Origin of the sequence: Rickettsia endosymbiont of Lasioglossum villosulum (assembly GCF_964026455.1) — a bacterium.
Classification (GTDB): Bacteria; Pseudomonadota; Alphaproteobacteria; order Rickettsiales; family Rickettsiaceae; genus Rickettsia.
On sequence record NZ_OZ032152.1, the window covers coordinates 1 to 115343 of the forward strand.

Genomic DNA, 115343 nt, shown 5'->3' on the forward strand with positions numbered 1-115343 from the left:
TGACATTGATTTCCAATCCTATTAAAATATTAGATAATAAACCACCAATTTGGCTAATGCGACAAGCTGGTAGATATTTGCCTGAATATATGGCAGTAAGAAAAGAGGTAAAAAATTTTTTAGAATTTTGTTATGATGTAGATAAAGCAACAAAAGTAACACTACAGCCAATAAAGCGTTTTGGTTTTGATGCAGCAATAATTTTCTCTGATATACTTGTACTGCCGCACGCTCTCGGTTGGGAAGTAGATTTTAAAGAAAACATAGGTCCAGTACTAAAGCAATTTAAATCAAAAGAAGATTTTAAATATTTACAAAGTAATTCAAGTGATAAATTAGAAAAAGTATATGAAATAGTAAAAAAAGTAAGGAAAGAATTACCTAAATCTACTTCTCTAATAGGTTTTGCTGGTAGTCCTTGGACAGTAATGACTTATATGTTAGAAGGAAAAGGTAAACAAGACTTTAGAGTTAGCAAAAAATTTATTTATGAAAATGAAGAATTAGCAAAAGAATTACTTGAGTTTATTACAGAAAAAACAATTCATCATCTTATAAATCAAATAAAATCAGGTGCAAATATAGTAAAAATCTTTGATTCATGGGCTGGTATTTTACCGGAAGAAGAATTTGATGATTTTGTGATAAGACCAACGAAGAAAATAATAAAGAATATAAAAGAAGCTTTTCCAAATATTCCTATTATTACTTTTCCTAAAGGTGCAGGGCTTTTATATGAAAAATTTTTAGAAGAAGTACCAACAGATATTTTAGCTATTGATCCATTAATACCGCTTGAGAAAATGAAATTGTGGAGTAATAAAGTAATAGTGCAGGGTAATTTAGATCCGGTAATATTGCTTACTAATAAAAAAATAATAAAAGAAAAAATCCATAAAATTTTATCAATAATGGAAAATAAGAATTTTATTTTTAATTTAGGACATGGTATTTTACCGGAAACACCGCCAGAAAATGTAGAATTTTTAGTAAAATGCATTAGGGAATATGAATATAAATAAAAAAAAAATAGCAATAGTGCTTTTTAATCTAGGTGGTCCAGATAGTCTTAAATCAGTGAAGCCATTCTTATTTAATTTGTTTTATGATAAAGCTATTATTAATCTACCTAACCCGTTACGTTATATTATTGCTAAATTAATATCTACAACGAGAGAAAGGAAATCTCAAAAAATATATTCTCTAATAGGGGGTAAATCGCCTTTACTTGAAGAAACAGAGAAAAAAAAACTAGCATTGGCAGAAAATTTAAAACAAGCTACCAATGAAGATTTTAATATCTTTATAAATATGCGTTATGCCTCACCAAAAATAGAAGAAACCATAAAGCAAATAAAAGAATATAATCCTACAGAGGTGATATTATTACCCCTATATCCACAATTCTCAACAACAACTACAGGTTCATCGGTAAAGAATTTTTTAAGTAACTTTGATTTTAATATTCCGGTTAAAGTTGTTTGTTGTTATCCAGTAGAAGAAAATTTTGTAAAAGCTCATACTGCTTTAATAAAAGAAAAAATATTTGATAAAAATTTTCGAATATTATTTTCAGCTCATGGTTTGCCTCAAAAAATAATAGATGCAGGAGATCCATATAGTTTTCAAGTAGAAGAAACAGTAAAAGCAGTAGTTAAAGAGTTAAATATAAAAGATCTAGATTATAAAGTAACTTATCAAAGTAGAGTAGGACCTGTAGAATGGTTAAAGCCAAATACAGAAGATGAAATAGAAATAGCAGGGAAGCAAAATAAAAATATAATAATTGTGCCTATAGCTTTCGTTTCTGAACACGTAGAAACACTAGTTGAGCTCGATATTGAATATAAGTTAATTGCAGATAAGTATAAAATAAAATATAATAGAATCGCGACGCTTAGCACAAATAAAATTTTTATTAAAAGTTTGACAAGTACTTTATTAAAATTTATTAATAAAAAAGAGGGTGATTTTTTAGTAGCTAGTAGTAATAGTGAAAGAATATGTCCTGATAAATTTAGTAAATGTTTGTGCTTTACCTCATTCCCGCCTATGCGGGAATCCAGTAAATAAAAAATTATAAAAACAAGGATAGAAAATGGCAAATTACTACCTATGGTTTAAATCAATTCATTTAATTTCTGCGATATGCTGGATGGCAGGATTGTTATATTTACCACGGATATATGTTTATCATACTAAGGTCAAAGTAGGTAGTGAAACAGATAAAACTTTCCAAATAATGGAATTAAAGCTCCTTAGATTCATCATGAATCCCGCAATGATTAGCACCTTTATATTTGGTTTAATAAATGCTTATATTTATGGATTTGCTGCCCTTGATGCTTGGTTTCATGTTAAGATGTTTGCAGTATTAATTTTAGTAATATTTCATGGCTTACTTGCAAGATGGCGAAAAGATTTTGCCATTGGCAAGAATGTTCATTCAGAAAAATTTTACCGCATAGTAAATGAAATTCCTGCCATTTGCATGATTGTTGCGGTTATTATGGTTATAGTAAAACCTTTTGACTGATATAGTAATAGTAAACTGATTTGAACGCATGTAGCACGTTGTTTTCTTAGTCTCTTATCTTTTTAAAAAATTCTTTCATTAATAAGGCAGAATCTTCAGCAAAAATTCCACTATATATCTCCGGTCGGTGAAAGCAGGCTTTGCTGTTAAAATATCTCAAATTGCTCTCAACTGCTCCGTGTTTTGAATCAGAAGCACCATAAAATAAACGTTTCAATCTGCTATGAGCGATAGCTGTAGCACACATAGCACAAGGCTCTAAAGTAACGTATATATCGTAATTGCTTAAATTTTTAGAAGATATAATTTTATATGCTTCATTAATTGCAATAATTTCAGCATGATAAAGAGCATTATTTTTTTCTTCTGTGTTGTTATAACTTTTAGCTATAATTTTCTGATTTTCTCTATCAACAATAACTGCTCCAACCGGCACTTCGTTTTTACTAAAAGCAAGTTCTGCTTGTTTTAAAGCTTCTCGCATAAAAAAATTATCAAAATTCATCTGACAATATATTCACGATAATTGACATGCTCTTCCACCCCATAAGGGTCTTGATGGATTATTATTTCAGAGTCAGGGAATTCTTGTAATATATCAAAAGCAATTTCATCGCTAATTTCATGAGCATTATAAAGCGACATATTGCCATCCATTTCCAAGTGGCATTGTATAAAAGCTTTTTGGGCGGCATATCTAGTTTTCATTTCATGCACACCTTTCACGCCACGATGCTTATTAATTATTGCAATAATTTTTTGTCTGTCTTGTTCTGGTAATTCATGATCAACTAAATTTTTAAAAGCTTTTTTAAATAAGGAATAAGAAGTATGAAATATATATAATGCAATAACCACTCCAAATAAAGGATCAACAAACCAAAAACGATCACTTAAATTTAAAGAGATAATTACTATAACATTAGTAAGTAAATCGGTAAAATAATGTAGCTTATCAGCTTTAATTATATCTGATTTAGTTTTTTTTATTACATAGGTTTGATAAAGCACTAAGATAATTGTTAAAAATATACATATGTACATTATCATCGTACCATCGCTAATATTTTCTGGTTTAGTTTTTTCAAACAAGGATTTGATAGAGGAAAAACCGACAAAAAAAGCTGATGCAAAGAAAAATATTGATTGAGAGAAAAGTGTTAAATCTTGCATTTTTTCATGCCCAAATCTGTGATGATAATCTGGTGGTTGCAATGCAAATCTTAAAGCTATTAAATTTATAAAAGAAGAAGTTATATCAAGCATTGAGTCAATCAAAGAAGCAAGTATTGATTGCGAATCAGTCACAAACCAAGCATATATTTTTACGCTTAGAATAATTAATGCCGTAGTAACTGATAAGTAAGATGCCGATTTTATTAATAAATTACGACTATTAATATCCATAAATAATATTTCCAATTCCTTTTAGTAGTTTAACAAAGAAAATATAAAATTCAATTAGAATTAGGTTTATACTTTACAAAATTCCAAAAACCGTATATAGTACTTTAAAATGAGAAATCATATGAAAATAATATCTAAAATTATTGTTATATTACTTGCAGCTTCAATGTTGCAAGCATGCCAAGGTCCGGGCGGCATGAATAAGCAAGGTAGTGGTACGCTAATCGGTGGAACAGCCGGTGCATTACTAGGTTCTCAATTTGGCGGTGGTACAGGACGACTTGCTGCAGTAGGAGCAGGTGCATTACTTGGTGCAATCCTTGGTAACCAAATTGGTGCAGGTATGGATGAACAAGATAGAAAACTTGCAGAGCTTACCTCCCAAAGAGCTTTAGAAGCTGCACCAAGTGGTAGCAGTGTACAATGGCGTAATCCTGATAATGGTAATTATGGTACTGTAACACCAAGCAAAGCTTATAAAAACAATACCGGTCAATATTGCCGTGAATATACCCAAACAGTTGTAGTAGGCGGAAAACAACAAAAAGCTTATGGCACTGCCTGCCGTCAACCTGATGGACAATGGCAAGTTGTTAATTGATTATTGAAGCGTCATTGCGAGCGACTGCAAGGAGCGTGGCAATCTCAGGAGACTTTACGAGATTGCCGCGTCGAGGCTTTGCCTCTCCTCGCAATGACGTTATAAACAAAAAGAGGTTTCAATGACTTTTGAAATAACAAGTACGGCGTTTAAGCATAACGAGCGTATTCCTGATAAATTTACTTGTAAAGGTCAGAATATTTCTCCGCATTTAGAGTGGAGCGGCTTCCCTTCAAATACTAAATCTTTTGTTTTAATTATGGATGACCCAGATGCTCCGGTAGAATTAGCACCGCCGTACGGCATATGGGATCATTGGATAATCTACAATATTCCGGCTTCTATAACGCAGCTCCAAGAAGGAGAAGTAAATGACGATATTAAAGTTTTAAATAATGGTTGGAAAGAAAAGAAATATGGTGGTCCATGCACACCAGCAGGTAAGCCTCATCGGTATTTTTTCAAGCTATATGCTTTAAATGATTATCTTGAACTTGAAGAAAATGCTAGCAAGCAGGATTTAGTACTAGCTTTGCAAAAGCATTTATTAGGTCAGGCGGAGCTGATAGGTATTTACTCGACGTAAATAATTCTCTATGTCATTCCCGCGAAGGCGGGAATCCAGAAAAAAGTCTGTCATACCGCGGCTTGACCGCGGTATCTCAGGACATATTCTATGGCACAAGATCCCGTGATCAAGTCACGGGATGACAATGATAATTGACTAGATTCCCGCCGTTGCTGGGAATGACATCGAAGCCACGGGATAACAGAAGTAAACTAGTCCATGCAGTCCATAATAGAATTTCATAACGTATCTAAAAAATTCGGTAATAAGTTACCGATAAATAACGTTAGTTTCACTGTTAAAAAAAATAATATTACCACTTTAATAGGACCAAACGGGGCAGGTAAAACTACTATAGTTAGGCTAATGCTTGGGCTTGAAAAACCAACAAGTGGCGAGATTATAATTGATCCTAGATTAAAGATCGGTTATGTGCCGCAAAAATTTAACTTAAGTTCTGATTTGCCAATTACAGTAAAGAAGTTCTTAGATTTACTAGCACCAAATAATCTTGCTAATGATATTAAAGAAATTCACACATTCATCGATTTGGAGCATTTAAAAGATCAAGAAATTTCTACGCTTTCAGGCGGACAGTTTCAAAAGATAGTTCTCGCATCTTCTTTGCTTAGCAAACCAGATCTAATTATTTTAGATGAGCCACTACAATCTTTAGATGTCACAAGCCAGCAAGAATTTTATCAGCTTATTAGTTTAATCCGTAAGAAGCTAGATATTACTGTTTTCATGATTTCACATGATTTATTTACAGTAATTAAAAATTCTGACCAAGTAATATGCTTGAATGGTCATATATGTTGCACCGGAACTCCAAATGCTATAGCTCCAAACTCTGATTTCTCAAATGCCCTTTCATCTCTAGGCTTTTATACTCACCACCACGATCATAAGCATTAGTCTATCATATGCTGGATAGTATATTTTTTATGTTAACTTAATAGGGATGCATTTTTCTATAGGAGTGTTTAATCCCTCAATGATCGAATCGCTTAATTCTTTGTTAGAAGCTACAAATATTGTTTCTTGTATATCTTCATCAGTAATTAAATATGTCATATTTTATTCCACGAACCACGTTGATCTTGAGTAAAACAGTCTATAGTGTTTTCCTGTTTAGTAATTTGGCTTATTTTTAAATTCAGCTTTTTTAAATCTTCCGGTAAATCAGTTATTATAATTATTCTTTTAAAATCGCTGACATACTCTTTAGCTTGTAAAATTTTCTCTATGTTAGTCGGTGAGATAATAATAAGCACACTAGCGTTATTGGGATTTTGTAGTGTATCAGTAATGTAAATAGGCTGTTTTTCAGGTTGCGGGTCAACTTTACTGCCGTGAGGGATAAATTGTTTGCGGGAATAAGTCCAAAGATTTTTATTTAGCATTTCTTGCTGCTCTGTATCAACAGTAAGTACAACGCTCTTAAGATCAGAATAATAACACTTCTCTATCAAAAGAAAAATTGCTTTCAGCAGTAATTCATCACTTGTTTGATAAATACTAAATTGCTGCATAAAAACCTTAATACTATTCTTATGAGAAAAAATTTAAGTGGTACGGATGAAGGGACTTGAACCCCCACGCCTTGCGGCACAAGAACCTAAATCTTGCATGTCTACCAGTTCCATCACATCCGCATATACTTGTTTTATTTGAAAAATTGGCTGTATCGTTCAATTTTACTTTAATGTCATTCCCGCATAGGCGGGGATCCAGTAACATTTAATGTTTCCATTAAAAAATTATAATACACATCGTATAATTTTTGTAAATCGCTAATTTTGGTATATTCGTTTATTTTATGTGCAGCGTCTGATAATAAACCGAATTCTACTAAGGGGCAATAATTTTTAACAAATCTTGCATCGGATGTACCGCCGCTTGTAGAAAAATTTGGTTTTATATTAAGAGTTTTTTCTACTATTGTAGCAAATTCTTTTATCTTATCATTAGGATTTTGAATAAAACTATCGGCAGAGCTATTATATTCTAGCGTATAATCTAATTTATACTTTTGGCAGTGTTGTTTAATAATTTCTTCTACCTGTTTTGCTAGAGTTTCTGCACTATGCAAGTTATTAAAACGTATATTAAAATGTGCAATTGCTGTTTCGGGAATCACATTTGTAGTATTATTACCAACGTCAATATTTGTTACTTCGAGGTTTGAACTTTGAAAAAATTCAGTACCTTTATCAAGCTTAATATTTGTTAGCTCGTTTAATACTTTTATTAAGCAAGGTAATGGATTATTTGCTTTTTGCGGATAAGCTACATGCCCACCTAAGCCTTTTACAGCCAACTTAAAATTAATACTTCCTCTTCTGCCAATTTTAATCGTATCCCCTATCTCTTTTTCACAAGTAGGTTCGCCGACAATAGCAAAATCAATTTCGTGTCCTTGATTATATATATATTGTAGCATCTCCTTAGTGCCGTGCTTTGCTTTCCCTTCCTCATCGCTAGTAAGTAAAAAGCTAATCGAACCTACAAAATAGGTATTATTTTTTATGAAGTCTAAGCTAGCTGCTAGAAAACATGCAATTGACCCTTTCATATCAACTGCCCCTCTGCCGTATATTTTTCCGTCCTGCTTATGAGCTTTGAAAGGATTAGAATTATACCAAAGGTTAGGATCACCAGCAGGAACTACATCAACATGCCCAACAAAGCAAATATTAGGTTTACTATTGCCATAAACAGCATAAAGATTAGTAACTTGCTCGGTCTCACCAAAAATTTTCACCTCGGTCTTAAAGCCATGTTCTTTAAGCAAATTGTCAATATATTCAATAGCTCCGTTACTTTGGGGAGTTAGAGATTCAAAACTAATTAAGTTTTTTAGGTAGGTAGTGTGCATTAGAGTTATTTTTGACTATCTAGTTGTTGCTAAAATCTTTTTACCAAGTAGTGTGATTTTTTCTATAACAATCTTTTTGGTTAGTAGGAATAATATTTTTAGTATCTCTATATGCAGAGCCAACTAAATTATAATTATTATTCTTTACTTCTTTTAAGTCTATCCTCTCAAAACTAAATTCAAACATATCAATTTTTGAATTTTCAACGACTTTTTTGAAATTGGAAGAATTATTTTTTCTTTTTTTTGTTGTTTGAGGTGGTACTAGTATTTTTTTTTCATAAAACCAATAGTATCTTTGGTAATTAGGTTTATGTGCGTCAGTGAAATAAAGTATGGAAGGTTTTACTCTTGTATAAGGTAAAAAATATGGTAGTAGAATAACGGCTTGTAATCTTGCTTTTGACAATATATTATTTTCTTTGATATATTTAAAAGCTTCTGTTAAAAACCCTCCACTGCCACAAAAAGGATCATATACTGTTTCACCAAATTTAGGGTCTACATAATTGATCGTAAGCTTTATTATATTTTTAGGAGTGAAATATTCACCCAAATAATCACAGGTTGATCTAGTTTTTTCTAAAAAATACTCAAACGCATTATCTTTTATATTTGTTGAAGATAAAATAAGAGGATCAATTATGTTGATAATATGGCGTAGAGTACTAGAATTACTTAGAGAAATAGGGGTAAAAACATCGCCACCATATTTATTCTTAATTTGTTCTATAACATGTCCGTTAATGTAACCGATAATATCGTCATCTGATTGAGCCTTGATGCTATTCCACCAAGATTTTTCATTATTCTCACTTAGTAATTTCAAGAATAATATATTTGCAAATTCGCTAAATCTTTCTATCCCTGCTCGAAGCCCCTCGCTTCTTAAAAGGTTATTTAAGTTTTTAAATACGGATATTAACTCCTCACGTGAGACTTTGACCTCTTTAGGTATAGTCCAAGCTTCGTGGCTATTTACGTCTATAAAAGCTAATAATTCTTTTTCACGCAGTAATTCTTTTACTTCATCGCCGTTTAATATAAGCTCTTTATTGTTAGCGACAAAACGAGCTTCACAATAAGCTCCGTTCATTGCGAATACTACAGGGATATCAAGCAATTTTGCATATTCTGCTGCTTGCTCTAAAGCTTGAGTTAAACCCTTACCTGCTTTCTTTGCTTCTATTATTGCGATAGGTCTATCAGTGTTACTTTCATATAAAATATAATCTGGTCGCTTTCCTTTTAACTTAGTTTGTTCTGTTTTTAATTTAGGCTTTTGAAAATAAACATTTTTTTTAACATCATTATCTATATGCCAACCTTTATTTACTAGGTTGTTACTGATAATCCACTCAGTTTGTTGTTCTGCTAGCATAAAATTTAATACTAAAATATCTTAATTAATAATTATATATTCCTATATATATTCGTACAAGACTATAATGTTACTTAAGCATAAAAACAACTTTTATCCTATTTATAAGAATAAATTACTATTAAAAAGTTTCAATAATTTATATTAATAATCTCGATATAATATTAAATAGCATGAGTATAGATAATAAACTAAAAGAATTAATTAAATCAGGAACTTTCGTTGGCATAATATTAATTATTGCATTCGCTTCAGCAATTACCGTCAGTAATACTAGTCTAAGAGGTCATTATATTTTTCTTATTTACAGCAAAATCGCCTTAACAATAGGAAATATAAGTTTAGAAACGACTTTTATAGAGTTAGTTAATGATGTTCTTATGACTTTCTTCTTCCTATTAATAGGTTTAGAAATGAAATTTCATTTAGTAGAAGGTGAATACAAAAATAAAAGAAAATTAGTATTACCTATGGCGGCAGCACTTGGAGGTGTAGTAGTTCCTGCGTTAATATATGTGTTTTTCAATTATAATAAACCTGAATTGATAAAAGGATGGGCAATTCCAATAGCAACAGATACTGCTTTTGTTCTTGGTATTTTATCTTTTTTTAGACGATATATTTCTTTAGAATTACGTGCTTTTATTATTGGTTTCTCATTAATTGATGATGCTGTTGCCTTAATTATTATCGCTTTATTTTATACTAAAGCAATAAATATACTGGCTTTATTTATTTCTTTTGTAATCATAATCATCTTATTTATCTTAAACTACAAGCAAGTAAAGCATCTATTATATTATACAATTATTGGTATGTTTTTATGGATAAGTATGGTTGAGGCAGGTATTCACGGAACTTTATGTGGAGCTATAATAGCACTTTTTATACCAGTTAATATTAAAGGGGAAATTAATAGTTCTTTTCATAAGCTTGAAAAGTTAATACAGCCTTTTATAAATTATTTTATTTTACCTTTATTTGTATTTATGAATTCTGGAGTTCTTCTAAAAGATTTCTCTTTTGGAAGTGTTTGCTCTAGTTTAACTTTTGGAGTAATATTAGGTTTATTTATAGGTAAACAACTTGGGGTTATGCTATTTTCCTATCCATGCGTAAAGTTTAATTTTTGTAGCCTACCAAGTAATACTTCATGGTTAAAATTTTATTCTATAGCAATTCTTGGAGGAATCGGTTTTACTTTAAGCTTATTTATAGGCGGTATTACGTTTGAAAGCGGTTGCCCTTCAAACTCTATGAGAGTAGCGGTAATTATCGGCTCACTACTTTCTGCGTTGTTCGGTATATTAGTAATGAGATATTGTACAAAAAGTAAATAATATAATGCTTTTTCCTATATTTTAAATTGACAAGTTTTTATTTGCTTCATAAAATCTAGATTCAATTTGATAAAGGTAAAATATGCGTTCAATAATTCTAACTTCTATATTAGTCTCTGTAGCTTTCTTAACTAGTGCTTGTAACACAATGCAGGGAGCAGGGCAGGATATGCAAGCTGTGGGTAAAAAACTTGAACAATCAGCAGAAAACAACAAACCTAAAAAAAGTTGTAGCTGTAGTTAATAATAGTTACTAAATGGTCGTTACATTTAACATAACGACCATTCATTTTCTTATCTCTAATTTCAGCTTTTCGACTTCTTCTTTTAGCTCTTCAATTTCTTTTGTAGATAAATCCGTTACTTTTAAAATTATGCTTAGATCTATACCCTCAATTAGCATTTTCTTTGCGATTTCAGCAGCTTTTTTCAGCTCTACCTTTTTTACTATATCTGTTAGCTGTTCTTTAGCATTAGTAAATTTATGTTAGATCTTTTGCTTATTTACCAATCTGTATATTTCTTTTTTGCTATATGTATTTTTAAATTTTTCATAAGCAAGGTCAGTAGTAGTTTTAGCACTTAAATCTTTACTTAAACATGATTCTATAAATCCTATTAAATCAAGCTCCAGCTTTTCTTCTTGTTCTTGTAAAATCCCTGAAATTAGTAATACTATCTCGCCTTTTAGAGTATTATTTTGATAAAATGCTATTACTTCATCAATATTTGCAGTTTTAATTTCTTGATAAAGCTTAGTAAGCTCACGTGCTACACATATTTCACGATTTCCGAGTATTTCCTTAGCTATTAATAAAGTATTTATTAAGCGGGGTGCAGCCTCAAAGAAAATTAGCGTAGCACGAATGTTTGCAAATTCAGTAAAGAGCTTTTTCTTGCTTTCGATAGTTTTAGGTAAGAATCCGCAAAATAGAAAGCGATCAGTAGGTAAGGCAGATAATGTTAATGCTGTGATTGGTGAAGAGACACCAGGCACTATATCTATGTGGAAATTTAGGGATCTTAAATCTCGTACTAATTTATATCCAGGGTCAGAAATTAAAGGAGTGCCGGCATCAGAAATTAAACTTACTATCTTATTTGCTTTTATTAGATTTATAATATTTTCTCTGTCTTTCTCGTCACTATGATCATTATAAACTTGTAATTTAGTACGAATGTCATGTTTTGCTAGCAATTTTTGTGATATTCTAGTATCCTCGCATAAGATAATATCCGAGTTTTTTAGGGTTGATATAGCACGAAGTGTGATATCTTCAAAATTGCCAATCGGTGTCGAAACAATATATAATCCCGCTTTTAAAAACATAATTTTTTAATTTTGTAGTAATATTATGGCTAGTATAACACGAAACTTTGCAAAAATCATTTTAATGTTTTTTTGTTCCTTATATCTATCATCCTGTCAAACTTCCAAAGAAGAAACTATTGTACCTATAAAAAAAGCACAAAAAGAAATTGAGATTGCAATTTTAATGCCTAACCAAGGTCCTGATGGTATTGTTGGTAAGCAATATAAAGATTTGATTAAAATGGGTCTTAATGATGGAGTAAAATCTTATATCCATGTTACGTCATATGATGGTTCAGATGAGAAAAATGTATTAGCTGCTATGGATAAAATAGTAGCACGCAAAACTAAAATTATTCTAGGTCCTTTATATTCTAACTTTACTTCTTTAATAGCCGAAAAAGCCAAAGCCAATAATATTGTTATAATAACTATGTCAAATAACCCTGCTCTTGCAGATGATAAATTATTCGTATTTGGTCATGCACCTTTAAAGCAGCTAATCCGGATCGTTAATTATTATGGAAGTAGTCATAAGGATTTTATGGCATTACTGCCTACAGGCAAACACTCTCAAACTGTTAGCCAAGTTATGCAAAATATTTTGATTCAGAAAAATGCCACCTTAGCACTTACTGAATTTTATGAAGATAATCCTGAATCTATTGCAAAGGCTGTAAAAAATGTTTCGGATAATACCGATATTATAAATGAACGCAGCGATACAACAAAGCCTATTATTTATATATCGGATGATCCAAAAAATTTAAGCCTACTTGCTGGTAGTATTAATAAATATAATTTAGATAAAAAAGCTATATTAATTGGTGATAACCGCATTGATGTAGATTATCCAGAAAATATTGATATTAGCTTTACTGGCTCGTTGAATACTCTTAACAGTAATGTTCCTGAGCGAGCAAAAGCTCTCGGAATCAATCATATGGGTTTTATGCATCTACTTTCCTATGATTTAGGACGTATGACTGCCAGTTTCATAGGAAATGAATTCGATTTAAGTAGATTTTTAAATAGAATAAATAGTAGACAAAATTATATAGGACTATCTGGTAATATCCATTTTATCGATTCAATAGCCCAAAGACAATATGATATTATCAGGAAAGAGAACGGGGATTACTCTACTGTTTCTGGAAGTTAAATAGATAATATTCCATTGATGGTATAGCCTTGTTGCATGGCTTATTTTTTCGTCATTGCGAGGAAATGCATAGCATAGGGCGGAGGCAATCTCAGGAATTTTATACTACCTCATGAAATTGGCTTCTGTCATCCCATGGACAAGTCGACTTTGTTGCATGGGTCATTTTTCCCTGTCATTCTGTGACCCCACCACGGAATCCACAAAATTCAACCGAGTTTATTATACTAATACATTAAATAAGACTTACAAAATCAGATTGACTTATTTAAAGTTTTGCTTAGAATCTTTTTGGGGCAGCTAAATGCTGTTCTGGAGTGTAGAAACCTCTTAAGAACCGATTTATCATTTTATCGTAAAAATGTAATCCTCGATTTTTTTGATCGGGGGGATAATAGGGTATGTTCAGGGCTTATAGCATTTGCTTTAAGCCTAAAGCCTATTATAGCTGTTGTTCTTACGGTGTTTCTAACTCCCCGGTCACCAAAAAAGCTTTGCTTCTTGGTGATCAAAATTAATTCAAAAGAGATTAAACCGTTATGAACAATATTGTAGAAAAAAGAATAGCCCTTATCGAGCCATATTTAGATTTTATTATTAAAAACGAAGAATTATTGCGGGAAATCTATCCAAATGGCATAGATAGGGATTTAATGATAGAGTTTATTTTAGCTAAGAAACCCTATAAATCCTATGCTTATTATACTCTAATTCGTAGTTTATTCAAATCGCCATGCAATAAAATTATACTTATAATTGATAAGCAATTGCCAAAATCCTATTTGGGTTTATTTCGTTCTATTATCTTTGGTACTTTATCATATCTCAAGTTAATTAAAATTTTCATCTATGATGAGAAAGATTTTGTTCTAGATATAAAAGCCTTAAAAAGCAATGAGAATTACTTTTGGTCCTATAAAATCAATTATGTAAAAAAACTGATTAATTGGGAGTGATTAGTTCTGCCCGCATGGATCGAAAAGTGTTCTCGGTGTCATTCCCGCGTAGGTGCAGTAGTGTCCAGAGAAAATTGGAGTATTATTAAAACCGTCATTGCGAGCGGTCGTAGACCGCGTGGCAATCCAGAAAAATAGTAAAAAATAACTAATTTTGGCATTTTTTACTGGATTGCTTCGTCGAATTACTTTGTAATTCTTCTCGCAATGACGAAAAAACTAATAATAACGTTTATTTTTTTCCAGACACTACTGCACCTACGCGGGAATGACACCGAAGTCATACAGCAACCTAGGTCAAGCAACTAAATAACACCGAAAACGTTTTTCGATTTAACTTTCTTCCTCTAATAATTCAGAGTTTAAGCCATTCATTATTTCTTCCGCTTCTTCTAAATATTGAGGGGATTTTTTCATTGCATTAAAACTCTTTATAATACCTTCCTGCTCAAATTTAGATTGAAGATTATCAAGTTCATGTATAATTGCTTGACGGATAAAAGCTGTTCTAGATAGCCCTAGTTTTTTAGCAACTTCATTACTTGCTTTAGCTATATCATCAGGTATAGTAATAGATAAATTTGTCATATCAAATTCTATATTTAATTGCAACATCTAATCTTTTTTAGTGCTGTCATCCTCTTTCATGCCGTCTTTGAAAGCTTTTAAACCTTTGGCAAGGTCGGACATAACTTGTGGTAATTTACCAGCACCAAATAATACAAAAATAATTAATAGAACTATTAATAAATGGCTGAAGCTCATTCCCATAGTATTTCTTGCTATATAAGTTAAAATTTTATTATATTATATATTATAAATCTAATCCAGAGCAAAAATGTTTACCAAAAAACAATTCTCAGAATTCTTTGTTACTTTCTTTTATATCGGAAAAATAAAATATTGCCCTGGTACTTTCGGCTCTCTTGCTGCTTTTCCTTTATGTTACGCTATAATGTATTTTGTTGTTGATAATAAAATAATTATTCCTTTTGCAAATCTTACGCTTAATGAAGCTCAGCTTGTCAGCGTGGTCATTATAGCCTCTGTTATATGTCTATTACTCCTAATACTTGGTACATATTTTACTAAAATATACTTAAACTATACGGATTCCAAAGACCCAAAAGAGGTAGTAATCGACGAGGTAGTAGGGCAGTTATTAACTGTTATTTTAGTATTTTTCTCAGCAGTTTTTGTTAACGAATCAAACGTGATAAAACATTTAAGTACTTTAAAAGTTAGTATAATATTACTTTTTATATTACCTTTCTCTCTATTTCGTCTTTTTGATATATTAAAGCCTTGGCCTATTAATTGGCTTGATAAAAATATTAAAGGTAGCCTTGGGGTTATGGTTGATGATCTAGCTGCTGCAATCTTCGCCGCAGTAACACAATATGCGATTGTATTTGTGTTAATTGATAAAACCTATTGAAGCTTTATGTTAAGTATGTTATAATTAATTTATGATTAATTAAGGAGTAAATCATGTATTACTATTATCAAAATTTAAAAATATCTCGATTATGTAATTTAACAAACAGGTTTAAACAATGTCTATCTCACCAATTAGCCAGCTTATAAAAATTCCATCCCTCACATTTAGTTGTGTTGCGGCTAATTTAATATCTTTCACCACCCCATTCTCATATTACTACACTAAAGTTTCTTATTATCGATATTAATATCGAATTCTAAATTATTACCAATTAACTAAATTCTCTTTTAAGTACTAAAAAACGTCATTGCGAGGAACATAGCGACGAAGCAATCTCAGGATGCTTAATGAGATTGCCACGCGGTCTATGACCGCTCGCAATGACGACTTGACATCCACGCGGGCAATACTGCCACGGGATGACAATTATGACGTTTTAATACTTACAAAAGAGAATAAATTAAATCAAACAATATTATTCTTACGAGGAAACTATGTCATCTTTATTAGACCACCCAATGGTGTGTTCTGAGCAATGGGAAAAATTTACTGAAATAGATCATGAAATTTGGAAAACATTATTTAACAGACATACCGAATTATTAAAAAACAGAGCTACAAACGAAATAGTAGAAGGAATAGAAAAACTAAAAATTTGTAATGATCGAATTCCTAAATTTTCGGAGCTTAATAGAATATTAATGAAAGAAACCAATTTTTCTATAATACCGGTAAAAGGCTTTATACCTGAAGATTTATTTTTTAAATTTCTAGCACAGCGTAAATTTCCTTCTACCTGCTTTATTCGTCAGCCTCATCAGCTTGATTATTTGGAAGAACCCGATATATTCCATGACGTTTTCGGTCATGTGCCGTTACTTGTAAATCCCGTATTTGCTGACTTTATGCAGCAAATTGGGCTAAAAGGTTTAGAAGCCATTGAAGCGGGTATGCTTAAATTCGCCTCAGCTCTATACTGGTTTACGGTTGAATTCGGACTCATCCAGTCAAATGATAACTTGCGAATATACGGAGCTGGTATTATTTCCTCTAAAGGTGAATCTATTTACTCTTTAGAATCAGAAATTCCTATGCGTTTGGAGTTTGATTTAAATAAGGTGATAAAAACAGAGTATGAAACAGATTCTTTCCAGAAAACATATTTTGTAATTAAAAGTTTTCAACAGCTATTTGATATGCTAAATAATCTAGACTGGAAAAAGATAAAACAATAATAATTAAAAAAGAGGTTTATTATGACAATAACATGTTCACTAAGTGATAAAAAATGTATTCCATGCGAGGGAGGTGTTCCACCTCTTGAGAAAAAAGAAATCGATAAATTACTATCTGAATTACAAAATGGATGGATAGTGAATAAGTCAGGACATCTATACAAAAAGTATAAGTTTCCTGATTTTATGCAACCTATAGAATTTGCTAATAAAATAGCTGAAATTGCTGAGCAGGAAGTACATCACCCAGATTTAACTATATCTTGGGGAGCATGCAGTGTAGAAATATGGACTCATAAAATTGATGGTCTTACTGAAAGCGATTTTATTTTAGCTGCAAAGATAGAGGGTATACTCGTTTAATTTGAAAAATTGGTGGCAGTAGTCATGAGCTACGCGACTGAAAGAAGCGTGGCAATCTCAAGAAATAGGATTCCTGAGATTGCCGCGTCGATGCTTCGCATCTCCTCGCAATGACAATTTTTCATTCCGCACCACAATGCCTTTCAAGTTAAAAATACTGATGATCTCTTTCAAATTATCATTGACTAATTGCCAATATAATAATATGATACGACAAATATTTATAAATTTTTAAAGAGATATTTTTCATGTTCGCAGTTATAAAAGCAGGTGGAAAACAATATAAAGTAGACCAAAACAGCGTTATTAAAGTCGAAAAAATTGAAGGTGAGCTTGGCTCTAAAATTCAGCTTAATCAGGTTTTAATGATGGGTGAATATTCAAAGCCTTCTTTTATCGGTACTCCATTAGTAAAAGGAGCTGTTGTTACAGCTGAAATTACTAACCAGCTTAGAGATAATAAAATTATAGTTTTTAAGAAAAAACGTAGAAAAAATTATCGTCGTAAAGCCGGTCATCGTCAAGAATTGACAGAGCTGAAAATATTAGATATTACAAAACAATAATAGACTTTTTGTAAAAGTTAATAATAAAGGAATCATAAGATGGCAACCAAAAAAGCTGGTGGTAGTTCTAGGAACGGAAGAGATTCAGCCGGTCGAAGACTTGGCGTTAAAAAAGCTGATGGGCAATATGTAATACCTGGCAATATTATAGTTAGACAACGTGGTACAAAAATCCACCCTGGAGTAAATGTTGGGATTGGTAAGGATCATACTATTTTTGCTTTAACATCAGGAAGAGTAGAGTTTTTAACTAAGCGTGATCATAAAATAGTAAACGTTACAGAAATCGCTAGTGCATAATTAAGATTTTATAATAGCCTGCGTGAATCGTTTTTTCTCTCGTCATGCTGTGGCGGCTTTGTTGAGTGAATCAGTTTTCCAGTTGTCATCCCGCGACTTGATCGTGGGATCCAGTTAAAAATACTAATAAAATTATTATTTTTTGGATGCCGTGGTCAAGCCACGGCATGACATCGAAAGTGCTTTTCGATCCGTGCAATAATGCCTCCTGTGGCTTGGGAACTAGATCCAGGAAACAGTAAAAAATACCAACAATTTTAGTATTTTAAGCTGGATTCCGTGGACAAGCCACGAGGGGGGATGACTACCCTTAGGGTGCTTTTGATCCATGCAAGTAAATCTTAAGCGAGAATGACATTATAGTTAACTAGACTACCGTACCTTTAGCTATGCATCTCCTCGCAATGACGAAAAACTAAACGATATTAATACCCCACAAAAACAGCAGTAATAGGCTTCTATATATGGCCTTAATAATTCAAAAATTCGGTGGCACTTCCGTTGCAACTATTGACAGAATAAAAAAAATCATCCCTATTATAAAAGCTGAAATAGCTAAAAATAATCAAGTAATTATAGTAGTTTCTGCTATGGCAGGGGTCACTAATCAACTTGTTACATTATGTAATGAAGTATCAAGTCTTAATAAATCATCTCAACTTGCAGAATATGATGTAGCACTTTCTAGCGGTGAGATAGTTACGGCTTCATTGCTTGCACTTGCTCTTCAAGAAGAAAATATAAATGCCAGATCATTTTTGGCGTGGCAATTACCAATTTTGACTGATGATAATCACAGTAAAGCTTTAGTAGAATCAGTTGATACAAACTTATTGAACGAATGTTTACAACAAAATATTATTCCTATAATTGCTGGTTTTCAAGGAATCAATAAACATAATAGATTAGCTACATTAGGTAGAGGTGGGTCTGATACTACCGCTGCTTTAATTGCTGCAGCCATGAAAGCAGATAGGTGCGATATTTATACGGATGTAGAGGGTGTATTTGCTGCTGATCCAAGAATTATTCCAAAAGCAAAAAAGATAGACGAGATAGACTTTTCAGAAATGTTAGAGTTAGCATTAAGTGGAGCAAAAGTATTACATACAAGGGCAGCAGAAATAGTAATGCGATATCAAATAGATATGCGTATTCTTTCAACTTTTGCACCTGAAGCAGGTTGCACGTTAATCACTTCAAAAGATAAAATTATGGAAAAAAGAATAATTAGCGGCATTACTTCTAATAAAAATTTATTATATATAACTATAGAAAGCTGTTCGTTAAACTTTATTCAAGTTGCGAGTGTTATTGCACAAAATAATAATCATATTGAGTTGATGCAAGAAATAGAGCATAACAAAAGATATAGTTTTATTACTGATTTAACAGATAAAAATAGTTTACATATACTACTTACTAATTTGAAAAATAATAATCAAATAAGTAATTTTACCTTTGATACTGAAATTGCTACAGTTTCAATTATTGGTCATGGGATTAAAAATGATTTGAAATTGCTTGAAGTGATATTATCAAAATTAGCAAAAGATAATATCAATGTTCAAATGGTACAAATATCGGAAATTAAGATTATTCTATTAATAAATGATAAACAAGTAGAGAAAACAGTTCTTGATTTATATGATCTTCTTAAAATATCTGAAACAGAACACTGTTAACACTTAAATACATGTATCTTGGATTAACACTTATTTAACTTTCCAAATTTTGAAGTATTTTCGGTATAATTAATTAAAATATCTTAAAACTTATTACTTATATCGTGAAATATCTTCTATTTGTCATTTATTAGTTATATATTAATAAATAATCTATATAAACTATAAATTCTTATCATTTAGAAATAAATTGTTATAACTCTTAAGCCTTTTAGGAGTGAATATTTACGGGAAAAAATAATGAGCGATAAAGAAAATTTAAGAGATAATATAAGTTATCATTTAAAAGAAAAGGTAAAAGAAGAATTAAAAGAAAGAGGTATTTCAGCATATAAACTTGCTGCAGAAACAAATACCAATGAAACTTTATGGAAAAATTTTATAACAAAGGAACAAACAATATTACCTAGCTCAGAAGCAATTGTTCGGTTTGCCGATTATATAGGAGCTGCATTAGATGATGTTATTGGCAGAGATCTTGCTAAAGAAATAGAGTTAAAGAAATCAAAAGAAATAAATATTAATAAGAAAGAAGTAGAATCAAATATACCAGCATTTTTAACTCAACTACCAAAAGAAGCTCTGCAATCTGTCATGGAAGTAAGAGAAAAAGCAGCAGGGTTTGCACATAAATCAGTACAAAAGCCAAATGAGCCAAAAAAATCTTTTATAGAAAAAGAGCAAGTTAAACGATCTAATAAGCAAACAGAAAGATCACGTTAAAATAAAAATATGTTTTATAACCTTGATCCTAATATTAAGCCTAAAAATTTGCTTGATATCTTAAAGTGGAAAATGACTTCAAAAAAGTCAGAAAGGTTACCATTATCGGCATCTATCACAACCGATATTCCTCCAATAACTCATGATAAGAATATAAGAGTAAGCTATGTAGGTCACGTTACTTTCTTAATTCAGGTGCAAGGTCTAAATATTTTAACTGATCCGGTATGGTCGGAGAGAGCAAGTCCTTTTACCTTTGCAGGACCGAAAAGAATAGTAAAGCCCGGTATCGATTTTGCTGATTTACCTAAAATCGATTTTATATTAATAAGCCATAATCATTATGATCATCTAGATATTAAAACGATTAACGATTTATGGCTGCGGGATAAGCCTAAAATTATTACTCCTCTTAAGAATGATATAATAATAAAAAAACATATTAAAGATGCTGAAATTATTACTTTAGGGTGGAGTGAATCTTACAAAGATAAAAATATAGAATATTGCTTAGAGTCAGCACAACATTGGTCAGCTAGAGGAATATTTGATAAGAACGAAGCGTTATGGGGAACTTTTATTATTAAAACCAAGAAAGGTGATATTTGTTTTATAGGCGATTCAGGTTATAATGCAAATATTTTTAAAGAGATCGGCGAAAAATATAATATTTTACTTAGCCTTATTCCAATAGGAGCTTATGAACCAAGATGGTTCATGCAACCGGTACATATGAACCCTGAGGAAGCAGTACTTGCTCATCTAGATTTACGATCTAAATTTTCTATAGCAAGTCATTTCGATGTCTTTCAATTAGCTGACGAAGCCTTTAACGCAGCTCCTTTAGAGTTACAGCAAGCAATTAAAAAGCATAACATCCAAGACGATAAATTTATCATCCCGAAAGTGGGTAATTTTTTCTTATTTGATCAAAATAATAAGTTACTTTAAAATGATGAAATTAAAAAATCTATTATTTTAATTTCTCTATCTCTTCGCTAGTTAAACCTGTATACTCTGTAATTCTTTCAGTAGGTTCATTATTAGCTAACATTTTTTTTGCCATAGACATTTTTACTTTATTTTTAGCATCTTCAATTTTCTGCTCTTCTACAGCTAAATTATCCATTTCAGTTTTAACCATTTTTTCATAGGTGTTGAGATCTTCTTCAGACCAACTAGCTTGATCTAAAGCGTAAAAAGCTTTCTTCATAATAAGATCCTGACCTATTAAATGCTCCATTTCTTCTAATGTACTTTCATGTGCATGTTTAAAGAAATATGCCCATTTTTCTTGAAGATTCTCTAATTGATTTAGTTCTTTGTTAAATTTCTCTAATTCTAAAAAAATAAAATAAAAATCCTGTAAATCATTCTCATAGGTTTTAGTATCAAGTAGCCTATGGTTTGATCTCCAGTCCTCTTTATTTGGGAATAGGATAAAATCGGCAATGGCTAGGAATATGACGCCTTTTAGCTTGGCATATACTGCCATTTTTTTGTGATGTTCATCCTCTTTGATTATTTGCCTTGAATAGACTTTTGCAGCATAAAGTTGGGCTCTTTTTTCAAAACCTGGATGTTTACTTATCTGCATCTCTACAATAAATTGCGTGCCGTTTTCATCTTTGCACAATACGTCAACAATAGATTGTCTATAAACTGCAATATCAGGGTCTTGATTGGTTTTTAAAAAAGTAACTTCTTTAATTTTTTCTTCCCCTGTATAACCTAAAATATCATTTAAAAAATGGATGAGTATATCCTTATTCTTTTCTCTTCCAAATATTTGTATGAATGCAAAATTATTCTTTGGGTCAAGGAAGCGTGTAATTGACATAAACGTAATCTGTCTGAAATAATAATTATTATAACATAAAAGCTATAAAGTGCCAAATAATACAATTTAATTGAAAAACATTTACATCAAATCTATTCCAATAAATGCCTTGTTTTCTTTTGTTACTTCTGTTAGCCTTTCTTGGTGTTCAAAAAGTATATACTCGTTTTATTTGAAAAATTGGCGACAAAGTCTTTTGCTGATAATCCTCACGTACTTTTTGTACGCTGCGGTTATCAGCTTCAAGCCGCCTTGCTCTTTTCCAAATAAAACTTCGTATACCCAACTCTTCATTTATTAGCAGTATACTCATGTTAACAATCCCATATAATAAGTGATTTTATGCTATACGAAAAATTTGAACACAACATCAATAATTTAATAGGTGGTTTTGGCTTATCTAAAATAGCTATTGCGGTTTCTGGCGGTAGTGATTCAGTAACATTACTTTACCTTGCAAGTATCTGGGCTAAAAAAAATAATATAGAGTTATTTGTTTTATCGGTTGACCATAATTTAAGAGAGCAATCAAAGCAGGAAATTGAGTATATCCAAAATACTGCCAACGATTTAGGGCTTAAGTTTTATAGCCTTTCTTTCGATCATCAAAATAATTTTTCTAATTTACAGGAGCGAGCAAGAAAAGGGCGTTATGATTTAATGACTTCATTGTGCCAAAAGCTTGATGTATTAGTTCTATTAACCGCTCACCATGAAGATGATTATATAGAAAATTTTTGCCTTAGATTAGAGCGTAAAAGCGGCGTATTCGGACTTAGCAGCAGCAGCATAAACTGGCATAATAATACACAAGTAATTAGACCTCTGTTTAATATTCCTAAAAGCGAATTAGTAAATTATTTAGTTACAAATAATATTAAATGGTTTGAAGATCAATCAAATTTATCGACTAAATATAGACGTAATGCAGTTAGGCAGAAATTAGCTAAAGAGGAAGTTTATATTAAAGATGATATAATTACTCAGCAAATTAAAGTTAATGAATTAGTAGAAAATAAGTTTAAACCGGAATTAATATCCGCAATAGCCGAATCGGTAAAGATATCTGAATATGGCTTTGCTTTTCTTGATTTAATTAAATTTAGCGGATTTTCACAAGAAGTACGAGTGCAGCTAATTAACTTTTTACTGATAATAATTAGCGGACAGCAACGCTCGGCTCGTTTCTATTCGGTAGAGCCTATTTTAAAATTAATTATGCAAAGTTTGGATTTTAAAAATACTCTGCATGGTTGCGTAATTAAGCGTATGCAAAATAAATTATTAATATATCGGGAATTTGGTAAAAAGCTACCAGAAAGTAAGTTATTATTAGATAAGCAGGTTGTTTGGGATAATCGTTTTCGTATTACAAAAAACCATGACATAGAAAATTGTGTAGCAACATATTTATCGCTAGAAGATTATAAAATAATCAAGAAAGAACTAGATCTAGAAGTTTTAAAAAACCTATCTTGTGGAAACCACAATGCGATTTTATTTACCTTACCTATTATTAAAATACTTGAAAAAGTTGTAGCAATACCACATATATCATACTATGATAACGACATAAAGAGTTTTAACGTCTCTTTTGCTCCGGATTTTACATCTCGTTTTACACATTTTTACTGAGTCAGTTAATTAAACTGGTAAAAATGTTTTTGTTTATAATTAATGATTTTTGTTAGGTTTTGTATCAATGAATAATCAAGGTAAAAATATTATAGTTTGGGCAGTAATTTTTGTTTTTGTAATACTGCTTTTTAATGTTTTTCAGTCTGATGGGTTACTCAGCAGTAAAAATAATATATCTTTCTCAGAATTTTTAACAAAAGTCGATGAGAAAACTGTTAACTCGGTTAAAATTCAAGGAAGAATAATAGAAGGAACTTCAAATGATGGTTCTAGTTTTAGTACTTACACTCCTGATTATCCTGATTTAGTAAATCGTCTAAATAATAATGACGTTAATATAGAAGTCGTGCCGCCTGAAACAAGAATGAACACATTTTTAAGCTTCTTAATTTCTTGGTTTCCGATGCTTTTATTAATCGGTGTTTGGGTTTTCTTTATGCGACAAATGCATGGCGGCAGTAAAGCTATGGGGTTTGGTAAATCTAAAGCCAAACTTTTGTCGGATAAGGGTCCAAAAATAACTTTCAAAGATGTAGCTGGTATTGATGAAGCAAAAGACGAATTAACCGAAATAGTGGACTTTTTAAGAGATCCAAGCAAGTTCCAAAAGCTTGGCGGTAAAATACCTAAAGGTTGTTTGCTCATAGGTCCTCCAGGAACTGGTAAGACGCTGCTTGCTAAAGCAATTGCAGGTGAGGCTAACGTACCATTTTTTAGCATCTCTGGTTCTGATTTCGTTGAGATGTTTGTAGGCGTGGGTGCTAGCCGTGTGCGTGATATGTTTGAGCAGGGCAAGCGTAACGCTCCTTGTATTATCTTTATTGATGAGATTGATGCGGTAGGTCGCCATAGAGGTATTGGTATGGGCGGCGGCAATGATGAGCGTGAGCAAACATTAAATCAAATGTTAGTCGAGATGGACGGATTTGAAGCAAATGAGGGAGTTGTGATTATTGCAGCTACCAACCGTCCCGACGTTCTTGATAACGCTTTATTAAGACCAGGTAGGTTCGATAGGCAAATTACTGTCTCAAATCCTGATATTGATGGACGAGAAAAAATACTACAAGTGCATTTAAAGAAAGTAAAATATAGCACTAAAATCGTACCAAGAATTATTGCCAGAGGAACACCTGGATTTTCTGGTGCTGAACTCGCTAATTTAGTTAATGAAGCTGCTCTTATTGCAGCAAGACGCAATAAGAAAGAAGTAGAAATGCATGATTTGGAAGAGGCCAAAGATAAGGTCATGATGGGGGTTGAGCGTCGCTCAATGATTATGTCCGATGAGCAGAAAAAACTAACAGCATATCATGAGGGTGGTCATGCTTTAGTTGGTTTATATTGTCCCGCTTCTGATCCTATTCATAAAGCTACGATTATTCCACGTGGTAGAGCTCTTGGTATGGTTATGAGATTACCGGAAAATGATCGTTTTTCAATGCCACGTGATAAGATGGAAGCAGATATTGCGGTAGCCATGGCTGGTAGAGTAGCTGAAGAAATTATATTTGGTAAAGAAAAGGTAACCTCAGGAGCATCATCAGATATAAAGATGGCAACCAGAATGGCAAAGGCAATGGTTACCGATTGGGGGCTTAGCGATAAGGTCGGTCCTGTATATCACGGAAGTGCTAGTGAAGATATGTATACTAATAGAAATAGTTCTAGTGATAGATCGGAAAGTACTTCAGAGTTAATAGATGAAGAAGTAAAGAAAATTGTTACTACCGGCTATGATTTAGCAAAAGACATTTTAACTAAGCACTTAGATCAACTTCATATACTTGCTAAAGCCTTAATAGAATATGAAACATTATCAGGTCAGCAAATTAAAAATTTACTTAGCAGCAGACAGCTAGACTCTGAAGAAGAAAATAACTTTCCTTTTGGTGCGGCATCATCTACCATAAAAATAGCCGAAGAAAAAGACCTTAAGAAAGCAAAACCAATTAAAGCTAAAAAGGAAGATAAAAGCTAAATCATAATATTAAAGAGTATATAGTATGGCAGAGTTAAGGTTACCGCCAAATTCAGTTGTAAAAAAAGGTAAGGAACATAAAGCAAAAGGAGATGTATCTAATCTTAGAAAAATAAAAATTTATAGATATGATCCTGACCTTGATGAGAATCCTACTATTGATAGTTTCGAGATAGATTTAAGCAAAACCGGTCCGATGGTTTTAGACGCTTTAATTAAAATCAAAAACGAAATTGATTCTACTGTAACTTTTAGACGTTCTTGTCGTGAGGGAATTTGTGGTAGTTGTGCAATGAATATTGATGGTACAAATACTTTAGCATGTATTAAGCCTATAGAAGAAATTTCAGGCGATATTAAAATCTATCCACTTCCTCATATGAAAGTGGTAAAAGATTTAGTGCTGGATATGTCTCATTTTTACGCACAATATGAATCTATAGAACCATGGCTTAAAACCGATAGTTCAGCTCCATCCAATGCTGAAAGATTACAGTCGATTAAAGATCGAGAGAAGCTTGACGGATTATATGAATGTATATTATGTGCATGCTGTTCTACTTCTTGTCCTAGCTATTGGTGGAATGGGGATAAATATTTAGGTCCTGCAATTTTACTTCAGGCATATAGATGGATTGCCGACTCACGGGATGATCATACAGGCGAGCGTCTAGAGGCTTTAGAAGATCCGTTCAAGCTCTATAGATGTCATACAATTATGAACTGTACTAAAACCTGTCCGAAAGGTCTAAATCCTGCTAAGGCTATTTCTGAGATAAAAGGTCTAATTGCTGAACGGCACGGAGTGTGATTTTCGTTTGGAACGTCATTGCGAGGAAATTACGAAGTAAGGAAGTATAAAAAATGCTAATTTATAGCATTTTTTATTATTTTTTCTGGATTGCCACGCTCCTTACAGTCGCATAGCTTATGACGCCTCTCGATCCATGCAGGCAAAACTAATCACTCTCCATTAATCAGCTTTTTAAAGTAATTAATTTTATAAGAGCAGAAGTAATTTTCATTGCTTTTTAAGGCTTTTATATCTAGAGCAAAGTCATTCTCATCATAGATGAAAATTTTAATTAACTTGAGATATGATAAAGTACCAAAGATAATAGAGCGGAATAAACCTAAGAAAGATTTTAAAAGTTGCTTATCAATTATAAGTATAATTTTATTGCATGGCGATTTGAATAAACTACGAATTAGCTTATAGTAAGAATGTCATACCGTGGCTTGACCACGGGATCCAGAAAAAAGCGAGAAAGATCGAGCTTTTAATTTTGAAATTTGCTGTATTTAGGCTTTTTAAGTACTGGATACCGTGGTCAAGCCACGGTATGACAATGAATACACTTTCCGAGTCATGCAACGACGCCGGTTTTACCTTGAAAGCGTTTTCAGTCCACGCAATAAGGCTATCTATTTTCTACCAAATAAACGTTCGATATCTTTAAGCTTAAGTTCAATGTAGGTAGGTCTGCCGTGGTTGCACTGTCCTGAAAATGGTGTATTTTCCATTTGGCGGAGTAGTGCGTTCATTTCCTCTCCTGATAATTTTCGTCCTGCTCTGATAGAATAGTGACAAGCGTAAGTCTCGGTAACATGCTCAATTAATTCGGTTAAGGCTATATTTTCCCCGCATTCTGCTAAATGATCAGCCAAATCTTGAATTAGCTTTTGTACGTTTATATCACCAAGAATATTAGGAATTTCGGTTACTATAATAGATTTTTCGCCGAATTTTTCTAAGCTTAAGCCTAATTTAGATAATTTATCTTTGTTCTCATATAAAATATCGGCTCTTTTCTCGTCCGGTAATTCGACTATTTCAGGAATGAGTAAACGCTGTTTTATTAACTCTTCATTCTTAATATAATTTTTGATTTTTTCATATCCAAGGCGTTCATGTGCCGCATGCTGGTCAGTGATTACTATACTATCTTCCGTCTGTGAAATAACATAAGTAGTGTGAAGCTGGGCTTTAGCTGCTCCAAGCCTATATTGTGAAGATTTTTGCGGCTCGTTCTGTATACGCTGCTCTACTTCCTGCTCGATCCTAGCATGTGGTAGTGTATCTATCAATTTTTGGCAGCTATTATTTGGCTTATATTTAGGCACAGTAGGTGATATAGCAGGTCGATATTCGCTAGGTTTACTATTCACGTTTAAGGATTTACTTATAGCTGGTTCTTTATTAACGAATGGGTTTTTAAATAATTCAATAGCACTAGATGCAATGGTGGTGGATGCGATATGACTTTTATTTGACAAGGCATTTTTGATTGAATCTATAAGTAAATTCCGTACATAATTCGGATCATGAAACCTAACTTCAGCTTTTGCCGGATGCACATTTACGTCAACAAGTTGAGGATCGATTTGCAGGAATATGGCACATAAAGGGTAGCGATCACGCGGCATATAATCTTGATATGCTACCCTTAGAGCTACTTGCAATAATTTATCTTTTACCGGTCTGTTATTGATGAATAAAAACTGATCTTCGCTGGAGGCTCTATTATATGTTGGGATGTTCGTATAGCCATAAATAGAAAAATCAGGAGATTTAAAATCTATATAAGAGGCATTTTTTATAAAATCCTCACCTATTACGTCAATTATTCTTTGTTTCAAGTTGTTTTCGGCGTCCTTATTTTGTCCTTTAAGCTTTAGTAAGGTTTTACCATCATGTGTTAGGCTAAATGATATTTCAGGATGTGCGAGTGCAATCTTTTTAACTACATCTACAGTAGCTGCAAGCTCGGTTTTATCAGTTCTTAAAAATTTCAGACGTGCGGGCGTAGCAAAAAATAAATCTCTTATCTCAATTTTAGTACCTTCATTATGAATAGCTGGAGCAATTTGTTTTTCGTCACCACCAATTAATTTAATTTGAAAAGCTTTTTGATTATCACGTTTTTTAGAAGTAATCAGCATTTTACTAATGGCGGCAATAGATGGTAATGCCTCGCCCCTAAAACCGAAAGTATGTATATTTAGGAAATCGGTCTCATCAAGTTTAGAAGTAGTATGACGCTCAACGGCAATCTCTAGCTCCTTATCCGTCATACCGACGCCATCATCGGAAATGATGATTAGATTTTTGCCGGCACGCTCTAAGATAATGTCAATTTTGGTACTACCTGCATCAACGGCATTTTCAACCAATTCCTTTACAACCGATGCGGGACGCTCTATAACTTCGCCAGCAGCAATGCGGTTGATAGTACTTTCTGAAAGAAGCTTTATAGTCATTTTGTTTCTATTAATCTAAATTTTTTACTACAATAAGGGCAGCTAACTTCCTTTTTTTCTTTATCAATTTCTAAATAAACTTTCGGATGATCATAAGGCGGCTCTTTACCGCAGCAAGATACAGATGCATCAACACTATTAACAATTTCCATAGATTTACACATTTTTCTTTTAGTAACATCTAACATAAGTTACTTTTAAATAAAAGACAAATTAATTTCTGGTGTCATTCCGCAGCGGCATTATTGTATGATTCCTATGTCATTCCTAGCTAAAGGCATTGTTGCGTGGATCAGTTTTCCAGTTGTCATCCCGCGAGCTTGTAGCGGGATCCAGTTAAAAATACTAATAAAATTAGTATTTTTTATTATTTTTTGGATGCCGTGGTCAAGCAACTAGATGACATTGAAAGTGCTTTTCGATCCACGCGGGCAATGCCGCACGGGAATGACATCGAACACTGCATACAAGTCTTTTTAGAAGTAACATAACAGGAGGTAAAAATGAAAGATAAAGTAGTAGTTATAATTGGTTCAACAAGTGGTATCGGATTTGAAATAGCCAAGCATTTTGCAAAACTTGGTACAAAATTAGTTATTAATGGTTTTGCAAAAGATGATGAAGTGCAAAAAATTTCTACGGAATTAAAAAATCTTGGTGCAGCTGACATATTTTATCAAGGAGTAAATCTTGAAAAGCCGAGTGAAATAAAATCTATGTTTGAAAATATAGTAAAAGAATTCGGAAAAATAGATATATTAGTGAATAACGCAGGCATTCAACATGTTGCCCCTATCGATGAGTTTCCAGAAGATAAATGGGAACAGATTTTGCGTATAGATTTAATAGCCTCTTTTTATACTACAAAATACGCTATTCCTATAATGAAAAAGAACGGCTTTGGGCGTATCGTCAATATCGCTTCAGCTCACGCATACGTTGCATCCCCTTTTAAATCGGCATATGTGGCAGCAAAGCACGGAATCCTTGGATTAACTAAAACTGTTGCTTTAGAAGTAGCTGAGAATAATATCACTGTTAATGCTGTTTGTCCTGGTTATGTAAATACTCCTCTTGTAAAAAACCAAATAGCAGATACTGCAAAAGCTCGCCATATTAGCGAAGAATCAGCCTTAAAAGACGTAATATTAAAGTCACAAGCCACAAAGAAATTCGTGGAGGCAAGCGAAATAGCTGATTTAGTAATATTTCTATGTGACGAAAAAGCATCATCTATAACAGGAGCTGGACTCTTGATAGATGGGGGCTGGACAGCACAATAACCCAAATTTCTTAATAAACATTAACTATTAAGAAATAACTAATGCTAGAAATTTCTTGAAAAGTGCTTATTTAACTTATTACACTAAAATAAATTAATTTTTATTTTTAAGAGGGAGTTATGACACAAAAAGAGCATCCACAAACAACCGAACTAAATCAAATAAAAAACGCTAAAATACTACATTTTAAAGATGAACACGGCAAAGCTGTAGATGGGCATTTAATCGTAGGAGAAGTAGAACATAAAGAAAAAATAAACCTAGAAAGAAAACGAGAAATTGAAGTAAAGCGTGATTTAGGTAAATTTAAAAAGATTCTAGCCTTTTTAGGTATAATTAAACGTACAGAAAAAATTACTGTGAATGAAATATTTCCAGTAGAATCAGTCCGAAAAGAAGAACAAATTATAGGTGCTTTTACTAAAGATAAAAAATCAATAGAAAATTTTTTGGACGATTTAGATTTTCATGAAACAAAACTTTATGCTTATGATCTTAATGGTAAAAAAGTTGGAGAGGTAGGTGATTTTGCAAAAATAATATTAGATGAGGGTGTTAAGTTTGATGAAACTATCCTTGAAAAAAATGGAAAAGTATTTGCCATTAAGAAAAATAATGAGTTTTTAAAATCATTTTCTGCTTCTGCAGAAAAAGATAATCAGTTTTTAGATTTAAAAGGCAAACCGATACCAAATCAAAATCAGTTTAAACAAGAAAGTAATAAAATTTATTATTTAGGAAGTGTTAGAAATGAAAGGCAAGCTACTAAAAATACTTTAAAAAGCGATAAACGAACTGTAAAAATATCAGAAAAAGCAGCAACTAAAACTTTTCATAAAAATGAAAAGGTTGATACTTCAAAAGGCAAGAAAAGTCTTGATAAAAAACCAGCTAGAAGTGCTTTAAAAGGTAGTAGAGAAGTTGCAAAAAAAATAGGTGAAGAATTACGTAAAGAGCAAGAAAAGAATTTTGCAGGAATTAATAAAAAACCGAAAGCTGCCGCACTTAAAAAAGTAGAAACCCCAAAAGTTCCTACTAGATAATTTTGATTTTTATACAAACAAATTAAGATTTAAAGGTAATTTTAGGGCTGAATTATTTAAAAAGAGCCCTAAACTAAAAACTAATGCTGCTGATCATATTAAGAAGTATCATAATACTGAAGAAAGGAAACAAAAATTCATAGAGATATGCATGTTGATACTAGCAAAGGGATTAAAAATCTATCTATTAAAGATATTTTAAAACTAAATGAACCGCTTCCAGATTATGATTCAGACGACTCAGGTTTTACTAGTCACGATATAATTTGACAATAATAAAAACATGAATATCTTTAATAATAGTCAATAAATAGAGAATGTATTATGAAAAATAATGGTAGTGGCAATGAAAATCGTTGGAAAAAAGCTGTTGATAAATTTAGACATGCGTTAGGAGATCCAGTTGATTCAGTAAGGGTAAGAATATCTGAAAAATCAGATCATTCAGATTATCTGGAAGAGATAGCTACTGGTAAGTTAGTGAAAAGTATAGGTCGTTATACATTTGAATTTCCTATGCTAGTAATGTCGGAAGAGATACTACGCAATCACCAGATAACATACAGTAAATCTTTAGAAGCATTATTAGATCATGAGGGAAAACACGCTAGCACTGTTGGTAAGACAAGTAAAGGAGTAGAAGATCAACAAGCTTTTATTATGGATAAGAAAGGTAATTTATATATTGGAAGTCATGAAGGACAACCTGTTGATCCAGAAAATCCCAGCTTGTCTCATGCTTCATTTTTAGGTGGGATACCAGCTGAAATGGCTGGAATGATATCTATCGATGCTGGAAAAATAAAATTAATATCTGATAATAGTGGGCATTATGCTCCAGAACCTTTAGATATGTACCGTGGGATAAAAAAGATACAAGAAAAAATGCCAGGAGCTTTAGACAAAAATTGTTTAATTCTTATTCAGAACAAAGACCCTGAGCCTCTTAAGAATTTTGTAGCAAAAATGGAAGAAAAGGTTCAAGGAACGGGTGGCAAAACTCATTATGAACAATTGCGTGAAAACCGAATATCAAAAATTAAAGAATATCAAGCTAAGTTAAAAAATGTTTCTAAGAAAACTGCAGTAACACAAGCAGCAACAATAGGTAAAGATTTAAAAGATACATTATTAAAAAGAAAGCAAGATAATGAAAAGGCTACTGGAGATTTAGCTACAAATGCACGACGTGCAAAAAGGGCAAATTTTATTGGATAAAAATTTATACTTTATAAATGATAGAACTTGTTTATAATAACTAATTAGTAATTAAGTTATTTAGAGTTCGATGAATAAATCTAAATTCATTTTTCTATCTGCCATTTCAGGGAATATACTTGAATATTATGACTTTACTGTATATTCAGTTTTCTCGCCGATTATAGGGCGAATTTTCTTTCCTGGGGAGTCAGAATTTATCCAGATTCTTTTAAGCTTAGCCGTATTTGCGGTTGGGTTTTTGACAAGACCTATCGGTGGTATATTATTTGGTTATATCGGTGATAGATATGGTAGGCGTATTGCCTTGATAATATCTATGCTTGGTATGACTATCCCGACCTTTATCATGGGTTTGATCCCCTCATATGCAGATATTGGGGTTTATGCACCTATAACTCTAATCATAATGCGGCTTATTCAGGGACTTTGTATTAGCGGTGAGGGAACAGGAGCTGCTATTTTCATTTTAGAACATCGTCAAAATTTAAGACCTGGTTTTACAGCAGGTTTAGTACATGGTTCCAATATTGTTGGCACATTAGTAGCAATTTTTATTGGTATTATAATCGAGCGTTATTTTTCCCATATTGATTTTGCATGGCGGTTTGCTTTTCTTCTCGGCGGATTTATAGGGCTTGCCGGATTTTACTTGCGACTGCGTGTTTCAGAAACGCCGATTTTTAAAATGCTTGAGAAAAAGAAAAAAGTTCTTAAAGCTCCTTTTTCCAACGTAATAAAAACAGCTTGGAAATCTATGTTTTTGACCATATGTATAGGTGCCATAGCTAGCAGTATTATGTATTTAGTAAAAACATATATAAATGTGTTTTATTACAATGTTATGCATTTTGATAATGCTATTGCTTTATCCTATTCAGCTTATAGCTTGTTTATTGCAATGGTTGCGATGCTGCTTGCTGGCGGTGCTGCCGATATTATCGGAAAGTTTAAGATGAGTATGTTAGTCGGTACTGCAATTTTGTTATTGATCTTACCGACTATGTTACTTATGTCGGCAGAAGAAACTTGGCAGCAAATTCTAGCACTTACTATTCTTGGCATGCTTGCAGGAAGTATAGCAGGTACGGCATATATATTCGTTATTTCTCTATTTACTGCAGAGCAAAAATTTACCGGCGTTGCTTTCAGCTACAACTTTGCGATAGCAATATTTGGCGGTACGTCCCCGATTATTTCACGTTGGCTTGTTGAGCATACTAAATTATTTTACGCTCCAGCTTTCTATATCATGATTATTGCAGCTATATTTTTAATTATTATGTATATGATGAGAAGAGTAATCAAACAGTTGTTAAATAGTTATGAACAAAAAAAATAGAGAAGTAACAAGTAGCTGGTTTACTAATTTACGTGATTTATTATGCACGGAATTTGAGAAAATCGAAGAAGAATACGCAAAGGCAAAAGGTTTAAAGCCAGGTAAGTTTGTCCGCTCAACCTGGGAACGTGATGGCGGTGATGGCGGTGTTATGTCTGTCATGAAAGGGGAAGTGTTTGAAAAAGTTGGCGTTAATATATCGACTGTATTCGGTGAATTCTCAAAGGCGTTTCGTGCCGAAATCCCGGGAGCAGAGCTAGACGGCAAGTTTTTTGCTACTGGTATTTCATTAGTTGCTCACCTTAAATCTCCGTTAATCCCTGCAATGCACTTCAATACTCGTTATATTGAAACCTCAAAAAACTGGTTTGGTGGCGGTGGTGATTTAACGCCTTTTTATCCAGAAGAAGACGAGACAGCAAAATTTCATGTAGCTTTCAAAGAAGCATGCGACAAATATGATTCTGGCTATTATCCTAAATTTAAAAAGCAATGTGACGAATATTTTTATTTGAAGCATAGAAAAGAACCGAGAGGAGTCGGCGGAATATTTTACGATTATCTAAATAGTGGTAATTTTGAGCAAGATTTTTCTTTTACGCAAGATGTAGGCAAAGCGTTATTATCAGTATATCCTGAAATCGTTAGAAATAAGCTATTTTTACCGTGGACGGATGAGCAGAAAGAATATCAGCTCATAAGACGAGGTAGGTACGTAGAATTTAATTTGCTATATGATAGAGGCACAAAGTTTGGCTTAATGACTGACGGCAATGTTGAGGCAATATTGATGTCTCTACCACCCGAAGTAAAATGGTCGTAACAAAAAACCACCTTGGCTGGTTTTTTCCTTGACTATTTTTTAATTTCGTTTTATTCTGCTCTATTTAGAATATTATAATATCTTGATTAGGCGATAAGCTAATGGCAAAGAAAAATAAAAACATTTTGGTAAGGTTAGTAAGTACAGCAGGTACAGGCTTTTTTTTAGTGAAAAAGCGTAATCCAAAAACGCAAACCGAAAAGCTTTCTTTTCGTAAATACGATCCAAAAGTAAGAAAACATGTTCTTTTTAAAGAAGAAAAAATAAAATAATCGAAGTAATATATGGCAGTAAAAATTCGTTTAGCTAGAGGCGGTGCTAAAAAGCGTCCTTTTTACCGTGTAGTAGTAGCTAACGCAACCGCACCACGTGATGGTGATTTTTTAGAAAAAGTTGGAACTTATAATCCAATGCTTGCTAAAGATAGTAATGAGCGTGTAGTTCTAAAGGCGGATCGTGTAGAATATTGGCTTAAATCTGGTGCTAAACCAACAGATAGAGTTGCAAAATTTATCGAGCAAGCTGGTATAGCTCTTCCTGAAAAAGTCAAAAAAGAGATGGAAGTTAAGCTAAAAAACCGTAAAGCTAAACCAAGCAAAAAAGAAGCTAAAGAAGCATAGTTATACCACTGTCATCCCGTGGCTCATCCACGGGATCCAGTAAAAAAGTTTAGAGTGTTGTCAAATCTAGCATTGTCGCTTGTACCTGTGTTGTTGCATAGCTCTAGAAACGCCTCCGATGTCATTCTTAGCAACAGCTGGAATCCAGCATAAAGCGAGAGAAATCGAGCTTTTAATTTTAAGTTACTATGCTTGGATTTTACTGGATCCCGTGGACGAGCCACGGGATGACAGAGGGTAAAACTAAGCTATATAACAACACTAGTCAGGCTACAGTATAAAATTAAAAGCTTTAAATTTACTTAGCTGAATATCTAAAAAAATAAGCCGGATTAGCTCAGTGGTAGAGCAACCGCCTTGTAAGCGGTAGGTCATCAGTTCAAATCCGATATCCGGCACCACCTTTATAGGTGAAAAATTGTAAAAATATTAGATTGCCGAGTTGAGAATTTCCGGCATTGTTGCATGACTCCGATGTTATTATTGTGGAGGCTTGCCTGTGTGGATGCTAAGTCGTCATTGCGAACGAACGAAGTGAGTGCGGCAATCTAGAAAAATAATAAAAAATGCTAATTTATAGCATTTTTTATACTTCCTTGCTTCGTCAATTACTTCGTAATTTCCTCGCAATGACGAGAAAATTGATCCACGCGGGGCAAGCTTTAAGCGGGAATGACATATAGGACGTTTTTTGATATTTATGCGGGCAATGCCGGCTTGACCCCACGGGATGATACTAATAATAACGGTTTCAGAGCCATAAAAACACTGTGCTTGAAACACATAAACCATATCCACCCATTTCAGCGCCCTTAGCTCAGCTGGATAGAGCAACGGATTTCTAATCCGTAGGTCAGAGGTTCGAATCCTTTAGGGCGCGCCACTCTTCAGTTTTTGCTATTTGTACGAACGTCTTGAACTATGAATCATGATAACAATTTAAAACAAAAGAATTCTTACATATTAGGTGTAGGAAAAGCAGGAGCTAAAAATTTAGATTTTCAGCACCAGATGTTAAAGCGGCATTCTATAGGGCAACTTGAAAAAGCTGGTCTAAAAGAAAGCGCCATTATCTGGGATATTGGTTGTGGAAATGGTACAATGACTGAGATCATGGCATCTAGAGTAGGTGATAATGGGCAAGTATATGCAGTTGATATTAGCGAGCAACAAATCCAAATAGCCCAGCAAAGAATTAAGAATGCAGGACTCAAAAATGTTACATTTATAGTTAGTGATCTTTACTCACTATCAAATAATGATTATCCCAAAGCCGATATTGTCTATTCTAGATTACTATTAATGCATCTGAAAAATCCTATTGAAGCTATAAAGCTGATGAGTTCTTTATTAAAAAAAGAAGGGATAATTTCATTACAAGAATCTGATCTAAATTCAACTCTTCAAAAACTAAACAATCAGGAAACTAATGAAAGTTTCAAACGTTATTATAAGCTTGTCACGACTTATGGGCAAATTAACGGAGTTCATTATGACATAGGCAATAAGTTAGCTAATATATGTCAAAGTTTAAATATTTTTTCAAAAGTAGAACATTATATTTCTAGTTATGATTTTAATGAATATAAAGACTTGCTCTTGGCTAGATATGACGAATTTAAAGACAGAGTTGTTTTAGCTCGCTTAATAACTAAAGAAGAATCTCTACAACTTCGAGAGAAGCTGCAAGTTTTTTTTAATAGTGAGGAATTAATAAAGATGAACTTAAAAATTAATCAACATCATTTATTACTGACTATATAAAAGCTAGAAATTAACTCATTATATAGCCTGCTTCATGACAATTTAGCAATAATGTTTTTCACTTCAAACTCATAAGCTTCTTCAAAATTCCAATGAAGTTTGAAAGGAAGTAAAATACTATCTCTTGCCACCCTACCATAAAATTTTTATGCTGCTTGTGAATTTTGTTGCATAAAAAAAGCATCATTTATATACTGTCTTTTTGTGCCTAAGGTTAGCAAAATAGTCTAAATATATGGAAGAAAAGCAAAAGTCTAAACCAACGCTTCGTGCCAGAGCTAATAAAATTAAAGATTTTAAATGCAAAAACTTAATTGCTGTAATTGAGAATCTTGATAATATAAAAAACATTGTTACTAATCAAAAATTGCTTCCTGATACATGGGAAGAAATGCGTGCGGAGCAAAAACTTAATGCTATATCCGTCTCGGCTATAAAATGGAGCTTTGTAAAGATTTTTAAGGATACAAATAGTTGTATGGATCACTTAGATAAGCAAGGCTTTGTTTCGCTTGTTACTTCTCCTCATTTGAAAGGATACAAAAATGTAGTACTTCATGAACACGATTATACTAAGTATAAAAAGCTTGCAATTTGGTTTGGAAATGAAGGAATAGGCATTAGTAAGACTGCAGTTGAAAGGAGCAATATTTGTATTAACATTCCAATGTATGGCATTATTGAGAGCCTTAATTTAGGTACTTCATCTGGTATTATACTATATGAGATTACAAAACAACGGCGTGAATTCCAGTTTAACTTAAAAAATAAAATTGTTACAAATAAAATTAAAAAAAATTTTTAAATTGAAGAAAGAGAAGAGGGGAAGTAAATAATAAATACTTTATATAGATAATTATATACTAGGTCTAATTACAGCATGTCCAAATCTATATTTAAAACGTTGCTTAGTTTTTTTAGTGTATCTATTGTACCGGTACGTGATCCTTTCTCGATAGCAGAAATATATTGTTTAGTTTTACCAATCTTAGTAGCTAGCTGTTCTTGGGAAAGTCCTCTATGTTCACGATAAACCTTAATAGGATTTTCACCACTTAGAATTTTCTGAACTAGTTCTTCAGGGAAATATTCCTCATTTTTAGCAATTCCCTCAAGATATAATTCCTCATCGGTAATATGACGTTCCTTAAAGTTTATAAGCTTATTACTCATTTGTATATTTATCCTCCAACGAGTTATTTCCATAACATGCCAAATTATAGTATAGGCAAAAATCTGCTATACTTAAAAAATCATTTTTTATGTTTATTCCATCATATAATTTTATCTCTTGGAAAGATTTTTTATATATTTCTGTATGAATAAACCCAAGCAAATATAAAGTTCCAAGGCTTGAGGTAAAAATTATACTATTTGGATCGTTTAGTATTATATCCTCAATTAAAATAGTAAAAGTCCCTTTAGGCTCATTTCTTATTTCATCAATTAATTTACGTATATTAGTATGATGGAATGAATTTTGCTCTATAATCTTTGATGTTTGGAAATTATTTTGCTGACAGTAATTATTTATAAGTTCTTTGCAGTGTTTACGATTTTTAGAATTTGAGATAGGTGTAAGGAAGATTATTATTTTTTTGGTATCAAGCATGTGTCCCCGCTGAATATAAACTTAAATTGCTCAAGTTTTAACCACCGAAGAAAATCTTTGGTGGTTGGGGAGTTCGAAAAACCGTAGCAACAGTTCACAATAGATTTTAAGCTTAAAATAATATTCTAAGCTCTGGACATGTCTATTATCACCCCCAACCATAAGTATTGAGGATTGCATTATATAATGGTTAATGTATAACCATGCTACAAGAGGTTTCGAAGCCCCAAAATAGCTTTAACTATTTCAAACACAATTTTATATTCTATTTCCTAAAAAAGTCAATCGGTAAGTGAATTGAGGGTGGCTAGCATTCCTAACTAAGTATAGATATCGTCATTGCGAGGAAAAACTATAAGTTTTGACGAAGCAATCTAGTAAAATGCATAGCATTTTTATTATTTTTTTTGGATTGCCACGCTCCTTGCAGTCGCTCGCAATGACGGGAAGCTGATCCACGTAGGCAACGCCTCTTCTAAATGACAGGAAAACTAATCAATTATTTGTATCTGTAGATCTTTTTTCTTTGCAGTTATTTTTACTATTTTTCCGCTACTTACCTCGCCTGCTAAAATCATCTTAGCTAAGTTATTTTGTATTTCACGCTGGATAAGTCGCTTCAATGGTCTTGCTCCAAAGCTCGGATCATAACCTTTTAAGGCTAAATAGTTTAAAGCTGGTTCATCAAATTCAAGAGTGATATTTTGTGCTGATAAGATTTTCTTTAAACCCTCTAGCTGAATCTTTACTATATCGTGAATATTATTTTGGTTTAATCTATGGAATAATATAATCTCATCTAACCTATTCAAGAATTCAGGCTTAAATACCATCTTCACATATTCCATAACTTGGTCTTTTACCTTATAAGTATCTTCGCCCTCTTTTTGGTTAACGAGTATTTCAGCACCTAAATTAGATGTTAGCACAATAATAGTATTCTTAAAATCAACTGTGATACCCTGACTATCGGTAAGTCTTCCCTCATCTAATATTTGCAGCATAATATTAAAAATATCGGGATGGGCTTTTTCCACTTCATCAAATAATATGACTTGATACGGGCGGCGTCTTACCGCTTCGGTAAGCACTCCACCCTGATCATATCCAACATACCCGGGAGGTGCTCCTATCAAACGAGAAATAGCATGCTTCTCCATATATTCGGACATATCAATACGTAAGATGGCGTTACGATCATCAAAAAGAAAACCCGCTAAAGCCTTAGTCAGTTCAGTTTTACCAACTCCAGTCGGACCGAGAAACAAGAAAGAACCAAGCGGGCGGTTAACATCCTGAATACCGGCACGTGATCTTCTAACAGCATCACTAACGCTTTTTATCGCCTCATCCTGCCCTATTACCGACTCACGTAATTTCTGCTCCATCACAAGCAAACGTTCACGCTCACTTGATAGCATTGTATCGATCGGAATACCGGTGATACGAGAGATAATACTTGCTATATCACTTTCTGAAACAATTTCCTTTAACAATCCTTTACTGTCAGCATTTTCGGATTCCTGAATTTTCTTCATAATCTCAGGAATGATTCCGTATTTTAACTCACTAGCTTTGGCTAAATTAGCATCACGTTCTGCTCGCTCTAAATCAATCCTAGCACGGTCTAACTCTTCTTTAAGTTTCTGCTGTCCTTGAATTTTGGATTTTTCGGCTTGCCATTTAGAACTCATATCGTAAGATTTAGATTCCAACTTTTCTAACTCTGCGGTTAAATGCTCAATTTTCTTTTTAGAATGCTCATCATTCTCTTTCTTTAAAGCTGCAAGCTCTATCTTTATCTGAATAATACGGCGATCTAGTTCGTCCAGTTCTTCAGGTTTACTTGATAGCTCGATTTTCATACGGCTACAAGCTTCATCAATTAAATCAATCGCTTTATCAGGTAGAAAACGATCCGTAATATAGCGGTTTGATAGAGTTGCTGCCGCAACTATCGCACTATCGGAAATCCGTACCGCATGGTGCAGTTCATACTTTTCCTTAATACCTCTAAGTATGGATATCGTATCCTCTACTGTCGGCTCGCTAACATAAACAGGCTGGAAGCGGCGAGCAAGTGCAGCGTCTTTCTCAATATATTTGCGGTACTCGTCTAAAGTGGTAGCTCCGATACAATGTAGTTCACCGCGTGCAAGCATCGGCTTTAGTAAATTTGATGCATCCATAGCTCCATCAGTCTTACCAGTACCGACTAATAAATGTAATTCATCGATAAATAAAATAATCTCACCACTTGATTCTTTTATTTCACCAAGAACAGCTTTAAGCCTCTCTTCAAACTCACCACGATATTTTGCTCCTGCAATCAACGCTCCCATATCAAGCTCGATAATTCGGCAATTAATAAGAGTTTCTGGCACATCTTTGCTAAATATTCGTTGTGCTAACCCTTCGATTATCGCAGTTTTACCAACGCCAGGTTCGCCGATCAATACCGGATTATTTTTCATACGACGAGATAATACTTGCACTGTTCTTCTGATTTCTTCATCACGTCCGATTATCGGGTCAAGCTTACCACTTTCAGCAAGTTCAGTTACATCTCTGCCATATTTTTTTAGAGCATCATAGCTATTTTCTGCTGATTCAGTATCGGCTTTTTTACCCTTGCGAAGCTGCAAAATACTAGCTGCTAGTTTTTTGCTATTAACCCCATTATTGGTTAAAATTTTACCAGCTATAGTATTATCAAAACTTAAAGCTTCCAAAATACGCTCGATTGTAACAAAGCTATCCCCATTATCTTTAGCAAGACTATTAGCTTTTTCTAAAACTTTAAGAAATTCAGCAGAAGAATAAATTGTTCCTCCGCCATCAACTTGCACTTTTGGAATTTTATTTAATTCTACCTGTACTTGATCAGCTAAAATATTTAAGTTACCTCCGCTATTACTAATAAGTGTTTTAACGATCCCTGTATCTTCATTAAAAAGACTAGATAATAAGTGCAAAGGTAATATTTGCTGATGATCATTTTTAGCCGCAATGGGTTGACAGTTTGTTATTACTGATTTAGCATGTGCAGTAAATTTATCAATATTCATATAAATAATATATTTTAATTAATAAGATTAAAATTTTTTAATAGATATTGTTTATATAATTACTTTAAAATTATAATACAAGGGTATACTCGTTTTATTTGAAAAATTGGCGGCGACGTCCTACAGGTGCTGAGGTACTCACGTAGTTTATCTATGCTCCGTTCCTCGTGCTTATAAACTTCTTGCTCTTTTCCAAATAAAACTTCGTCTACTATCTAACTAAACTAAATATTAATATATAAAGCTTTCACTATGTCCTCATTAAAAGAACAATTCGACGCAGATAAATATTTTCTTACAACACAAACAAATGAATTTTTAGCAAATAACAAACAAGATCCTCTACATACAAACAGAGATGAAGTTAGAGAAGCAGTTAAAAACGGTAATTTTACTGAAGCATTACAAAAACTTGAAATTTTACGTGAAGAAAGAACCGGTATAACACTTACTAAAATTGATCCGTTGATAGAAGGTACAACACCGATAATAATTCGTGATGCACGAAATGCTAAAGATCCTCGAGAGCTTGGAACGGAAAGCTTTGAGATGCAATATTTAAATGTCATAAGAGCAGCAATAGATATAGCTGAAATCGAAGGAAAACCAGAAGCACTTAAGACAGAATTAAGAAAACAAGCAGTAGATTTTATTGATAACTTTCATAAAGATAATGAAAAAAATTCTCAAATGCAAATCTCTCCTAATGTAAAGGATAAGATTAATGACATAGCCATACTGCTAGAAAATAATGGCATTAAAGAAGTGCATAAGAAGCTAAATGTAGCAAAAGATTTTCAGAATTTTAATGATGAACATTGTAATATAGTAACGCTCTCAAATATTAAAGATAAAAATGGTAAAGATCATACTGTTATTGAGGCAGAAGTAGCACTCAAGGGAATAACCGATGAGCAAAAGGCAGAATATCAGAATAGAGCCGATAAAGATTGGTTCAAGAAAATGCCTAGTTGGGAAAGACAGTTAGTTAATAAATATGCTGAAACAATTAAAGAGGGTGAGCATGTTATCCCTACTCAATTGCGTCAAATAGTAGGAATGAAAAACACTTTTGAGAAAATTACAGCAATAGCTGAAGAAAATAAACCTATTGAAATAATACGTGCCTCTAAACATGCAGGAACTCTTGCTTCTATTTCTCGTGATAAAGAATCACAGATTTAAATACTAAGCAAGCTCAAGAATGGATGGGCGATCATAAATTGCATGCTAATACTTTAAATAGTGGAGCTGCAAATTTTGTAGTGCCGCACCCTGATGCAAAACTGGTAACTCTTACTAAAAGAGCTATAGATCATGTAGGAGGTCGTTATACTAATACAGCGTTTAATAAATTTAGAAGAATCGCAGGTTTTAATCATTTTGATGGTACAAAAGAACAACTTAACGATTTGGCTAATAATTTACCAAAAGAAACTAACTTCAAAGATATTGCGACCCATTTAAAACCACGTGGTAAATTAGAAAGATTATTTGGTATTAATAAACCGAAAGGTGATCTAAAAACAATGCTGAATACAGAATTTAATGCAGGTAGGTTATCTAAGCAAGCTCATGAAATATTAACCAATGCAGCTAGTTTAAAACAAGATATAGAAAAAGCTGACGCAATTTTTTATAGAGGTGCAGATAAAGAAAATATAAGTAGTAGCATTTCACGAAAATTAAATTATTTAAGCAACCAAATCTCAAATTCTAATGACTCTATTTTTAAAGATGTTCCAAAGCACGAAACGCTTACTATGTGTGCAAGTGGTAAGGATCGTACAGGTCTTGCCGAACATGACCAAACTAGTACTGCTATAGCTAATAGATTAAGAATAGAAGTAAAAGCTGCTGATGAACAGCTTTTAAAAGCAGGTCATACTGCCGGTCAAGCTGGCGGAGTTTATGCAGGCGGTGCTACAATCGGATGTTACGGTACATTAAAAGTAACGGCACAAGGTTTTCCTGAATCTAGACAAGAATCATTAAAAAGTATGATTGAGCCATCGGGAGCCAATAATAAGATTAAGAAACTTGAAAAAGGTCAGGTAGTTAATGAACCAGCAGAGCATAAAAAAGCTAAAGAAACGCCTAATCCGTATCAAACGACAAATTATGAAATAGCTGCAAATATACAAACACCTTCTGTTGTGGTAACTACTCCAAAAAATGAACTAACTGAACTAATACCGGATTTAAATAAAGCCCAACAACAAATAATATATAAACCTACAGTAGAATTAGATAATGGAGGAAGAATTACTCCTAATGTTACACCTGCACAAAAAGTAAATCAACGTAATAAAGATAATAATATAGGGAGGTAATAATGTCGCATTTAGCAGTTGTAACAGGCGGTACTAGAGGAATAGGAGAGTCTATTGCCAAAGAATTAAAAAATAAAGGTTTTACTGTTATTGCTAATTTTTTTAGTAATCATGAAGCTGCAAAAGCTATGGAAGAGCAATATGGTATCAAAACCAAACGTTGGAATGTTGCAGATTTTGAAGATTGCAGAAGAGCGATAAAAGAAATTGAAGAGGAATATAAACAGCCAGTAAGCATTTTGGTTAATAATGCCGGAATTACCAAAGATAAAATGCTGCATAAAATGAGTCATCAAGATTGGAACGATGTAATTAACGTTAATCTCAATTCTTGCTTTAATATGTCAAGTAACGTAATCGAGCCGATGCGAAATCAAAATTACGGTCGTATAGTAAATATCAGCTCAATCAATGCTCAGGCAGGGCAGATTGGTCAGACTAATTACTCTGCTGCTAAAGCTGGAATTATAGGTTTTACTAAAGCTTTAGCACGTGAAACTGCTTCTAAAAATATCACGGTTAATTGTATAGCTCCTGGATATATTGCAACGGAAATGGTAGGGGCAGTACCTGAAGACGTGCTTGCAAAAATCGTTAATAGTATTCCGAAAAAAAGATTAGGGCAACCTGAAGAAATCGCAAGAGCAGTAGCATTTCTAGTTGATGAAAATGCTGGATTTATCACGGGTGAAACTATCTCAATCAATGGTGGTCATAATATGTTATAAATAATTTAATGGATTTTAATATGAGCAAAGAAAGAGTAGATCCGAATAATAATGACGAGGTGTATCATGATTTTGATACAACAAAAGGTATAAATTTTTTTCTTTCAAAAGGGGTTGAATCTTACAGAAGGGGGGAATATGAAGAAGCACGGACAAATTCTCGGAACGACATATTTAGGGGGCAAGATCTAAACCAGCTTATAGCAACAGCATATAATAACGCTGGTAATGAAGAAAAAGCATTACAATTTTTACAAAAGACTAGATTATATAAACTTGCACAAGAATTAGTTATAGCTAATCCAATCCAAGATAATGATAATATATCGCCTCAAATTATACAAGAAGCAATTCGTCATTTATTTTTAGAACAGCAAAGACAAAATATAGTACAACAAGAACAAGGACAAAGAATTGGTGCATTAGAACAAGAAATTGATAAGATAAAGAAAATGTTATCTAATGCAAATATTGATACTATAGATGGCATTAATACACAAATAAAAGAGCTAGAGAAGAAAGATTCCGATTTATATAAGTATTATAAGCATTTTCTTTCAGGGTTGCGGTCTATATATTTGGCTTCTTGTATTACTAGTAGTGATGCAGTAGTAGTAAATGTTGGGCATATGGAGCGTACAACTTCTATTGAAAAAGGAATATGTATTGTGTTAGATATGGTTACGGCGGGATGGTTTAAACCTTTTGTAACTGGAGGACTTTCGGTTTTTCATGATATTGCTGATAATATTTATAACTCACGTGTGGAAAGTAAGGTATCAGAGGTGCTTAAAAAGTTCTATATGATAGTTAGTAAGCAATATGATGAAAGTATGGATTTTGAATGGCATTTGAAACAAATAGCATTGTTTTATACTGAGTTAAAAAAAGATGAGGTTTTAAATATAGGATCAGAAAATAATAAGGATAATTTTTGGAATTTTTGTAAACAAAAAATCTTACCCATGCAAAAAAAAATAAGGATAAAGGAGATGACCATATAGTAAAATTAGCCTTTAATGATATCGTGTCTTTGATAAATTATATAGAATATAATGCTGATACGATGATAAAGGAACCTGCACCATTTTTAGCTCAAATTGGCAGCAGAGCAAAAACCGAATTAGGAAAAACATGGGAAGAAGTAGTAAAAAGTAATCCTACCAATATTGTAGAATATAAATTTTCACAAATAGAAAATAATTTATCTGAATTTAATACTATAATTCAAAAAATGAAGCTAGGGCAATGGGCTAGTATTCCATTATCTTATATTTCAATTAACCCTTGGTCTCTATATTTTTTAAAGCTTTCTTGGTCAGGTGAACAAAGAGGAATTAATCATTTTATGTTATTGCTATTATATAAAATGTGTAAGCTTAATGATGAAAATATCCGTACTTTAAAAGATGAAATTAATGATAATAACGAGAAACATGGAAGTATGGAAATAGTCATAGATGAATTGATTGGAGTTCAGGGACCTTATGAAAAAAATATTCGTAATTTTGCAAAAAAGAATAAAGATATAATTGAACTAGCAAGAACTCAGGCTCCTCAATTATTTGTTACAGAGCGTAATATTGATTTATGTGTTGAAGATGAAAAGCATAAAAAGGATGCAAAAGAGATATTACAATTAAGATCTTCAGACCAATTTGTTAAAAGTTGCTTAAAAAGAGTATGTCCTAAGTTAGATGAGTATAGAAAGGCTCAAGCTGAAAAAGCTAAACTGAATATAAAATATGAACCGATAGGTGCGGATTTGATGACTTTTGAGATACTTAAGCATACTGATGAGCATAATGAGGTCTCAAATTTAGGTGTTGCGAAAGGATGAGTACTATATACCATATTCTTGATCATGTTCCTGCTATTTATAAAGAGGATATGGAAATAGAGTATAAGAATTTAGCAATGCAGATAATTAAGTCGGGGAAGCTAAGAATAGATACCGATGATTGTTGCAATTTTGCAAGATTTAGTGACCCTGCTTTTAATATTAGTATGATGGTTAGCAAAGAAGAGCTAACAGATCCACATTTAATCCCTGAAACTACAAAACTTTTCCAAAATCTATATAGAAATTCTGCTACCGATCAAAAAATAAAATCTGTCTTTGATAATCTAAAAAAACAAATCTATAAACTACAGCCAATCAAAAAAGAAGTAATGGAAATGTTAGCCCGTATTTTTGTACAATCTGCTCACCCGATTGTCATAAGATGGCTACTTCTTGATAAAACAGAAATATTTATCACCTACTCTCATAATATTGGTGATATGATGGATATGGTTAACTGGCAGAAAGTAGGCGGTAATAGTGGAATGCAAAGCACTAACGGCAAAGATGTGGCTATTTTTGTCTCATGTGGTGGTAACCCTTTTGCTGAAAATAGTAAGGATCACCCTATGTATGGTGGTGGCTTTGCTGCTGTTGCAAGATTGCAGATTATAGCAGCTCAAGAACTTGGGCATTTTGCTGATATAAAAAGGGATAATAGAGGTAGGCAAATCACCCGCCATTCGGCTAATTTTTCTGGCACTAAAGCAACGGATAATGCACGTATTGCTCGTAAAAAAGATATAGAACATTGCCGTAATTTACTGCATAAACTGCTTATAGCAGGCATGAAAAAGCAGCTAGATTATGAGACAAAGCTTAAATTTTATCATACTAATAAAGTAAGAGGTTTAAAAATTCTAGCAATAAACTTCATGATTTTTATATATAAATTTAAGCTTTTAAGATATAGCAATAAACATGGTTTGGTTTTTGTCAGGAAATTTAAATCAGATAAATATATGGCATTAATGATTGATGCTATGTTTAAAGATATGCAAGCTAATTTATCACCATCAGCTGATGTATATAAAAATAAAAATCCTGAAATTGAAGAAGCAGTAGCCTGCATTGAAGCACTAGCACGAGTACCTCAGCAAGCAATAAAATGGGGATATCTAACAACAAAGGAAACTATGCATGAGCTTTATAAGATATATTATAATGAGGTCATCCCATCGTTAATCACTAGCTATGATGCAGTAACAGGTGAAAACTATAAACGTAGTTTGAAAAAAGCTAAAATTAGCTTATTAGCTAAAATAAATATTTTTAACAAGAAAAAATTAGTACTAAAACCAGTCAGAGAACTATAATTCGTTGTAATAAAAAATTCAATCTTTAATTGAAATGACAGTAATAATGCTATATTTATAGTGTAATATATCATTATTACTTATGTCCCAGAAACCTAAACACGACGAAATTATAAGAAGTGCGTTTGAAAACCCTTTAGTTTCTAAAGAGTTTTTTCAAATGCATTTACCCCCTTATATACAGAATCTAATTTCTCTTGAAAACCTAAAAATGGAAAAAGATAGCTTTGTAGATAAAAGACTCAAAAAATCTATAGTAGATATTCTATTTTCTGCTAAGTTTGGAGAGAAAAAGGGCTATTTATATCTACTTTTAGAACACCAAAGCACACCTGAGTATAAAATGGCTTTGAGGTTATTTCGGTATATGTTTAAAATTGCTGAATACCATAAGAAATCAACAAAAAGTAAAAAGTTCCCTTTCATATATCCTTTGATATTTTACAATGGTCAAAAGAAATATAATGCTCCACGAAATCTATGGGAATTATTTGAAAATAGTGAACTTGTAAAGGCTACATGGACTAATGACTATCAATTAATCAATGTACATGATATTCCGGACGAAAAATTGAAAGAAAAAGCATGGTCTGGGATTTTGCAATTTTTTATGAAGCATATTCATGAACGTGATTTATTGAAAAGGTGGGAAGAAGTAGCTGATCTTTTGCCTAAATTCGCTAAAGTTGATATCGGTATTGATCATATAGAACTAATTTTATGCTACACTTTGACCAGAATTAAACAAGGTGATATAATAGAAGTAGAAAAACTACTTAAATCAAAATTAAATCCTAAAAAAAGAGAAAACGTTATGAAAAGTATAGCTCACCATTGGATGCAACAAGGAAAGGAAGAAGCAAGAGAAGAAGCAAAAGCGGAAGCAGTAAAGCTAGTTAATATTAAAATGCAAGAAGAAAAAATTACTATGGCAAAGAAAATGCTAAAAGAAGGCATACCATTAGGTGCTGTTATAAAAATTACAGAATTATCTAAAGCAGATTTAGAAAGATAAAATCACTATATATTTAAGTATTTTGATAAATACTAAGAATCTCAAAATCTTGCCCTCTTAAAAAGAACTTTTCTGGCAACGTAATTTTTGCTACAAAATTTTTTACTGATTTGCTTGATAAATATATTGTAGCTGTGGTATTACTCTGCTCGTCGTTATTTATACGTGCTGATAGTAGAGTAATTATTTGTTCTAATTCTTCGTCATTTTTAGGGTAGAGCTGTAAATCAAATTGCTGATTGCCAGTTGCATTTTCAATTGATGAAAAGCTTTTAGCAGTGATTTTAATACCGCCCTCATCTTTAATGATATCGCAATTAACAACTACTAGACTTTTGACGTCAAGTAGATGTACGTAATCTTTTAAAACTTCTTCGCTAAAAATACTTAACTCAAATATATTTTCAGGATCAGAAAGCACTAGGGTAACAAATCTACCTCTTGCTGACATACGAGAATCTTTCTTTTGTATTACACCAGCAATCATTACTCTATTACGGCCATCAGGCAAATTATTATGTAAGTCAGCCGAGCTTAAGATATTTAAGCGATTGAATATTTCTTTGTATTCTGTTAGCGGGTGATTTGAAATAAATAACCCCATAGCCTCAAATTCATAAAAAGTTAAAGTATTCTTATCAGCGTAATCACTTGAGACTAGGATTTCTTTACTTAAGCTGGAAACTTTAATTAAACTAAATTGATTAGATGCCTGCTCTTCATGGTAAGAAACCGAATATGCAAGAAGCTTAGAAATGCTTGAAAATAATTGCAATCTATTATCATGTAATTCATCAAAACAGCCAGCTTTAATTAGATTTTCAAGTAATTTACTGTTGATAGCTTTTGGTGGTAATCTCTCAATAAAATCAATGATCGATTTAAAAGCACCTCTTGCATTTCTTTCATCTGTTACTAGCTTACCAAAATTCGGCGTGACTCCTTTTATAGCTCCAAGTGCGAAGATTATAGAACTATCAATGTCATACCGCGGCTTGACCGCGGTATCTTTTAATTGGTCTCCATGGATACCGCGGTCAAGCCGCGGTATGACATACTTTACACTAAAATACCCACCTGAAATATTAATATTCGGTGCAATGATTTTTATATTATTATCTTTTGCTTCTTGCAGGAATAAATTAATTTTATCGTGATTATTTAGTTCAAGATTTAAGCACGCAACTACGAATTCTGCTGGATAATTAGCTTTAAGATATGCTGTTTGATATGAGATAACCCCGTAAGCTGCGGCATGTGCCTTGTTAAAACCATAACCAGCAAATTTAGCAACAGTTGCGAAAATCGATTTAGCTTGAGCCTCAGAAATATTATTAGCTATTGCACCTTTAACAAAAATTTCTTCTTGTTGTTCCATCTCAGCTTTAATTTTCTTACCCATGGCTCTACGAAGCAAATCAGCAGCTCCTAGCGTATAACCAGCTAAAACTTGAGCAATTCTTTGGACTTGTTCTTGATATATCACTACTCCATAAGTTTCCTCTAAGATAGGCTTTAACAACTCATGCAAATAATCAGGCTGCTGTAATTTATGCTTACAAGCTATATAGGTTGGAATATTTTCCATAGGTCCAGGGCGATATAACGCACCAAGAGCTATTAAGTCATGTATGGAATCAGGTTTAAGGCGTCTAAGGGCATCTTTCATCCCAACACTTTCAAACTGGAATACGCCGACTCCTTTACCTTTACATAACATTTGATAAGTTTTTTCATCATCAAATGTCATATCGTTAAAATCTATTTCTATATTTTGCTCTTTTAACAATTTCTTACAATCGGTAATAACAGTTAAAGTTTGCAGCCCAAGAAAGTCGAACTTAATTAAACCAGCAAGCTCGCAATATTTCATGGAGTAGCCGACTACCAACATATCGGAGTTAGCATCTTTATAGACAGGTACTATATCAACTAAATCAGTACCAGCTATTATGATTCCTGCTGCATGTGTTGAGGAGTGGCGATGCAGCCCTTCAAGAATTAATGATGTATCAAGTACTAGCTTAATTAATTCTAGCTCACCCTCTAAATTATATAATCCGTTACCTTTAGCAGCATTGGCAAGCTCTGGCACTTCTCGTATTGCCTGTTCAAGCGTAACGGGGTTTATTGCACTAAACGGTACTAATTCAGTTAGATAATCTGCAAATTTATATGGCAGGCTTAGTACTCGTGCAACATCCTTAATTACAGCCTTTGCCTGCATTTTACCGAAAGTTATAATTTGTCCTACTCTATTATTACCATATTTAGAACGTACATAATTAATAACTTCTTCTCGTCTTTCCTGACAAAAATCAATATCAAAGTCAGGCATTGAAATACGATCTGGATTCAAAAATCTTTCAAATAATAGACCAAATTTAATAGGGTCAAGATCAGTAATAAGCAAGCTCCAAGCAACAACTGATCCTGCTCCTGAGCCTCTGCCTGGTCCTACTAAAATACCTTGATTTTTACTCCATTTTATAAAGTCAGATACGATCAAAAAATAACCAGCGAAATTCATACTGCATATAATATTTAGCTCATAGTCAAGACGAGCAAAATACTCAGTTTTAATATTTTCTTGATTTTCTATGGAAATATGTTCAGATTTGAATTTTGTATCAAGTCTTGCAAGTAATCCATCTTTTGCTTCTTTTCTAATTAAATCAGTTTCACTAATATCTTTAGTAGCAAAATTAGGAAGCATTGGAGGATTTGTATGGGCAGCAAAATAACAACGCTGGGTTAAATTTACTGTATTTTCGATAGCACTAGGTAGATCGGCAAAAAGCTCGATCATTTCTTTTGCTGATTTAAAATAACAATTCTCACTAACTGTTTTACGATCAGGATATTCTTTAGTAACACCGGCAGAAATACATAATAATACATCATGTGCATCATGCATGCTTTTTTTGCTGAATAGTACTTTATTGGTAGCAACAAGCGGAATATTTAATTTTGATGCTATTTTAATATAATTATCTTCAATAAGCTGCTCTTTCGGTAGATCGTGTCGCATGATTTCAAAGTAAAAACGATCTCCAAAAATTTCTTGCAAGTTTCGTACAAACATTTCAGCTTGTTCTTCTTTATTAGCAAGCAAGCATTTCCCTGTAATACCCTCAGTATAACAACATAATGCTATTAATCCCTCTTGATATTCTTTTAAATCCTCAAAAGTAATATGGTTGCATATTTTACGATCATTTGTAGTAAAGGTAATACTGGATAGTTTAAGCAAATTTTTATAGCCAGTTTCATCTTTAGCTATCAATAATATTTCTGCAAAAACGTTTGCTTCATATTGTATATTTAAAATAACCCCGTGAATAGGCTGCAAACCTTTCTTTATTGCATATAAAGCAAACTCTAGCGATCCAAATAAATTCTCTTTATCTGTTAAGCAAATAGCAGGCATTTTATAAGAAGAGGCAAGCTCTACTATTTTTTCAGTAGTTAATGCACTTGCTAAGAAAGAATAGGAACTTTGAGTTCTTAAATGTATAAATTCAGTTTGCATTTTTAATTATTGTTAAAGTGTATAAATCGTCATTGCGAGCGAGTGAAATGAGCGTGGCAATCTCATGAAATAATACGGGATAACAACTCCTGAGATTGCCGCGTCGTCTACGACTCCTCGCAATGACGTTGTTGGGGCTAAATCTTACTTCCTACTGTATAATATTTAAAGCCGATGCTCTTCATTTTATCAGCTTTTAAGATATTCCGTAGATCAATTATTATAGGTGTTTTTACCAAACTATAAATTTTCTGCCAATCAAGTGCTTGAAATTCATTCCACTCAGTGGTAATAACTATAGCATCAGCAGAATCACAAGCTTTGATTGCGGAATCTAGATATAACAAATTTTCATTTTGAAAAGTTTTTTGGGAATTTTCAAGACCCATAGGATCGAATGCCTTAACGTATGCACCTTTATCTAATAAATTTTTAATGATCTCAATTGCAGGACTTGCTCTAACATCGTCGGTACCTGCTTTGTAGGTTAAGCCTAAAACTGCTATATTTTTACTTTTCAAATTTTCATCTAATAAAGTAGCTATCTTATCTACCATAAGACTCGGACGTTCTTTATTACTTCTAATCACTGCTTCAAGAATTTTAGAATCTATGTGATTATTCTTAATGATACTATTTAATGCCAAGATATCTTTTGGAAAACATGAGCCTCCAAAGCCAGGTCCAGCATTTAGAAAGGCTGTTCCAATTCTTTTATCAAGCCCTATTCCTTTAGGTAAATTTTTAATATCAGCACCAATTTTCTCGCATAAATTAGCCATCTCATTAACAAAAGCAATTTTAGTAGCCAAAAAACTATTTGAGCCATATTTAATAAGTTCTGATGTAACTAAATCAGTTACTACTAATTCTGCTCCATTATCCGTTAAAGGCAAATAAATCTTTCGTAATATATCCTCTGATTCTTTATTATTTACACCAATCACGATACGATCAGGATATAAAAAATCTTCTACAGCATTCCCTTCACGTAAAAATTCTGGATTTGATGCAACATTAAATGAGAAGCCTTTTGCTTTTAAATAATTAATGATATTATTACAACTATTTGGTGGTACAGTTGATTTGATAACTATTAAACAATCTTTGTTTATATGTAGAGAAACTTTATCTATTGCCTCATAAACATAACTTAAATCGGCTTCGCCTGATTCTTTAGAGGGTGTACCGACTGTTATAAATACTGCTTCGGTATTTTTAAGTTCATCACTATAAAAGCTAGTAAACTTTAACCTTTCATGTTCCAAAGCTTGCGTAAAATATTTATCAAGTTTAGCTTCATAAATTGGTAATATTTTCTTATTTAACTTAGAGATTTTGGCTTCATCATTATCAAGACAAGTAACATTATGACCTAAATAGCTCATCATAACACCGGAAACTAATCCCACATAGCCGCTACCAATAAATGTAATATTCATAATTTTTGATGATTTTTTCTAGATTATACTTTATATTTAACAAATATTACAAGTCTAAAACTTGCGTTATCTTTTAATCGATTTATAAACTCGAATGAATTTTCTCAAAAAAGCTTTTATTAGTATTTTTACAACTTTTGCTGCATTGTTTCTAATTGCATATTTAATTTTTTATAGTGCAAATCATGGACATATGAATAAGCCTTTAAAAAGAGTAATTGAATTTTATTTAAGTAAAAATGATATCAAAGCTGTAATAGATGACTTAAATTTTAAAGAAAATCACTTAATAATTAATAAAATTTCTTTATATCTTATAGATAATGCTGAAGGGGAAATTAATGACCTTGATATTACTTTAAATTTCAAAAATCTATTTTCTAATTCATTAATAGAAGCATATTTTAATGTAGCTCAATTTTCGGTAATATCAAATAATAAGGAAGAAATTATAAATACTCAAATAAATGGTGATTACTCCTTAAATATATTCCAAAGAAATATTTTAACTAATATAAACCTAACTTCAATAAAAAGTGATATTTTAACAGATGAAAAAGGGGCAGGGCTGCCGCTTGGAAAAGCTGTATGTGTTTATAAAACTAGCAATACAAAAAATAACCCTAAAATAGCTGATTGTAAGCTGAATTTTGGGAACAAAGCTTCTTTATCTTTAAACAGTAAAATAACTGATAAAAACATAGATGCAAATGCCAATATAGTAAATATTCCTCTGATAATTTACCAAACAGTAGAAAAAATTATTCCTAACAATCCTGTGATATCGTATTTGCAGGAGCATATAAAACAAGGTCACATTCAAAACGGCGAATTGAGCATTAAACTAGATAGAAAATTTTTAAAAGAAAATATTTTAGAAGACGATAATTTAAAAGCAAATTTGCATATATCAAATTTTGAATATAAATATCATAAGGATTTACCTGCTTTAACTAAAGTTGATACTAATGTAGTTATTTCAGGGGCAGAGGTAAAATTTTTGATTAACGAGGCTTATAGTGGTAATAGCGTTCTATCTAATGGTATTATGACTTTTAAATGGGAAGGACCTCTTAAGTCACAATTTGTTTTTAATGCTACTGCTAAAGGTGAAATTAGTGATTTAGTTGATTTTATCCCAAATAACGCATATCAAAATATTAAAAATGAAGATATTGATTTGAAAGGAATTAAAGGAAATGCCAATTCAATAATAGAGATAATAATTCCTATCAATTCTGAAATCGATAATAGCTATAATGTTACCTCAACATTAACTGATATAAATTTTAATACTTTAAGTAATAATATATTATTACAACATGGTGAGGCAAAAGGTGTTTTTAAAGACAATCAATTAAATATTACTGGTAAGGGTAAAATCAATAATTATGTAAGTAATTTTACTTACGACCACGATATGGTAGATGAAAATAATAATTGCCTGCTTAAAATAAAAAGTAATATTACAGCAAATAATAAAAGTTTTGGCATATTAAAATTAATGTCAGGTAGTGCTGTTTTAGATTTTGAATATAAGAAACAAAATAACAATGCAACTATTGATCTTAATTCTAACCTTGATAATTTAGAGTTTTATATAGATAAAGTAGCTATCCACAAACAGTTGCATAAAAAAGCTAATTTAAATATCCATACTAAATTAAGTGATAAGGGTTCAGATAAGAATATCGAATTTAATCTATCAGGGGATGATAGTTTAAAAATTAGTGGTAATATCTTAGCTAAGAAAGATACTTATAATATATCTTTGCTCTCCATCAATCATAAAAATACAAGATTAAGCGGAAAAATAACTATAGATAGTCATAATCTAAATACTGAAATTTATGGAAGCGTATTAGATCTTTCAAACTCTAATATGATAGAGTTTTTACAAAAAGATGGTGATTCCACACGTAATGTAATATTAAAAACTAACATATATAAAATTTTATTAAAGGATAATGTAATTTTAGATAACTTTGATTTAGCAATTAAATGTGATAAAGTACGCTGCTTCTCTGGTTTTCTAAATAGCAATATTTCTAATAATGGAAAAGTGAGGATGTCTCTTACTGCACAAGAAAGCTATGAACAATGGTTAATTGAGTCAGATAATGCCGGTGCATTACTTAAAGGGCTCGGGATGTATAGTTCTATGCAAGACGGTTATGCTAAAATTAACCTGAATACTAGAAGATATAAAGTTAAAAAAGGCGATATAATACCAATATTAGATGGTAAATTCTATATAACACGTTTTGCCTTAACCGATACTCCTTTTTTAACAAGATTAGTTTCTTTTGTTTCAATACCTGGTCTTCTTAGCTCGATAACCAATAATAAGAATATTTCATTTGAAGATATGAACGGTAATTTTAGTTATCAAGGAAACGTAATTACATTATCCGGTGCAGAAGCACACGGACCATTTTTTGACTTTACTATGAAAGGTAATATTGATACCAACCAAAAATTAATTCAAATTAAAGGTAACGTTATCCCATCATTTTTCTTCATTAGTAGTATTGTAACTAAAATACCGGTAGTAGGTAAGATATTTTCTAAGGTCGCACCTTATTCTTTAAAAATACAATATAAATAATATGTTTTTGATAAAGAAAATAAGTACAGATAAAATATATTTACTTGGGATTCTGCTCTTAGGTCTAATTTCCGGTTTCACGTTTAATTTAATTTTTTTTACCGTTCCGTACCAATTATCCGAAGCAAGATATACAACCGATATAATAGGTTTAATATCGCTTGCTGCTTTTCCTTATTGTTTAAAGGTTGTATGGTCTCCCTTTATTGATAAATATTCTATTCCTTTTTTATGTTCTAAATTTGGAGCAAGGCGTGGCTGGGCAATAGCATCACAGCTATGCCTAATTTTAGCGATGACCGGATTTTTAAGCTTTAGCCCTTGTGATAATATATATATTACAGCCACTATATTATTTATTATCTCTTTTTGTGCAGCTACTCAGGATATTGTACTTGACGCATACCGCATTGAAAGACCTACTTCAAAAAAAGAACTTTCTTTAGCATTTACCTTCGGTAGCATTGGATTCCGACTTGGTATGTTACTCGGTAGCGTCGGTGCTTTATATATATCGGTTATTTTTGATTGGAGTACTGTTTATAAATTGGCTATTTGTATTACTCTTCTTGGACCTATGATTGTTTTATGCATTAAAGAACCAAAGCCGAAACAACAATCTCATAGAACGAAAGATTTAATAAATCTGAAACAATATTTTGAAGTTATTAAAAGCAGTATTATATCCTTGAAGAACGAACAACGGCATTTATTGTTAATCATGCTGTTTGTTTTTTTATATAAAGCCGCTGATTCTATACCTATGGCTATGAGTTCACCTTTGTTATTAGATTTAACTTTTACTACTCATGAAATAGCTTTTATTTACAAGGCTTACGGATTGCTTATCATGATAGTAGGAGGAGCATTAGGCGGAATTTTATCAACAAAAATCGGTATATTACGCAGCGTTTTAATAGGCGGCATTATTCAATTACTTTCACCTCTTATGTTCATGATCCTTGCTATTGTCGGATATAACGTAAAGATATTTATAATAACTATTACTACACAAAATTTTTGCATTGGTTTTGCTGGAACTATTATCTCTATATATTTTGCAAATCTCTGTAATAGTGAATTTATTGCTACCCAATATTCTATTATAGCATCTTTTAGCTCGGTTAGTCGTATTGTTTTAGCTGCTCTTGGTGGCATTTGTGCAAAATATCTTCCTTGGTCTTTATTCTTTTTTTGTAATACGTTATTTAGTATGTTATTTATACTGGTCTTCTTTAAAGTGTATGGTAAGAAAATGTAGAGTATCGCCAATAGCAAATTACTTAGGTAATTCGCTATTTGCGTAGAGTAAGGATAAATTTATCCCTATTCCTAATAATTAAATGTTTTCTACTTCCTGACCTAACATATTCACATTTGATTCTTGTGAGTTGTTTACAGTATAATCTATATCAAAAAAACTAATTTTATTAAATATAGCGTGCTTTATTTCGGGCGGTAAAATATATAAATCACCATATCCTTCTTTCCCTATTCCTGCTATTTTTAAAAAATTTTCATTTTTATACTCATTTATTTTTTTTAAATTCGGTATTTCTTTATTGTTATAATTCCAAAACTCTTCAAGCGTACTTTGATCATATTTTTCGTATAATTTTAAATATTTATTTAACTCTACAGCATTTTTATCTTCACTAAATAATTTTAATTGTTCCCATAAACTTTCTAATTTTGCTTTATTGTTTTTGGTTATTATATTAATTTCCTTTTCTAAATCATTATCAATAGAATTTCTAAATTTAAAATTAGTTATGAATTGGTTTTGTTTAATAGCTTCTAACAAATCTTTTTTCATTTCTGGAGTCCTTGGAAACCAATGCACGCTAGTTGTACTATATAAGGTACCAGTAATATCATAAACTGTCCCTTTTTTTAAAACCGCTATCAATGCTTTTACACCTTCAGAGTCTAAATGACTAACATCAAGACTATGTATATTGTTTTCTTCAGAGTTTGCTATTATTTCTAAAACTTTATTTATAATTTTTTGATTTACTCCCTCACCCCATCCTCCTACTAACACTTGGTTTAAGCTTTTATTTAAAGTAAATAATTCTTCTAATTTTTTTTCTAATGTTTGATTATCATTTACTTTCTCATCTAAATTAAAAGGAATGTTACCTAAATCCAAAATTTTTGCAGTAGTATTTTTTGAAATATCTTCTAATAATGAACCTAATTCATTAAGAGTTTTATATTTGTTGGATATATCTATTTCAATTTTATTGTTTGACATATTATTCCCCTATTGTAATTTTGAAATAATATTATATTAATAAATTTACTTTTTAAAGTTAAAAAATTAATTACATTTACTAATTTAGGGCAAGTTTAGTACGCTAGGGTGTGTTAAGAAAAATAGCAATTCTTGAAAAAGAAAAAAAGAAGTATATTATATAGTTATGAAATTATATTCTTTTCAAGAACATTTATCAGAGCTTAAAGTAAGATTATCTAGAATATTTATTATTTTTATAGTTGCATTTGCTATTTGTTATTATTTTAGTGATAATATTTATAGTTTCTTATTAGAACCGCTTGCTAAACTAAGTAAGGATAATTTACGAAATATAATCTATACTGGACTTACTGAGGCATTTTTTACTTATATTAAGCTTGCAGCTTTTACAGCTTTCGCTATTATTATACCAGTAATTGCTTTAGAATGTTACTTATTCGTTAGTCCGGGATTATATCGCCATGAAAAAAAAATTATTGCGTTTATTCTTTTTATATCGCCTATTTTATTCTGGTGTGGTAGTATTTTCGTTTTTTATTTCGTAATGCCAAAAGCTTGGAATTTTTTCCTTAGTTTTGAAAAGCGTGATTTAATAGTACCGATAGTTTTAGAAGCTAGGATTAGTGAATATTTAAATCTAGTTATTCATCTAATTATAGCTTTTGGTGTTGCCTTTCAACTTCCAGTTGTTTTAATAATATTAAATATATTAAAAATAATTACAATAGAAACACTTAAGCAAAAAAGACGTTTTGCGATAGTTATTAACTTTATTATTGCAGGAATATTAACTCCTCCAGATATATTAAGCCAGTTTGCTCTTGCAATACCGCTGCTTTTATTATATGAAATTTCAATAATAATATGTAATTATATAGAAAAAACCGAGGTCATAAATGCTAAATATTAAATGGATTAGAGAAAATCAAGAATTATTCGATGATAAGCTTAGGCAGAGATTTATTGAACCTATGGCAAAAAGAATCGAAGAGCTTGATGGAAAAAAAAGAAAAATCACTAATCTAATTCAAGAATTTCAGCACGCACGTAAAGTAAAGTCAAAAATTTTAGGTAACATAAATCCTAAAAGCGGCGAGGAATTTGAAGGATTACAAAGAGATGTCAAGGACATCAATGAAAAGCTAGAAGAACTCGAACAAGATTTAAATAATAATAATGAGCTAAATGAGCTATTAAATACTCTTCCTAATATTCCTGATGAAGAAGTGCCATATGGTATTGATGAAAGTATGAATAAATTAATTCGTACTCATGGAGAAGTAGATCTTAATGCTCAAAATAAAAAACAACATTTTGAGCTTGGTGTAAAGCTAGATCTAATGGATTTTGAGCAAACGGCAAAAATTTCAGGTGCTAGATTCGTAACATTAAAAGGTGATTTAGCAAAATTAGAGCGTGCTTTAGCCAATTTCATGCTTGATATTCATACTGGAGAGTTTGATTTCCTTGAAGTGTCGCCTCCAGTGCTAGTTCGAGATAATGCTATGTATAATGCGGGTCAGTTACCTAAATTTGCCGATGAATCTTTTGCAACCACAAACGGCTATAGGTTAATTCCAACTGCAGAAGTATCGTTAGTAAATATGGTTGCCGATACTATTATTCCTCGTGAAAAATTACCTATGAGACTTGTTGCTTATACACCATGTTTTAGGTCAGAAGCAGGTAGCAGTGGTAGAGATACTAGAGGGATGATTAGATTGCATCAATTTAGTAAAGTAGAGCTTGTATCTATTACAACACCTGAAGAGTCAAAAAACGAGCATGAATACATGACTAACGCTTCAGAAACTATCCTACAGAAACTAGGATTACCTTATCGCACTATGCTACTTTGTACAGGCGATATGGGATTTGCATCACAAAAAACTTATGATATAGAAGTTTGGCTTCCTGGACAAAAGCAGTATCGTGAAATTGCTAGCTGTTCTAATTGTGGTGATTTTCAAGCACGTAGAATGAAAGCACGATATAAGGAATTTGGTAGTCATGATACTACTTTAGTTCATACCTTAAATGCTTCTGGATTACCAATTAGTAGAACTATGGTTGCAATTTTAGAAAATTATCAAAATGAAGACGGTTCAATAACCGTACCGGATGTTCTGGTAAATTACATGGGAGGGTTACAAAAAATCACTGCATATTAAAGAATAATCATTTATTAAACGTAAATAATTAGGTAAAGTTTTGTAATAATGTTTATTACATGATAAAGTTTTGCAGTAAGTGTTTGCGATTATAGCTTGGTGTTATACTGTGACTGGATCGTTACATGGCTCGTTTTTCCCGTCATAAGCTACACGACTAAAAGGAGCGTGGCGATCTCATGAAACAGCATATGATTTCTGAGATTGCTTCGTCGGAACTTTCAGTTTCTTCTCGCAATGATGGCTCTCAACCCATGCAACAAAGCCTTCAAGAGATGACAACAAATTAATTTAAATTAAGGTTATTTGTGTTTAGTGGTTTACGAAAGTTTGATAAGGATATATATAATTATAATGCTCCGAATTTTATACCTATAGCATGTCACTATAATGAGCATACTTTGCTTACCAAGGATGGTAAGTTACTACAAATTATTAAAGTCTATGGTATCAGTTCGGAAAAAATTAGTGATAAAATACAAAATTTACGTGAAATAATTAGAGCTTCTGTAAAAAAGCATACAAATAGTTATGATTTTGCTTTTTGGATGCATATAATAAGAGAAAGACAAAATTTAGACGATCCTACTCCGTATAAAAAATTATTACCTGCTAACATCCATGCATTATGGCAGAGAAAAAATCACTGGAATGATAAATTTGTTAATACTTTATATATTTCCATAGTACATGATTCTGCCAAGATTAAAATTAAAAATTTTGGCTCCTTGATAAATTCTTTATCAACTAAATTAATTGTAGACTTTGAAAATAAATATTTAGAATCTGCTGTTCAGAAGCTAGAAAGTCTTGCTAATAATATTTTGAATGACTTAAATGAATTTGATGCAGAAAAGCTTGGTATAACATTTGAAAATGAAAACACATTTTCTGCACCTTTATTTTTATATAACCGAATAGCTAATATTAACGATAGTGATTGTTTAGTACCTATAATAGATTTATCAAGTGCAATAGGTAGAAGTACTTATACGATTAGCGGCGATAAAATGATAGTCACGAATCAGGAGCAAAATAAAAAATTTATTTCCTTGTTATCTATCAAAGAATATCAAGAATCTCCTTCTGAAGCTCTTGACAAGTTCTTACAGCTGCCGCTTGAATTAATAATAACCGAGATATTTTACTTTGTTGATAAAAAAGTAGTGACTGCTGCTTTAAAGGGGCAGGATTATATTTTAAAAATTACTAATGATAATAACTTAATTGAGCATAAAGGGATTAATAAACTTAATGATAATAAATCTTCTTTTGAGTTTTGTAATCAACAGATTTCAATTGCTGTTATAGAAGAAGATGAAGATAAACTTACTGCTTCTGTTGCAAAAGCTGCAAGAGAGCTTTTTAAACTTGGTATTGTTCATGTAAAAGAAGACCTTAATATAGAACAAACATTTTGGGCACAATTACCGGCTAATTTTGCTTTCATACGAAGAATGTCGCCTTTATTGTCAGATCATATAGCATCTCTGGCTGCTCTGCACAACTCACCTTTAGGTAGCCAATATACTTCTTGGGGACGAGCATTAACACTACTTAGAACAGAAAGAGGTACTCCTTATTTCATGAATTTTCATGATAAAACTGGTAGGGGTAATACTTGTATTTTTGGTACAGAAAAAACTGGTAAAACAGTATTATTAAATTTTCTGGTGTCGGAATCAACTAAGTATGATCCAACAATAATTTATATCTCTAATAGCAATGATTCTAAGATTTTTATCGAAGCATTAGAGGGTACATGGTTAGAGGTTGATAAACAAATTATCAATCCATTTTTAGTAGATGATACAGAAAAATCGCAAGCTTTCATTTTAGAATTTTTAAAAATGTTAAGTGGTCATTATATTTCACCGCTTAATGAAGTAGAGCTAACTTTTTTAGAAAAACTCAGAGGTAAAATTTTGTCAATTGATAAGGAAAAGCGAATTTTTTCTGACATCTTAAAATGGGAAGATTTTAAAGAAGAGGGTGGCAGTACAATATTAGATAAATTAAAAGGTTTTACAGAGGGACAATTATATAGCGGTTTATTTGACAAATCAGTTTTTAATATTAATGAAAGCAATATTGTCGGTCTTAATTTATATAAGCTTTCAGATGAACCTTTTGCTAAGCAATTTTATCCAAGTGAAAGAAAATATTTAGAACAATTTAATAATAACTTAAAAAAACATCAAAGTGTTTGTGCTAGTGTAGTTTATGCACTTACTTACCATTTAAGCTTAGTAGGTCCTAAACCTAAAATATTTGCTGCAGATAGTTTTGATAAACTCTATAAACCTGAAATTTATAGTGATAATATAAGCTTAATTTTTAATAATTTATCTGAAAATAATGGTGTCTTTGTAGGTAATTTTAATTTTATTTACCTTAAGGCATATCCGAAATATACTTTAAAAGCATGGCTTGAAATAATTAATACTAAAATTATTTTACCGTCTGATGTAAAAATCGAAGATCTAGATGAGATTTTAGGTTTAACAGACTCAGAAATACGTAAGTTATCGCAATTAATACTTACTAGTAGAATGTTTTTAATTAATAAAGATAATGAATCTATAGCTTTAGAATTAAGTATAGCAGCATTAGTCGGGGTCGTGCGTATTTTATCGAGTAAAAAGGAAGAAATGGCTATCTATAAAGAAGTGCTAGAAAAATACCAAGGACCACCAGATAATTGGATTAATTATCTATACGATGCATTAAACGTAGACTGGTCTACTCGATGAACTTCAAAAATTGGCTACGTCGTTCTATAAGTACTCCGGTACTCACGTATTAAGTATACGTTCCGTTCCTCGTCTTATGAACTTCTTGCTCTTTTTGAAGTTGATCTTCGTATACCAACTTTTCTAATAAGAATTCTTACTAGAAGTATATACGACTATTTAACAACTATTTTATAACAATTACCCAAAGTGTTGAAAAAATATTTATTATTTTTTTTATTTCTATTTTGCTCAATTAATACACATGCCAGTATTTGGGGTGATATAGGTGGTTGTATTACTGATCCTTGTAATTGTGGACAAAGTGAAAGAACAGAAACTTGGAATAAAGGTCCAAATGAAATAACAAAGACATTTAAAACAGGTGCAAATTGTCCTCCTTGGAATAAAAGTGATGGTCGTGGTACTGATAATTGTTTATTACAATTTGATTATCCTGGTAGATTTGTACCTTTTGTATTAAATAGATGTGCTCAAGCGTCACCAGACAGTACCTATTTTACTCCTAAAATAACTATTAGAATTCAAAGTTGTAATGCTGCTGCTTGTTGGTCTCAGAACGCTAATTTAAATTGGGATGGACAATGCGTATTATGGCCAACCGGTTATGGCTTACCGCTAACTAGAGTTTGTGCCAGAATTGCAGTGCCTGCAATGGCACCTCCTCCTGGAATAAATTCTGATCCTTCCCCTGCTGATCCTGGATATACTGCAGGATTTCATCTTAATAAAGTTGGTTTTACCGATAGTGACGATACTATAGTTGGGGTAGACGGACAAATACTTACTATTTCTTCCCCTAAGCTTTGTGCATATAGTGATCCAGGTCTTGTAAATCTTGTTTCAGATTCAGGAGTACATACTGACCTTGTGGACTGGAATCCTAATAGTCAACCCCTACATAAAACTACTAAGTTGAGTCCAATTGCCCAAGTATTAAAATTTTTAGTTACTACACTCGGTGGGGCAAATATACCGAGTTTACTTTCTAAACTTCTTGGTATGATAAGTCAAGATTCAGAAATAATAAAAGTACTACAAACTGTACTTAACGCTATAGGTGACCTATTTAATTTCTTCCCTAATAAGGTAATAATACCAATCATTGAAACTTTTGGGTCTTTAAACGGTTCTGTAGATGATTTTTCTTTCGGTTGTGTACAATTACCTTTAGGTCCTTACCCGCCGCCATTTTGTAAAAGTTTAAACGAGCTTAGCGTTCCTGCGGTCGTTAATAATGTATGTAGTGTTAAAAACCCTGATGGAACTTTTAATCAATCTTCCGTTGTCTTGCCTTGCGTAGTGTCAAATGTTAGAAATAATATTATTAATAATACAGTACGTGTTAGTTTTAATAATCTTATACCGATTTGTACCGGTACCAATCCTGATCTTAATACTTGTGTAGAAATAAAAGGGGTATTTACTTCAGCAAGTAGTGCTCACGTAGCCACTGCTTATACAGATTTTATTAAACCTTGTAGTAGTTCTTCAAATGGTGCTCCTTGCATTAATACAAATATAAAATTACCTTGCGATGTCACTGCTAATGGTTGTAATCAAGGTTTTAGAATAGTATATTCGCAGGTTATGGGTAGCCTTGAAACTCCTAGTGATTATTTTATAAGCGATATACCTGATTGTGGTACTGCAGAAGCAAATAACTCAACTTCTTGTCAAAAAATATGGGGAGCTAATATAGGTCAGTTTGTTGATGTAAGCGTACAATTTCCTTTAGAGCAAAAGCAAGATAAAGATAGTTTAATGCCAATACAGCAAAGCTTTACTTTAAATGATAGTAACAATAAACCTCGAAGCCTTTATGCTTCTATTAGTAATACTAAAACAGATACACAAGATCCAGCAGATATCTGTGTATTTGAATCGAGTAGTTTAGCAGGATGTGTGCCTAGAGTAAGTGATTCATATAGTTTAGCTACTTATGAATGTGAAAAACAATATTCGAGAATTATCTGCCCAAGCAATAGCTATTATACTCCACAATTTGTTGCTTCTATGCAAGTAATAGATGATAAGAGTAATATTATAGATCAAACTAGCACACTTGTAACCCCATTATCATATGCAGCACCTGACCCTAATAACCCTAATGCTACAGAAAGTATAGTAACGCTTGCTGGTTATAATTATAGTTCCTCTGTTGCATTTATCCCTAAAGATCCGCCAAAATATCCGGATGATAAATATATTGCTATGCCATTTTCAGGTCCTAATGCATTAAACCAAATAACAATTCACGGCGTATATAAAGATAATATACCGCCTTATGACAATAATGGTAATCCGAACCCAAATGCAGTCTATTTAAAATATTTGGAATATATAAATGGTAAATATGTACAAGGTGGAACGCATACCTGCTTAATGCCTAAGAATTTCCAGCATTGTAGTCCTGTACCACCACCACCATCAACAACACCTGGTAATCCTAATAATAATCAACAAATAAATTGTGTGCTTGCTAAATTAGATCAGTCAAATACTGTAGATTGTAGCGTATTTAAAAGTGAAGTTGCCAATTATGCAAATCTTAGTTTATGTGCAAGTACAAGCGGTTGTTCTCAAGTAAAAACTTTATCAGGTGCAGGAAAAGGTATTACCATTTATAGTTGTGCTAATAATACTAATTGTTATACTAATAATGATAATCCTAATACTCCTGTGTGCGTCTTAACTACAGACTATTTAAATAGGTTAGAACCTAAATCTAATTTAGGCTCTATATTAGATGCTACTCAATATTATAAAGTTACATTTTATCCTAGTGATGATCCTGCAAAACCTAATCAACCAACATATGATGTTAAGGTTTCAGATGTAAGAGATAAAACTTGGCGAGAGTTAAATCTATGTTCGCCTATTTTAGCTCCTGTTTGTTCCGCAATTACGTCTCCTCAAGCTGCTGATGGTAATGCGTTATGGGATGAAACAGATATAGGAGAGTTAAGAGTGGGTAGATGTCCACCTAATTGGGTAGAAATAGATCCATCTTTAGATCCATATCCAAATCTGGAACCAAAAGGAACAAGCCTTAAGCGTTATTGCTTATCAAATTTTGATAAAAAAACTATTGAATTTGAGCCTTTAGGACAAAATATTGGCTGTAGAGAATCAAAAGGTTTACCAGTAGTAATCAGTGATAATAATTTTCCGCCTTCAACAATAAGACCTACTACCCCTTATGATCCTAATACTAAGACGGGTGATTTTTACTTAAATGTACCGCCTATACAAAGTTCATGGAATCCGAATGATATGGCTTTCAATCCGAATGATGGGTCAAAAATAGATGCAACTAATGAGCCAGATCAGACTAAATTATTTACTATAACTTTTAAAGTAACTTTAGATGCAATTATGTCAGATATTGACTATTTTAGAATAGAAAACTTATGGTATGATGATTGCACGCTTGTATATGTTAATGATACAAAAGTTCTTAGTGCACCTATATCATCTGTTGATTCCTTAGATAATAAAAACCAATGTAACAATGGTAATGATCAGGGTAAAGCACTACAGGCTAGTAATTTACCTATTGATATCAAGTCTTATTTAAAACAAGGAGAAAATACTATAAAATTCCAGTTAAGAGTTATGGGTGGTGGTGGATTATATTTCCATATGCAATATAGAATGTTGAGATAAGTTATGAGTTGGGTTATTTTTTACACCATAATTTTTGCTTTACTAGCTCTTGATTTAGGAATTATTCATAGAAAGAACGAAGTAATGAGTTTTAAACAAAGCTTACTCTTTAGCCTTTTCTATTTTACAATATCCTGCTTATTTGGCATTTATATTTATTATAATATGGGAGCAGATAGCACACGTGAATATTATACTTGTTTTCTAATTGAAAAGGCTATGTCGCTTGATAATATCTTTGTTATCTCAATTATCTTCCAATTTTTTAAGATTCCGCAAAAATATCAACATCGTGTTTTATTCTTTGGCATAATTGGCGTAATAGCTTTTAGGGCTGTAATGATTTATGGCGGGATTATGCTTATAAATAAATTCGCCTGGTTATTATATATTTTTGCCGTGATACTTATTGTTACGGGCGTAAAAACTTTTTATGTATCTCATAAAACCTTTGATATACAAAATTCTTATCTTTATAAGTCAATAATAAAATATCTAAATGTTACGTCTAACTTGGAGGGGGATAAATTCTTTGTTACACGTAATAAAAAACTATATATTACTCCTCTTTTTATCTCTTTGGTATTAATAGAGGCAATAGATTTAGTCTTTGCCATAGACAGTATACCCGCTATATTTGCTATTACTAATGATGCCTATATTATTTATACCTCAAATATTTTTGCTATTTTAGGGCTTAGAGCTTTATTCTTCTGTCTTGCAGAAATTGTTGAACGATTCAGCTATATCAAATACTCCTTAGCATTAATTTTAATATTTATTGGAATTAAAATATTTATTCATCATTATATAGCCATTCCGGCTTATATTTCTTTAACTGTTACTATTACTTTATTGCTATTGGGCATATTTGCTTCTGTAATTAGAAAAAATATAGTTGACCGCCAATAGGCTAAAGATATAATATCCTTAAAAATTTTTCCAAGATAAATATAATGATCAAATTACTACAATTATTTACTGTTGCTTTATCCATTTTTATTACTAATGCTGTTTTTGCCGAAGAAAATATAAACGAGCAAACCGGCTTTTATATAGGAGGAGAAGGCGGCGTAGTTGAACCTGTTATTAGTAAATTTCGCCATAAACATTCTAATACCGAAATTATTTTAAAAAGGGCAGGTATGTATAGCGGAAAAATAGGTTATACGATTTATCCGCAAATATCTGTTGAATTCTCGGCAACTTATCAACCTAAATATCGTCTGCATTACGTATTACCACCACAAAATTTAAGCAATGGTTTAACTATACCTAAAACTCCTGGGAATACTAAAGTATTTTCGAACATATATATGTTAAATCTTATTTATGACTTAGAAGAGATGAATGGTATTACTCCTTTCGTAATAATAGGTGGTGGTATAGCTCAGGTAAAAGTTAAGCCTACCTCTTCAAAATGGGATGTTATAAATAGCGATTATTTTAAAGTAAGAAAAACACATAAAAATTGTGTTGCTTGGCAAGCAGGACTCGGAGTTTCAAAATCTCTTTCTTCAAATTTTAGTGTAGATCTAACTGCAAAATTACAAACAGTATATCGGGTGAGAATTAATTATGACACACTTGATATGAAAACAGGACAATTTTTACCCGCAAAACCTATTAAAAAAACTATAGGTGTTGGAGAATTTGGTATAGGATTTACTTATAGATTGCCATTTTAAAGATTCTGTGAAATATTTATATGGTAGCTTTGTCATTGTGAGGAGGTATTGTCGGCGTATATGGATAAATGATTTATGCAACAAAGCTTCGCTCCTCGTAATGACGCTAATTATCGCAACTGTACTAATTAATCTAACTTATAAGGAAAAAATATGTATTCAAAAGCTAGTAATTCTTCAAATCTTCCTAATGGTCACGATAAAACAACGAAAGAAAAACATAATACGCAACCTGTTATTAATGGGGCAATAAAGCATAATACTTATGACGAAGTGCCGTATGAAAGCTATCCATACTCCTTTACTAATCCTTTTCATTTAAGCACTCTTGCGACTCTTTTCGGTGTAGATGCCCCTAATGTGGAAACCGCAAAAATATTAGAATTAGGTTGTGCTGCTGGTGGTAATTTAATTCCTCATGCTGTTCTTTATCCAAAAGCTCATTTTGTTGGTATTGATTTATCTAAAGTACAAATTGACGAAGCAAATAAAACTGTAAAAGAACTCGGACTGAAAAATATAGAATTTCATCATTGTTCTATCCTTGATATTGATGATTCTTTAAATAAGTTTGATTATATAATTTGTCATGGTGTAATGTCTTGGGTATCAAAAAACGTTAGAGATAAAATTTTTGATGTATGTAATAAAAACCTAAGCAAAAACGGTATAGCATATATCAGTTATAATACTCTACCTGGCTGGAATATGGTTCGTACAGTTAGAGATATGATGCTTTATCATTCTAATTCATTTGCAAATGTACGTGATAAAATAGCTCAATCTAGATTATTATTAGATTTTGTTAAAGATAGCTTAGAGAATTCAAAAACACCTTATGCTGAAGTATTAAAAACCGAAGCTGGATTATTATCGAAACAAACAGATCATTATTTACGTCATGATCATTTAGAAGAAGAAAATGCTCAGTTTTACTTCCATGAATTTATGGATGAAGCTAGAAAGCATAATTTACAATATTTAGCTGATTGTAACCTTTCTACTATGTATTTAGGTAATATGCCACAAAAAGTGGTAGAGCAGTTAAAAGTCGTAAATGATATAGTTAGAACTGAACAATATATGGATTTCATTATAAATCGTCGTTTTAGAGCTACTTTATTATGTCATAGTGATGTAAAAATCAACAGAAATATTAATAACGAAGACATAATGAAATTTAATATGATCTTCAATGTCGTTCCTGAAAAATCGCTTAAAGAAGTTGATCTTAATAATGCTTCTGAAAGCTTAGCATTCTTTTTGAACGGCAATAAAGATAGTAATTTAACAACTGCTTCACCCTACATGAAAGCTATTTTATATACTTTTAGTGAGCATCTTAATAACCCTCTAAGTTTTGAGAAAATAACCGAGGAAGCTAATAAAAAGCTACATGGTACTAAATTAAATGAAATAAAAGCTGAGCTTTTGGAAAACGCAATGAAGTTAGTATTACAAGGTTACATTAATATCACTACTCAGAAACATAGAGAGACACCTGAGCTTGATAAGCCTAAAACTACGAAGCTTGTGATACATCAAGCAAGCCATACTCCTTATATGTGGGTTACAAATTTAAAACATGAGCCAGTAGGGGTTAATTTCTTTGAAAAACTTGCTATTAGATATATGGATGGTAAGCATGATAAGAAAGCTATTATTGACGCAGTGATGGGTCATGTAGTAAAAGGTGAAATAAATTTAAGCAAAGACGGACAAAAGATAGAAGATCAAGAAGTAATACGTAAACAACTCGAGGTCTTATTTATGCCAATGATTGACAAGTTTGCCGCTAACGCTTTATTGGTTTAATATACAACCCGTCATTGCGAGGAGCGTAGCGACGAAGCAATCTCAAGAGTCTTTACGAGATTGCCTCCGTCATCTGCCATGCATATCCTCTCAATGACGAGGAAACACAATATAATAACTCATGCCTATATTTTTTTATTTATTTACAATATTAATCATAATTAGCAGTCTATGCGTTGTTTTGAGCAAAAATTCCGTATACTCAGTATTATGGTTAATTTTTGCCTTTATTAACGGCTCTGGACTTATGATATTGCTTGGTGCAGAATTTTTAGCAATGATGCTAATAGTCATATATGTCGGAGCAGTAGCAGTATTATTTTTATTTGTGATAATGATGCTGGATATGCATTTTAATAAGGCTATAATGCAGCTAAAGGAAAAGCCTATCTTAAGCATTTTTGTATCTTTGATTATGTTTGCTGATTTAGTAGTAATTATTTTACTTGGTACTAAAAATATTCATTTTAGTTCTGATTTATCGTTTGCCATAGCAAGTGATGTATCAAATACTAAAGCAATAGGAAAAATATTATATACTGATTTTATGATACCTTTCCAAATTGCGGGACTTATTTTATTTGTTGCTATGATTGGTTGTATTACGTTAACTCTTAGAAAACGTGACGGAGTAAAGCGGCAAAATATCGCAAAACAACTTTCACATAATAAAGAAAATGCTATATTAATGACAAAACCTTTTATAAACAAAGGAATTGAGAATATCAAATATGAATGAATATATAGGGCTTAACCACTATTTAATTTTGAGCAGTTTAGTTTTTACTATAGGGATGCTTGGATTATTTATGCATCGCAAAAATATTATCAATATATTAATGTCAATTGAACTAATGCTGCTTGCAGTTAATATAAATTTTGTTGCTTTCTCGGTATATATGCAAGAATTATCGGGGCAGATTTTCAGCATCATAATTCTAACTATAGCTGCTGCTGAAACTTCTATTGGTCTTGCAATATTACTAATATATTTCCGTAATAAAGGCTCGATTGAAGTCACAGATATCAATCAGATGAGGGGATAAAGATGTATCAAAGCATTGCTATAATGATTATTGTATTACCTCTTGCTTCCGCTTTAATAAACGGATTATTTGTAAGAAGAATAGATAAAAAACTAGCGTCTATAGTTGCCACATCGTTTTTATCTTTATCAGCATTATTTGCATTAATAATATTTTATCACACAGGGTTAAACGGGCATATAATCCATATAAAATTATTGTCATGGATTGAAATTAGCCAATTTAAGGTAGATTGGTCGATCTATATAGACCAGCTAACAAGCATAATGTTTATAGCTGTTACATGGGTATCTAGCGTTGTGCATATTTATTCTCTTGGTTATATGGCGGAAGATAAGGGAATAGTACGCTTCTTATCGTTCCTATCGCTGTTTACTTTCTTTATGCTAATGCTAGTATCGGCGGATAATTTCTTACAATTATTTTTTGGTTGGGAGGGAGTTGGCGTCTGCTCGTATTTACTAATTGGTTTTTGGTACTCAAAAGAATCGGCAAATAAAGCAGCTATTAAAGCTTTTATAGCAAATAGAGTCGGAGATTTTGCCTTTATTTTAGGCGTAATAACGATTATTTTTTATTGTCATTCAGCAAATTATGAGGATGTATTTTTGCTTGCTCCGAAATTAGCTAATACAAAAATATTACTAGCTAATTTTGAAATTTCTATCCTTAATATTGCCTGCTTATTGTTGTTCATCGGCTGCATGGGAAAATCGGCACAGATAGGCTTACATGTATGGCTTCCTGATGCAATGGAAGGACCTACTCCCGTATCTGCTCTTATTCACGCAGCAACTATGGTAACGGCAGGAGTGTTTTTAGTAGCACGCTGTTCATATTTGTTTGAATACAGCCCTATGGTGCTACAATTCATCACGATCATCGGCGGTATTACTTGCCTTTTTGCTGCAAGCATTGCCATTATGCAAAACGATATTAAAAAAATTATCGCCTATTCAACTTGTAGCCAGCTTGGTTATATGTTTATGGCTTGCGGAGTATCAGCATATAATAGCGGTATATTTCATTTAGTAACGCATGCCTTTTTTAAAGCCTTACTATTTTTATCAGCTGGCAGCGTTATACATGCTGTTCATGAGCAGGATATATTTAAAATGGGTGAGCTGCGAAATAAGATGCCTATAACTTATGGAAATTTTTTAATCGGTTCGCTTGCGTTAATAGGGATCTATCCGCTTGCAGGGTTTTATTCAAAAGATTCGATCTTAGAAGCGGTTTATAGCAGCGGATCATTTATGTTTATATTTGGTATATTAGCTGCAATACTTACCGCTATTTACTCAATGAAAATTATTATGTTGGTATTCCATGGCAAAACTAGACTAGAAAAAGATGTTTTCGAACACGCTCATGAACCGCCTAAAGTAATGAATAATCCCCTTACCTTATTAGTCGCAGGAAGCTTTTTCAGTGGGATGATTGGTTATTATCTGCTTTCAATGGATAAACCGAATGGTTATTTCCATGATAGTTTACTTAATTTACAAGTCTATAAGCTATTAGTTACTCATCCACCTTTGCATATTAAATTATTACCAACGATAGTGGGAATAATAGGGATTGTTATCGGCACTGTCATTCCGTGGGTTGCTAACTCCATCCAGAAAAAAAATAAAAAAGTCTGGATCCCGTGGACAAGCCACGGGATGACAACCATATCTAAAATATTAATCAATAAATACTATTTTGATGAGCTATATAATTTCTTAATAGTAAAACCTATTAACTGCTTGGCTTGTTTATTTTATTCTGGTGATCAAAAAATAATTGATCGTTTTGGTCCTAATGGCTTTGCAAGGAGTGTTAATTGTTTTAGTATTTTAACCGGTAAAACCCAAACTGGATATATTTTTAATTATACTTTATATGTAGTGTTGTTTGTTGTTGTAACAATTAGTTACTTTGTTTGGTTAGTTGCCGTGTAGTGTCATTCCCGCTTAAGGTTTGCCCACGTGGATCATTTTCCCCTGTCATCCCGTGATTTATTCACGGGATCCAGTTAAAAATACTAATAAAAAATGCTATGCATTTTACTGGATTGCTTCGTCGAAACTTTCAGTTTCTTCTCGCAATGACGAAAAACCTAATCCACGCACGCAAGCCTTAAGCGAGAATAACATATGAGCCATTGCCATTGCTAAGAATGACGAAAAACTTATAAAATCTTAAAAAAATGTTAGAATTACCAATCATATCAATTACTATTTTCTTGCCGCTAATAAGTGTGCTATATATTTTGCTATTCATTAGTCAAAGCAAAAAGCCCGACAAACAAATACATACAATGTATGTTGCGGTGCTGAGTAGTGTTTTAACATTCATCTCAACTATATATATATTAATAGAATTTGATTCTTCAAACCCTGCTTATCAATTTGTTGAACGATATAGCTGGCTTGATAAAATTGGGCTTGAATTTCATGTAGGTATTGATGGTATATCAATATTTTTCGTAAGCTTAACTTCCTTTCTTACTCTTATTTGTATTATTGGGAGCTTATTTACTGTTAAAAAATATATCAAAGAATATTTGGTATGTTTTTTATTAATGGAATCCTTTTGTATAGGGGCATTTACCTCAATAAATTTATTATTATTCTACTTATTTTTCGAAGTAATATTAGTACCAATGTATATTATTATCGGAGTATGGGGCGGTGAGAATAGAATATATGCGGCTGTTAAATTCTTCTTATATACTTTCTTTGGTTCGGTATTTTTCTTATTATCGATAATATATATTTATAGTAAGATTCACAGCTTTGATTTAAGCAATATTGGCGAATTTACTAATAATTTCCCTTTGCATGTGCAGCAAATTTTATGGTGGGCTATTTTTATTGCCTTTGCCATCAAAATTCCTATGATTCCGTTTCACACATGGTTACCGGATGCTCACGTACAAGCACCTACTAGCGGCTCGGTTATTCTTGCTGGTATCTTACTAAAACTTGGTGGCTATGGTTTTTTAAGGGTATTACTGCCACTTCTACCTAATGCATCGCAAGAATTTGCGATTTACGTAATTTGGCTTAGTGTTATTGCTATAATATATGCCTCCCTTGTCGCCTTAGCTCAAAAAGATATGAAGAAAATGATTGCCTATTCGTCTATTGCCCATATGGGTTATGTTACTATAGGTATTTTTAGCTTCACTGATAGCGGAGTTAGCGGGGCATTATTCCAAATGTTAAGCCATGGTATAATTTCTTCCTGCTTATTCCTAATAGTCGGCACTTTATATGAAAGGTTACATACTAAAGAGATAGCTAAATATGGTGGTGTTGCAAGTAAAATGCCGGTGCTTGCAACGTTTTTTATGATTGCAATGCTTGGCTCTGTCGGTTTGCCAGGAACTAGCGGATTTATTGGTGAATTTTTAAGCCTGCTTGGAATTTATAAGGCAAGTGTGATGGCAACTTTCCTAGCAGCTCTCGGTATAATTCTTGGTGCTGTTTACATGCTGAAGCTATATAAAGAAGTTATGCTAGGCGAAATTACTAATAAAGAAATCATTAATTTCAGAGATTTATATAGTTACGAAATAATCTCAATTGCCCCTTTAATAGTACTAATTATTTATTTCGGTCTAATGCCAAGTTCTATTTTAAATGTATTTCATTTGTCAGTAGAGAATTTGTTAGTTAAATTTTTCTAGTTGATTATAAAAGATTCAAGTGTTACTCTAATTATAGAACTTAAAATTGAGGTCTATATGAAAAACAGAATAAAAAAAACAGTTAAAGACGTAAATGAGAAGCTAGATGATGCAAGTAGAGCAGTTGGTCAAGAGGTCAATAAAGCAACAGGGATAGATGTAAGCCATGTTGTCAATCCTGAAGCATCGGACCATAAAGAAGCTTTAAGAAATGCTCGTGAAAAATTAGGAATGGGTAACAACCAAGAAAATCAGGATAATACAGAACTTGCTGGGGCTGATGCTGAACTAAACTCATGAAATTAAAATCTGGTATATTATCTACAATTTTCTCTAAATTATTTACAGGAGAAGAAATGGCAAATGAAAAATTGCCATCTTCTGCTGATAATGTAACTGATATAAATGTTAGAAGCCAAGCTTTAGAAACTAAGTTAGATGACAACCCTAATCATGATATAGTATTATTAGAGCTATACTAAAATGCTATCATTTCACCAATTAAAATTTAATATATATCAAAAACAATTATTTGATAATTTAAGTATTACTTTTTTAGATTCTGCTATTACTTATATAAAAGGAGCTAATGGTTGTGGTAAAACTTCGCTATTACGTATGGTAGCGGGCATTATGCAGCCAAGTAACGGTAATATTTTCTATAGAAATCTTAATATTAACAATATTTCTAAACCTTACTGTACTTATATTGGTCATAATTTAGGTCTAAAGCTTGAGATGACTGTTTTTGAAAATCTAAAATTTTGGTCAGAGATTTATAATTCAGTAGAAACTCTAGATGCTGCCATTCATTATTTTAAATTATATGATTTATTAGATGAAAAATGCTATACTTTATCCAGTGGATTGCAGAAAGTTGTAGCTTTAGCAAGGCTTATTGCTTGCCAGTCGGATCTATGGTTGCTTGATGAAGTTGAAACCAATTTAAGTAAAGAAAATAGAGATTTACTAAATAACTTAATTGTCATGAAAGCAAATAGTGGTGGTATTGTACTTCTATCCTCTCACACCGAAAATCATATTAAATCAGCACAAATATTACAACTTACTTGAAGTATTAAATGAAATACTATAAAGTCAAAAAGTTCATAACTTCTTATTTATAGGAGTATACTCGTTTTATTTGAAAAATTGGCGGCGTTACTTTTTGCTTATAATCCTCACGTACTAGTATGTACGCTGCGGTTATAAGCTTCAAAGTGCCTTGCTCTTTTCCAAATAAAACTTCATCTACTAATTATTCATTTATTAGAGGTATATATTATGCAAGTAATAAAAGCTTTAGAACAGGTTTTAGCAGATAGCTATGCCTTATATTTCAAAACACAAAATTATCATTGGAATGTTGAAGGGGCTGAATTTAGAAGCCTGCATTTATTATTCGAAGGGCAATATGAAGATTTGGCAGAAAGTCTAGATGAGTTAGCTGAACGAATAAGAACTTTAGATGCTAAAGTTCCGGCATTATCAAACTTAATAAAACTAGCATCTATAAGTGAGCCAAACCCTAATGCTTCTGCAAATGAAATGCTAAAAAGCCTTGTAAAAGATCAAGATATTATAATAGATACTTTATATAAAGGTTTAAAAATCGCACAAGCAGAAGGTGATGAAGGGACCGCCGATATGATTATTGGACGGATTAAAGTGCACGAGAAAAATAGATGGTTCTTAAAAAGTAGTATAGCCTAATGTCATCCCTATTTCCGTCATTGCGAGCCACTGAAAGTGGCGTGGCAATCTCAGGAATATAGTACTGTTTTATGAGATTGCCACGTCGAGGCTTTGCCTCTCCTCGCAATGACGTTAATGCCTGTGACACCAAGTAACCAAAATAAACCAACCAACAAAATAAGAACAACATGGAACAGTATGATATAGCCGTGATAGGTGGTGGACCTGGCGGATATGTTGCTGCAATTAGAGCAGCACAATTAAAGAAAAAAGTTGTATTAATAGAGAAAGAGCATTTAGGTGGAGTGTGTCTTAATTGGGGATGTATTCCGACAAAATCCCTACTTAAATCTGCTGAAGTGTTTGAGTATATAAAACATGCTAAAGATTATGGCGTTGATGCAGGTTCTGCTAAAATTGATATTAATAAGATCGTTGAGCGTTCTAGAGAAATCTCAAATAAGTTAGCTGGCGGCGTTAAGATGCTACTTAAGAAAAATAAAGTTACTGTTATAGATGGAGTAGCAAAGCTTGAAGCAAATAAGGTAATAAATATTAATGATAACCTTAAAATAAAAGTAGATAATATTATTATCGCTACCGGAGCAAGAGCTAGAGTTTTAAAAGGATTCGAGCCAGATGGTAAACAAATTTGGACTTCAAAGGAAGCTATGATACCGCAGCATGTGCCAAAATCTATGATTATTGTAGGTTCAGGTGCAATTGGTATAGAATTCGCCTCATTTTATAATGCTATCGGGGTGGATGTTACAGTAATTGAAGCACATAGCAAAATATTACCGGTGGAAGATATAGAGATTTCAAACCTTGCCCATAAAAGCTTTGAGAAAAAAGGTATAAAAATTATTACAAATGCTAAGCTGATTAAGCAAACAAAATCGAAAGATGGTTTAGAAGTCGAGCTAGAGATAGCTGGTAAAACACAAAAATTACAAGCTGAAATTCTGCTTATGGCAGTAGGTATTATAGCAAATACTGAAAATCTAGGGCTAGAGAAGACAAAAGTTAAAGTAGAAAATGGTTATATAGTTGCTAATGGCTTGATGCAAACAGCAGAATCAGGGATTTACGCAATAGGTGACGTAGTAGGTGCACCTTGTTTAGCACATAAAGCAAGCCATGAGGGAATTATTGCAGCGGAAAACATTGCAGGCTTAAAGCCTCATGCTATCAATAAGCACAATATCCCTGGCTGCACTTATTCTTCACCGCAAATAGCAAGTGTCGGTTTGACGGAAGAAGCTGCAAAAGCCTTAGGCTATGAACTAAAAATCGGTAGGTTTCCTTTTATGGCGAATGGTAAAGCCCTAGTTGGCGGTGACGCTGAAGGGTTGATCAAAACTATATTTGATGCTAAGACCGGTGAGTTACTTGGGGCACATATGATAGGCTCAGAAGTTACTGAATTAATACAAGGATATGTAGTTTCAAAGAATTTAGAGGGAACAGAGCTAGATTTAATTAATACCATATTCCCGCATCCGACTTTATCGGAAATGATGCACGAATCGGTGCTAGCTGCTTACGATAGGGCAATACATATTTAATTATGCTTTATGATAATATTACCTTTACTAAGTATTTTTGGGCTAGCGGGATTTTTTGCTAATATATTTAAAACGAGATTTACGTTTTTTTTGCCTATAGTAACTACTATATTGGTAGCAATCTTAACTTTATGCTCTGTAACGGGAATATTATATTATGCCACTTGCTTAATAACTATTATAGGTATAGTAGCTCTTATATATGATTTATATAAATTTGCTGAATTAAGATCAAACATTCTTCAGTATAAAATAGAGCTTTGCATTTTAACGGCTATTACTTTTAGTTATTATCTCTTTTTGCATACTACTTATCTAAATATATGGGATGATTTGGCTTTTTGGGCAGTATACACTAAAGAATTGATAAGCTATAACGATATATTCCCACAAAATAGTTTAACCTCTATTTTACCTTCACATATACATTATCCACGGGGTCCAAGTATATTTCATTATTTTATGTTATACTTCCCCGGCTATTCCGAAAATGATTTATTGTTAAGTCATTTTATTTTACAGATGCTATTCTTAGCACCATTAATGGCAAATAAATATTTTGTACAAACTATTTTATTAGTATCACTAGTTTTACTCTTTCCTGTTCAAGAAAGTTTTGTACTGCGAGCAATTTATAATGATGGTTTAATAGCATTTATTTTTTCGTCAGTATTAGTTATTTTCATATTGGAAGATAATAAATATAAAGCATTATTAATGGTAATGCCTATTTTATTATTTATGCCGTTATTTAGAGAAGTAGGTTTATGGTTGTCGTGGTTTGCTTCTATAATGATTTTTTGTAATTTGTTAGTAGATGATAATGAAAAATTAAAGTCCTTGAGTGTAAAAATTGGGGTATTAATAATATTATTAATTTTACCATTTTTAACAAATTATCTTTGGTTTATGTATGTTGAATCTCACGTAGCTCTAGGAAGAGAGCCGCATTCTCTAGATCAATTTGTAAAATAGTTTCTTCATTATTTAATAAGGAAGCAAAAACTATTAATATAATATCCTCTTATGTTAATATTGTCTTTAAAGCATTAGGAAAAAAATCATTTTTATGTATTTATGGTATTTTGTTGTTTACTGGAATTAGCATACATAAATATAAACCTCAATATTTAAAAAGTTTCTTAATTTTAGTAATTACTGCCATTTTATGCTTTATTGTATTTTTATTTTTAGCTTGGAGACTATATTTATATATAGTAATGGCAAATACGATATACTCCACACCTAGTGGAATTGATTTAGGTTGTGTTAAAAGATATGCAAGTAGCTATGGGGTAATTTTTATGGCGATCAGCTGTGCTTATCTTAAAAAAACGTTATTTTATAAAGAGCTAAGTGCATTTAGTAGACATAAAATAACAAAAATTTTAATTACTGCTGTGGTAATAATTTTTACAGTATATGTAGTAAGTTCTTTATTAGTACTTTTGTGGAAGATGCCTAAGCTAAGTGCTCAATCTGAGAATCAATTATCATTAAAATCTCAAACTCCGATTGTTTATGAGTTATTATCAAAAGATTTTCAAGTTGATTTTGACTTTGATAATAATTATTCTACAACAGAGAAGACTTTTATATGTTATAAGTTAGCATATTTTCTTACTCCTTATTTCAATAATGAAATGCGTTCAAAATGTGTTAGCCAGCCTAAGCCGGATGCGAATTATGTAAGTGAGGTTAAGAAGAACCAAATAGAATCTAATATAGATATACAAGAGCTTTTAGAAAATTCTAAAAAATATCAATGTAATATAAAATATTATCCGATATATAATAATATAAATATAAAATGTGCAAAGTATTAAGCTATGAATAAAGATATTTTAACTCAGAATTATGCAGCTGCGTTATTTGATAATGCTAAATCTGATAATACTCAAGATAAGATACTTGAAGAAATTAATCTAGTGACTAGCATTATTGAAGATAATATAGAGGTTAAAGAGCTGTTATCTTCCCCTATAGTAAATAAAGTTGATAAAATTGGCGTGATTAATTCGCTAGTAAAAAATATTAAAATCAGCAAAATAATGCAAAATTTCTTATTATTATTGATAAAAAATTCCCGTACTTCTATCTTAGCAGATATAGCAAACACATATAGTAAATTATTATATGAAAGCAAGAATATTAAAATAGTGCAAGTAATTTCTGCAAGTAAATTGCAGCCAAAAGAACAAGAATGGGTTAAATCGAATATAGAACAAGAGTTAAAGCAAGAAGTAAAAATAAATTTTGAAATAGACTCTACCATTATGGGAGGAATCGTAATTAAATATGATAGTATATTGCAAGATTGTTCGATAAAAGGTAGTTTAGATAAGATAGCTAGGACCTTGAAAAAAGTTAAGATCGCTGCATGAATAAAAAACGTCATTGCGAGGAGATGCAACGCATCGACGTGGCAATCTCATGAAACAGTATCTGACTCCTGAGATTGCTTCGTCGAAACTTTCAGTTTCTTCTCGCAATGACGTGAATAATTAAAAAAACTTAAACCATATGAAATTAAAACCTATTGAAGTAGCTGACATATTACAAAAAGAGATAGCAAATATCAATTGTTTAAGCGAGCTTGAAGAAGTAGGGCAAGTAATAAATGTTGGTGATGGTATAGCAAAAATTTATGGTCTTGCAAATGTGCAATCCGGTGAAGTAGTGGAATTTGAATCAGGTGTTAAAGGACTGGTTTTAAATTTAGAGAATGATAGCGTTGGTGCTGTGATTATGGGTGAGGATAATCAGGTACAGCAAGGTGATAAAGTAAAAAGAACCAAAGAGGTGCTAGAAGTACCAGTAGGAACTGCTTTGCTTGGTCGTGTCGTTGATGCACTTGGTAACCCTATTGATGGTAAAGGTGATATTAAGAGCAAAGAATATCGCCATATTGAAATGAAAGCTCCTGGTATAATCGATAGAACAAGCGTTAGTGAGCCTGTACAAACCGGTATAAAGGCTATTGATTCATTAATTCCGATAGGAAGAGGACAAAGAGAATTAATAATAGGTGATAGACAAACTGGAAAAACAGCAATAGCTATCGATACTATTATTAACCAAAAGCAAGCTCATTCACTAAAAAATGAGAAAGATAAAATTTATTGTATTTATGTAGCAATAGGGCAAAAAATATCAAGCGTTGCCCAGATAGTAAAAAAACTAGAAGATGCTGGGGCAATGGATTATACAATCATTGTTTCGGCTACTGCTTCGGAAGCTGCTGCATTACAATTTGTTGCTCCTTATGCTGCTTGTAGTATGGGTGAGTATTTCCGTGATAACGGCAAGCATGCACTTATTATTTATGATGATTTAAGTAAACATGCTGTCGCATACCGACAAATATCATTATTACTTAGAAGACCGCCCGGACGTGAAGCATATCCTGGTGACGTATTTTACTTGCATTCAAGATTACTTGAGCGTGCTGCTAAAATGTCTGAGGAGAAAGGCGGCGGTTCACTTACGGCACTTCCTATAATCGAAACCCAAGCAGGTGACGTATCTGCTTATATTCCAACAAACGTTATTTCTATTACTGACGGTCAAATTTTCTTAGAAAGCGAGCTGTTTTATAAAGGTATAAGACCGGCTGTTAATGTCGGGATTTCGGTAAGCCGTGTTGGTTCTGCTGCACAAATAAAAGCTATGAAGCAGGTTGCAGGCTTGATAAAGCTTGAATTAGCCCAGTTTAGAGAACTTGAGTCTTTTTCACAATTTGGTTCAGATTTAGATTCTGCCACTAAAACACAAATCGAACATGGTAAGAGACTCGTTGAGATATTAAAACAAGCACAATGTCATCCTTTTTCAGTCGAAGAGCAGATAATAAGTATTTATGCTGGAACTAAAAAATATTTAATTAATATACCTATAGAAAGAATTAAGGAATTTGAAGAAAAAATGCTTAGTGAGATAAAGCAGAATCAAAAAGATATTTTAGAGTCAATAAAAAGTGAAAAGCGTATCACTGAAGAAAATGAACAGAAATTAAAAACATTTTTAGAGAATTTCGTTAAGGACTTTGTCAAGGTAGATTAGAGTTGTTGTTTTTGTGTAGGGGAAAAATCGTCATTGCGAGGAGCATAGCGACGTGGCAATCTTAGGAATTTTATACTACTTCATGAGATTGCTTCGTCGAAACTTACAGCTTCTCCTCACAATGACATAAAAATATTAAAATATTTATGTCAAATTTAAAACAGCTAAGAACTAGAATAAAAAGCGTTAAATCTACGCAGAAGATTACTAAGGCAATGCAATTAGTTTCAGCTTCTAAATTGACAAAAATAAAAAATCAAATAGCTCATTCAAATTTTTATGTTGAAGCTATTAGTAAAATGATGTCTACTGTATTATCCGCTGATATTTATGACTTTCCTATAGAAGCACAAAAATTTTTCAATACAGAGACCAATAAAGCAAATTTGCTAATAGTTATGACGTCTGAGCGTGGTTTGTGCGGAACGTTTAATTATATGATAATTAAACAAGTAAAAAGTGATATTGAAAACTTAAAAAGTAAAGGCGAAAAAATCAAGCTTATTATTATCGGGAAAAAAGGTTATGAGGCATTAAAAAAGTCTTATGAAAGTTATATTGATAGTTATTTTGACTTGCCAAAAAACCATGATGAAAATCTAATGTTGCAAATAAAGCAAAAGATTATGGCATTAGTAACAAGTTTAGAAGTAAGTAATTGTACTATTTATTTCAATAAATTTAAAAATGCTATGACTCAAATAATGACGAAGCAGCAAATCTTACCAATAGAGAAATATCATGATGATTCAAAGATAGAGGGAGCTAACGATATTTATGAGTATGAGGGAGAAAATCTAATTTCCAATTTGATTAATTTATATGTTAATTCACAAATAAATTATGCACTGCTACAAAATAGAGCAAGTGAAGAAGGCTCAAGAATGACTGCTATGGAAAATGCTACAAATAACGCTCATGATATAATTAATAAATTGGTATTAAAGTTAAATAGGTCAAGACAAGCAATTATTACTACGGAATTGATAGAGATAATAGCGGGTTCCGAAGCGGTTTGACTAACTGTCACCGTCATTGCGAGCGACTGTAAGGAGCGTGGCAATCTCATGAAGTAGTATATAAAATTCCTGAGATTGCCTCCGCCCTCTGCTATGCATATCCTCGCAATGACAAAATAACAACATTATCTTAACAAAAGAAAAAATAATGAAAAAAAATATCGGGAAAATTACTCAAATTATTTCAGCGGTAGTTGACGTAAAATTTACCAATAAAGGTAAATTACCGCCGATTTTAAATGTCCTTGAGTGCTATAACGATAAGCAAAGAATAGTACTAGAGATAGCTCAGCATATAGGTGATGATACAGTGCGTTGTATCGCTATGGACTCCACGGAGGGGTTAGTGCGAGGTATGGAAGTAGTAGACACTGGTAGCCCAATTAGTATTCCGGTAGGAATCGAAACGTTAGGACGAATTATGAATGTCGTAGGCGAACCGATTGACGGCAAAGGAAAGATTAAAGGCTCAAGCATTTCGTCTATATATAAATCTGCACCAAGCTTTACTCAGCAATCAACTGATCGTAATATATTAGTAACTGGCATTAAAGTTGTTGATTTACTTGCCCCTTATACTAAAGGCGGTAAGATAGGGCTGTTTGGTGGTGCGGGGGTTGGTAAAACCGTGCTTATAATGGAACTGATTAATAATGTTGCGAAAGCACACGGTGGCTATACCGTATTTGCTGGAGTTGGTGAGAGAACTAGAGAGGGTAACGATCTTTATCATGAAATGATTGATTCAGGAGTTATTAATCTTGAAGAGCCAGAAAAATCAAAAGTAGCTTTAGTTTATGGGCAAATGAACGAACCACCAGGTGCAAGAGCAAGGGTTGCATTAACGGGGCTTACTGTTGCGGAGAGTTTTAGAGATATGAACGAGGGGCAAGATGTTCTGTTTTTCGTCGATAATATATTCCGTTTTACGCAAGCAGGTTCAGAGGTATCAGCATTACTTGGCAGAATTCCGTCAGCAGTAGGTTATCAGCCGACTCTTGCAACCGATATGGGTGAATTACAAGAGCGTATCACCTCGACTAAGAACGGCTCAATAACCTCCGTGCAAGCTATATACGTACCGGCAGACGACTTAACCGATCCTGCTCCGGCAACGTCTTTCGCACATTTAGATGCCACAACAGTACTTAGCCGTCAGATAGCAGAGCTTGGAATTTATCCGGCAGTTGACCCTCTAGATAGTACTTCGCAGGTGCTTGATCCGATGATTGTTGGGGAAGAGCATTATAATGTAGCAAGAAAGGTGCAGCAAATATTGCAAACTTATAAATCTCTACAAGATATTATCGCTATCCTAGGTATGGATGAGTTATCTGAAGAAGATAAACTAACAGTATCACGTGCAAGAAAAATACAGCGTTTCTTGTCGCAACCTTTCCATGTAGCTGAAGTATTTACTGGAGCTGAGGGGAAGTTTGTTAATTTAGCCGATACTATAGCAGGTTTTAAAGGACTCACAGAAGGTAAATATGATGATTTACCGGAAGCAGCTTTTTATATGGTTGGGACTATAGAGGAAGCAGTGGAGAAGGCTAAGACACTAAAATAAATTGTTATCCCACGTGGACCTCAAAGTATTTTCGGTGTCATCCCGTGGCGGCATTGCCAGCGTGGATCGAAAAACGCCCTAAGGTAGTCATCCCGTGGCTTGACCACGGGATCCAGAAAATAATAAAAATACTAATTTTATTAGTATTTTTAACTGGCTCTAGTTCATAAATCACGGGATGACATGGGGAGAATGATCCACGCAATAATTCCTCTACGGGATGACAGGAAACAAAGTTCAGTCATAATGACGAAAAATTATATTATCATATGAGCGAAACAATTAACGTTAAAATTATTACGCCTTTAAATATCGTTTTTGAAGAGCAGGCTAAAATGGTAACGCTTCCAGGTGAAGAGGGTGAGTTTGGTGTATTGCAGGGTCATGCTCCGATGATTGTTAGCTTAAAAGCTGGATTAGTACAAGTTTACATAGATGATATGCACAAGCCGAAAATTACTTATCTTATTGCTAATGGTGTAACTGCTGAAGTAACAGGAAGTTATATTAACATAGCTACAGAAACGGCTATTAACGTTACCGGTTTAAGTGAAGCGGAAATAGAAAATAAACTCACTGCTCTTCAAAAATCTATATAAATATCTCCCACATCGGCATTAATTTGTTTTAAAAATCTACGTTTTGGGGTAAGGTTAAGTATAAGCTGTCATCTAGCTAACTTGATCGCGGGATCTTAGAATACAGTCTGTGACACAAGACCCCGCAGGTACAAGCCACGAGGGGCGTTGTTGCGTAGATCGGTTTTACCCTTTCATTGCAAGGAAATTACAAAGTAATTGACGAAGCAATCCAGTTAAAAAATGCTAATTTATAGCATTTTTTATTATTTTCTCTGGATTGCCACGCTCATTTCATTCGCTCGCAATGACAACTCTCGATCTACGCAACAATGCCTCCACAGGGTGGTATCATAACGAATATCAAACGAGGAAAATATGCAAAAGATGCATAATGCAGAATATCTTAAAGAATTATCAGTTAATAATATCTCATATAAAATTTACGACATAAATAAAGCTGCAAGCGATATCGATTTGCCTTTAAAAAAACTGCCCTATAGTTTGAGAGTATTGTTTGAGAATGTGCTACGTACCGGTTCAAAACGAAACTTACTGGTATTCAAAGAATGGCTAAAGAATAAAAAATCTGATGCGGAAATAGATTTTATGCCGACAAGGGTTTTGATGCAGGATTTTACAGGTGTGCCGGCTATAGTTGATCTTGCTGCTATGCGTGATGCGATGAAGAAGATAGGTGGTGATCCGCTAAAAATCAATCCGCTTATCCCTGTTGATTTAGTTATAGATCACTCAGTTAGTGTTGATTCTTATGCGTCGGGTAGCTCATTTGACAAAAATGTAGCAATGGAAATGAAACGCAATATAGAGCGTTATCAGTTTCTGAAGTGGGGACAGCAAGCATTTAATAATTTCAAGGTAGTTCCGCCGGGTACTGGTATTTGCCATCAGGTAAATTTAGAGTATTTGGCAAAAGTCGTGTGGCATAGTAATGGTGTGGCTTATCCTGATAGTTTGGTTGGTACAGATAGCCATACAACCATGGTGAATGGGTTATCGGTACTTGGTTGGGGTGTTGGCGGTATAGAAGCAGAAGCCGCAATGCTTGGACAGCCGCTTACTATGATTCTGCCGGAAGTAATCGGCGTAAAGCTAACAGGTAAGTTAACAGGTACTGCTACTGCCACCGATTTAGTCTTAAAGATTACTGAAATGCTACGGAAGAAAAAAGTAGTAGGTAAGTTTGTTGAGTTTTATGGCGAAGGGCTTAGAGCTATGACAATTGCCGATCGTGCTACCATTTCTAATATGGCACCTGAATATGGTGCTACTTGTGGTTTTTTCCCGATTGATCAGGAAACTATCAAATATTTAGAGCTGACAGGTAGAGATAAAGAGCAAATCAAATTAGTAGAAGAATATGCCAAAGCTCAAGATTTATGGTGCAATTTTGACCATGTAGCAGAATATACTGATATTTTAGAGCTGGATTTATCTGAAGTAACAAGTTCGCTAGCAGGTCCAAGACGTCCGCAAGATCGTGTAAATTTAGGTGATGTAGCAAGTGGTTTTAAGAAAGAGTTGCCGACTTTTTCTTCAAATAATATAAGTATTGATACAAAACATGCTGTAGCAAATCAGAATTACGAAATTGGTAATGGTGATGTGGTGATTGCAGCGATTACTAGCTGTACTAATACCTCTAACCCTTCTGTGATGATTGGGGCAGCTTTGCTTGCTAAAAAAGCGATAGGGCAGGGATTAAAGGTTAAGCCTTGGGTTAAAACTTCGCTTGCTCCTGGCTCGAAAGTTGTAACAGAATATTTAAAAAGCAGCGGACTTAATCAATATTTAGATCAATTAGGATTTAATTTGGTCGGTTATGGCTGTACTACTTGCATTGGTAATTCAGGACCTTTAAACCCAGAAATAGAAGATACAATCAACAAAAACGGCTTAGTCGTTGCTTCTGTTTTATCAGGCAATAGAAATTTCGAAGGGCGAATTAACCCGCTTACTAAAGCTAGCTATCTTGCTTCGCCTATTTTAGTTGTAGCATATGCTCTTAGCGGTAGCCTTAATACTGATCTAACAAATCAACCATTAGGAAAAAATGATAAAGGCAGAGATGTTTATTTAAAGGATATTTGGCCAAGTAAAGAAGAGATAGATAAGGTCATTGCAAATTCTATTAATTCATCTATGTTTGTAGAAAAATATTCCGATATATTTAGCGGAACAAAAGAATGGCAAAGCTTAGAGGTAACTAGTAGCTCTAATTATGCTTGGGATAAAAGCAGTACTTATATTAACAATCCGCCTTATTTTGAAAATATAGGCAGTAAAAATAGTATAAAAGATATTAAATCGGCACGAATTTTAGCAATTTTTGGTGATTCTATTACTACCGATCATATTTCACCTGCGGGAAGTATAAGTAAAACTAGCCCTGCTGCTAAATATTTAATGGATCATCAAATATCACCTATTGATTTTAATTCTTACGGATCACGCAGAGGAAACCATGAAGTGATGATGCGTGGTACTTTTGCCAATATTCGCATAAAAAATGAAATGTGCAAAGGAGTAGAGGGCGGTTTTACTATAAACCAGCTAAAAAATATGCAGCAAACTATTTATGATGCAGCAATGGATTATAAAGCAAATGGTGTATCTGCGGTAATTTTTGCCGGCAAAGAATATGGTAGTGGTTCATCAAGAGACTGGGCAGCAAAAGGTCCGCAGTTGCTTGGTGTTAAAGCTGTTATTGCTGAAAGTTTTGAGCGAATACATCGTTCAAATTTAGTCGGTATGGGAGTATTACCGCTAATTTTTACAAATAATATGACTCGTTTTGATTTAAAATTAGATGGATCAGAATCTAATGATATTATAGGTTTAAACGAACATATAAAACCTTATAATCCGGTTAAATGTATTATAAAAAAACAGAATGGCGAAACGCAAACTATTGATTTAATATTGCAAATATTTACAGATAATGAGATAAATTATATAAAGCATGGCAGTATTATGCATTTTGTGGTAGAGAATTTAAAGTAATATGCAAAGATATTTAGACCCAACAAATGATGTAGCTTTTAAAAAGCTGTTTACGGATAAAGCAAGGTTAATCAGCTTTCTCAATAATATTATGCGGTTGCCGGAAGAGTTAAGAATTATTGACCTTGAATATATTTCAAATGAACAAGTGCCGGATTTAGGACAGAATAAAAGGAGTATTGTTGACGTTAAAGTAAAAGATAATTCTGGCAATATTTATATTGTTGAGATGCAGAATGGTTATGCTGATGCTTTTTTAGCAAGGGTACAATTTTATGGTTGTGTAGCGTTTTCTTCACAATTAAAAAGAGGAAAAGAATATGCTGACCTTGCCCCTGTAGTTATGGTAGTAATTACTTCCGGATTTCAGGCATTACCTGAAGAAAAAGAATGTATTAGTTATCATCAAACTATTAATGTTGGTAATGGTAGGAATCAACTTAAATGTTTATCTTATGTATTTGTGGAGCTTGATAAGTTTACAAAAGAAGCGAACGAGCTTGAGACGATAGAAGATGATTGGCTATATATGATGGCTAAATTTGATAAAGCTAAAGAGCCGCCAAAGCATACCAAGGATAAGATAGTATTGTCAGCCTATAAGACTATTGAGCAATTTAATTGGAGTGAAGCAGAATATGACAATTATATTAAAGCGATGCTTGCTGCTCAAACAGAGGAATTAAACCAGAAAAGTAAGTTTAGAGAAGGAAAAGAAGAAGGTAAAATAGAGATAGCAAAAGAAATGTTACAAGATAATGAGCCTATAGAAAAAATCATTAAATATACTAAGCTTTCAAAAGAAGAAATAGAAAAGTTGAAATTAGAAATAGAGAAATAAAAGGTAAAAATATGGATAAACAACTTAAGGAATATACCGAAAGCGGTAAAAAAAATTTAATTGTAGTGTATATATTATATTTATGCGGAATAGTAGCACCGATATTGCCTTTAATAGGTGTGTTTTTTGCATATCTCAACAAGGATAAAGGCAATAATTTTGCCACTAGTCATTATATATTCTTATTCCGTACTTTCTGCCTTAGTGTTCTCGGATGGATCGTATGTTTTATATTTACGTTTATTGTTATTGGCGTAGTGTTATATTTTATTTTAGCTGTTTGGTATATATTGCGTGTTGCTATCGGCTTTAAATATATGATAGAAGATCAGGCATATCCAAATCCTATGACTTACTGGATAAAATAATTGTAGCGGTATTGCAATAATTTATGAAATGAATACCTCAGTAAAATTTACTAAAAAGTGGTGATTTAAAAAATTTATAATTTCAAATCAAGTGAAGAACCGCTTCAAACTTGATTTGTACAATTTTTAAAACAATAAGAAATTACCTAAGTAATTTCTTATTGAAGAGAATAAGAATGATAAAACTTACGATAGATGGTCAAGAAATAGAAGTATCAGAAGGTACTACGGTTTATCAAGCTTGCACAAAAGCCGGTAAAGAAATCCCACATTTTTGTTATCATGAGCGTTTAAAAATTGCTGGTAATTGCCGTATGTGCTTGGTTGAAATGGAAAAATCACCAAAGCCGATAGCTTCTTGTGCAATGCCTGTAGGCAACGGTATGGTTATTCATACTGATACGCCAATGGTGAAAAAAGCCCGTGAAGGGGTGATGGAGTTTTTGCTTGTTAATCACCCTATTGATTGTCCTATTTGTGATCAAGGCGGAGAGTGTGATCTGCAAGATCAGGCTTTTAGATATGGTAAAGGCACTAATAGATTTCACGAAAATAAACGCTCTATTAAAGATAAATATATGGGTCCGCTGATTAAAACAGCGATGACCAGATGTATACAATGTACTAGATGTATTAGATTCGCCAATGATATAGCAGGAATAGAAGAAATGGGGGCTATCCATCGTGGTGAGCATATGGAAGTTACTTCTTATTTAGACCAAACTTTGGATTCTGAAATTTCCGGCAATATGATAGATATTTGTCCTGTCGGAGCTCTTAACTCCAAACCTTATGCCTTTAAAGCTCGTAAGTGGGAGCTAAGACATACTGCTAGTATTGGCGTGCATGATGCAGAAGGTTTGAATATCCGCATTGATAGTAGGGGTGACGAAGTGATGCGAGTATTACCAAGAGTCAATGAGGAAATTAACGAAGAATGGCTCTCAGATAAAAATCGTTTTAGCTATGATGGCTTAAAATATCAGCGTTTAGATCAGCCTTATATTAGAAAAAATGGTAAATTAGTCTCTGCAAGCTTCAATGAAGCTTTAAAAGCAATAGCTGATAAAATTAAATCTATTAAGCCAGAAAAAATTACTGTTTTCGCTGGGACTCTTGCTTCCGTTGAAGCAATGTTTATGCTTAAAACTTTCTTGCAAAAAATCGGTTGTAATAATTATAGCGTTAATCAGTTTAACTATAAATTAGATACTACGCAGCGAGGAAATTACTTATTTAATACAACTATTGCAGGGCTTGAAAAAGCCGATTTATGCTTGTTAATCGGAGCAAATCCAAGGCAGATAGCACCAGTTTTAAATAGTAGAATAGGCGGAAGAGTTCGAGTAGGTTCGTTGAAAGTAGTAAGAATAGGAGAGGGGCATAACCAAACCTATAAAATTCAGGATTTAGGAAGCGATCTCAAGATACTTGAGGAGCTAGCTTTAGATGAGCATAAATTTGCAAAAGAATTAAAAGCAGCAAAATATCCGATGATTATAGTAGGTGATGGTGTTTATGGGCGAGATGATGGATATGCTATATTATCGCTAATCCATAAAATGGTCGATAAATATAATATCACGCGGGATGATTGGAAAGGCTTTAATATACTTCATAATCACGCATCGATGGTTGGTGGGCTTGATATCGGTTTTAATACTGAATCTACTAAACTGGAAGAGATAGAACTTGCTTATTTGCTTGGAGCAGATGAAGTTAATTTTGATAAGCTTAAATCAGCTTTTATAGTGTATCAAGGGCATCATGGGGATATTGGTGCTACGAAAGCCGATGTTATTTTACCATCAGCTGCTTATACTGAGCAGAGTGGAATTTACGTAAATCTAGAGGGTAGACCGCAAATAGCAGAAAAAGCAGTATCACCTGTAGGGAAAGCTAAAGAAGATATAGCGATAATTAAGGAGCTGGCTGATTATTTGCAAGTGGATATTAGGGCAAGTAATTTACAGGAAGTACGAACAAAGCTTGCTGAAGAATATCCCGTATTTGCTGATATCGGTAAAATTATAGAGAATAAGTTTGCTAAATTTAGTTCTAAAGATAAATTATCAAAAGAGCCTATAACTTCTAGACCTATTAATTATTACATGACTGACGTTATTAGTAAGAATTCTGTAACCATGGCAAGATGCGTAAAGGCTAAGCAGAAAAGGGATGAGGAGGCAGCGTGAAGACTTGAACCGTCATTGCGAACGAGCGAAGCGAGTGTGGCAATCTCAGGAATATATACTACCTCATAAGATTGCCGCGTCGTTGCTACGCATCTCCTCGCAATGACGATTGTATGACAATTAAATAACATTATGACAGAACTCTTTTTTGAATATATTTTTCCGTTAATTATAATCGCTTTAAAGGTGGTGGCGATTACTATACCATTAATATTATGCGTTGCGTATTTAACATATGCTGAGCGTCGTGTAATCGGGCTTATGCAGCTTAGAAAGGGTCCTAATGTTGTTGGACCATTTGGGCTTTTGCAGCCTATAGCAGATGCGGTAAAGCTATTATTTAAAGAGCCGATCATTCCGACTAACGCCGATAAAATATTATTTGTCCTAGCACCGATGATAACCTTTATATTAAGCTTAATCGGTTGGGCAGTTATACCTTTTGCAAAAGGCGTAGTTCTTGCCGATATTAATGTCGGAGTCTTATATATTCTTGCTATTTCTTCCTTAAGTGTTTACGGCATTATTATTGCCGGCTGGGCTAGCAACTCAAAATATGCATTTCTTGGAGCTATACGCTCATCGGCACAAATGATTTCTTATGAAGTATCGATGGGGCTTGTTATTATTACTGTGCTACTTGCTACCGGTACTCTGAACTTAAGCCAAATTATTGAAGCACAGAGAACTATGCCGTGGTGGATTGATTTAATGCTAATGCCGATGGGGGTGGTATTTTTTATCTCAGTACTTGCTGAAACAAACAGATTGCCTTTTGATTTACCGGAAGCAGAATCAGAGCTAGTTGCCGGTTATAATGTCGAATATTCCTCTATGGGTTTTGCTTTATTTTTCCTAGGTGAGTATGCTAATATGATATTAGTTAGTGCAATGACTACCACTTTCTTTTTAGGGGGGTATTTACCGCCATTTAATATATCATGGTTAGATTGTGTCCCAGGTTTCTTTTGGTTTGTTTTTAAAGTTGGATTTTTGCTATTTTGCTTTTTATGGATTAGGGCAACGCTGCCACGATATCGTTATGATCAGTTAATGCGTTTAGGCTGGAAAGTATTTCTACCGCTAACTTTATTTTGGGTAGTGCTGGTGTCGAGTGTATTAATTTATACTGATAATTTGCCGGGTATTTAACAGTTATGGGTAAAGAACTTTTTCCTGATTTTATCAAAGAACATTATGAAATTCATGAGTGGAAACATGCTATTGCTATTTTAAAAAATGATTTTGTTGATGAGTGGAGTGATATAATACAGGTACTAAAAGACTTTCGTTTTAAGAAAAGCTGGATTACTGTAGGAGGAGGTGAAAAATCTGAAATATCGAAATCAATAGATAAATCTTTTGCAGAATTAGGTTGGAAAGAAAAAATGTTTTCAACCAAAGTTATAGTAGATGAAAATTCTTTAGACTCTCCGACCCATAAAGTTGATTGTTATAAAAATAGAATAGCATTAGAAATTGAATGGAATAATAAAGATCCTTTTTTTGATAGAGATCTAAATAATTTTAGACTTTTATTTGATTTGCGTGCAATAAGTATAGGAATTATAATAACTAGATGTACAGAGTTACAAAAAATATTTAATTCTATCGGTAAAAGTAGCTCATATGGTGCTTCTACTACCCATATATCTAAATTACTTCCAAGAATTGAAGGTGGCGGTGGGGGAGGTTGTCCAATTTTAGTTTTTGGTATTACTAACAAATTATACATAGAGGATTAAGTCGTGAGTAATATCGTAACAGCGAAAGAAGATTTTGAAAATAATGTAAAAGGCAAATTTCATACTATCCTTACTGATCCTCCTTGGCAATTTGAAAATAGAACAGGTAAGGTCGCCCCAGAGCATAAAAGACTAAATCGCTACTCCACATTAAAACTTGATGAAATAAAAAATATTCCTGTAGCAAATTGTATTCTTGAGCCAGCACATTTATATTTATGGGTTCCCAATGCTCTGCTTCAAGAAGGGTTGGAGGTAATGAAAGCGTGGGGCTTTACTTATAAAACAAATATAATTTGGTCTAAAATTCGCAAAGATGGCGGACCTGACGGTAGAGGGGTAGGATTTTATTTTCGCAATGTTACGGAAATAGTCTTATTTGGTGTGCGAGGAAAAACTGCTCGTACTTTAGCCCCTGCTAGAAGCCAAGTTAATTTAATAAGTAGTAGAAAGCGAGAGCATTCTAGAAAGCCTGATGAATTATATGAATTAATAGAAAAATGTAGCAAAGGACCTTATTTAGAGCTTTTTGCTAGAGGTACAAGACCGAATTGGAAACAATGGGGTAATGAAGTAGAGGATTATAATCCTAAATGGGTAACCTATTCAAATCATTCGCAAGTAACAAAACAAGAAGATATAAGTTACAGAGATAGGAGTTTGATTATTAAAAAGTCTGCTTGAAAAATAAAATATGATCAATTATTTAAAATCTTTTTTTCTATACGAGATAATAAAAGGCTTGGCTTTGACTTTAAAATATTTCTTCAAAGCTAAAGTCACTATCAATTATCCCTATGAGAAAAGCCCAGTTAGCCCAAGGTTTAAGGGTGAGCATGCTTTGCGTCGTTATGAGAATGGCGAAGAGCGTTGCATCGCTTGTAAGCTTTGCGAGGCTATTTGTCCGGCACAGGCAATAGTCATTGAAGCAGATGAGCGGGAAGATGGCAGTAGACGTACCACCCGTTATGATATAGATATGACTAAATGTATTTATTGCGGGCTATGCCAAGAAGCATGCCCTGTTGATGCAATAGTTGAAGGTCCTAATTTTGAGTTTGCCAGCCTAACCCATACTGCCCTTATTTATGATAAAGAAAGATTGCTGCAAAATGGTGATCGCTGGGAGCAAGCACTAGCTAACAAGTTACATAAGGATTATGAGTATAGGTAGACGCTGCGGTTAAAAGCTTTAAAATGCTTTACTATTTTCCAAATAGAGCTTCGTCTACTGATTTTATATTAATAATGCCAAATTAACAAAAATATATTCTTGATAAACACAAAATTATGTACTATAGTTAGTACTTAATTAAATGCTTATTATAGTTATAATTATGGAGCATATTTACGCAAATTTAACAGTTAGTATATCGGAATTTAAGAAAAGTCCTACTGCTTTACTTGATAAATCTAATGGTAAACCTGTCGCTTTACTAAATCATAATAAACCTACCGCTTACGTAATTCCTGCTAAACTATATGAACAAATAATTGAAGCTCTAGATGATCAATATTTACTAGAACTTGCTACAATTAGGTTAAAAGATAAATCAAAGGCAATCAAGGTTAATATAAATGACTTATAGTCTGGAGTTTATCCCTGTTGCTAAAAAAGAGTGGGACAAACTCGATTCTACCATAAAGGAACAATTTAAAAAGAAATTAAAGGAAAGACTTAAAACTCCTTGTATATACCTTTAATACTTCAAGATTTGGCAAGCCAAATTTCGGGATTCGTCTTTGCTCACGTAGTTTATCTACGTTCCGCAGACTCACTGCTTATTTGACTTACCAACTTTTGAAGTATTTGCGGTATACCCAAAGACGCAATAAGCGGTGGAAATAACTTATATAAAATAAAGCTAAAGTCGGTTGGTTATCGATTAGTATATGAAGTAGATGATAATCGTATCATAATACTTGTACTTGCTATTGGTAAAAGAAATCGTAACGAAGTTTATAATAAATTATCCTCTCGTCTTTAAAATTTCTAATTATATTATATGTTTTGTTACATAATTCAATATAATTTTAATTAAATAAGCGTTATTATATCTTTAATAGGTACAACAGTTATATTAATTGCTAATTGATATTTTTTTGTCCCAGGATATATAACAAATAATTCATCCAGTGCTAAATATTGTATAGCCTTATGCATAGAGGAAGTGAGAGTAGGGGCGTCGCTAAACTTAAACTCAAAGCCTAGCTTTAAACCTTTATGCTTTATGAATAAATCGAGTTCCCCTTCTTGATGTATTCCCCAATAATAGCAATCCTCGCTTCGTTTATCAAATAGCCTTATTATTTGTTCTAAAGCAAAGCCCTCAAAACTAGCTCCTAGTTTTGGATTTTTTAATAATTGTTCTTGTGAATAAATATCAATTAAATGATGAAATATGCCTGAATCAGTAAAATATATTTTAGGTCTTTTTTTCTGACGTTTAGAAATATTTTCAAACCATGGATATAATTGACGTATCATAAAAGTACCGGATAAGATATCCAGATAATTTTTTATAGTATGGTCACTGATTCCTAAGGATTTTCCAATTTCAGAAGCATTAAAAATATTTCCATGATAATGAGCAAGCATAGTCCAAAAACGGCGTAATGTAATTGGCGGAATCAAAAATCCAAGGTTTGGAATATCTCGTTCTAAAAAAGTTCTAATATATTGTTCAAGCCAATCAAATCCTGTCTCGGGATAAAGGTAGCAATTCGGAAAGCCACCAAATAAATGTAATTGTTTTATGTTATTTACTTCCAATAAAGAAAAAGGATGTACCTCAATATAGGATATTCTACCGGCAAGGGTTTCTGAGGATTGTTTAATTAAATCTCTTGAAGCACTACCTAATATTAAAAATTGTTGTTCTATATTTTTATCGGCTAGAACTCGCAGCGTAGGAAATAAATTTGGTAATCTTTGAATTTCATCAATAATAATTAAGCCTTTTTTATTTTCAAGTGCTATATAAGGATTCTCTAACGCTGCTAAATCTCTGATATCTTCTAAGTCAAAAAAATGTACGTCCTGATGCCCGTGAGCAAATTGACGGGCTAGTGTGGTTTTACCGCATTGTCTTGGACCTAGAAGTGCTACTATCTTATGACTTAAAAATTGAGTTTTGATTTTTTCTAAATATTTTGGACGTTCAACAATGGCTTTCATAAATCACAATATTTGATCTTTAAGAAAATTATATCATGAAATTTCGAACTTTGCATTCGAAATTTCATATTATTCATCAATTTTTGATAAAGATATATCTTCTCGCACTCCTCCAATTTCCTTAAATACCTCAATAGCTCTTGCTCTAGATAGCCCATAATCTACTATCGGTTCTAGGTAATGATCATACATTTTGTGGAAATTAATATTGTGGATAATATGTGGTGGGACATTTTTTAAGGCAGGTAAATATTTCTTGATATACTCAGCATCTGAGTCAAAATTTTTCCCTTGAGTATAGGGGTTAAAAATACGGAAATAAGGCTGAGCATCAGTACCACAAGAACTTGCCCATTGCCATCCGCCGACATTAGAAGCGAGTTCGTAATCCATAAGGTACTGAGCGAAAAACTCTTCGCCTTTCCGCCAGTCTAAAAGCAAATTCTTGCTGAAAAAACTAGCAACGATCATCCTTGCCCTATTATGCATCCAGCCGTCACCGACAAGCTGCTTAACTGCTGCATCAATTATAGGATAACCAGTCTCGGCATTAATGAATTTATCAAAATACTCTTTCTTATTATTCCAAGGTATTTTGTTTTTATATTTTTCTAAAAATTCCTCATTAACAGTATTTGGAAAATGATATAGAATAGTTGCGTAAAACTCTCGCCAAATTAGTTCATTAATCCACGTTATACTACCCGGGTTTGAGGTAGCGTTAAAAGCCTTACGATAACATTCTCTTATCGATACAAGCCCAAACCTTAAATAAGGTGAGATGGTACTTGTGCCGTTAAGATATAAAAAATCCCGATCGATTTTGTAACGATTTATTCTTCTCGTGATGAATTTATCTAAAACATTCTGAGCATTTTTAGGCTGCCAAAGCTCATCTTCTTTATAGACGTAACCGATTTGTTTTAATGCTTCAGATTCCCCTACATTTAGGTCAATAGTTTTCAGCTCTATACTTTTGGGTGTATATAATTTATCCTCTAAATTATAGCTATAATTTGTTAGTAGCTTATTATGTGATATACTTCCATTATCCGCTATAAATTTACGAAAAGCCTGCATATAAGGAGTATATACTTTATAAGGCTTATTATCTTTCGTTAAAACTCTATCAGGCTTTATAAGTAAATGATCACAATATAAATTAAGCGTGCAATCATTACCTAACAACTCCTGAACTTTTTTATCACGTTCTATATTGTTTGGCTCATAATCTTCATCAGCATAAATATTTTCAATTTTTAAGGTAGCTGCGAGTTTTGGAATGATATCTAAAGGGTTGCTGTGAAATACTAACAGCTTCCCTTTTAGCTTTTTAAGTTCATCATTAATTAAACAAAGTGTGTTTGCTAAAAAGGAAAGCCGTCTGTCATATGGATTTTTAAACCTTTCTAAAATAGTGGTATCGAAAATAAAAATTGGTAGGATTTTATCAGAATTACGAAGTGCTGCTGCGAATGATTTATTATCATGCAGCCGCAAATTACGCCGTAACCAAACTATAGAAGTTTTGTTCATATATGCTCGATTGTTGTAGTTTTTCCGTCATGAGCTACGCGACTAAAAGAAGCGTGGCAATTTCGTGAAAATGTCCTGAGATTGCAACAGAGCTTCGCTCCTCGCAATGACGTTTTTTGAGCCACGGGATGACACAGCTAAAATTATTTCAGTTCTTTGCTTATTAATCCTTTTAGCTTCTCTTTTGCAGCCTCTCTAGAGAGAAAACTTGCATAAGAATCGTGATGTTCTTTATCTTCAATAAAGTGTACAAAGAAAACTTTGCGGTTATCTTTTTGTAACCATCCTATAAACCAACCTATTTGACGATCTTTTAACTTTATAGTTCTGTCTTCATTAAGACGATTTCCGCTCCCTGTTTTAGCATAAAGCTTCCATCCATCTGCAAAATCTTCGATAAACATAATATTTTTGGTCATTTCCTGAGCTTTAAGGCTTACAGGTAATTGAGCTGCTGCAAGTTTTTGTAGGAAAGCAATCTGTTCTTCAGGTGAAATTTCTAAAGAGCTAGAAAGCCACGCATTAGTTAAACCATTGTTCTTTCCTTTATCTCCTGAAGTATCTTGGTTACCATAATTAAATTTTGTTACGTAATTATGGAACTTTTCATAACCTAATTCTTTAGTAATAAGACGTGAATACCAAAGACAGCTATTTTTCATCCAGTCTTTAGGTGTATGTGGCTGTTTCCAAACTTCAAGATAATCGTCATAACCATCTTTAAAAGGTAATTTTGGATGAGTTTCATCAATTAAAAATCCGTTATCATAACCCATTAAACTTAAAACAATTTTAAAGGTAGAACATGGAGCATAGCGTGATTTGCAATCACCATCTTGTTTAATAAGCTTATCATTTTCCTTAACTAAAAAGCAATCTGCTTTAGCTGCAAAAGATGCAGTAAATGATATTAACGCAGTTAAGTATAAAGTAATTTTTTTCATTAGTTTTAACTTTTTTAGGTTTAGTATATTTCCTGAGATTGATCTTTTTCGCTAGGCACGTAATCAAAAACGTCATTATTATAATTGTTGTCTATAATTTCGCTGTCATCTTCAATTATCAGGATGTTATTGATCTTAAATGCTTCCATAATAGAACCACCAGGCGTGATTTGACCAGTTGCTCTATCTACAGCTTGTAATCTTATTGAATCAGGTACTTTAAAAGGCAATGATGGCTCATTTTTATAAGCATTACTCATAAAATCAACAAAAATAGGCAGTACTACGCTTGATCCTGTTGCTCTTCTTCCTAAAGTTCTTGGCGTATCATACCCAACATAACTACCCACAACTATTTTAGGCGTGAAGCCTATAAACCATGTATCTTTACTATCGTTACTAGTACCGGTTTTTCCGCCGATAATTTTCCCTAATTTCTTTGCGGAGTAAGCAGTCCCTCTATCTACTACACCTGTTAAAAGTGAGGTAATTTGATAGTCACTTGCTGCATCCGTGACCATATAAATATTTTCTGCCGGAATTTCTAATATAGCGTTATCTAAATCATTATCTGAAACGTTACAAGTTGTACATTCTCTATCATCTCTGCGATAAATAACTTTGCCGTTACGATCTTTGATTAATTCAACAAAATGCGGCTTTATTCTTTTACCACCATTAGCAATAATGCCATAAGCATTAGTTATTCTCTCAAGCGTTGTTTCAATAGAACCAAGTACCATAGAATAGACTTTTTGCGTATTATCATTAATTCCGAATCGCTTAATTATATCAACGATTTTGGTGAGTCCCACCGCAGTTGCTACTCTAACTGTTACAAGATTACGGGATTTTTCAAGTCCGGTACGCATAGTAATCGGTCCTAGAAACTTACCCTCATAATTTTTAGGTCGCCAGCTAGGCATGCCTGGACCTTGCGAAATCTCAATAGGACCGTCATTAAAAATCTGATTTGGTTTAACGCCATTTTCAAGGGCTGCTAGATAAACAAAAGTTTTACTTAAAGAACCAGGTTGACGAAGTGCCTGTGTTACCCTGTCAAATTTACTAGCAAAGAAATCATATCCGCCGACGCTTGCAAGTACCTGTCCAGTATTTGGATTCATGACCATAATAGCACCGTTTACTTCTGGAATTTGCCGTAAGGCATAATAATCTTTTACAGGTTCTACAACTATTACATCACCCTTTGTTAGTAGCTTTTTAGCTGATTTAAGCTCACTTTTTGCCCATTTCATTTCAGAAATAGGGATTTTAGATTTAGCTCCGCTTGCAAACCCGATCTCAGCTTGAGTATCAGTAACTTCTAAAACTACAGCGATTTTATATTCTAGAAGCGATGGTGTGGTTGGTAATTTTTTTAGTTCTTCTTGCCAGTTATTAAGTGAAATAGTAGCTATAGCTTTTCTGAAACCACGTTTTCTATCAAAATCTCTAAGACCTTTTCGTAGTGACTCTTCAGCAAATTTTAGCATTTTAGCATCTAAAGAAGTAATAATAGTAAGACCGCTAGTATAAAATTCATCTTTACTACCTAGCATTTTAATTACTTCATCCCTAACTTGCTCAGCATAATAATCGGCCGTAACAGTTTCATCCTGATCTCGTTTTCGTAGCGTAATTGGACTATCTACTGCCTCTTTTGCTGCATCGCTTGTGATATAACCATCTTCTAGCATTCGCATTATTACATAATCACGACGAGCTTTAACCCTAGCATAATTTTTCTCAGGATTAAGTTCAGAAGGTGCTTTAGGTAATGCTGCAATAAAAGCTGACTCTGCAATAGTTAGCTCCTCTACTGATTTGTTAAAATAATTTTGTGCGGCGGTAGCAACCCCATACGCACCACGCCCAAAAAATGTTTGATTGAGATATAATTCTAAAATCTGATCTTTGGTAAATACTCTTGAGATCATATAAGATAAAATTGCTTCTTTGATCTTACGCTGAAACGATACTTCATTGGTAAGTAGAAAATTCTTTACTACCTGCTGAGTAATAGTAGAAGCACCCTCAATACGCCTATGATGAAGAAAATTTGATATGTTAAGAAACGCTGCCCTAACTATTCCAAATAAATCAACCCCTTGGTGGTTATAGAAATTTTTATCCTCTGCAGCAATAAAGCTTTCTTTTAATGAGGTAGGAATACTGTTAATTGGGATAAATACACGCCGCTCGAAAGCATATTCCTCCATTAATTTTCCATCACGAGAATAAATACGGGTTACCGAGGGAGGATAATATCTTGCTAGCTGTCTATAATCAGGTAAATCACGGGAATAGTAATATATTATATAAGAGACAATTCCGCAGCCTATTAAAAAAAGCAAAGCAAGAATTTTTAAACAAAAAAATAGAGATTTATACATTTTAGTTTTATTATTTTATGGGTTGCCACGCTCCTTACAATGACGATCTTAAATTATATCTCCACTTAAACTATTAAGTGCTGCTTTAGTAATTTTTACCTCAATAATTTTACCAAGTAAATCTTTATTAGAGTTTTTGATATATACGGACTGCATATAAGGTGTTTTGCCTATGATTTGATCATCAAATTTACCATTACGATCAAATAAAACTTTCATAATACTTCCTACACAGCTTTCATTAAAGGCTAGCTGTTGATTTGATAATTCTTGCTGTAAGATAGTTAATCTTTCTGATTTAATATGTTCAGGCACTTGATCGTTTCTTGTCGCCCCTGGGGTACCAGGACGTGGGCTATATTTAAATGAATAGCACTGACCATATTTTACTTTACGGATTAAATCTAAAGTATCGGCAAAATCTTCATCTGTTTCGCCAGGAAATCCAACAATAAAATCAGAAGATAAAACTATATCAGGTCTTGCTTTTCTTAAGCGATCAATTATATCAAAGTAATAATCCCGATCATGTTTGCGGTTCATTGCCTTGAGTATTTTATTTGAACCTGATTGCACTGGAAGATGTAAAAACGGCATTAATTTAGGCTCTAAGCCGTGCAAGCTTATTAAATCATCTGTCATATCTATCGGATGTGACGTGGTATAACGTAATCTCTCTAAATTTGGAATTTTTGCTAAATGCCTTATCAAATCAGCAAGAGTAAATACTTTATCGTCTGATGTTTTGCCGTGATAGGCATTAACATTCTGTCCAAGCAGCATGATTTCTTTAGCACCGCTGCTAACTACCTTTAAAGCTTCTCTATAAACTTGCTCTACATTTCTTGAAAATTCAGCACCTCTAGTATAAGGTACTACGCAAAAAGTACAAAACTTATCGCACCCCTCTTGCACTGATATAAAGCTACTAGCTCCTTGCGGATATAACTGCTCAGGTAATTGGTCAAATTTTGCTTCTTCAACAAAATCAAGATCGATTAAGTGTTTTTCGTGTCTAACAACTTTAGAAATTAATTCGGGTAAGTTATAATAAGATTGAGGACCAACTACGATATCAACATAAGGAGTTCTGGTAAAAATTTCTTCGCCCTCAGCTTGTGCAACACAGCCAGCTACTACTATTATTGCTGAATTTAAACCTTGTTTTTTTCGTGCATCTTGTAATTTTTTAATGCGACCAAGTTCCGAATAGGTTTTTTCTGCGGCTTTTTCTCTGATATGGCAAGTATTTAAAATAATGACATCTGCTTCCTCGATATTTTCTGTAGGCTCATAGCCGTAAGGATATAGCAAGTCCTGCATCTTAACGGAGTCATACACATTCATCTGACATCCGTAAGTTTTAATATAAAGCTTCTTACTCATATATAATGTTTTGTAATACCTTAAAAGGTCTACATTATAATATATTTAAATAACTTTATCAAATTTTAAATAATATTCGAGGGAAGTATTGTTTAGGTTCTATGCATTTTTAAAAAATGCATAGAATTTAGAATTTGTGTAAATTCTAGATAGGTTATATGAAAATAAAAAGAAAGATAATTATATTATTTCACATTTAGAGTGATGTTTAGTACCTCCTAGTTTTTTAACGTTATTATCTTGTTCTTGCTGCAAATCTCCATGATGAAATGGTGTAGTAACCATTCCTGCTAGATTTTTGGAATCTTGCTGTGTTTGTTGTACAAAAGCTTTGTTTGCTTCAGGGTTATAAGTTTTTTGGAATTCTTTAAATAATTCTTCTGCAGTTTTTTTTTCTTTAGACATAATTTTCTCCTTTTTTAGTTTTGTGATTGATTATTTTATAGACGAATGAATTATATCTCCCGACCTATTTTTTTTTGATTATTAATTTGTGGTTGTACATTTTGCGATATAGTTTTTTTAGGTTCTGAATTAGTTAAAGAATCCTTTATTTTATCGCATTGATGCTGAGTTTTTACATTTTGACGTATTTTTTTATCTTTTTCATCTAGCTCTTTATTATTTGTTATTGCATCATGTTGATTGTAAAGTAAAACATGTTTTTGCTTTAATTGTTCATGTTTATCAGGGCTTCTAGTATGTTCTGTTTTTTCTATAGCATCTTTAAATTGTTTTATGTGTATGTGATCTTTTTCATGCGATGATTTTAATTTATCGAGATCACTCTTTATGTTTTGTCTTATTTCTCGAACTTTTTCTAATAATTCCTTATTCGCTGCTAGTTTGTCATGATTAGTTTTTAATTTATTTATTTGCTCTGGGGTTAAATGTTGTTTTTTTATTTGCGATAAGCTGTTAATTTCTTTTTCTAGCTCTTCCTTTTCTTGCTGAGCTTTCTCAAATACTTCATTTATTCCTTTCTCTTGTTCTTTAAGCCCTGCAAATTTTTGTCTACGCTCTTCTACTTCTTGATGAGTTAGTATATTTTTATCTACAGCTTTTTCATCAATTGTTATCTCCCCTTTAGAATCTTTTTTTACCATTTCTTCTAGTGGGGTATATAATTTTTTATACTCTTCTAGATTTTCCTTAAATTTATCATGTTTAGTATTAAGCTCTCTAATTTGTTCTGTTACTTTTGCTTTATATTTTTGTATTTCTTCTTGTTGTAGTTGCTGTTGTAATTTTTCTAAGTCTCTTGCATAAGTTTCAGAATTAGATTGTATTTCAGAAGTTTCTTGCTTTTTTATTATAGTGTTTTGAATTTCATCAATTATATTATTAAGATAACTATTATCAGATTTTAGCGATCGTATTTGACTTGCTAATCTACTTAACTCTGTAGGATTATTAGTAGCACTTACTTGAGAAAGGATAGATTTAATCTCATTAGAAATTTGAAGATCATCTATCTGTTTCTTGCTTATATTTTCTTTATTACTCACAATAACCTTTTATATCTATTGCTCTCATTGCAAAAAAACGTTAGCAAATAGTAAAATTTAAGTCAAGTATTTATTAACAAAAATTAACTTTATATTGTAAGCCACTGATTTAATAACTCATCAAGTTTCTTTTTATCATTAACTAGTTGAGTACTGATTTGATTATATTTTTGCGGGTTTGCAAGGTATAGATTGCTATCCTCAAGTTGCTTTTCTAAAGCCTTAATTGAAGCTTCTAATTTTTCAATTTCATTTGGTAATGTTTCAAGCAAACGTTGATATTTGTAAGATAGCTTTTTATTTTGTGGTTCTTTAGGACTAGAAATAGGAGTTATAGGCTTTGAGATTTTTTTAGTTATGGGGCTTACAGTAAAATATTGCTTGTAATCTTCATATCCGCCAGTTAAATCATAAATTTTACCTTGAGCAAAAACTAAGGTTCGTGTAACTAATCTATCTAAGAAATCACGATCATGACTAACTACTATTAAAGTGCCGGAATAATCTGCAAGTATGTCTAGTAAAATCTCTAAACTATCCATATCTAAATCGTTGGTTGGTTCATCTAGGATGAGCAAATTGCCAGGGTTAATTAAAATTTTTGCAAGTAATAGCCTGTTAGCCTCACCTCCTGATAGAATAGCAGTTTTAGCATTTAGTAGCTTAGGATCGAACATGAATTGCTTCAGATAGCCAGCAACATGCATAGTTTTATCATTGGGCAAAAATACCTGATCTCCGCCGGTAGGGCATAAAGTTTGCTGCAAAGTATGATTATGGTTTAGTTTTTCTCGATGTTGATCAAAATATGAGATATCTAAATTACCACCATATATAATTTTGCCGATTTCAGGAGTAAGTTGTTTGGTTAGTAATTTGATAAAAGTAGATTTTCCTGAACCATTCGCTCCAATTATGCCGATCTTTTCGCCTTTTTTAACTCGGAAACTAAAATTATCGATAATTTTAGTATTTTTATAGCTAAAACTAACGTTATCAGCTTCGATAATAAACTTACTTTTAGCTATATTTTCTTCAAGTTCAGCTTGTACTCTTTGTTTTGAACGAGCTAGCTTTGCTGCGTGTTCTCTTGCTATTTCCCTTAAAGTTTTTAGCTGGGCAAGCCTTTTCTGGTTACGCTTACGTCTAGCTGTGACACCTGCATTTAACCATTCATTTTCTTGAGCTAATTTTTTATTTAATTTCCGCAGGGCTGCTTCTTCTTGCTCTATAATAATATTTTGCCATTCATCAAAATACTTAAATCCTTTATCGGATTTACGTAAATGTCCACGATCAAGCCACCAAATCTTATTAGTCACATTTGATAAGAAAGTTCTATCGTGACTAACGCAAATAATCGCACCATTATATGATTTAACGTATCCTTCCAACCATTCAATTGTTTCAATATCTAAATGGTTAGTCGGTTCATCAAGCAATAATATTTCTGGCTCTAATATTAAGGCTTTAGCAAGGCTGGCTCTTCTAAGCTGTCCGCCTGAGTAGGTGGATAAATTATCTGTGCCATTGATTTGTAGCTTTTCTAGTATTATATCTATTTCATTTTTACTGTTCTGATCTAGAATGAAATCATAAACATTAGAATTAAGTTTGATCGCAATGTCTTGCTTTAAATATCCAGTTGTGATTGCAGGGTCTTTAAATAACTCTCCGTTATCTAATTCATAATCTTCCGATATTACTTTCATTAGGCTTGATTTACCACAGCCATTACGACCTATCAGACAAATCTTATCGCCTTTGTATAAATAAAGCTCTAAATCAGATAAAATTATTTTATCAGCAAAACTTAAATTACCATCTTTAATGTAATAGATTGGGGTCATAGGGTTATGTCAGACCGTGGCTTGGGAACTAGAGCCAGTTAAAAATACTAATAAAATTAGTATTTTTTATTATTTTCTGGATCTAGTTCCCAAGCAACTAGATGACATAGTGACTCCTGAGATTGCTTCGTCGAAACTTTCAGTTTCTTCTCAAAATGATGTTAAATCTTTTTAATTATTAAACTAGTGTTAGTGCCGCCAAAGCCAAAAGAGTTGGAAAGTACGTAGTTTATTTTAGCCTCTTTAGCTTTAAGTGCAACTAAGTCTAACTTAACTTCGTCCATTGGATTTTCTAAATTTAGGGTAGGTGGTGCAATCTGATCTCTAATTGCAAGCGTACCAAAGATAAATTCAACACTTCCGGCAGCACCAAGCAAATGCCCTATTGAAGATTTAGTAGAAGACATTAAAACTTTAGGGTTAGCTTCTAAAAATAATCTCTGAACTGCATTTAATTCGATCGCATCGCCTATATCAGTAGAAGTACCATGTGCGTTAATATAGCCAATGGCATAAGGGGTTATACCAGCATCTTGCAGTGCTTCATGCATTGCTCGATAAGCTCCTCTCCCTTCAGGATGTGGAGCTGTCATATGGTACGCATCACCAGTAGAGCCGTATCCTACGACCTCACCATAAATTTTAGCACCACGACGCATAGCATGTTCGTATTCTTCTAAGACTACAACGCCAGCTCCTTCGCCCATAACAAAACCACCTCGATCCTTATCCCAAGGTCTCGATGCTTTTTCAGGCTCATCATTATATTTAGTACATAAGGCTCTTGCTGCTACAAAACCTGCAACTCCAACAGGTGTTACCGGTGCTTCCGCACCGCCTGCGATCATAACATCAGCATAGCCATGCTTTATCATACGCATAGCATCGCCTATAGCATGTGCTCCAGTAGAGCAAGCCGTTACTGCAGCTTGGTTTGGACCACTAAAGCCATATTTTATTGAAACAAGACCTGATAAAAGATTAATTAAGGAAGCTGGAATAAAGAACGGGCTAACTTTACCATTATTTTCTTGATGAAGCTTTACAGAAGTATCTTCGATCATTTTAAGACCGCCAATTCCTGAACCTAATATTAAACCGGTTCTGTCACGTGATTCTTGATCCTCTGGTAACCATCCACTATCTTCAATTGCTTCAGTTGCAGCTGCAACGCCATAATGGATAAATTTATCCATTTTACTCAATCTATTTACATCTTCAGCTTTTGTAAAATTTTCAAGTTTGAAGCCATTCTCTTCAGAATGGTTTAATAGCCCTGCAATTTTGCATGCAAGTTTGGAAGTGTCAAATGCTGTAATAGTTTTTATACCGCTTACTCCTTGGACTATATTATCCCAAGATGACTTAACGTTAAGCCCAACTGGGGTAATCAGCCCAAGACCAGTAATAACTACTCTTTTATTCATGGTTTGATTTAACATCCTTAATTATTTTTTATTAGGTCTTAATTTGACACAGATTAAGATTTATGTTCTTTTATATAGTTAACAACATCTGCTACTTTTTTTATCTTAGTTGCTTCTTCATCAGGAACATCAACACCAAATTCTTTCTCTATTTCCATCATTATTTCTACTGTAGATAGGCTATCTACTCCTAAATCTTCTGCAAATCGCGAGTCCACGCTGATTTCTTCAATTTTTTTTCCTTGATTATCAGCAATAATTTTGATAGCTTTCTGCTCGATATTATCCACTTTACTCATAATTTTGAACTCCATAAATCATTTTTATTAGTTTGTATATTTATAAACATAAGTTTAATATTTTAGCTTTAAAAGAACTTCTAGCACAAAAAATTGTTTTATGCCAGCATAAAATTTTATACCATTAACATTCCACCATTTACATGTAGGGTTTGACCAGTAATATATGATGATTGATTGCTTGCTAAGAATGCAACTGCATTTGCTATATCTTCAGGCATACCATATGTTCCTTTCGGGATTTTTCGTGTTATAGCTTCTTTTTGTTCATCATTTAACTTATCAGTCATATCAGATTTAATAAAACCTGGAGCTACTGCATTAACTGTAATTCCTCTGGTTGCAACTTCATAAGCAAGTGATTTTGTCATACCGATTAAACCTGCTTTAGAAGCACAATAATTAGCTTGCCCAGGGTTACCTGAAACTCCTACTATTGAGGCTATGTTAATGATGCGTCCGTATCTATTAGTCATCATCTTTTTTATTGCTTCACGATTTAAGATGAAATTTGCTTTTAAATTAATATCAATAACTTGGTCAAAATCTTCATTTTTCATTCTGATTGCTAGCGTATCTTTGGTAATACCGGCATTACAGACTAAAATATCTAATTTTTCTATTTGAGCTACTAAATTGCCGCATTCTTCAGTATTTGTAAGATTACAAACTTTAATAGTGTAATTATCTTTTAAATCATCGCCAAGAGCTTTTAATTTTTCCTCATTACTCCCGCTTATAATTACATGACTTCCAAGCTTATGAAGCTGCCTTGCAATAGCACCTCCTATACCTCCTGAAGCTCCGGTAATTAATGCTGTTTGACCGCTTAAATCAATCATTTACTTCCTCCTCTTGTTCAAAATTTATATTATTGACTTTAGATGATTTTTCTCGTACAAGCTTCTCAATTTCATTAGAGATTTGTGGATTATCTTTCAAATATTGTTTAACATTTTCACGTCCTTGACCGATACGTACGCTATTATAAGAAAACCAAGAGCCGGATTTTTCTATTATGTCAAGCTTTACTCCAAGGTCGATTATTTCACCTTCTTTTGAGATACCTGAGCCATACATTATATCAAAATCTGCTGTTTTAAATGGAGGTGATACTTTGTTTTTTACTACTTTTACTTTGGTTTGGCTGCCTATTACTTCTTCTTTATCCTTAATAGAACCTATTCTTCTGATATCTATTCTAACTGAAGCATAGAATTTTAAAGCATTACCGCCGGTTGTAGTTTCAGGACTACCAAACATTACACCTATTTTCATTCTAATTTGGTTGATGAAAACAGTAATACAGTTAGTACGATTAATTGAGGCAGTAAGTTTACGCAAAGCCTGACTCATTAATCTTGCTTGAGAAGCCATTTGTGCATCGCCCATCTCGCCTTCAATTTCTGATTTCGGTACTAGAGCGGCAACACTATCTATGATTATCATGTCAATACCGCCGGAGCGAATTAAAGTATCAGCAATTTCCAAAGCTTGCTCTCCTGTATCAGGCTGAGATATGATAAGCTCGTCAATATTGACTCCAAGCTTTTTAGCATAAGCTGGATCTAAAGCATGCTCAGCATCAATAAATGCACATGTCCCGCCTTTCTTCTGGGCTTCGGCAATTAAATGTAATGTGAGAGTAGTTTTACCCGAGCTTTCAGGACCGAATATTTCTATTATTCTACCTTTAGGAACTCCGCCAATTCCAAGAGCTATATCAAGTCCAAGCGAACCGGTTGATACAGCTTCTATATCAACATTAGGACGCTGACCAAGTTTCATAACCGAGCCTTTACCATAGCTTTTTTCAATCTGTGCGAGAGCTGCAGCAACAGCTTTTTCTTTATCTATATTTGACATAAGCTTCCATACTTAACTAATTCTTAATTAAATTAAAATATAGGCTTAATTCTAAAAAATCAAATTTTATTTTTTAAAGTTAAAATAAAACTTTTAGTATTGAAAATTTAAAATACACTAAAAGTAGCAAAACATAATATATAGAAAAATCCATGAGTGAAATAACAACAAATACTAATGAACTAATAAATGATATTAGCGTTCTTATTAATAATGCTAAAGTGAGAGTTGCCATTAAAGCTAACGCTGAAATGACAATGTTATATACCTTTTGATATTCCAATATTTGGTAAGCCAAATTTCAGGATTCGCCTTTGCTCACGTACTATTTGTACGCTCCGCAGGCTCACCGCTTATTTGACTTCCAAATCTTAAAATATCTGCGGTATACTGGCATAGAGATCCTTAAAAGTACAAGAGCGGAATACGGACAGGAGGTTATTAAGACTTTAGCTAAAGGTCTTTCTTCATTATATGGGCAAGGCTTTTCTCGTACAGCTCTAATTCGCATGAATCAATTTTATCAATCTTTTAAAGAGCAACAAATTAGTGCGACACTGTCGCACCAATTAAGTTGGAGTCATATAATAGAGTTATTACCTCTAAAAGAACAGAATCAGAAAGATTTTTATGCCTATATGTCTATACAAGAAAATTGGAGCGTTAGACAGTTACGTAGTAATATTGATAAAATGTTATATGAAAGAACGAAGTTATCTAATAGATCTGAAGAACAAGTAATATCATTATTTAAAACAGATTCTAGGTTAGAGCCTGATTTAATTCTTAAAGACCCTTACATACTTGATTTTTTAGAACTTCCAGATGAACATTATGAAAATGATTTGGAAAATGCGATATTACAGCGTATTGAACAATTTATTTTAGAACTAGGTACCGGCTTTTCATTTGTAGCAAGACAAAAACGTATGACTATAGACAATGAACATTTCTATTTAGATTTATTATTTTTCAATAGAAAGTTAGAAAGATTAGTAGCAATTGAATTAAAAACAGGAAAATTTAAGGCAGAGTATAAAGGTCAAATGGAGCTATATTTAAATTGGCTAAAAAAGAACGAATGTTTTGAAAATGAAAAACCTCCGATAGGTATTATATTATGTTCTGAAAAATCTGACGCCCAAGTAGAATTGTTAGAAATGTCGGCAAGCGGCATTCACGTTGCACAATATTGGACAGAATTACCTCCTATAGAGATTTTGCAGAAAAAAATCGGAGAAATAGTATTGCAGACAAAAAGAATTTATGAAAATAGACCTATTGCAAACGCATATGAATAAAGATAATTTGTATATCCTTGATACTTCAAGATTTGCCTGTGGTGATGAATAGTACCGGACAGTTATTATTCTATGTCGTTTTTAGCAACGGCGGGAATCCAGCGTAAAGCGAGATGAATCGAGCTTTTAATTTTAAAAACTTGCTGCTTTTATGTTTACTTTTCTGGATTCCCGCTTCTGCGGGAAAGCATTATTGCGTGGATCGAGAGTCATCATTGCGAGGAAATTACGAAGTAATTGACGAAGCAATCCAGTAAAAAATGCTAAAATTAGTTATTTTTTACTATTTTTCTGGATTGCCACGCGGTCTACGACCGCTCGCAATGACGGTTTTAATAATACTCCAATTTTCTCCGGACACTACTGCGCCTACGCGGGAATGACATAGAATAAAAACTGTCCGGTACTATAAGACAAGCAACTAGATGACACCGATCACGTTTTTCGATGTAGGCAATGCCGTTATAAGGTAATATAGGAAACTAGTCCACACAAGCAATACTTACTTCTTTGCATATAATAAGTACTAATTATGCATTAACTAAGATAGATGTTTGGTGATTATTATCTTATCTATCCCGTAATTAAGTTGCGGGATAAATAAAGCATTTGAATAAAGACAAATCAAATTGTAGAATGATAAAGCTAGTCTTATGCTGACTCAGCTAAAGGCTCTGTTGTAGATTCTTCAGTTTTTTGTTCACGTAAATAGTCTTGTACTTCTGATTCTGATCTTGCAACAATCACTGTAACATCTGTACTAAGCTCAGCATGCAATCTTACTTCAACCTTGTAAATCCCTGTAGATTTGATTTGAGTATCAAGAATTATATTTAAATGAGAAATAGGGTAAGATACAGTTTGAGATAATTTTTCGGCTATTTCCTTATTATTTACTGAACCAAATAATTTACCATCATATGAGGTCTGACGAACAAAAATTAATTTTTGATCTTTAATAAGATCATTAATTTTTGTTATTTCTTCTTTTACTTGTTTATCTTTTTCTTCTAATTCATGCTTCTGCTTAACAATTAACTCTTTATTAAGCTCAGTAGCTCTAATAGCTAATTTTTGTGGTAAAAGATAATTACGACCAAATCCGTCGGCTACTTTATGTATTTCCCCTATCTTACCTAATTTTCTTACCGGTTTAATTAAAATAACTTCCATGGTATTATACGTCCTTTACTTAGCTTGAAATACAAAAGGTAACAATGCTAAAATTCTTGCAATTTTAATAGCATTATTTAGCTTTCTTTGTTTTTTTGCACAAACATTTGTGATTCTACTTGGTAGCATTCTACCACCTTCGGAAACAAATTTTATTAAAAGCTCTGGATTTTTATAATCAATAACCGGTGCATTAGGCACGGAAAGAGGGCAACCTTTACGTCTTCTAAAGAACACTTTTTTAGAAGCTCTTTCCATTGGTTTTCGGGTTGTTGTTTCACTAGTATTATTTTTCGACATTCTTTACCTTAATTCCTGCAAATTTAGATTTGATTATTTTAATTAGCCGTTACATCAATTACTGGAGTATTTTCTGTACTTTGATTTTTTAATATCGGTGAAGGCTCATTACTAATTGAATCTACTTTCTGTGTAAGAAATCTTATGATATTTTCATTAAGTTTCATTTTTCTTTCTAGCTCTTGCTTTACAGCTGGAGTAGTATCAAGACCTAAAAGGTAATAATGTCCTTTTTTGTGATTACCGATTTTATAAGCTAAAGCTCTTAATCCCCAGTATTCTTTTTTTACAATAGCACCGTTATTATCTTTAATGATTTTACTAAAATCATCAACAATTTTATCTATATCATTTAATGATACGTCTTGACGCACAATAAAAACTGACTCGTAAAAACTCATAATTATAAGAATCCCAACAAAAACTTTAAAATAAAGCTATTTATAGCAACTGAAACTATTAAATTCAAGTATTATTTTTAAAAAATTATTATTTCTTTGTTTATTTTTAAAAAAAGTTTGCTATAACCCCTAGTAAATCTGAAGATTATTAACAAAAATTTTCAATTATTTACTAAATATTAACAGAGGTTAATTTAGTGTTAGACAAACTCTTACCACAACTTCTAATCATAGAAGAAGAAAATAAAAAAAGCATTAATATTTCTTTATGTAACGATATAGAAAGAGCAGGCTTTAACATAACAAGGATTATAAACATAGAAAAAATATTAAATTATTTCTTCCATGAACCCCTTGCTATCATAGTTACTAATGCAGAACTACAGGAAAATCCTATGGTTACTGTATCTAAGTATTAGGAAAATTGATAAGCTTTCTAATACCCCGATAATTTTTCTGTCCTCAACTAAACAGTTAAATTTAATGGAGATCGATGATTTGATATCATTTTTCTATAAACCTTTCTTATCTGATCAGATCATCCATTTTCTGAAAAACTTGTTGAGACGCTCTAAAACAATTTTACAGGATAATATTATCAAATTTAAAAATATAAGCATTGATTTAAATGCTGAAAGGGTTTATTAAGGGCAAGGAAACTATTCGTTTAGGTCCCACAGAATTTAAAATTCTGCGACTTTTTCTTCAATCGCCCGATAGTGTATATTCACGCCGAGAAATAATGCGATATTTATGGGAAGATGACGAAAGTTTTAACCAGCGTCTGATTGATGTGCATATAAATAGAATTAGAGATGCTTTAGGAAAAGATAGTCCAATTATTAAAACAGTCCGTTTTATTGGTTATTCTCTTAATAAAGATATAGTAGAATCAGATACTTAATGATAACAATTAAAAATTTCTTTGTATTTATATATTAATTGTGTTAATATTTCTTATCGATGCTAGTTAGGTTCATTGTTACAATTAAAAATCGGTTAAACTTTATGCTAAGTAAAATAAATAAGCCTGCATTTTTTGCACTAATAATTTATCCTCTTATCCTAATATCGCTTTTAGTTAAATATGTATCCAATTATGGAATAGGTTGGACTGAAATTATTTTTCTGATTAGCAGTTATTATGTTAATAATATTACGGTTGGAATTGGATTGCATAGATTATGGTCTCATCATTCTTATAAGATAAATAAATATGCTGAGTTTGTTTTAGTTGTACTATCTGCTGGAACTTTGCAAGGACC

General features: G+C 32.7%; 112 protein-coding genes, 3 tRNA genes and 1 pseudogene (1 of these 116 running past the window's edge). 80 read left to right on the plus strand and 36 right to left on the minus strand.

Going from position 1 to position 115343, the window contains the following annotated elements:
• Positions 1 to 56 precede the first annotated feature (56 nt).
• Genes hemE through hemJ form a run of 3 tightly spaced genes read left to right on the plus strand, consistent with a single transcriptional unit; the run spans position 57 to position 2536 of the window.
• Entirely contained in the window at positions 57 to 1022 is a 966-nt protein-coding gene (hemE, locus tag AAGD49_RS00005; RefSeq protein WP_410525922.1) for a uroporphyrinogen decarboxylase, read from the plus strand.
• Positions 1009 to 2073: a ferrochelatase gene (gene hemH / locus AAGD49_RS00010; protein WP_341788604.1), complete on the plus strand. Its 1065-nt coding sequence runs from the start codon at positions 1009 to 1011 to the stop codon at positions 2071 to 2073. The genes hemE and hemH overlap by 14 nt, the downstream gene beginning before the upstream one ends.
• 25 nt (positions 2074 to 2098) lie before the next feature.
• Positions 2099 to 2536 carry a protoporphyrinogen oxidase HemJ gene (gene hemJ / locus AAGD49_RS00015; protein ID WP_341788605.1) on the plus strand — a complete coding sequence of 146 codons (438 nt, stop codon included), beginning with the start codon at positions 2099 to 2101 and terminating at the stop codon, positions 2534 to 2536.
• A 46-nt stretch (positions 2537 to 2582) separates the two neighbouring features.
• Here the strand turns inward: hemJ and AAGD49_RS00020 are convergent, their stop codons facing one another.
• Together AAGD49_RS00020 and AAGD49_RS00025 are read right to left on the minus strand one after the other, a co-directional pair.
• Positions 2583 to 3041 carry a nucleoside deaminase gene (locus AAGD49_RS00020; RefSeq protein WP_341788606.1) on the minus strand — a complete coding sequence of 153 codons (459 nt, stop codon included), beginning with the start codon at positions 3039 to 3041 and terminating at the stop codon, positions 2583 to 2585.
• Positions 3038 to 3943, minus strand: a complete 906-nt coding sequence (locus tag AAGD49_RS00025) for a cation diffusion facilitator family transporter (protein ID WP_341788607.1) — start codon at positions 3941 to 3943, stop codon at positions 3038 to 3040. The genes AAGD49_RS00020 and AAGD49_RS00025 overlap by 4 nt, the downstream gene beginning before the upstream one ends.
• Positions 3944 to 4064: 121 nt before the next feature.
• Here AAGD49_RS00025 and AAGD49_RS00030 point away from each other — a divergent pair, with 121 nt between their 5' ends.
• From AAGD49_RS00030 to AAGD49_RS00040, 3 genes are all read left to right on the plus strand, one after another.
• Positions 4065 to 4544, plus strand: coding sequence for an RT0821/Lpp0805 family surface protein (locus tag AAGD49_RS00030; RefSeq protein ID WP_011478074.1), 480 nt, complete (start codon positions 4065 to 4067; stop codon positions 4542 to 4544).
• 121 nt (positions 4545 to 4665) lie between these two features.
• On the plus strand, positions 4666 to 5130 hold the full coding sequence (locus AAGD49_RS00035; protein WP_341788608.1) for a YbhB/YbcL family Raf kinase inhibitor-like protein: 465 nt from the start codon (positions 4666 to 4668) through the stop codon (positions 5128 to 5130).
• 201 nt (positions 5131 to 5331) lie between these two features.
• The gene (locus AAGD49_RS00040; RefSeq protein WP_341788609.1) at positions 5332 to 6030 is read left to right on the plus strand and encodes a metal ABC transporter ATP-binding protein; all 699 of its coding nucleotides are present in this window, start codon (positions 5332 to 5334) and stop codon (positions 6028 to 6030) included.
• A gap of 27 nt (positions 6031 to 6057) precedes the next feature.
• Here the strand turns inward: AAGD49_RS00040 and AAGD49_RS00045 are convergent, their stop codons facing one another.
• From AAGD49_RS00045 to AAGD49_RS00065, 5 genes are all read right to left on the minus strand, one after another.
• Positions 6058 to 6189 carry a hypothetical protein gene (locus AAGD49_RS00045; protein WP_012152315.1) on the minus strand — a complete coding sequence of 44 codons (132 nt, stop codon included), beginning with the start codon at positions 6187 to 6189 and terminating at the stop codon, positions 6058 to 6060.
• A complete protein-coding gene (locus tag AAGD49_RS00050; protein ID WP_341788610.1) occupies positions 6186 to 6647 on the minus strand; it encodes a DNA polymerase III subunit chi in 462 nt (153 codons plus the stop codon). Before AAGD49_RS00050 ends, AAGD49_RS00045 begins: the two co-directional genes overlap by 4 nt.
• A 38-nt stretch (positions 6648 to 6685) precedes the next feature.
• Positions 6686 to 6770: transfer RNA gene (locus AAGD49_RS00055), tRNA-Leu, on the minus strand.
• A 53-nt stretch (positions 6771 to 6823) separates the two neighbouring features.
• Positions 6824 to 7993: a succinyl-diaminopimelate desuccinylase gene (gene dapE / locus AAGD49_RS00060; RefSeq protein WP_341788611.1), complete on the minus strand. Its 1170-nt coding sequence runs from the start codon at positions 7991 to 7993 to the stop codon at positions 6824 to 6826.
• Positions 7994 to 8033: 40 nt separating this feature from the next.
• Positions 8034 to 9374 (minus strand): N-6 DNA methylase, encoded by a 1341-nt coding sequence (locus tag AAGD49_RS00065; RefSeq protein ID WP_341788612.1) that lies wholly within the window; start codon positions 9372 to 9374, stop codon positions 8034 to 8036.
• A 173-nt stretch (positions 9375 to 9547) separates the two neighbouring features.
• Here AAGD49_RS00065 and nhaA point away from each other — a divergent pair, with 173 nt between their 5' ends.
• Complete coding sequence (gene nhaA / locus AAGD49_RS00070; protein ID WP_341788613.1) at positions 9548 to 10714, plus strand: Na+/H+ antiporter NhaA; 1167 nt, start codon at positions 9548 to 9550, stop codon at positions 10712 to 10714.
• Between the two features lie 82 nt (positions 10715 to 10796).
• Positions 10797 to 10958, plus strand: coding sequence for an entericidin A/B family lipoprotein (locus tag AAGD49_RS00075; RefSeq protein WP_341788614.1), 162 nt, complete (start codon positions 10797 to 10799; stop codon positions 10956 to 10958).
• A gap of 243 nt (positions 10959 to 11201) precedes the next feature.
• Here AAGD49_RS00075 and rsmI read toward each other — a convergent pair whose 3' ends face one another.
• On the minus strand, positions 11202 to 12044 hold the full coding sequence (rsmI, locus tag AAGD49_RS00080; RefSeq protein WP_341788615.1) for a 16S rRNA (cytidine(1402)-2'-O)-methyltransferase: 843 nt from the start codon (positions 12042 to 12044) through the stop codon (positions 11202 to 11204).
• A 25-nt stretch (positions 12045 to 12069) separates the two neighbouring features.
• Here rsmI and AAGD49_RS00085 point away from each other — a divergent pair, with 25 nt between their 5' ends.
• A complete protein-coding gene (locus tag AAGD49_RS00085; protein WP_341788616.1) occupies positions 12070 to 13188 on the plus strand; it encodes a penicillin-binding protein activator in 1119 nt (372 codons plus the stop codon).
• Between the two features lie 539 nt (positions 13189 to 13727).
• The gene (locus tag AAGD49_RS00090; RefSeq protein WP_341788617.1) at positions 13728 to 14144 is read left to right on the plus strand and encodes a hypothetical protein; all 417 of its coding nucleotides are present in this window, start codon (positions 13728 to 13730) and stop codon (positions 14142 to 14144) included.
• 333 nt (positions 14145 to 14477) lie between these two features.
• On the opposite strand, the gene AAGD49_RS00095 is transcribed toward AAGD49_RS00090, so the two are convergent.
• Entirely contained in the window at positions 14478 to 14759 is a 282-nt protein-coding gene (locus AAGD49_RS00095) for a ribbon-helix-helix domain-containing protein (RefSeq protein WP_341788618.1), read from the minus strand.
• Complete coding sequence (locus AAGD49_RS00100; RefSeq protein ID WP_016947907.1) at positions 14760 to 14915, minus strand: Sec-independent protein translocase subunit TatA; 156 nt, start codon at positions 14913 to 14915, stop codon at positions 14760 to 14762.
• 67 nt (positions 14916 to 14982) lie between these two features.
• Here AAGD49_RS00100 and AAGD49_RS00105 point away from each other — a divergent pair, with 67 nt between their 5' ends.
• The 8 genes from AAGD49_RS00105 (at position 14983) to AAGD49_RS00140 (ending at position 21408) form a co-directional block, all read left to right on the plus strand.
• Entirely contained in the window at positions 14983 to 15582 is a 600-nt protein-coding gene (locus AAGD49_RS00105; protein ID WP_341788619.1) for a phosphatidylglycerophosphatase A, read from the plus strand.
• Between the two features lie 497 nt (positions 15583 to 16079).
• The gene (locus tag AAGD49_RS00110) at positions 16080 to 16820 is read left to right on the plus strand and encodes a phenylalanine 4-monooxygenase (protein WP_341788620.1); all 741 of its coding nucleotides are present in this window, start codon (positions 16080 to 16082) and stop codon (positions 16818 to 16820) included.
• Between the two features lie 21 nt (positions 16821 to 16841).
• Complete coding sequence (locus AAGD49_RS00115) at positions 16842 to 17183, plus strand: 4a-hydroxytetrahydrobiopterin dehydratase (protein ID WP_341788621.1); 342 nt, start codon at positions 16842 to 16844, stop codon at positions 17181 to 17183.
• Between the two features lie 248 nt (positions 17184 to 17431).
• Positions 17432 to 17749, plus strand: a complete 318-nt coding sequence (gene rplU, locus AAGD49_RS00120; RefSeq protein WP_011478056.1) for a 50S ribosomal protein L21 — start codon at positions 17432 to 17434, stop codon at positions 17747 to 17749.
• A gap of 39 nt (positions 17750 to 17788) precedes the next feature.
• A complete protein-coding gene (gene rpmA / locus AAGD49_RS00125; protein WP_011478055.1) occupies positions 17789 to 18049 on the plus strand; it encodes a 50S ribosomal protein L27 in 261 nt (86 codons plus the stop codon).
• A 464-nt stretch (positions 18050 to 18513) separates the two neighbouring features.
• Positions 18514 to 19734: an aspartate kinase gene (locus tag AAGD49_RS00130; protein ID WP_341788622.1), complete on the plus strand. Its 1221-nt coding sequence runs from the start codon at positions 18514 to 18516 to the stop codon at positions 19732 to 19734.
• A gap of 240 nt (positions 19735 to 19974) precedes the next feature.
• Complete coding sequence (locus AAGD49_RS00135) at positions 19975 to 20457, plus strand: hypothetical protein (RefSeq protein WP_341788623.1); 483 nt, start codon at positions 19975 to 19977, stop codon at positions 20455 to 20457.
• Between the two features lie 72 nt (positions 20458 to 20529).
• A complete protein-coding gene (locus AAGD49_RS00140; RefSeq protein WP_341789248.1) occupies positions 20530 to 21408 on the plus strand; it encodes an MBL fold metallo-hydrolase in 879 nt (292 codons plus the stop codon).
• Between the two features lie 22 nt (positions 21409 to 21430).
• Here AAGD49_RS00140 and AAGD49_RS00145 read toward each other — a convergent pair whose 3' ends face one another.
• A complete protein-coding gene (locus tag AAGD49_RS00145) occupies positions 21431 to 22297 on the minus strand; it encodes an Rpn family recombination-promoting nuclease/putative transposase (protein ID WP_341788624.1) in 867 nt (288 codons plus the stop codon).
• A gap of 342 nt (positions 22298 to 22639) precedes the next feature.
• Between AAGD49_RS00145 and tilS the strand changes: the two genes are divergently transcribed.
• The 3 genes from tilS to AAGD49_RS00160 all read left to right on the plus strand — a co-directional run bounded on the left by tilS (position 22640) and on the right by AAGD49_RS00160 (position 26727).
• The gene (gene tilS / locus AAGD49_RS00150; protein ID WP_341788625.1) at positions 22640 to 23932 is read left to right on the plus strand and encodes a tRNA lysidine(34) synthetase TilS; all 1293 of its coding nucleotides are present in this window, start codon (positions 22640 to 22642) and stop codon (positions 23930 to 23932) included.
• Between the two features lie 67 nt (positions 23933 to 23999).
• Positions 24000 to 25916, plus strand: coding sequence for an ATP-dependent zinc metalloprotease FtsH (ftsH, locus tag AAGD49_RS00155; protein WP_341788626.1), 1917 nt, complete (start codon positions 24000 to 24002; stop codon positions 25914 to 25916).
• Positions 25917 to 25941: 25 nt separating this feature from the next.
• The gene (locus AAGD49_RS00160) at positions 25942 to 26727 is read left to right on the plus strand and encodes a succinate dehydrogenase iron-sulfur subunit (RefSeq protein ID WP_341788627.1); all 786 of its coding nucleotides are present in this window, start codon (positions 25942 to 25944) and stop codon (positions 26725 to 26727) included.
• Positions 26728 to 27341: 614 nt separating this feature from the next.
• Here the strand turns inward: AAGD49_RS00160 and mutL are convergent.
• Positions 27342 to 29177 carry a DNA mismatch repair endonuclease MutL gene (gene mutL, locus AAGD49_RS00165; protein ID WP_341788628.1) on the minus strand — a complete coding sequence of 612 codons (1836 nt, stop codon included), beginning with the start codon at positions 29175 to 29177 and terminating at the stop codon, positions 27342 to 27344.
• Positions 29174 to 29341, minus strand: coding sequence for a zinc-finger domain-containing protein (locus AAGD49_RS00170; RefSeq protein ID WP_341789249.1), 168 nt, complete (start codon positions 29339 to 29341; stop codon positions 29174 to 29176). The genes mutL and AAGD49_RS00170 overlap by 4 nt, the downstream gene beginning before the upstream one ends.
• A gap of 339 nt (positions 29342 to 29680) precedes the next feature.
• Here AAGD49_RS00170 and AAGD49_RS00175 point away from each other — a divergent pair, with 339 nt between their 5' ends.
• The 9 genes from AAGD49_RS00175 to AAGD49_RS00215 all read left to right on the plus strand — a co-directional run bounded on the left by AAGD49_RS00175 (position 29681) and on the right by AAGD49_RS00215 (position 35907).
• Positions 29681 to 30460: a 3-hydroxybutyrate dehydrogenase gene (locus AAGD49_RS00175; protein ID WP_341788629.1), complete on the plus strand. Its 780-nt coding sequence runs from the start codon at positions 29681 to 29683 to the stop codon at positions 30458 to 30460.
• Between the two features lie 119 nt (positions 30461 to 30579).
• Positions 30580 to 31503 (plus strand): hypothetical protein, encoded by a 924-nt coding sequence (locus AAGD49_RS00180; protein WP_341788630.1) that lies wholly within the window; start codon positions 30580 to 30582, stop codon positions 31501 to 31503.
• A 147-nt stretch (positions 31504 to 31650) separates the two neighbouring features.
• Entirely contained in the window at positions 31651 to 31773 is a 123-nt protein-coding gene (locus AAGD49_RS00185; RefSeq protein WP_341788631.1) for a hypothetical protein, read from the plus strand.
• 54 nt (positions 31774 to 31827) lie between these two features.
• Positions 31828 to 32721, plus strand: coding sequence for a hypothetical protein (locus AAGD49_RS00190; protein WP_341788632.1), 894 nt, complete (start codon positions 31828 to 31830; stop codon positions 32719 to 32721).
• A 70-nt stretch (positions 32722 to 32791) separates the two neighbouring features.
• Positions 32792 to 34063 carry an MFS transporter gene (locus tag AAGD49_RS00195; protein WP_341788633.1) on the plus strand — a complete coding sequence of 424 codons (1272 nt, stop codon included), beginning with the start codon at positions 32792 to 32794 and terminating at the stop codon, positions 34061 to 34063.
• Positions 34047 to 34886, plus strand: coding sequence for an oxygen-dependent coproporphyrinogen oxidase (hemF, locus tag AAGD49_RS00200; RefSeq protein WP_341788634.1), 840 nt, complete (start codon positions 34047 to 34049; stop codon positions 34884 to 34886). The genes AAGD49_RS00195 and hemF overlap by 17 nt, the downstream gene beginning before the upstream one ends.
• 101 nt (positions 34887 to 34987) lie before the next feature.
• Positions 34988 to 35158, plus strand: a complete 171-nt coding sequence (rpmG, locus tag AAGD49_RS00205; RefSeq protein ID WP_011478029.1) for a 50S ribosomal protein L33 — start codon at positions 34988 to 34990, stop codon at positions 35156 to 35158.
• 12 nt (positions 35159 to 35170) lie between these two features.
• Positions 35171 to 35506 (plus strand): 30S ribosomal protein S16, encoded by a 336-nt coding sequence (gene rpsP / locus AAGD49_RS00210; RefSeq protein ID WP_341788635.1) that lies wholly within the window; start codon positions 35171 to 35173, stop codon positions 35504 to 35506.
• A 326-nt stretch (positions 35507 to 35832) separates the two neighbouring features.
• Positions 35833 to 35907: transfer RNA gene (locus AAGD49_RS00215), tRNA-Thr, on the plus strand.
• Between the two features lie 115 nt (positions 35908 to 36022).
• Here AAGD49_RS00215 and AAGD49_RS00220 read toward each other — a convergent pair.
• On the minus strand, positions 36023 to 36298 hold the full coding sequence (locus AAGD49_RS00220) for a hypothetical protein (protein WP_341788636.1): 276 nt from the start codon (positions 36296 to 36298) through the stop codon (positions 36023 to 36025).
• Between the two features lie 14 nt (positions 36299 to 36312).
• On the opposite strand from AAGD49_RS00220, the gene AAGD49_RS00225 reads away from it, so the two are divergent.
• The 3 genes from AAGD49_RS00225 (at position 36313) to AAGD49_RS00235 (ending at position 38075) form a co-directional block, all read left to right on the plus strand.
• Positions 36313 to 36389, plus strand: a tRNA-Arg gene (locus AAGD49_RS00225).
• 38 nt (positions 36390 to 36427) lie between these two features.
• Positions 36428 to 37270, plus strand: a complete 843-nt coding sequence (locus AAGD49_RS00230; protein WP_341788637.1) for a class I SAM-dependent methyltransferase — start codon at positions 36428 to 36430, stop codon at positions 37268 to 37270.
• Positions 37271 to 37505: 235 nt separating this feature from the next.
• The gene (locus AAGD49_RS00235) at positions 37506 to 38075 is read left to right on the plus strand and encodes a TrmH family RNA methyltransferase (protein WP_341788638.1); all 570 of its coding nucleotides are present in this window, start codon (positions 37506 to 37508) and stop codon (positions 38073 to 38075) included.
• A 68-nt stretch (positions 38076 to 38143) separates the two neighbouring features.
• Here the strand turns inward: AAGD49_RS00235 and AAGD49_RS00240 are convergent, their stop codons facing one another.
• The 3 genes from AAGD49_RS00240 to clpB form a co-directional block, all read right to left on the minus strand.
• Positions 38144 to 38443 (minus strand): helix-turn-helix transcriptional regulator, encoded by a 300-nt coding sequence (locus tag AAGD49_RS00240; protein ID WP_341788639.1) that lies wholly within the window; start codon positions 38441 to 38443, stop codon positions 38144 to 38146.
• On the minus strand, positions 38436 to 38882 hold the full coding sequence (locus AAGD49_RS00245) for a hypothetical protein (RefSeq protein ID WP_341788640.1): 447 nt from the start codon (positions 38880 to 38882) through the stop codon (positions 38436 to 38438). The genes AAGD49_RS00240 and AAGD49_RS00245 overlap by 8 nt, the downstream gene beginning before the upstream one ends.
• Before the next feature lie 491 nt (positions 38883 to 39373).
• Entirely contained in the window at positions 39374 to 41950 is a 2577-nt protein-coding gene (gene clpB / locus AAGD49_RS00250; protein WP_341788641.1) for an ATP-dependent chaperone ClpB, read from the minus strand.
• 252 nt (positions 41951 to 42202) lie between these two features.
• Between clpB and AAGD49_RS00255 the strand changes: the two genes are divergently transcribed.
• The 7 genes from AAGD49_RS00255 to AAGD49_RS00285 all read left to right on the plus strand — a co-directional run bounded on the left by AAGD49_RS00255 (position 42203) and on the right by AAGD49_RS00285 (position 49185).
• Entirely contained in the window at positions 42203 to 43135 is a 933-nt protein-coding gene (locus AAGD49_RS00255) for a hypothetical protein (RefSeq protein ID WP_341788642.1), read from the plus strand.
• Between the two features lie 23 nt (positions 43136 to 43158).
• The gene (locus AAGD49_RS00260) at positions 43159 to 44283 is read left to right on the plus strand and encodes a hypothetical protein (protein WP_341788643.1); all 1125 of its coding nucleotides are present in this window, start codon (positions 43159 to 43161) and stop codon (positions 44281 to 44283) included.
• Positions 44284 to 44285: 2 nt separating this feature from the next.
• A complete protein-coding gene (locus AAGD49_RS00265; protein ID WP_341788644.1) occupies positions 44286 to 45011 on the plus strand; it encodes an SDR family oxidoreductase in 726 nt (241 codons plus the stop codon).
• 20 nt (positions 45012 to 45031) lie between these two features.
• Positions 45032 to 46015, plus strand: a complete 984-nt coding sequence (locus AAGD49_RS00270; protein WP_341788645.1) for a hypothetical protein — start codon at positions 45032 to 45034, stop codon at positions 46013 to 46015.
• A gap of 62 nt (positions 46016 to 46077) precedes the next feature.
• Positions 46078 to 46851 carry a hypothetical protein gene (locus AAGD49_RS00275; protein WP_341788646.1) on the plus strand — a complete coding sequence of 258 codons (774 nt, stop codon included), beginning with the start codon at positions 46078 to 46080 and terminating at the stop codon, positions 46849 to 46851.
• On the plus strand, positions 46848 to 48170 hold the full coding sequence (locus AAGD49_RS00280) for a DUF2748 family protein (protein WP_341788647.1): 1323 nt from the start codon (positions 46848 to 46850) through the stop codon (positions 48168 to 48170). Before AAGD49_RS00275 ends, AAGD49_RS00280 begins: the two co-directional genes overlap by 4 nt.
• A gap of 82 nt (positions 48171 to 48252) precedes the next feature.
• Positions 48253 to 49185: an Rpn family recombination-promoting nuclease/putative transposase gene (locus tag AAGD49_RS00285; protein ID WP_341788648.1), complete on the plus strand. Its 933-nt coding sequence runs from the start codon at positions 48253 to 48255 to the stop codon at positions 49183 to 49185.
• Between the two features lie 13 nt (positions 49186 to 49198).
• Here AAGD49_RS00285 and dnaE read toward each other — a convergent pair whose 3' ends face one another.
• Together dnaE and AAGD49_RS00295 are read right to left on the minus strand one after the other, a co-directional pair.
• Positions 49199 to 52717, minus strand: a complete 3519-nt coding sequence (dnaE, locus tag AAGD49_RS00290) for a DNA polymerase III subunit alpha (RefSeq protein WP_341788649.1) — start codon at positions 52715 to 52717, stop codon at positions 49199 to 49201.
• A gap of 137 nt (positions 52718 to 52854) precedes the next feature.
• Positions 52855 to 54159, minus strand: coding sequence for a UDP-glucose/GDP-mannose dehydrogenase family protein (locus tag AAGD49_RS00295; protein ID WP_341788650.1), 1305 nt, complete (start codon positions 54157 to 54159; stop codon positions 52855 to 52857).
• A gap of 94 nt (positions 54160 to 54253) precedes the next feature.
• Here AAGD49_RS00295 and AAGD49_RS00300 point away from each other — a divergent pair, with 94 nt between their 5' ends.
• Together AAGD49_RS00300 and AAGD49_RS00305 are read left to right on the plus strand one after the other, a co-directional pair.
• Positions 54254 to 56767, plus strand: coding sequence for an AsmA-like C-terminal region-containing protein (locus tag AAGD49_RS00300; RefSeq protein WP_341788651.1), 2514 nt, complete (start codon positions 54254 to 54256; stop codon positions 56765 to 56767).
• A gap of 1 nt (position 56768) precedes the next feature.
• Entirely contained in the window at positions 56769 to 58028 is a 1260-nt protein-coding gene (locus tag AAGD49_RS00305) for an AmpG family muropeptide MFS transporter (RefSeq protein WP_341788652.1), read from the plus strand.
• A gap of 78 nt (positions 58029 to 58106) precedes the next feature.
• Here AAGD49_RS00305 and AAGD49_RS00310 read toward each other — a convergent pair whose 3' ends face one another.
• Positions 58107 to 59024, minus strand: a complete 918-nt coding sequence (locus AAGD49_RS00310; protein ID WP_341788653.1) for a hypothetical protein — start codon at positions 59022 to 59024, stop codon at positions 58107 to 58109.
• A gap of 166 nt (positions 59025 to 59190) precedes the next feature.
• Here AAGD49_RS00310 and tatC point away from each other — a divergent pair, with 166 nt between their 5' ends.
• From tatC to AAGD49_RS00470, 32 genes are all read left to right on the plus strand, one after another.
• The gene (tatC, locus tag AAGD49_RS00315; protein ID WP_341788654.1) at positions 59191 to 59937 is read left to right on the plus strand and encodes a twin-arginine translocase subunit TatC; all 747 of its coding nucleotides are present in this window, start codon (positions 59191 to 59193) and stop codon (positions 59935 to 59937) included.
• Complete coding sequence (gene serS / locus AAGD49_RS00320; RefSeq protein ID WP_341788655.1) at positions 59924 to 61198, plus strand: serine--tRNA ligase; 1275 nt, start codon at positions 59924 to 59926, stop codon at positions 61196 to 61198. Before tatC ends, serS begins: the two co-directional genes overlap by 14 nt.
• A gap of 308 nt (positions 61199 to 61506) precedes the next feature.
• Complete coding sequence (locus AAGD49_RS00325; RefSeq protein WP_341788656.1) at positions 61507 to 63951, plus strand: VirB4 family type IV secretion/conjugal transfer ATPase; 2445 nt, start codon at positions 61507 to 61509, stop codon at positions 63949 to 63951.
• A gap of 189 nt (positions 63952 to 64140) precedes the next feature.
• On the plus strand, positions 64141 to 67620 hold the full coding sequence (locus AAGD49_RS00330; protein ID WP_341788657.1) for a hypothetical protein: 3480 nt from the start codon (positions 64141 to 64143) through the stop codon (positions 67618 to 67620).
• Between the two features lie 3 nt (positions 67621 to 67623).
• Positions 67624 to 68532: a TerC/Alx family metal homeostasis membrane protein gene (locus tag AAGD49_RS00335; protein ID WP_341788658.1), complete on the plus strand. Its 909-nt coding sequence runs from the start codon at positions 67624 to 67626 to the stop codon at positions 68530 to 68532.
• Positions 68533 to 68576: 44 nt separating this feature from the next.
• Complete coding sequence (locus AAGD49_RS00340) at positions 68577 to 69308, plus strand: outer membrane beta-barrel protein (RefSeq protein WP_341788659.1); 732 nt, start codon at positions 68577 to 68579, stop codon at positions 69306 to 69308.
• Positions 69309 to 69461: 153 nt separating this feature from the next.
• The gene (locus AAGD49_RS00345; RefSeq protein ID WP_341788660.1) at positions 69462 to 71123 is read left to right on the plus strand and encodes a class I SAM-dependent methyltransferase; all 1662 of its coding nucleotides are present in this window, start codon (positions 69462 to 69464) and stop codon (positions 71121 to 71123) included.
• Positions 71124 to 71244: 121 nt separating this feature from the next.
• Positions 71245 to 71862, plus strand: a complete 618-nt coding sequence (locus tag AAGD49_RS00350) for an NADH-quinone oxidoreductase subunit J (RefSeq protein ID WP_341788661.1) — start codon at positions 71245 to 71247, stop codon at positions 71860 to 71862.
• Positions 71855 to 72169, plus strand: a complete 315-nt coding sequence (nuoK, locus tag AAGD49_RS00355) for an NADH-quinone oxidoreductase subunit NuoK (protein ID WP_016948103.1) — start codon at positions 71855 to 71857, stop codon at positions 72167 to 72169. Before AAGD49_RS00350 ends, nuoK begins: the two co-directional genes overlap by 8 nt.
• 2 nt (positions 72170 to 72171) lie before the next feature.
• Positions 72172 to 74115, plus strand: coding sequence for an NADH-quinone oxidoreductase subunit L (gene nuoL / locus AAGD49_RS00360; protein WP_341788662.1), 1944 nt, complete (start codon positions 72172 to 72174; stop codon positions 74113 to 74115).
• 248 nt (positions 74116 to 74363) lie between these two features.
• Positions 74364 to 75848, plus strand: a complete 1485-nt coding sequence (locus AAGD49_RS00365) for an NADH-quinone oxidoreductase subunit M (RefSeq protein ID WP_341788663.1) — start codon at positions 74364 to 74366, stop codon at positions 75846 to 75848.
• A gap of 57 nt (positions 75849 to 75905) precedes the next feature.
• A complete protein-coding gene (locus AAGD49_RS00370) occupies positions 75906 to 76148 on the plus strand; it encodes a hypothetical protein (RefSeq protein WP_341788664.1) in 243 nt (80 codons plus the stop codon).
• Positions 76145 to 76330 carry a hypothetical protein gene (locus tag AAGD49_RS00375; RefSeq protein WP_341788665.1) on the plus strand — a complete coding sequence of 62 codons (186 nt, stop codon included), beginning with the start codon at positions 76145 to 76147 and terminating at the stop codon, positions 76328 to 76330. The genes AAGD49_RS00370 and AAGD49_RS00375 overlap by 4 nt, the downstream gene beginning before the upstream one ends.
• Position 76331: 1 nt before the next feature.
• Entirely contained in the window at positions 76332 to 76922 is a 591-nt protein-coding gene (ccmA, locus tag AAGD49_RS00380) for a heme ABC exporter ATP-binding protein CcmA (protein WP_341788666.1), read from the plus strand.
• Between the two features lie 210 nt (positions 76923 to 77132).
• Positions 77133 to 77561 (plus strand): Dps family protein, encoded by a 429-nt coding sequence (locus AAGD49_RS00385; RefSeq protein WP_341788667.1) that lies wholly within the window; start codon positions 77133 to 77135, stop codon positions 77559 to 77561.
• 170 nt (positions 77562 to 77731) lie between these two features.
• Complete coding sequence (gene lpdA / locus AAGD49_RS00390; protein ID WP_341788668.1) at positions 77732 to 79111, plus strand: dihydrolipoyl dehydrogenase; 1380 nt, start codon at positions 77732 to 77734, stop codon at positions 79109 to 79111.
• 9 nt (positions 79112 to 79120) lie between these two features.
• Positions 79121 to 80086: a hypothetical protein gene (locus AAGD49_RS00395; protein WP_341788669.1), complete on the plus strand. Its 966-nt coding sequence runs from the start codon at positions 79121 to 79123 to the stop codon at positions 80084 to 80086.
• A 245-nt stretch (positions 80087 to 80331) separates the two neighbouring features.
• Positions 80332 to 80937: a hypothetical protein gene (locus AAGD49_RS00400; RefSeq protein ID WP_341788670.1), complete on the plus strand. Its 606-nt coding sequence runs from the start codon at positions 80332 to 80334 to the stop codon at positions 80935 to 80937.
• A gap of 3 nt (positions 80938 to 80940) precedes the next feature.
• Positions 80941 to 81495, plus strand: coding sequence for an ATP synthase F1 subunit delta (gene atpH / locus AAGD49_RS00405; RefSeq protein ID WP_341788671.1), 555 nt, complete (start codon positions 80941 to 80943; stop codon positions 81493 to 81495).
• A gap of 139 nt (positions 81496 to 81634) precedes the next feature.
• Entirely contained in the window at positions 81635 to 83173 is a 1539-nt protein-coding gene (atpA, locus tag AAGD49_RS00410) for a F0F1 ATP synthase subunit alpha (protein ID WP_341788672.1), read from the plus strand.
• A gap of 146 nt (positions 83174 to 83319) precedes the next feature.
• Positions 83320 to 84192 (plus strand): ATP synthase F1 subunit gamma, encoded by an 873-nt coding sequence (gene atpG, locus AAGD49_RS00415; RefSeq protein WP_341788673.1) that lies wholly within the window; start codon positions 83320 to 83322, stop codon positions 84190 to 84192.
• 148 nt (positions 84193 to 84340) lie between these two features.
• Positions 84341 to 85762, plus strand: coding sequence for a F0F1 ATP synthase subunit beta (atpD, locus tag AAGD49_RS00420; RefSeq protein ID WP_341788674.1), 1422 nt, complete (start codon positions 84341 to 84343; stop codon positions 85760 to 85762).
• A 269-nt stretch (positions 85763 to 86031) separates the two neighbouring features.
• Complete coding sequence (locus AAGD49_RS00425; protein WP_341788675.1) at positions 86032 to 86361, plus strand: F0F1 ATP synthase subunit epsilon; 330 nt, start codon at positions 86032 to 86034, stop codon at positions 86359 to 86361.
• Positions 86362 to 86718: 357 nt separating this feature from the next.
• Positions 86719 to 89364 (plus strand): aconitate hydratase AcnA, encoded by a 2646-nt coding sequence (gene acnA / locus AAGD49_RS00430; RefSeq protein WP_341788676.1) that lies wholly within the window; start codon positions 86719 to 86721, stop codon positions 89362 to 89364.
• A gap of 1 nt (position 89365) precedes the next feature.
• A complete protein-coding gene (locus AAGD49_RS00435) occupies positions 89366 to 90205 on the plus strand; it encodes an Rpn family recombination-promoting nuclease/putative transposase (protein WP_341788677.1) in 840 nt (279 codons plus the stop codon).
• Positions 90206 to 90216: 11 nt separating this feature from the next.
• Positions 90217 to 90573: a DUF4870 family protein gene (locus AAGD49_RS00440; RefSeq protein ID WP_011476796.1), complete on the plus strand. Its 357-nt coding sequence runs from the start codon at positions 90217 to 90219 to the stop codon at positions 90571 to 90573.
• A 176-nt stretch (positions 90574 to 90749) separates the two neighbouring features.
• Positions 90750 to 92768 (plus strand): NADH-quinone oxidoreductase subunit NuoG, encoded by a 2019-nt coding sequence (nuoG, locus tag AAGD49_RS00445; RefSeq protein WP_341788678.1) that lies wholly within the window; start codon positions 90750 to 90752, stop codon positions 92766 to 92768.
• A 132-nt stretch (positions 92769 to 92900) separates the two neighbouring features.
• Positions 92901 to 93920, plus strand: a complete 1020-nt coding sequence (nuoH, locus tag AAGD49_RS00450; RefSeq protein ID WP_341788679.1) for an NADH-quinone oxidoreductase subunit NuoH — start codon at positions 92901 to 92903, stop codon at positions 93918 to 93920.
• Between the two features lie 5 nt (positions 93921 to 93925).
• On the plus strand, positions 93926 to 94513 hold the full coding sequence (locus AAGD49_RS00455; RefSeq protein WP_341788680.1) for a BglII/BstYI family type II restriction endonuclease: 588 nt from the start codon (positions 93926 to 93928) through the stop codon (positions 94511 to 94513).
• Between the two features lie 3 nt (positions 94514 to 94516).
• On the plus strand, positions 94517 to 95197 hold the full coding sequence (locus AAGD49_RS00460; RefSeq protein ID WP_341788681.1) for an MT-A70 family methyltransferase: 681 nt from the start codon (positions 94517 to 94519) through the stop codon (positions 95195 to 95197).
• A 10-nt stretch (positions 95198 to 95207) separates the two neighbouring features.
• Entirely contained in the window at positions 95208 to 95687 is a 480-nt protein-coding gene (nuoI, locus tag AAGD49_RS00465; protein WP_341788682.1) for an NADH-quinone oxidoreductase subunit NuoI, read from the plus strand.
• A 163-nt stretch (positions 95688 to 95850) separates the two neighbouring features.
• Positions 95851 to 96102: a type II toxin-antitoxin system prevent-host-death family antitoxin gene (locus tag AAGD49_RS00470; protein ID WP_341788683.1), complete on the plus strand. Its 252-nt coding sequence runs from the start codon at positions 95851 to 95853 to the stop codon at positions 96100 to 96102.
• A 103-nt stretch (positions 96103 to 96205) separates the two neighbouring features.
• Here AAGD49_RS00470 and AAGD49_RS07545 read toward each other — a convergent pair.
• A pseudogene (locus AAGD49_RS07545) lies at positions 96206 to 96333 on the minus strand (palindromic element RPE5 domain-containing protein); the annotation flags it as partial.
• A 12-nt stretch (positions 96334 to 96345) separates the two neighbouring features.
• Here AAGD49_RS07545 and AAGD49_RS00475 point away from each other — a divergent pair.
• Positions 96346 to 96501 carry a type II toxin-antitoxin system RelE family toxin gene (locus AAGD49_RS00475; RefSeq protein WP_341789250.1) on the plus strand — a complete coding sequence of 52 codons (156 nt, stop codon included), beginning with the start codon at positions 96346 to 96348 and terminating at the stop codon, positions 96499 to 96501.
• A 50-nt stretch (positions 96502 to 96551) separates the two neighbouring features.
• On the opposite strand, the gene AAGD49_RS00480 is transcribed toward AAGD49_RS00475, so the two are convergent.
• The 12 genes from AAGD49_RS00480 to recA form a co-directional block, all read right to left on the minus strand.
• The gene (locus tag AAGD49_RS00480) at positions 96552 to 97691 is read right to left on the minus strand and encodes an ATP-binding protein (protein ID WP_341788684.1); all 1140 of its coding nucleotides are present in this window, start codon (positions 97689 to 97691) and stop codon (positions 96552 to 96554) included.
• A gap of 69 nt (positions 97692 to 97760) precedes the next feature.
• Entirely contained in the window at positions 97761 to 99227 is a 1467-nt protein-coding gene (locus AAGD49_RS00485) for a deoxyribodipyrimidine photo-lyase (protein ID WP_341788685.1), read from the minus strand.
• 143 nt (positions 99228 to 99370) lie between these two features.
• Positions 99371 to 100171, minus strand: a complete 801-nt coding sequence (gene blaOXA / locus AAGD49_RS00490) for a class D beta-lactamase (protein WP_341788686.1) — start codon at positions 100169 to 100171, stop codon at positions 99371 to 99373.
• A gap of 20 nt (positions 100172 to 100191) precedes the next feature.
• Positions 100192 to 102567, minus strand: a complete 2376-nt coding sequence (locus AAGD49_RS00495; RefSeq protein WP_341788687.1) for a penicillin-binding protein 1A — start codon at positions 102565 to 102567, stop codon at positions 100192 to 100194.
• Between the two features lie 48 nt (positions 102568 to 102615).
• Positions 102616 to 103953 carry a tRNA (N6-isopentenyl adenosine(37)-C2)-methylthiotransferase MiaB gene (miaB, locus tag AAGD49_RS00500; protein WP_341788688.1) on the minus strand — a complete coding sequence of 446 codons (1338 nt, stop codon included), beginning with the start codon at positions 103951 to 103953 and terminating at the stop codon, positions 102616 to 102618.
• Positions 103954 to 104133: 180 nt separating this feature from the next.
• A complete protein-coding gene (locus AAGD49_RS00505; RefSeq protein WP_341788689.1) occupies positions 104134 to 104358 on the minus strand; it encodes a hypothetical protein in 225 nt (74 codons plus the stop codon).
• Positions 104359 to 104408: 50 nt separating this feature from the next.
• Complete coding sequence (locus AAGD49_RS00510; protein ID WP_341788690.1) at positions 104409 to 105461, minus strand: hypothetical protein; 1053 nt, start codon at positions 105459 to 105461, stop codon at positions 104409 to 104411.
• 89 nt (positions 105462 to 105550) lie between these two features.
• Positions 105551 to 107311 carry an ABC-F family ATP-binding cassette domain-containing protein gene (locus tag AAGD49_RS00515; protein WP_341788691.1) on the minus strand — a complete coding sequence of 587 codons (1761 nt, stop codon included), beginning with the start codon at positions 107309 to 107311 and terminating at the stop codon, positions 105551 to 105553.
• A gap of 161 nt (positions 107312 to 107472) precedes the next feature.
• Positions 107473 to 108753, minus strand: a complete 1281-nt coding sequence (fabF, locus tag AAGD49_RS00520; protein ID WP_341788692.1) for a beta-ketoacyl-ACP synthase II — start codon at positions 108751 to 108753, stop codon at positions 107473 to 107475.
• A gap of 38 nt (positions 108754 to 108791) precedes the next feature.
• Positions 108792 to 109052: an acyl carrier protein gene (acpP, locus tag AAGD49_RS00525; protein WP_341788693.1), complete on the minus strand. Its 261-nt coding sequence runs from the start codon at positions 109050 to 109052 to the stop codon at positions 108792 to 108794.
• Between the two features lie 101 nt (positions 109053 to 109153).
• Positions 109154 to 109879 (minus strand): 3-oxoacyl-ACP reductase FabG, encoded by a 726-nt coding sequence (gene fabG, locus AAGD49_RS00530; protein ID WP_341788694.1) that lies wholly within the window; start codon positions 109877 to 109879, stop codon positions 109154 to 109156.
• On the minus strand, positions 109872 to 110903 hold the full coding sequence (recA, locus tag AAGD49_RS00535; protein WP_341788695.1) for a recombinase RecA: 1032 nt from the start codon (positions 110901 to 110903) through the stop codon (positions 109872 to 109874). Before recA ends, fabG begins: the two co-directional genes overlap by 8 nt.
• 152 nt (positions 110904 to 111055) lie before the next feature.
• Between recA and AAGD49_RS00540 the strand changes: the two genes are divergently transcribed.
• Together AAGD49_RS00540 and AAGD49_RS00545 are read left to right on the plus strand one after the other, a co-directional pair.
• Positions 111056 to 111178 (plus strand): hypothetical protein, encoded by a 123-nt coding sequence (locus AAGD49_RS00540; protein ID WP_341788696.1) that lies wholly within the window; start codon positions 111056 to 111058, stop codon positions 111176 to 111178.
• A gap of 165 nt (positions 111179 to 111343) precedes the next feature.
• On the plus strand, positions 111344 to 112204 hold the full coding sequence (locus AAGD49_RS00545; protein ID WP_341789251.1) for a YhcG family protein: 861 nt from the start codon (positions 111344 to 111346) through the stop codon (positions 112202 to 112204).
• 651 nt (positions 112205 to 112855) lie between these two features.
• Here the strand turns inward: AAGD49_RS00545 and rplI are convergent.
• The 3 genes from rplI to rpsF are packed head-to-tail and all read right to left on the minus strand — an operon-like array spanning position 112856 to position 114078.
• Positions 112856 to 113377, minus strand: coding sequence for a 50S ribosomal protein L9 (rplI, locus tag AAGD49_RS00550; RefSeq protein WP_341788697.1), 522 nt, complete (start codon positions 113375 to 113377; stop codon positions 112856 to 112858).
• Between the two features lie 15 nt (positions 113378 to 113392).
• Positions 113393 to 113677: a 30S ribosomal protein S18 gene (gene rpsR, locus AAGD49_RS00555; RefSeq protein WP_341788698.1), complete on the minus strand. Its 285-nt coding sequence runs from the start codon at positions 113675 to 113677 to the stop codon at positions 113393 to 113395.
• 38 nt (positions 113678 to 113715) lie between these two features.
• Positions 113716 to 114078 carry a 30S ribosomal protein S6 gene (rpsF, locus tag AAGD49_RS00560; RefSeq protein WP_011476818.1) on the minus strand — a complete coding sequence of 121 codons (363 nt, stop codon included), beginning with the start codon at positions 114076 to 114078 and terminating at the stop codon, positions 113716 to 113718.
• Positions 114079 to 114275: 197 nt separating this feature from the next.
• Between rpsF and AAGD49_RS00565 the strand changes: the two genes are divergently transcribed.
• The 3 genes from AAGD49_RS00565 to AAGD49_RS00575 all read left to right on the plus strand — a co-directional run.
• Positions 114276 to 114497, plus strand: coding sequence for a hypothetical protein (locus AAGD49_RS00565; RefSeq protein WP_341788699.1), 222 nt, complete (start codon positions 114276 to 114278; stop codon positions 114495 to 114497).
• A 209-nt stretch (positions 114498 to 114706) separates the two neighbouring features.
• Complete coding sequence (locus AAGD49_RS00570) at positions 114707 to 114982, plus strand: winged helix-turn-helix domain-containing protein (protein ID WP_341788700.1); 276 nt, start codon at positions 114707 to 114709, stop codon at positions 114980 to 114982.
• Positions 114983 to 115086: 104 nt separating this feature from the next.
• A protein-coding gene (locus AAGD49_RS00575; RefSeq protein ID WP_341788701.1) for a fatty acid desaturase crosses the window boundary here: on the plus strand, positions 115087 to 115343 show its start. 937 nt of this gene lie beyond the right edge of the window; only the first 257 of its 1194 coding nucleotides appear in the window; it begins with the start codon at positions 115087 to 115089; its stop codon lies off the right edge, out of view.

Bases quoted from the DNA above. Each gene is read 5' to 3' on its own strand.
- AAGD49_RS00145 (WP_341788624.1), bottom strand. From the start codon at position 22,297: ATGTCAATTACACGCTTCCTTGACCCAAAGAATAATTTTGCATTCATA.
- hemH (WP_341788604.1), top strand. From the start codon at position 1,009: ATGAATATAAATAAAAAAAAAATAGCAATAGTGCTTTTTAATCTAGGT.
- AAGD49_RS00385 (WP_341788667.1), top strand. From the start codon at position 77,133: ATGCAAGTAATAAAAGCTTTAGAACAGGTTTTAGCAGATAGCTATGCC.
- AAGD49_RS00280 (WP_341788647.1), top strand. From the start codon at position 46,848: ATGAGTACTATATACCATATTCTTGATCATGTTCCTGCTATTTATAAA.
- rpsF (WP_011476818.1), bottom strand. From the start codon at position 114,078: ATGAGTTTTTACGAGTCAGTTTTTATTGTGCGTCAAGACGTATCATTA.
- AAGD49_RS00025 (WP_341788607.1), bottom strand. From the start codon at position 3,943: ATGGATATTAATAGTCGTAATTTATTAATAAAATCGGCATCTTACTTA.
- AAGD49_RS00140 (WP_341789248.1), top strand. From the start codon at position 20,530: ATGACTTCAAAAAAGTCAGAAAGGTTACCATTATCGGCATCTATCACA.
- dnaE (WP_341788649.1), bottom strand. From the start codon at position 52,717: ATGCAAACTGAATTTATACATTTAAGAACTCAAAGTTCCTATTCTTTC.
- rplI (WP_341788697.1), bottom strand. From the start codon at position 113,377: ATGGAAGTTATTTTAATTAAACCGGTAAGAAAATTAGGTAAGATAGGG.
- clpB (WP_341788641.1), bottom strand. From the start codon at position 41,950: ATGAATATTGATAAATTTACTGCACATGCTAAATCAGTAATAACAAAC.
- AAGD49_RS00255 (WP_341788642.1), top strand. From the start codon at position 42,203: ATGTCCTCATTAAAAGAACAATTCGACGCAGATAAATATTTTCTTACA.
- AAGD49_RS00180 (WP_341788630.1), top strand. From the start codon at position 30,580: ATGACACAAAAAGAGCATCCACAAACAACCGAACTAAATCAAATAAAA.
- AAGD49_RS00455 (WP_341788680.1), top strand. From the start codon at position 93,926: ATGGGTAAAGAACTTTTTCCTGATTTTATCAAAGAACATTATGAAATT.
- AAGD49_RS00425 (WP_341788675.1), top strand. From the start codon at position 86,032: ATGAGCGAAACAATTAACGTTAAAATTATTACGCCTTTAAATATCGTT.
- acnA (WP_341788676.1), top strand. From the start codon at position 86,719: ATGCAAAAGATGCATAATGCAGAATATCTTAAAGAATTATCAGTTAAT.
- AAGD49_RS00375 (WP_341788665.1), top strand. From the start codon at position 76,145: ATGAAATTAAAATCTGGTATATTATCTACAATTTTCTCTAAATTATTT.
- AAGD49_RS00480 (WP_341788684.1), bottom strand. From the start codon at position 97,691: ATGAAAGCCATTGTTGAACGTCCAAAATATTTAGAAAAAATCAAAACT.
- mutL (WP_341788628.1), bottom strand. From the start codon at position 29,177: ATGACTATAAAGCTTCTTTCAGAAAGTACTATCAACCGCATTGCTGCT.
- AAGD49_RS00030 (WP_011478074.1), top strand. From the start codon at position 4,065: ATGAAAATAATATCTAAAATTATTGTTATATTACTTGCAGCTTCAATG.
- AAGD49_RS00170 (WP_341789249.1), bottom strand. From the start codon at position 29,341: ATGTGTAAATCTATGGAAATTGTTAATAGTGTTGATGCATCTGTATCT.
- AAGD49_RS00505 (WP_341788689.1), bottom strand. From the start codon at position 104,358: ATGTCTAAAGAAAAAAAAACTGCAGAAGAATTATTTAAAGAATTCCAA.
- dapE (WP_341788611.1), bottom strand. From the start codon at position 7,993: ATGCACACTACCTACCTAAAAAACTTAATTAGTTTTGAATCTCTAACT.
- AAGD49_RS00175 (WP_341788629.1), top strand. From the start codon at position 29,681: ATGAAAGATAAAGTAGTAGTTATAATTGGTTCAACAAGTGGTATCGGA.
- AAGD49_RS00110 (WP_341788620.1), top strand. From the start codon at position 16,080: ATGTCATCTTTATTAGACCACCCAATGGTGTGTTCTGAGCAATGGGAA.
- tilS (WP_341788625.1), top strand. From the start codon at position 22,640: ATGCTATACGAAAAATTTGAACACAACATCAATAATTTAATAGGTGGT.
- AAGD49_RS00305 (WP_341788652.1), top strand. From the start codon at position 56,769: ATGTTTTTGATAAAGAAAATAAGTACAGATAAAATATATTTACTTGGG.
- AAGD49_RS00035 (WP_341788608.1), top strand. From the start codon at position 4,666: ATGACTTTTGAAATAACAAGTACGGCGTTTAAGCATAACGAGCGTATT.
- miaB (WP_341788688.1), bottom strand. From the start codon at position 103,953: ATGAGTAAGAAGCTTTATATTAAAACTTACGGATGTCAGATGAATGTG.
- ccmA (WP_341788666.1), top strand. From the start codon at position 76,332: ATGCTATCATTTCACCAATTAAAATTTAATATATATCAAAAACAATTA.
- AAGD49_RS00300 (WP_341788651.1), top strand. From the start codon at position 54,254: ATGAATTTTCTCAAAAAAGCTTTTATTAGTATTTTTACAACTTTTGCT.
- rplU (WP_011478056.1), top strand. From the start codon at position 17,432: ATGTTCGCAGTTATAAAAGCAGGTGGAAAACAATATAAAGTAGACCAA.
- AAGD49_RS00050 (WP_341788610.1), bottom strand. From the start codon at position 6,647: ATGCAGCAATTTAGTATTTATCAAACAAGTGATGAATTACTGCTGAAA.
- AAGD49_RS00350 (WP_341788661.1), top strand. From the start codon at position 71,245: ATGCCTATATTTTTTTATTTATTTACAATATTAATCATAATTAGCAGT.
- AAGD49_RS00275 (WP_341788646.1), top strand. From the start codon at position 46,078: ATGATAAAGGAACCTGCACCATTTTTAGCTCAAATTGGCAGCAGAGCA.
- nuoI (WP_341788682.1), top strand. From the start codon at position 95,208: ATGATCAATTATTTAAAATCTTTTTTTCTATACGAGATAATAAAAGGC.
- hemJ (WP_341788605.1), top strand. From the start codon at position 2,099: ATGGCAAATTACTACCTATGGTTTAAATCAATTCATTTAATTTCTGCG.
- AAGD49_RS00100 (WP_016947907.1), bottom strand. From the start codon at position 14,915: ATGGGAATGAGCTTCAGCCATTTATTAATAGTTCTATTAATTATTTTT.
- AAGD49_RS00065 (WP_341788612.1), bottom strand. From the start codon at position 9,374: ATGCTAGCAGAACAACAAACTGAGTGGATTATCAGTAACAACCTAGTA.
- AAGD49_RS00515 (WP_341788691.1), bottom strand. From the start codon at position 107,311: ATGACCCCAATCTATTACATTAAAGATGGTAATTTAAGTTTTGCTGAT.
- AAGD49_RS00040 (WP_341788609.1), top strand. From the start codon at position 5,332: ATGCAGTCCATAATAGAATTTCATAACGTATCTAAAAAATTCGGTAAT.
- AAGD49_RS00265 (WP_341788644.1), top strand. From the start codon at position 44,286: ATGTCGCATTTAGCAGTTGTAACAGGCGGTACTAGAGGAATAGGAGAG.
- AAGD49_RS00230 (WP_341788637.1), top strand. From the start codon at position 36,428: ATGAATCATGATAACAATTTAAAACAAAAGAATTCTTACATATTAGGT.
- AAGD49_RS00370 (WP_341788664.1), top strand. From the start codon at position 75,906: ATGAAAAACAGAATAAAAAAAACAGTTAAAGACGTAAATGAGAAGCTA.
- AAGD49_RS00345 (WP_341788660.1), top strand. From the start codon at position 69,462: ATGTATTCAAAAGCTAGTAATTCTTCAAATCTTCCTAATGGTCACGAT.
- AAGD49_RS00260 (WP_341788643.1), top strand. From the start codon at position 43,159: ATGGGCGATCATAAATTGCATGCTAATACTTTAAATAGTGGAGCTGCA.
- rpsP (WP_341788635.1), top strand. From the start codon at position 35,171: ATGGCAGTAAAAATTCGTTTAGCTAGAGGCGGTGCTAAAAAGCGTCCT.
- AAGD49_RS00285 (WP_341788648.1), top strand. From the start codon at position 48,253: ATGTCCCAGAAACCTAAACACGACGAAATTATAAGAAGTGCGTTTGAA.
- nuoH (WP_341788679.1), top strand. From the start codon at position 92,901: ATGACAGAACTCTTTTTTGAATATATTTTTCCGTTAATTATAATCGCT.
- lpdA (WP_341788668.1), top strand. From the start codon at position 77,732: ATGGAACAGTATGATATAGCCGTGATAGGTGGTGGACCTGGCGGATAT.
- AAGD49_RS00195 (WP_341788633.1), top strand. From the start codon at position 32,792: ATGAATAAATCTAAATTCATTTTTCTATCTGCCATTTCAGGGAATATA.
- AAGD49_RS00045 (WP_012152315.1), bottom strand. From the start codon at position 6,189: ATGACATATTTAATTACTGATGAAGATATACAAGAAACAATATTTGTA.
- acpP (WP_341788693.1), bottom strand. From the start codon at position 109,052: ATGGAGTTCAAAATTATGAGTAAAGTGGATAATATCGAGCAGAAAGCT.
- blaOXA (WP_341788686.1), bottom strand. From the start codon at position 100,171: ATGAAAAAAATTACTTTATACTTAACTGCGTTAATATCATTTACTGCA.
- AAGD49_RS00335 (WP_341788658.1), top strand. From the start codon at position 67,624: ATGAGTTGGGTTATTTTTTACACCATAATTTTTGCTTTACTAGCTCTT.
- AAGD49_RS00400 (WP_341788670.1), top strand. From the start codon at position 80,332: ATGGCAAATACGATATACTCCACACCTAGTGGAATTGATTTAGGTTGT.
- AAGD49_RS00115 (WP_341788621.1), top strand. From the start codon at position 16,842: ATGACAATAACATGTTCACTAAGTGATAAAAAATGTATTCCATGCGAG.
- AAGD49_RS00495 (WP_341788687.1), bottom strand. From the start codon at position 102,567: ATGTATAAATCTCTATTTTTTTGTTTAAAAATTCTTGCTTTGCTTTTT.
- rsmI (WP_341788615.1), bottom strand. From the start codon at position 12,044: ATGTTTTTAAAAGCGGGATTATATATTGTTTCGACACCGATTGGCAAT.
- rpsR (WP_341788698.1), bottom strand. From the start codon at position 113,677: ATGTCGAAAAATAATACTAGTGAAACAACAACCCGAAAACCAATGGAA.
- AAGD49_RS00440 (WP_011476796.1), top strand. From the start codon at position 90,217: ATGGATAAACAACTTAAGGAATATACCGAAAGCGGTAAAAAAAATTTA.
- AAGD49_RS00270 (WP_341788645.1), top strand. From the start codon at position 45,032: ATGAGCAAAGAAAGAGTAGATCCGAATAATAATGACGAGGTGTATCAT.
- hemE (WP_410525922.1), top strand. From the start codon at position 57: ATGCGACAAGCTGGTAGATATTTGCCTGAATATATGGCAGTAAGAAAA.
- AAGD49_RS00310 (WP_341788653.1), bottom strand. From the start codon at position 59,024: ATGTCAAACAATAAAATTGAAATAGATATATCCAACAAATATAAAACT.
- fabF (WP_341788692.1), bottom strand. From the start codon at position 108,753: ATGTTAAATCAAACCATGAATAAAAGAGTAGTTATTACTGGTCTTGGG.
- atpG (WP_341788673.1), top strand. From the start codon at position 83,320: ATGTCAAATTTAAAACAGCTAAGAACTAGAATAAAAAGCGTTAAATCT.
- AAGD49_RS00105 (WP_341788619.1), top strand. From the start codon at position 14,983: ATGTTTACCAAAAAACAATTCTCAGAATTCTTTGTTACTTTCTTTTAT.
- AAGD49_RS00135 (WP_341788623.1), top strand. From the start codon at position 19,975: ATGAGCGATAAAGAAAATTTAAGAGATAATATAAGTTATCATTTAAAA.
- hemF (WP_341788634.1), top strand. From the start codon at position 34,047: ATGAACAAAAAAAATAGAGAAGTAACAAGTAGCTGGTTTACTAATTTA.
- AAGD49_RS00540 (WP_341788696.1), top strand. From the start codon at position 111,056: ATGAGTGAAATAACAACAAATACTAATGAACTAATAAATGATATTAGC.
- tatC (WP_341788654.1), top strand. From the start codon at position 59,191: ATGAAATTATATTCTTTTCAAGAACATTTATCAGAGCTTAAAGTAAGA.
- AAGD49_RS00075 (WP_341788614.1), top strand. From the start codon at position 10,797: ATGCGTTCAATAATTCTAACTTCTATATTAGTCTCTGTAGCTTTCTTA.
- AAGD49_RS00095 (WP_341788618.1), bottom strand. From the start codon at position 14,759: ATGTTGCAATTAAATATAGAATTTGATATGACAAATTTATCTATTACT.
- AAGD49_RS00470 (WP_341788683.1), top strand. From the start codon at position 95,851: ATGGAGCATATTTACGCAAATTTAACAGTTAGTATATCGGAATTTAAG.
- AAGD49_RS00245 (WP_341788640.1), bottom strand. From the start codon at position 38,882: ATGCTTGATACCAAAAAAATAATAATCTTCCTTACACCTATCTCAAAT.
- AAGD49_RS00240 (WP_341788639.1), bottom strand. From the start codon at position 38,443: ATGAGTAATAAGCTTATAAACTTTAAGGAACGTCATATTACCGATGAG.
- serS (WP_341788655.1), top strand. From the start codon at position 59,924: ATGCTAAATATTAAATGGATTAGAGAAAATCAAGAATTATTCGATGAT.
- atpD (WP_341788674.1), top strand. From the start codon at position 84,341: ATGAAAAAAAATATCGGGAAAATTACTCAAATTATTTCAGCGGTAGTT.
- rpmG (WP_011478029.1), top strand. From the start codon at position 34,988: ATGGCAAAGAAAAATAAAAACATTTTGGTAAGGTTAGTAAGTACAGCA.
- AAGD49_RS00130 (WP_341788622.1), top strand. From the start codon at position 18,514: ATGGCCTTAATAATTCAAAAATTCGGTGGCACTTCCGTTGCAACTATT.
- nuoK (WP_016948103.1), top strand. From the start codon at position 71,855: ATGAATGAATATATAGGGCTTAACCACTATTTAATTTTGAGCAGTTTA.
- AAGD49_RS00020 (WP_341788606.1), bottom strand. From the start codon at position 3,041: ATGAATTTTGATAATTTTTTTATGCGAGAAGCTTTAAAACAAGCAGAA.
- AAGD49_RS00185 (WP_341788631.1), top strand. From the start codon at position 31,651: ATGCATGTTGATACTAGCAAAGGGATTAAAAATCTATCTATTAAAGAT.
- AAGD49_RS00160 (WP_341788627.1), top strand. From the start codon at position 25,942: ATGGCAGAGTTAAGGTTACCGCCAAATTCAGTTGTAAAAAAAGGTAAG.
- AAGD49_RS00235 (WP_341788638.1), top strand. From the start codon at position 37,506: ATGGAAGAAAAGCAAAAGTCTAAACCAACGCTTCGTGCCAGAGCTAAT.
- AAGD49_RS00395 (WP_341788669.1), top strand. From the start codon at position 79,121: ATGATAATATTACCTTTACTAAGTATTTTTGGGCTAGCGGGATTTTTT.
- nuoL (WP_341788662.1), top strand. From the start codon at position 72,172: ATGTATCAAAGCATTGCTATAATGATTATTGTATTACCTCTTGCTTCC.
- AAGD49_RS00190 (WP_341788632.1), top strand. From the start codon at position 31,828: ATGAAAAATAATGGTAGTGGCAATGAAAATCGTTGGAAAAAAGCTGTT.
- AAGD49_RS00220 (WP_341788636.1), bottom strand. From the start codon at position 36,298: ATGGTTTATGTGTTTCAAGCACAGTGTTTTTATGGCTCTGAAACCGTT.
- atpH (WP_341788671.1), top strand. From the start codon at position 80,941: ATGAATAAAGATATTTTAACTCAGAATTATGCAGCTGCGTTATTTGAT.
- nuoG (WP_341788678.1), top strand. From the start codon at position 90,750: ATGATAAAACTTACGATAGATGGTCAAGAAATAGAAGTATCAGAAGGT.
- rpmA (WP_011478055.1), top strand. From the start codon at position 17,789: ATGGCAACCAAAAAAGCTGGTGGTAGTTCTAGGAACGGAAGAGATTCA.
- AAGD49_RS00435 (WP_341788677.1), top strand. From the start codon at position 89,366: ATGCAAAGATATTTAGACCCAACAAATGATGTAGCTTTTAAAAAGCTG.
- AAGD49_RS00485 (WP_341788685.1), bottom strand. From the start codon at position 99,227: ATGAACAAAACTTCTATAGTTTGGTTACGGCGTAATTTGCGGCTGCAT.
- AAGD49_RS00570 (WP_341788700.1), top strand. From the start codon at position 114,707: ATGCTGAAAGGGTTTATTAAGGGCAAGGAAACTATTCGTTTAGGTCCC.
- nhaA (WP_341788613.1), top strand. From the start codon at position 9,548: ATGAGTATAGATAATAAACTAAAAGAATTAATTAAATCAGGAACTTTC.
- fabG (WP_341788694.1), bottom strand. From the start codon at position 109,879: ATGATTGATTTAAGCGGTCAAACAGCATTAATTACCGGAGCTTCAGGA.
- AAGD49_RS00295 (WP_341788650.1), bottom strand. From the start codon at position 54,159: ATGAATATTACATTTATTGGTAGCGGCTATGTGGGATTAGTTTCCGGT.
- AAGD49_RS00085 (WP_341788616.1), top strand. From the start codon at position 12,070: ATGGCTAGTATAACACGAAACTTTGCAAAAATCATTTTAATGTTTTTT.
- AAGD49_RS00090 (WP_341788617.1), top strand. From the start codon at position 13,728: ATGAACAATATTGTAGAAAAAAGAATAGCCCTTATCGAGCCATATTTA.
- ftsH (WP_341788626.1), top strand. From the start codon at position 24,000: ATGAATAATCAAGGTAAAAATATTATAGTTTGGGCAGTAATTTTTGTT.
- AAGD49_RS00340 (WP_341788659.1), top strand. From the start codon at position 68,577: ATGATCAAATTACTACAATTATTTACTGTTGCTTTATCCATTTTTATT.
- recA (WP_341788695.1), bottom strand. From the start codon at position 110,903: ATGTCAAATATAGATAAAGAAAAAGCTGTTGCTGCAGCTCTCGCACAG.
- atpA (WP_341788672.1), top strand. From the start codon at position 81,635: ATGAAATTAAAACCTATTGAAGTAGCTGACATATTACAAAAAGAGATA.
- AAGD49_RS00365 (WP_341788663.1), top strand. From the start codon at position 74,364: ATGTTAGAATTACCAATCATATCAATTACTATTTTCTTGCCGCTAATA.